At 35.3% G+C, this 89,847-nt stretch carries 84 protein-coding genes and 2 tRNA genes; 11 read left to right on the top strand and 75 right to left on the bottom strand.

Going from position 1 to position 89,847, the window contains the following annotated elements; all coding sequences use genetic code 11:
• Positions 1 to 614 precede the first annotated feature (614 nt).
• Positions 615 to 779 carry a hypothetical protein gene (locus ACR1PN_RS11420; protein WP_433980135.1) on the top strand — a complete coding sequence of 55 codons (165 nt, stop codon included), beginning with the start codon at positions 615 to 617 and terminating at the stop codon, positions 777 to 779.
• A 650-nt stretch (positions 780 to 1,429) separates the two neighbouring features.
• Here the strand turns inward: ACR1PN_RS11420 and ACR1PN_RS11415 are convergent.
• From ACR1PN_RS11415 to ACR1PN_RS11380, 8 genes are all read right to left on the bottom strand, one after another.
• Positions 1,430 to 1,759: a VanZ family protein gene (locus ACR1PN_RS11415; RefSeq protein ID WP_433980134.1), complete on the bottom strand. Its 330-nt coding sequence runs from the start codon at positions 1,757 to 1,759 to the stop codon at positions 1,430 to 1,432.
• A gap of 25 nt (positions 1,760 to 1,784) precedes the next feature.
• A complete protein-coding gene (gcvH, locus tag ACR1PN_RS11410; RefSeq protein ID WP_378180605.1) occupies positions 1,785 to 2,162 on the bottom strand; it encodes a glycine cleavage system protein GcvH in 378 nt (125 codons plus the stop codon).
• Positions 2,163 to 2,255: 93 nt separating this feature from the next.
• On the bottom strand, positions 2,256 to 3,137 hold the full coding sequence (locus tag ACR1PN_RS11405; RefSeq protein WP_433980133.1) for a lysostaphin resistance A-like protein: 882 nt from the start codon (positions 3,135 to 3,137) through the stop codon (positions 2,256 to 2,258).
• A gap of 160 nt (positions 3,138 to 3,297) precedes the next feature.
• Positions 3,298 to 10,383: a cell surface protein SprA gene (gene sprA, locus ACR1PN_RS11400; protein WP_433980132.1), complete on the bottom strand. Its 7,086-nt coding sequence runs from the start codon at positions 10,381 to 10,383 to the stop codon at positions 3,298 to 3,300.
• Between the two features lie 6 nt (positions 10,384 to 10,389).
• The gene (gene ruvA / locus ACR1PN_RS11395; protein WP_378180614.1) at positions 10,390 to 10,974 is read right to left on the bottom strand and encodes a Holliday junction branch migration protein RuvA; all 585 of its coding nucleotides are present in this window, start codon (positions 10,972 to 10,974) and stop codon (positions 10,390 to 10,392) included.
• A gap of 316 nt (positions 10,975 to 11,290) precedes the next feature.
• Positions 11,291 to 13,588, bottom strand: a complete 2,298-nt coding sequence (locus ACR1PN_RS11390) for an NADP-dependent malic enzyme (protein ID WP_433980131.1) — start codon at positions 13,586 to 13,588, stop codon at positions 11,291 to 11,293.
• A gap of 12 nt (positions 13,589 to 13,600) precedes the next feature.
• On the bottom strand, positions 13,601 to 14,452 hold the full coding sequence (locus ACR1PN_RS11385) for an ATPase (protein ID WP_378180620.1): 852 nt from the start codon (positions 14,450 to 14,452) through the stop codon (positions 13,601 to 13,603).
• 87 nt (positions 14,453 to 14,539) lie between these two features.
• Positions 14,540 to 14,803, bottom strand: a complete 264-nt coding sequence (locus tag ACR1PN_RS11380; RefSeq protein ID WP_047482351.1) for a hypothetical protein — start codon at positions 14,801 to 14,803, stop codon at positions 14,540 to 14,542.
• 229 nt (positions 14,804 to 15,032) lie between these two features.
• On the opposite strand from ACR1PN_RS11380, the gene ACR1PN_RS11375 reads away from it, so the two are divergent.
• Genes ACR1PN_RS11375 through ACR1PN_RS11360 form a run of 4 tightly spaced genes read left to right on the top strand, consistent with a single transcriptional unit; the run spans position 15,033 to position 19,081 of the window.
• A complete protein-coding gene (locus tag ACR1PN_RS11375) occupies positions 15,033 to 15,491 on the top strand; it encodes a GtrA family protein (protein ID WP_433980130.1) in 459 nt (152 codons plus the stop codon).
• 3 nt (positions 15,492 to 15,494) lie between these two features.
• A complete protein-coding gene (locus ACR1PN_RS11370; RefSeq protein WP_433980129.1) occupies positions 15,495 to 16,220 on the top strand; it encodes a lysophospholipid acyltransferase family protein in 726 nt (241 codons plus the stop codon).
• A 39-nt stretch (positions 16,221 to 16,259) separates the two neighbouring features.
• The gene (locus ACR1PN_RS11365; RefSeq protein WP_433980128.1) at positions 16,260 to 18,023 is read left to right on the top strand and encodes an MFS transporter; all 1,764 of its coding nucleotides are present in this window, start codon (positions 16,260 to 16,262) and stop codon (positions 18,021 to 18,023) included.
• A 2-nt stretch (positions 18,024 to 18,025) separates the two neighbouring features.
• On the top strand, positions 18,026 to 19,081 hold the full coding sequence (locus ACR1PN_RS11360) for a DUF3810 domain-containing protein (RefSeq protein ID WP_433980127.1): 1,056 nt from the start codon (positions 18,026 to 18,028) through the stop codon (positions 19,079 to 19,081).
• A gap of 526 nt (positions 19,082 to 19,607) precedes the next feature.
• On the opposite strand, the gene ACR1PN_RS11355 is transcribed toward ACR1PN_RS11360, so the two are convergent.
• From ACR1PN_RS11355 to greA, 6 genes are all read right to left on the bottom strand, one after another.
• Positions 19,608 to 19,681: transfer RNA gene (locus ACR1PN_RS11355), tRNA-Met, on the bottom strand.
• 44 nt (positions 19,682 to 19,725) lie between these two features.
• On the bottom strand, positions 19,726 to 21,012 hold the full coding sequence (locus tag ACR1PN_RS11350) for a TlpA family protein disulfide reductase (RefSeq protein ID WP_433980126.1): 1,287 nt from the start codon (positions 21,010 to 21,012) through the stop codon (positions 19,726 to 19,728).
• Between the two features lie 366 nt (positions 21,013 to 21,378).
• Positions 21,379 to 23,382 carry a T9SS type A sorting domain-containing protein gene (locus ACR1PN_RS11345; RefSeq protein ID WP_433980125.1) on the bottom strand — a complete coding sequence of 668 codons (2,004 nt, stop codon included), beginning with the start codon at positions 23,380 to 23,382 and terminating at the stop codon, positions 21,379 to 21,381.
• Positions 23,383 to 23,454: 72 nt separating this feature from the next.
• Positions 23,455 to 24,642 (bottom strand): ATP-dependent Clp protease ATP-binding subunit ClpX, encoded by a 1,188-nt coding sequence (gene clpX, locus ACR1PN_RS11340; RefSeq protein WP_378180645.1) that lies wholly within the window; start codon positions 24,640 to 24,642, stop codon positions 23,455 to 23,457.
• Between the two features lie 64 nt (positions 24,643 to 24,706).
• Positions 24,707 to 25,096 (bottom strand): HIT family protein, encoded by a 390-nt coding sequence (locus ACR1PN_RS11335; RefSeq protein ID WP_378180648.1) that lies wholly within the window; start codon positions 25,094 to 25,096, stop codon positions 24,707 to 24,709.
• A 22-nt stretch (positions 25,097 to 25,118) separates the two neighbouring features.
• Positions 25,119 to 25,589, bottom strand: coding sequence for a transcription elongation factor GreA (greA, locus tag ACR1PN_RS11330; protein ID WP_378180651.1), 471 nt, complete (start codon positions 25,587 to 25,589; stop codon positions 25,119 to 25,121).
• 108 nt (positions 25,590 to 25,697) lie between these two features.
• On the opposite strand from greA, the gene ACR1PN_RS11325 reads away from it, so the two are divergent.
• From ACR1PN_RS11325 to ACR1PN_RS11315, 3 genes are all read left to right on the top strand, one after another.
• On the top strand, positions 25,698 to 26,156 hold the full coding sequence (locus tag ACR1PN_RS11325) for a hypothetical protein (RefSeq protein ID WP_433980124.1): 459 nt from the start codon (positions 25,698 to 25,700) through the stop codon (positions 26,154 to 26,156).
• Positions 26,156 to 26,605, top strand: a complete 450-nt coding sequence (gene dtd / locus ACR1PN_RS11320; protein ID WP_433980123.1) for a D-aminoacyl-tRNA deacylase — start codon at positions 26,156 to 26,158, stop codon at positions 26,603 to 26,605. Before ACR1PN_RS11325 ends, dtd begins: the two co-directional genes overlap by 1 nt.
• 275 nt (positions 26,606 to 26,880) lie before the next feature.
• Positions 26,881 to 27,789: a hypothetical protein gene (locus ACR1PN_RS11315; protein WP_433980122.1), complete on the top strand. Its 909-nt coding sequence runs from the start codon at positions 26,881 to 26,883 to the stop codon at positions 27,787 to 27,789.
• A gap of 77 nt (positions 27,790 to 27,866) precedes the next feature.
• Here the strand turns inward: ACR1PN_RS11315 and ACR1PN_RS11310 are convergent, their stop codons facing one another.
• The 10 genes from ACR1PN_RS11310 to ACR1PN_RS11265 all read right to left on the bottom strand — a co-directional run bounded on the left by ACR1PN_RS11310 (position 27,867) and on the right by ACR1PN_RS11265 (position 34,181).
• Positions 27,867 to 28,382, bottom strand: a complete 516-nt coding sequence (locus ACR1PN_RS11310) for a hypothetical protein (protein WP_378180663.1) — start codon at positions 28,380 to 28,382, stop codon at positions 27,867 to 27,869.
• Between the two features lie 43 nt (positions 28,383 to 28,425).
• Positions 28,426 to 28,974 (bottom strand): hypothetical protein, encoded by a 549-nt coding sequence (locus ACR1PN_RS11305; RefSeq protein WP_433980121.1) that lies wholly within the window; start codon positions 28,972 to 28,974, stop codon positions 28,426 to 28,428.
• Complete coding sequence (locus tag ACR1PN_RS11300; RefSeq protein ID WP_433980120.1) at positions 28,952 to 30,328, bottom strand: DUF4153 domain-containing protein; 1,377 nt, start codon at positions 30,326 to 30,328, stop codon at positions 28,952 to 28,954. Before ACR1PN_RS11300 ends, ACR1PN_RS11305 begins: the two co-directional genes overlap by 23 nt.
• A 22-nt stretch (positions 30,329 to 30,350) precedes the next feature.
• Positions 30,351 to 30,836 carry a Coq4 family protein gene (locus ACR1PN_RS11295; RefSeq protein WP_433980119.1) on the bottom strand — a complete coding sequence of 162 codons (486 nt, stop codon included), beginning with the start codon at positions 30,834 to 30,836 and terminating at the stop codon, positions 30,351 to 30,353.
• A 31-nt stretch (positions 30,837 to 30,867) separates the two neighbouring features.
• Positions 30,868 to 31,167 carry a hypothetical protein gene (locus ACR1PN_RS11290; RefSeq protein ID WP_433980118.1) on the bottom strand — a complete coding sequence of 100 codons (300 nt, stop codon included), beginning with the start codon at positions 31,165 to 31,167 and terminating at the stop codon, positions 30,868 to 30,870.
• A gap of 279 nt (positions 31,168 to 31,446) precedes the next feature.
• On the bottom strand, positions 31,447 to 32,295 hold the full coding sequence (locus ACR1PN_RS11285; RefSeq protein WP_433980117.1) for a metallophosphoesterase: 849 nt from the start codon (positions 32,293 to 32,295) through the stop codon (positions 31,447 to 31,449).
• A gap of 125 nt (positions 32,296 to 32,420) precedes the next feature.
• On the bottom strand, positions 32,421 to 32,711 hold the full coding sequence (locus ACR1PN_RS11280; protein WP_433980116.1) for a hypothetical protein: 291 nt from the start codon (positions 32,709 to 32,711) through the stop codon (positions 32,421 to 32,423).
• Positions 32,712 to 32,774: 63 nt separating this feature from the next.
• On the bottom strand, positions 32,775 to 33,065 hold the full coding sequence (locus ACR1PN_RS11275; protein ID WP_433980115.1) for a winged helix-turn-helix domain-containing protein: 291 nt from the start codon (positions 33,063 to 33,065) through the stop codon (positions 32,775 to 32,777).
• Positions 33,066 to 33,111: 46 nt separating this feature from the next.
• The gene (locus tag ACR1PN_RS11270) at positions 33,112 to 33,489 is read right to left on the bottom strand and encodes a four helix bundle protein (protein WP_433980114.1); all 378 of its coding nucleotides are present in this window, start codon (positions 33,487 to 33,489) and stop codon (positions 33,112 to 33,114) included.
• Positions 33,490 to 33,563: 74 nt separating this feature from the next.
• On the bottom strand, positions 33,564 to 34,181 hold the full coding sequence (locus tag ACR1PN_RS11265; protein WP_433980113.1) for a hypothetical protein: 618 nt from the start codon (positions 34,179 to 34,181) through the stop codon (positions 33,564 to 33,566).
• Between the two features lie 101 nt (positions 34,182 to 34,282).
• On the opposite strand from ACR1PN_RS11265, the gene ACR1PN_RS11260 reads away from it, so the two are divergent.
• Positions 34,283 to 35,884, top strand: a complete 1,602-nt coding sequence (locus tag ACR1PN_RS11260; protein WP_433980112.1) for a class I SAM-dependent methyltransferase — start codon at positions 34,283 to 34,285, stop codon at positions 35,882 to 35,884.
• A gap of 131 nt (positions 35,885 to 36,015) precedes the next feature.
• The gene (locus ACR1PN_RS11255; protein ID WP_433980111.1) at positions 36,016 to 36,561 is read left to right on the top strand and encodes a GNAT family N-acetyltransferase; all 546 of its coding nucleotides are present in this window, start codon (positions 36,016 to 36,018) and stop codon (positions 36,559 to 36,561) included.
• A 93-nt stretch (positions 36,562 to 36,654) separates the two neighbouring features.
• On the opposite strand, the gene ACR1PN_RS11250 is transcribed toward ACR1PN_RS11255, so the two are convergent.
• From ACR1PN_RS11250 to tuf, 51 genes are all read right to left on the bottom strand, one after another.
• Positions 36,655 to 37,392, bottom strand: coding sequence for a hypothetical protein (locus ACR1PN_RS11250; RefSeq protein ID WP_433980110.1), 738 nt, complete (start codon positions 37,390 to 37,392; stop codon positions 36,655 to 36,657).
• Positions 37,393 to 37,507: 115 nt separating this feature from the next.
• A complete protein-coding gene (locus tag ACR1PN_RS11245; protein WP_433980109.1) occupies positions 37,508 to 38,272 on the bottom strand; it encodes an enoyl-CoA hydratase/isomerase family protein in 765 nt (254 codons plus the stop codon).
• A 241-nt stretch (positions 38,273 to 38,513) separates the two neighbouring features.
• Positions 38,514 to 39,278, bottom strand: a complete 765-nt coding sequence (locus ACR1PN_RS11240) for a methyltransferase domain-containing protein (RefSeq protein ID WP_433980108.1) — start codon at positions 39,276 to 39,278, stop codon at positions 38,514 to 38,516.
• A 31-nt stretch (positions 39,279 to 39,309) separates the two neighbouring features.
• Positions 39,310 to 39,996: an SMUG2 DNA glycosylase family protein gene (locus ACR1PN_RS11235; RefSeq protein WP_378180709.1), complete on the bottom strand. Its 687-nt coding sequence runs from the start codon at positions 39,994 to 39,996 to the stop codon at positions 39,310 to 39,312.
• Positions 39,997 to 39,999: 3 nt separating this feature from the next.
• Entirely contained in the window at positions 40,000 to 40,734 is a 735-nt protein-coding gene (locus tag ACR1PN_RS11230) for a DUF4241 domain-containing protein (protein WP_378180712.1), read from the bottom strand.
• Positions 40,735 to 40,959: 225 nt separating this feature from the next.
• The gene (gene paaZ / locus ACR1PN_RS11225; RefSeq protein ID WP_433980107.1) at positions 40,960 to 43,455 is read right to left on the bottom strand and encodes a phenylacetic acid degradation bifunctional protein PaaZ; all 2,496 of its coding nucleotides are present in this window, start codon (positions 43,453 to 43,455) and stop codon (positions 40,960 to 40,962) included.
• 112 nt (positions 43,456 to 43,567) lie between these two features.
• A complete protein-coding gene (locus tag ACR1PN_RS11220; RefSeq protein WP_433980106.1) occupies positions 43,568 to 44,398 on the bottom strand; it encodes an alpha/beta hydrolase in 831 nt (276 codons plus the stop codon).
• A 22-nt stretch (positions 44,399 to 44,420) separates the two neighbouring features.
• Positions 44,421 to 45,014, bottom strand: a complete 594-nt coding sequence (locus ACR1PN_RS11215; RefSeq protein WP_433980105.1) for a transferase hexapeptide repeat family protein — start codon at positions 45,012 to 45,014, stop codon at positions 44,421 to 44,423.
• 212 nt (positions 45,015 to 45,226) lie between these two features.
• Positions 45,227 to 46,432 carry a 3-oxoadipyl-CoA thiolase gene (gene pcaF / locus ACR1PN_RS11210; RefSeq protein ID WP_433980104.1) on the bottom strand — a complete coding sequence of 402 codons (1,206 nt, stop codon included), beginning with the start codon at positions 46,430 to 46,432 and terminating at the stop codon, positions 45,227 to 45,229.
• Positions 46,433 to 46,527: 95 nt separating this feature from the next.
• Complete coding sequence (paaI, locus tag ACR1PN_RS11205; RefSeq protein ID WP_433980103.1) at positions 46,528 to 46,941, bottom strand: hydroxyphenylacetyl-CoA thioesterase PaaI; 414 nt, start codon at positions 46,939 to 46,941, stop codon at positions 46,528 to 46,530.
• Between the two features lie 134 nt (positions 46,942 to 47,075).
• Positions 47,076 to 47,249, bottom strand: coding sequence for a hypothetical protein (locus ACR1PN_RS11200; protein ID WP_433980102.1), 174 nt, complete (start codon positions 47,247 to 47,249; stop codon positions 47,076 to 47,078).
• A gap of 89 nt (positions 47,250 to 47,338) precedes the next feature.
• The gene (locus ACR1PN_RS11195; RefSeq protein WP_433980101.1) at positions 47,339 to 48,472 is read right to left on the bottom strand and encodes a 3-hydroxyacyl-CoA dehydrogenase NAD-binding domain-containing protein; all 1,134 of its coding nucleotides are present in this window, start codon (positions 48,470 to 48,472) and stop codon (positions 47,339 to 47,341) included.
• A 40-nt stretch (positions 48,473 to 48,512) separates the two neighbouring features.
• On the bottom strand, positions 48,513 to 48,866 hold the full coding sequence (locus tag ACR1PN_RS11190; protein WP_433980100.1) for a four helix bundle protein: 354 nt from the start codon (positions 48,864 to 48,866) through the stop codon (positions 48,513 to 48,515).
• Positions 48,867 to 48,901: 35 nt separating this feature from the next.
• A complete protein-coding gene (locus ACR1PN_RS11185; RefSeq protein WP_433980099.1) occupies positions 48,902 to 49,702 on the bottom strand; it encodes an enoyl-CoA hydratase/isomerase family protein in 801 nt (266 codons plus the stop codon).
• Between the two features lie 79 nt (positions 49,703 to 49,781).
• Positions 49,782 to 50,246, bottom strand: a complete 465-nt coding sequence (paaD, locus tag ACR1PN_RS11180) for a 1,2-phenylacetyl-CoA epoxidase subunit PaaD (protein WP_433980098.1) — start codon at positions 50,244 to 50,246, stop codon at positions 49,782 to 49,784.
• Entirely contained in the window at positions 50,239 to 50,922 is a 684-nt protein-coding gene (locus ACR1PN_RS11175; protein ID WP_433980097.1) for a hypothetical protein, read from the bottom strand. Before ACR1PN_RS11175 ends, paaD begins: the two co-directional genes overlap by 8 nt.
• 12 nt (positions 50,923 to 50,934) lie before the next feature.
• The gene (gene paaC, locus ACR1PN_RS11170) at positions 50,935 to 51,684 is read right to left on the bottom strand and encodes a 1,2-phenylacetyl-CoA epoxidase subunit PaaC (RefSeq protein ID WP_433980096.1); all 750 of its coding nucleotides are present in this window, start codon (positions 51,682 to 51,684) and stop codon (positions 50,935 to 50,937) included.
• A 69-nt stretch (positions 51,685 to 51,753) separates the two neighbouring features.
• Entirely contained in the window at positions 51,754 to 52,035 is a 282-nt protein-coding gene (gene paaB, locus ACR1PN_RS11165) for a 1,2-phenylacetyl-CoA epoxidase subunit PaaB (protein WP_039364405.1), read from the bottom strand.
• Positions 52,036 to 52,143: 108 nt separating this feature from the next.
• On the bottom strand, positions 52,144 to 53,082 hold the full coding sequence (gene paaA / locus ACR1PN_RS11160) for a 1,2-phenylacetyl-CoA epoxidase subunit PaaA (RefSeq protein ID WP_433980095.1): 939 nt from the start codon (positions 53,080 to 53,082) through the stop codon (positions 52,144 to 52,146).
• 114 nt (positions 53,083 to 53,196) lie between these two features.
• Positions 53,197 to 54,282 (bottom strand): 2Fe-2S iron-sulfur cluster-binding protein, encoded by a 1,086-nt coding sequence (locus ACR1PN_RS11155; protein ID WP_378180758.1) that lies wholly within the window; start codon positions 54,280 to 54,282, stop codon positions 53,197 to 53,199.
• A complete protein-coding gene (locus tag ACR1PN_RS11150) occupies positions 54,283 to 55,599 on the bottom strand; it encodes a phenylacetate--CoA ligase family protein (RefSeq protein WP_433980094.1) in 1,317 nt (438 codons plus the stop codon).
• A gap of 313 nt (positions 55,600 to 55,912) precedes the next feature.
• Positions 55,913 to 57,241: a carboxylesterase family protein gene (locus ACR1PN_RS11145; protein ID WP_433980093.1), complete on the bottom strand. Its 1,329-nt coding sequence runs from the start codon at positions 57,239 to 57,241 to the stop codon at positions 55,913 to 55,915.
• Positions 57,242 to 57,311: 70 nt separating this feature from the next.
• The gene (locus ACR1PN_RS11140; protein WP_433980092.1) at positions 57,312 to 58,595 is read right to left on the bottom strand and encodes an ectonucleotide pyrophosphatase/phosphodiesterase; all 1,284 of its coding nucleotides are present in this window, start codon (positions 58,593 to 58,595) and stop codon (positions 57,312 to 57,314) included.
• Between the two features lie 123 nt (positions 58,596 to 58,718).
• A complete protein-coding gene (locus ACR1PN_RS11135; protein ID WP_433980091.1) occupies positions 58,719 to 59,201 on the bottom strand; it encodes a hypothetical protein in 483 nt (160 codons plus the stop codon).
• 100 nt (positions 59,202 to 59,301) lie between these two features.
• The gene (locus ACR1PN_RS11130) at positions 59,302 to 60,156 is read right to left on the bottom strand and encodes a helix-turn-helix domain-containing protein (RefSeq protein ID WP_433980090.1); all 855 of its coding nucleotides are present in this window, start codon (positions 60,154 to 60,156) and stop codon (positions 59,302 to 59,304) included.
• Positions 60,157 to 60,311: 155 nt separating this feature from the next.
• Positions 60,312 to 61,076 carry a T9SS type A sorting domain-containing protein gene (locus ACR1PN_RS11125; protein ID WP_433980089.1) on the bottom strand — a complete coding sequence of 255 codons (765 nt, stop codon included), beginning with the start codon at positions 61,074 to 61,076 and terminating at the stop codon, positions 60,312 to 60,314.
• A 2-nt stretch (positions 61,077 to 61,078) separates the two neighbouring features.
• Positions 61,079 to 61,609: an ankyrin repeat domain-containing protein gene (locus tag ACR1PN_RS11120; RefSeq protein ID WP_433980088.1), complete on the bottom strand. Its 531-nt coding sequence runs from the start codon at positions 61,607 to 61,609 to the stop codon at positions 61,079 to 61,081.
• Positions 61,609 to 62,151: a YceI family protein gene (locus ACR1PN_RS11115; protein WP_433980087.1), complete on the bottom strand. Its 543-nt coding sequence runs from the start codon at positions 62,149 to 62,151 to the stop codon at positions 61,609 to 61,611. The genes ACR1PN_RS11120 and ACR1PN_RS11115 overlap by 1 nt, the downstream gene beginning before the upstream one ends.
• Before the next feature lie 11 nt (positions 62,152 to 62,162).
• Positions 62,163 to 62,501: a c-type cytochrome gene (locus ACR1PN_RS11110; protein WP_433980086.1), complete on the bottom strand. Its 339-nt coding sequence runs from the start codon at positions 62,499 to 62,501 to the stop codon at positions 62,163 to 62,165.
• A 2-nt stretch (positions 62,502 to 62,503) separates the two neighbouring features.
• Positions 62,504 to 63,349 carry a DUF5777 family beta-barrel protein gene (locus ACR1PN_RS11105; protein WP_433980085.1) on the bottom strand — a complete coding sequence of 282 codons (846 nt, stop codon included), beginning with the start codon at positions 63,347 to 63,349 and terminating at the stop codon, positions 62,504 to 62,506.
• Between the two features lie 124 nt (positions 63,350 to 63,473).
• A complete protein-coding gene (locus ACR1PN_RS11100) occupies positions 63,474 to 64,124 on the bottom strand; it encodes a Crp/Fnr family transcriptional regulator (RefSeq protein WP_433980084.1) in 651 nt (216 codons plus the stop codon).
• A 147-nt stretch (positions 64,125 to 64,271) separates the two neighbouring features.
• Positions 64,272 to 64,580 (bottom strand): DUF3467 domain-containing protein, encoded by a 309-nt coding sequence (locus ACR1PN_RS11095; RefSeq protein ID WP_034679169.1) that lies wholly within the window; start codon positions 64,578 to 64,580, stop codon positions 64,272 to 64,274.
• A gap of 140 nt (positions 64,581 to 64,720) precedes the next feature.
• The gene (rpoC, locus tag ACR1PN_RS11090) at positions 64,721 to 68,986 is read right to left on the bottom strand and encodes a DNA-directed RNA polymerase subunit beta' (protein ID WP_433980083.1); all 4,266 of its coding nucleotides are present in this window, start codon (positions 68,984 to 68,986) and stop codon (positions 64,721 to 64,723) included.
• Between the two features lie 157 nt (positions 68,987 to 69,143).
• Positions 69,144 to 72,965 carry a DNA-directed RNA polymerase subunit beta gene (rpoB, locus tag ACR1PN_RS11085; protein WP_433980082.1) on the bottom strand — a complete coding sequence of 1,274 codons (3,822 nt, stop codon included), beginning with the start codon at positions 72,963 to 72,965 and terminating at the stop codon, positions 69,144 to 69,146.
• Between the two features lie 455 nt (positions 72,966 to 73,420).
• A complete protein-coding gene (locus ACR1PN_RS11080; protein ID WP_433980081.1) occupies positions 73,421 to 73,990 on the bottom strand; it encodes a hypothetical protein in 570 nt (189 codons plus the stop codon).
• A 17-nt stretch (positions 73,991 to 74,007) separates the two neighbouring features.
• On the bottom strand, positions 74,008 to 75,960 hold the full coding sequence (locus ACR1PN_RS11075; RefSeq protein ID WP_433980080.1) for a hypothetical protein: 1,953 nt from the start codon (positions 75,958 to 75,960) through the stop codon (positions 74,008 to 74,010).
• A 5-nt stretch (positions 75,961 to 75,965) separates the two neighbouring features.
• Entirely contained in the window at positions 75,966 to 76,643 is a 678-nt protein-coding gene (locus tag ACR1PN_RS11070; protein ID WP_433980079.1) for a hypothetical protein, read from the bottom strand.
• A 124-nt stretch (positions 76,644 to 76,767) separates the two neighbouring features.
• Entirely contained in the window at positions 76,768 to 77,436 is a 669-nt protein-coding gene (locus tag ACR1PN_RS11065; protein ID WP_433980078.1) for a hypothetical protein, read from the bottom strand.
• Between the two features lie 730 nt (positions 77,437 to 78,166).
• Positions 78,167 to 78,571, bottom strand: a complete 405-nt coding sequence (locus ACR1PN_RS11060) for a hypothetical protein (RefSeq protein WP_433980077.1) — start codon at positions 78,569 to 78,571, stop codon at positions 78,167 to 78,169.
• A gap of 186 nt (positions 78,572 to 78,757) precedes the next feature.
• The gene (locus ACR1PN_RS11055) at positions 78,758 to 79,291 is read right to left on the bottom strand and encodes a hypothetical protein (RefSeq protein ID WP_433980076.1); all 534 of its coding nucleotides are present in this window, start codon (positions 79,289 to 79,291) and stop codon (positions 78,758 to 78,760) included.
• A 6-nt stretch (positions 79,292 to 79,297) separates the two neighbouring features.
• Entirely contained in the window at positions 79,298 to 81,307 is a 2,010-nt protein-coding gene (locus tag ACR1PN_RS11050) for a thrombospondin type 3 repeat-containing protein (RefSeq protein WP_433980075.1), read from the bottom strand.
• A 64-nt stretch (positions 81,308 to 81,371) separates the two neighbouring features.
• Positions 81,372 to 82,016: a hypothetical protein gene (locus tag ACR1PN_RS11045; protein WP_433980074.1), complete on the bottom strand. Its 645-nt coding sequence runs from the start codon at positions 82,014 to 82,016 to the stop codon at positions 81,372 to 81,374.
• Between the two features lie 328 nt (positions 82,017 to 82,344).
• Positions 82,345 to 82,713 (bottom strand): 50S ribosomal protein L7/L12, encoded by a 369-nt coding sequence (gene rplL / locus ACR1PN_RS11040; RefSeq protein ID WP_076390710.1) that lies wholly within the window; start codon positions 82,711 to 82,713, stop codon positions 82,345 to 82,347.
• A gap of 47 nt (positions 82,714 to 82,760) precedes the next feature.
• Complete coding sequence (rplJ, locus tag ACR1PN_RS11035) at positions 82,761 to 83,357, bottom strand: 50S ribosomal protein L10 (RefSeq protein WP_433980073.1); 597 nt, start codon at positions 83,355 to 83,357, stop codon at positions 82,761 to 82,763.
• A gap of 18 nt (positions 83,358 to 83,375) precedes the next feature.
• A complete protein-coding gene (gene rplA, locus ACR1PN_RS11030) occupies positions 83,376 to 84,068 on the bottom strand; it encodes a 50S ribosomal protein L1 (protein ID WP_378180827.1) in 693 nt (230 codons plus the stop codon).
• Between the two features lie 11 nt (positions 84,069 to 84,079).
• Positions 84,080 to 84,526, bottom strand: a complete 447-nt coding sequence (gene rplK / locus ACR1PN_RS11025; RefSeq protein ID WP_072955489.1) for a 50S ribosomal protein L11 — start codon at positions 84,524 to 84,526, stop codon at positions 84,080 to 84,082.
• Positions 84,527 to 84,736: 210 nt separating this feature from the next.
• Positions 84,737 to 85,789 carry a hypothetical protein gene (locus ACR1PN_RS11020; RefSeq protein WP_433980072.1) on the bottom strand — a complete coding sequence of 351 codons (1,053 nt, stop codon included), beginning with the start codon at positions 85,787 to 85,789 and terminating at the stop codon, positions 84,737 to 84,739.
• Positions 85,790 to 85,936: 147 nt separating this feature from the next.
• Positions 85,937 to 86,479, bottom strand: a complete 543-nt coding sequence (nusG, locus tag ACR1PN_RS11015; RefSeq protein WP_034679142.1) for a transcription termination/antitermination protein NusG — start codon at positions 86,477 to 86,479, stop codon at positions 85,937 to 85,939.
• A gap of 19 nt (positions 86,480 to 86,498) precedes the next feature.
• The gene (gene secE / locus ACR1PN_RS11010; RefSeq protein WP_267267102.1) at positions 86,499 to 86,705 is read right to left on the bottom strand and encodes a preprotein translocase subunit SecE; all 207 of its coding nucleotides are present in this window, start codon (positions 86,703 to 86,705) and stop codon (positions 86,499 to 86,501) included.
• 12 nt (positions 86,706 to 86,717) lie between these two features.
• Positions 86,718 to 86,788, bottom strand: a tRNA-Trp gene (locus ACR1PN_RS11005).
• A gap of 54 nt (positions 86,789 to 86,842) precedes the next feature.
• Positions 86,843 to 88,054 carry an elongation factor Tu gene (tuf, locus tag ACR1PN_RS11000; protein ID WP_378180843.1) on the bottom strand — a complete coding sequence of 404 codons (1,212 nt, stop codon included), beginning with the start codon at positions 88,052 to 88,054 and terminating at the stop codon, positions 86,843 to 86,845.
• 247 nt (positions 88,055 to 88,301) lie between these two features.
• Here tuf and ACR1PN_RS10995 point away from each other — a divergent pair, with 247 nt between their 5' ends.
• Positions 88,302 to 89,804: a DUF4394 domain-containing protein gene (locus ACR1PN_RS10995; RefSeq protein ID WP_433980071.1), complete on the top strand. Its 1,503-nt coding sequence runs from the start codon at positions 88,302 to 88,304 to the stop codon at positions 89,802 to 89,804.
• Positions 89,805 to 89,847: the final 43 nt, after the last annotated feature.

Here is an 89,847-nt window from a genome sequence, read left to right as displayed (position 1 = left end):
TTGTTATATTGTATGTCAATGATCTTCAAATCTTCCGCTTTTTTTACGTCGCTACTTTTCTGTCAGTTTCGCTCCGTATTTGCGAGTGCAAAAGTAATAACTTATTTTTTATTGACCAAATGTTTTTAAAGATTTTTTAAAGTTTTTTGATGACCTTAACTCCTTTGTTTTTCATTTTGCCAATCTCACTCCTACTCTCCGTTTTACCGGACTGCAAAGATACAAATCTTTTTTAACTTCGCAACTTTTATTTCTGAAAATTAAAAGTTTTTTTCGATTGGTTTCTTTATTATCTGATGCGTTATATTTTATAATCCCATCCCTAATAAAAGTGATTCCTTAATGTTATACGCTTATCTAAAAGCTCTTCTGCGCTTACTGAATATCTCTCGTTTTTCAGTGGGGCAAAAGTAGAAACTTTTACCTATACAATCCTAATTTATTTAACATAAAGTTTAATTTTAATTCATATTCAACCTTAACTTGCTGGTTGAGTGGTGGGAAAATTTTAAACTAATGTTTAATCGCAAGGATTCAGGATTCAAAGTTCAGGGTTGGGGGTGAAAGTTTAATGTTGAGGGGTTGAAATTGGAACAAAGGACATTAGTTTAAAAATGAAGGGTGAAATCCGAGATGGTGAAAGAAACATATTAAATACAGGATGCAGGTTTTTCAGTAAGGAAGCAAAAAAATATATGTGTGGATTTAAGGGCGTGAGGATTGGAGATGGACATGAGAAGATGGTTATTTTGATACAGGATGTGGGATACGAGTTTTAGAATAAGAGACGGGGTACGGGAGGCGGGGTATCGCAGGCTGATAGTGAAAGAAGATTTGGACGAGATGCAGTGGAAAGCATTTTGTTTAAACAAAATATAGTGAAGAAAGGTAATTTATGTGTCGCTCCGATGGAGCTATAATTTTTTGGCGTATTGTTTTTCTACAAAGGTTCAGCTCCTCCGGAGCTGAATATGGGGAGGATTGGGGTGAATCGAACTGGAAAGGATATTGTTTAAGCAAGAGTAGCGAAGAGAGGTAAGATTATGTGCCGCTCATAAGGAGCTATAATTTTTTTGGGGATATTGTTTTTTTTTACAAAGGTTCAGCTCCGCAGGAGCTGAATTTCGTAACTTCAAATTTCCATTATTTAGGAAGCAAACTAAAGAGGTTGAATATTCGAAATTCAAAATTTGAAAATTGAGATTTAAACTAATGACAAAGAATTTTACTACAAACTTATTTCTTAGCCCTGATCGAAGCATTTGTTTGAGCTCATTTTTTTATATTTTGGTTTCGGCGGCAAAGCCGCCGAAACCAAAATATAAAAAATAGCGAGTGTGTAGAGCAGGAAATAGCTTCTAATAATAATTTTTAACGTGGAGAATAAGAGTTCTGAAAAAGTATAGGTAATGAAAGTTTACTCAAAAAATTAATTAAAAAATCTTTTGATAAATATCCTATATATATAATACCCGATAAGACAGCCGATAGTATCTGCTACAATGTCTAAGGTTTCCATGGATCTACCGAATCCCATTTCTTCCTGTAAGATTTCTGTAAGGAAGGCATAGATCAGAATAATCTGAAAGTAATAAGAAAATTTGATTTTAGGAAAAGCAGCAATGAAACAGAAGCCTAATGCTGCAAAAATGCTTAAGTGTAAAGCCTTGTCAATTCCATCAAACATAAAGAAATATTCATGGTTTTCGACGCCGGGACGCAGAAGCATATAAGTAAGAAATGCCCAATAAATGGGCAATATCTTTATAAATATGTTTGAAATTTTATCCAATGATAGCCTGGTATTCTTCTGCAGAAAGCAATTCTGAATGATCTGCACCCTCAGCAACTTCTAATTTGATGATCCATCCATTTCCATAAGGATCTGAGTTTAATAATTCCGGTTGATCTTCTAATTCTGAGTTAAATTCAATAACTTTTCCAGAAATAGGCAAGAATAAGTCTGAAACCGTTTTTACAGCTTCTACACTTCCGAAAACATCTCCACCGCTGATTTCCTCATCTACCGTATCTACATCTACATAAACGATATCGCCCAGCTCTCCCTGCGCAAAGTCTGTAATACCAATTGTAGCAATATTGCCTTCGATCTTGATCCATTCGTGATCTTTAGTGTACTTTAATTCTGACGGTGTATTCATTTTTCTTTCTTTTTTAATGTTGACAAATTTATTCAAAAATACGGTAATGCTCCAATAAAATTCGGAAATATTTAAGTGTTTCAAATATTAGCTTTATTCATTGTTTTGTTTGAGTTCAGCCATATCCAAAAGCTGATGCAAAGAAGTGCAGTCGAGTTTCTTGTTACTGTCTTGCTTTCTTTGAATAGAGATATTGAATTTGCCAATATAGATATCATCAAGCTGCTCGTTGAAGCAAATGGAACCATGAATGACTGACATACTCATATTTTCTGCCTTTAAAAATGTACCAGCATCCGTTTGCATATTTCCGTTTTGTACAAAAAATGAAACAGGTTGATATTCCATTGTGAAATCCTTAGTTTCAATTTTTTTCAGACTCATATCTGAATTTTCATGAGCAGCTATGATAACAGCAACTGCAAAAAAATTATTAAGTGCATGTAATAGCATAGAAAAGAGTAACCCTAAATTAAGAGTCACCCATATTAAAACAAGTCCTATTGAGGCAGTCATCACAATACCGATCCAAGTATCAGCAATTTTCAGATCATTTATTTCATAATGCATGAAGCCAAAAAGCAAAGCATTGATATAATAAATATAACTACTAATCTGTTTTTTCTTTCCTAATTCAAATAAAACAATGAATATTAGAAGCAAAAGAATCAAATAATAATTTTGCAGCAAAAGCAAATATCCAATCGATCCTAAATAGGTAATATATTTAAAAATCTTCTTTCCTGTAAAAATCCCCCGGAAAATAAGCTCTTCCACAACCGGTGCAATAGTAAACGCAGCAATAAAATGAATTAAAGTAAAATTATTGAAACGGATAACGCGGGAAGAAAATCCGGATGTATTATAATAAGACCAAATAATATTAACGATTAGTGAAGCAACAAAAATAACTAACCCATATTTCAATAAATAATTTTCGTGATAAATTTTTCCTTCTCTGCCTAAAGTTTTCATATTGGTTATTAAAAACAAAAGACACACAAAACTGCGCATCTTTTATTCTGATTTAAATTAATTATTTTTACTTATCAAAGATAGTAATTGGAATATTATCTTCCAATAGTTGTGAAATAAAAAATCCCTTTCTTTTTCGAAAGGGATTTGAAGTTTAGAATTAGAAACCTCCGGAATCACCGAAAGTAAATGTTGCAGAAATTCCCGCCCTGATGGTCGACAGCGGAAAGGCTGTTGAAATTTTGTATTTAGAGGTCATCTGTTCGTAGAATAAACGCAGATTAAGGTTTTCAGAGACGTTGTAGTCGGCAGAAAGCTTAATGTTCATTAATTTTTGTCCACCCGTAATCTGAGAATCATTCAGTAATATATTCATAATACTTGTCTGGCTGTCACGAAGTGAAATATCACCACGGATGTTCAGATCAGAACCTTTAGCTTTTGCACCTCTCTGGTTATTGGTACCCAATCTGAAGTTTCTTACGATATATCCTAATCTCACTACATATTCAGTATTTGAATCTTCGGTAAGCGTATGGTTTACCAAACCAAGAATCATTGTTCTCATTTTATTATACTGAATACCGAACTGCATATTATTTCTCATCGTCACATCCACACCGATCAATGGTGAGAAAGATTCTGTATATCCTACCTGAGAGAATGTATAAGGATTAATAAAATTATTATTGACATCACGCTGCGAGCTTTCAGGGTCATTAGCAATATTAAAATAATCAATATTGGATTGAATGCCGGTTGCCGTATAGGTCGCAGTATAACTGTGAAGAATATCAAATTTTGTAAACTGCCCATTGATGATCGGTATATTTCTTAATCCCGAATAAATAATTCTCCAGTTAGGAATCGGAAGTCCAGACTTTTTAGGATTACCTAATTTTTCCGGATTTTTCCCTTCCATTGCTGCCCTGAATGCAGGAATTAAAACATAAGCATTTGAGATACTATGACCATCTGTATAACCGTCCGGATTTAGTGCCCCTCCCATCTGCTGAGAAATGGCTCTTGCATTTGTCCTGATAGCATCATAGATGTATGAGCTTTCTTTAAAGGATGAGTTAAGAAGCACTACCGTATTTGAATACGACACCATATCGCTAGCAAATGTAAGATTCGGATTTGCAAAACCTGTCTGCGCATCCACATAATTAAAACCTGTATGCGAAAAGTTTCTGTTGTATGTATTCAACACATTAAAATCTATCCTGAAATCATTGATCGGCGCCACCTGCAAGTCGGCTCGCAATTCCCGGGTTGACATTTTGACATAAGGGTCAATCATAAATTCAGAATTACTCACCCAGCCTCTTTCCATAACGGTACGTCTGATGTCTGCCTGAGAACCGAATAAGAAACCAATGGTAGGACCACCTAAAGTCTGACCATAGCCATAGCCATTTGGTGCAGATAACAATCCAGGAAGAACACTTCCGTTATTTTCAGAATAAGTAACATTTAACTGCTTGAAAGAAGTCAGTAAAAATGCTGCACTCTGCAATACAGACAACTTATTTTTAAACTTATATTTTTTGTAAGCATATCTGTTTTTTTCCCAAGCCTGGGTATAAGCGTTGTTCAGAGAATCCTGCTCCTGCTTACGCTTTTGAAGAGTAGCAGACATTCTTTTGAAGTAGCTGAACTGCCCAAAGAACTTCGGAAGATCCGCAGAAGCATTTGCCGAAATAATATTGGTATTCTGCCCGATTGAGCCCAAACTTCCTTCAGGACTCGCAAGAAGAGCCGTAGATCTTGCATTCCAGTTGTAGGTGAAGCCGTAACCGATTTCAGCATCAATGAAATCAAGATAAGGAAGATACTGGAATGGTAATTTATAATTCAACTGAGCTCTGTGGTTATACAAAACTGGTCTTCCTGATCTGAACATATTTCCGAAAATCGAGGAAGTATCCATCGTATTTACATCGATATTGTCGTTCAAGGTTCTTGTTGCGGAGTTGATTTCAAGTTTTAAAGATTTTGTAAAATTAAATCCTAAACCATATTGCCACCCGAAATAGAAATTCCTGTTTTTCAAAGCAGCAAAATCATCATTAAGATTTCCACTTAAAATAGCATCGATATTTCTAAATTCAAGCTCGTTATAGTTTCTGTCGAGCTCAGTTCTGAAAGACAATCTTGTCGGGATCGGATTAAAATTAAATTCTTTTACCCATCTCAGATACTTTGTAGACTTTGCCGTATCGCTGATCATTTTGTTGAATGGTCTGATCACCCACGGTTTGAAAGTATAATTGTAATCTAAATATCCTCTCAAATATTGTCTGTAATTTTTCTTGGTATAAATATCACGGTAATGGTCGTCATTGTACACCGCAGTAAGAGAAAGGTTTTCTACATCATAAAACTTTGGTTTGCTGTTTGGCTTTACTCTTTCTTTATGCATGTTCACAACTCCCAAACTTCTTTGCTGAGTATATGTTCTCGCAACCTTCTTAAGTTCTTCTCTGTTTGCAGCCTTGCTGAATTCAACATCAGTATCCAACGGATTATATTTCGGATCTTCGATGGTCTGTGAATAAGAATAGTTCACCGGAATCTTCATCCCGGATTTTTCCGGCAAGAATTTATCGACATTCACAGCAGTATTGATACTGAACGCTGATTGGGTAGACTGACTTCTTTCTGCCGGTTTAGAATCAATATTTCCAAAACCTACCGAAGAATAAGAACCACTTGTATTAACGGTAGCAAAATCTCCTAAATTGAAATTCAAGCTTGCATTTCCTGCATAACCACCATCGTTTTCAATTTCAGAAAGACGGATTTCGTTTACCCACAGAATTCTTGTTATTGACGCGCTTCCCACATCACTAGCATTTCTTACACCGATCATAATCGTAGTAATATTACCGAGACTCGGACGACCCTTTATGTAGATCTTTTTCTCTGTGTCTCCACCACCAAATTCAGAATCCAATATTCTTTCTGTAAGTTTGTTTGCACTATTTTTATCTCTTCTGATTTTAGCATCAACAAACTCCTGAATATTAAGATCTACCTCATTTTCGAACGGCCAAATTTCCATTGGAGCCGTTGCATTTCTCGGTGTAATTTTAAGTGAAGATTCATATTCGTAATAGTTATCTGTTGCATCACTACCAAAACGAATGAAGAATTTAGTTTTCTCGTCTATTCCTGTTGCACGATTTGTAGGATCCTGAGCATGTACAAAAACTTTCAATTTCTTATATCTTCTCATGTCAAGAGTCGTATTTTTGAAAACACCTCTTGCTTCGTTAGCAAGAAGATCATTAGCCTTCATATACAAAGAAGATTCATTTTGTCTTTGTGCACCTGCATTTCCACTGAGAACCTGTCTGTCGATTCCCGGAGGAAGTACATAAGGCGGCTGGTTTAGGGCATTCTCTTCAATATTTACACTACCAACCTCAAAGTCTTCATTATCAACATTAGTTAAACCTTCATCTGTTGCAGGATCAGGTATAATTGGTTGTAATGGACCTGTAATTTGATACTTTGCAATATTTTTTGAATATTTTCTCCAGTCTGATCTGATCAGATCCATTGTTCCGAATCTTAGAGTTGATGTTTGATCAAAACCTGTTAAAAGCATTCTTGCGAATCTTACATTATTAAGGATCGATAGTTTTTTTTCTCCGCCTGCATCTGCTTTAGCAAAATCTGAAACAGGAATTCTGAAAAGATACCATTTCACATCATCAGTCTTCCCATTTTGAAACGTAGCCTGTACCGTTTTCTGATCAACAATATAATTACCTGTTCCTGCAGATAAACTAGCCTGATCAAGTTTAACAACATATTCGTTATAACTTTCTGTTTGGTCTAAGTTATAGTCTTTATTAATATCTTCTGCATCCGGAGTCTGTGAAGAAACTTCTAATGAATTGCTCTGTGAGTTCCCTTCGGGGCCTCTGAAATATTTGTATCGCTGAACAATTGAAGAAGCCTGGTTTCCCGTAAACTTATCAGACATATAAAATACGAAATCATCTACAGCCGGATCTGAAAGATTAGTAACCGGATTGACGAAAGTATTTCCGAATCTCATGGCTTCCTGGTCAGAGCTCAAACCATCATAACCTAAATCCTGTGCGGTTCTGTCTCCTCCTTCACTTGAGAAAGCGTACAAAATTGGTGGTTGCTTCGGCTGGATTCCCCAATTGGATGTAGTAGTTGTTGAAGGAATTCCTCCTGTTGGCAGACCATTTTCATACTGCATCAAACCATCCTTAAGAATATCTTCAGAAACGTTTCCTAATTGCAGCAAAAGTTTGGGATTAGCTCCTAAGTTATTCCCATCCGCATAAGGATCCATCATCCAGAATTCAACATACTCAATGTTTGAATTCACAAAATTGGAAACACTTATCGGACGCATGATTCCCGCCCATCTTTGTGCCGTAGTTTCGGTTGCCGGATTGGCATTGTAAGGTCCCTTTTCCTGAGGGAAATAAGAAATATCAAAAGTATTGGTAAAGGTCTGTTCTCCTGCTACAAAATCTCTGTTGTTGAAGATTTCAGAAAGCTGTACACGTCTTGATGCATGATTGGAAACAGATTCGGCAGTAATTCCCTGCGGAGCTCTTCCTCCTACTCCCCAGAATCTTGGATCGATGTTGTACCACGTCAGCAAACCTCTTCCATATCCGTTAGTAATGTCATCATTGGTTCCTGCACCTGCAAAAAGTGGATTGCTTTGGTTTTTTTCAGGCTTTGATGCCAAGCTCCATGCTGTTGGTTCTTTTAAAGATATTTTTGATGTAGTTTGTTCGAAATCGTCGATGTAGGACTGATCATTTGTTCCTTTATTGATTCCCGGAAGCAAATAGGCTGCTTCCATTTTGAAATTTAAGTTAGAAGGAGCTTCGGTATTAATTCCCGGAATTTTATCAGTAAATCTTGTCAGGAAAGGAAGCTGATTGTTGTACATCATATTCACTCCCGCCATGGTATTATTTACGGCTTCCTGACCATAGTTTACTTTTTGGGTAAGCGGAGATTCGGAATAATTGACCACTGTTCCCCCAAAGATAAAGTTTTCGCTTACTCTTCTTTCTAAATTTAAACCTAAAAATCTTTTTCTTTGGGTATTGAAAGTTAACTGGTTTTCCAATGAAATATTAATCGCTTGCCCTGATTGTTTTACTGTCTCATTGATGATGGTAACAGTTCCCAGCATATAATCAACAGTATAGTCAATCCCTTCGGTAAGCTGTACTCCGTTTGCAGAAACTTTTACCGAACCTTGTGGTACATTTACAGCTCCCAAAGAAATTCCCTGTCCTTGTGCACCTTTGTAACGCCCTTCTATAGTATAACGTTGAGAAAGATTTCCATCAGTAGCCTGACCTTTAAGTCGTGAATATAAATCTGAATAAACATATTGAGGATTATTGCTTCCTAATACCTGTGCCATATAACTTCCGAATGGCTGTACTTTGGTAAACATAATTCTGCCCTGATCTTTTTTTATGGTAATTCCTTCCACAAAATCAAAAACTCCATCACCTAAGACACCTCCATTGTTTTGTAAATCTCCGTTCACATTCAAACGGTCCCAGTTTAACAATTTCAATAAATTCGTATCGGCAACATTTGTATTCGGAAGATAGTTTACTTTACCTCCGGTTTGAGCATCACGGTAATATACATTCAAAATAAATCCGTCCTGATCCACTTGTGCGGCATCTAAAGAATAAAAGTTCTTCATCATCAGATTCCACATCGGAGATTGAACGTCTACTTTTGTATTTGATCTTAAAAGTTTGGTCACTATTACAGGACTTTCTTCTGAAAATTCCCCAACCTTGTAAACCTGGTTCGTTCCATTGACCGTATACGAAAATGAAACTGCTAAAAGTTGTTGGTCGTTTAGTTTCTGATTTAAGGAGATGTATCCTAATTGCGGATGATAGGTATATTCATTTGTATTTAGTCTTCTTGCCTTTCTACTTAATGCAAAATGCTCACCGGTATCATAAGGTACCGTACTTCCCGGAAAAGTCTGTCCTTGAAGATTCTGAAGATAATCCTTACTCGGATCTCTTGGCGTTCCTATTGCTGAATTAATTTGCTGATAAAGCCCGTTCTGCGAATTATCCGGTAAACCTGAAGCGCCATCACCCAAGTCTCTGATCCCGATAATACTTTTCTGGTATGATAAATTTGAATTTCCCTGATCCATAACCCATACTTCCATTCTGGAAATACTGATTCTTGAATTAATCTGAGGATAATTTAGTAAGGCATTGTCATAATTATTCAGGAAGTACTGACCAATAAAATAATGCTGATTCTCTTCATAATCGATTGCATTTATTTTAAATGTATTCATCGTTCCACCACCCTGTACAACAATATTTCTGGCTTCCCCCTGTTGTTGGGAAAGCACCACTGTACCAAATGTTTTTCCTAATTGGAATTCAGTTTTTACTCCAAATAGAGACTCCGAACCACGAATTAAACTTGTGGATAACGGCATATTCACATTACCAAACTCTACCCTTTTGATAATCTTATCTTCCCCTCCTGCATTGGGTTTATTTACGTCATTCAGGCCTTTTGTCTGAAGATCTCTCCAAGTACCTTTTGACTGCCAAACCAAATTCATTCGGTTTTCAAATGCAAATCCGCTCTGTGTATCGTAATTAGCTTTTAACTGCAGGTTCTCTCCTACTTTCCCTACCAAACCAAGCTGAATTCTCTGATCAATATCAAAAGTAAAGCTGGTTCTGTTTTGTGGTAAAATTAGAGGGTTATCAATTTTCTGATACAATCCTGCAAAATCGAATGAGGCATACCCCGAAGGAATAATTTCAATTTTATTGCTTCCAAAGATCGACTCAAAAAGCCTGTTGTTAATTGTCAATGAAGGAATAAGTCCTTTTTTAGCCGCCTCCGATTTATCTTTTCTGAACATTAAGTTATAACGGTCAGCTTTATCCCTGTAAAAAGCTTTAGACTGCTCCGCCAACATAAATTCTTTATAATCATCCGGTGACATCGCAACGCCTGGCCCCGTTATTGTATTACCTATTTTAGGATATACGTAGTACATCCCGGTTTTGATATCGTAATACGCTTCATAATAGGTCGGGTCGGTAATCTCAAAATTCTTCCTTATAGAAGAATTCTGCTGATTTTGTTCTTGCCCAAAAATATTTATTGAACCCAATAAAAATGACAAGAATATATAGATACTGAGAAACTTATTATTTTTCACCAAATGTTAAATATTTTTTAAGATTTGTTTTACTAATTCTTCTACCGATGTTTCCGGTATTTGCTTTAAAATGCGGTCTGCAATTTTCTCGCTGGATCTTTTAGGAATCCCTAAAACTTCTAATGCAGATAACGCTTCATCCTTGATTTTATTATTCGCAAAAGAAGAAATATTCTCTTCCGGATTACTGAATTTTTGTACTTTATCCTTCAAATCTACAATGATTCTTTCAGCTGTTTTTGCTCCGATTCCTTTAGCTTTTTGAATCAATGCGCTGTTACCGGAAAGTATGGCAGAAGCAATTTCGTCAAGACTTAAAGTCGAAAGTAAAATAAGTGCGGAAACAGCACCTACCCCATTAACGCTTATTAAGAGATTAAACATTTCTTTTTCCAAACGACTGTTAAACCCGAAAAGCAGATGGGCATCTTCACGAATAATTTGTTGGATAAAAAGAAATGTTTCTTTATTTAAAGTAAGTTTTTGAGAAGTCATGAGGCTGATTCCGGTATAATAGCCCACTCCATTTACGTTGATCACAGCGTAAGTCGGTGTAAGCTCCTGAACGATGCCCTGTAGGGAAAATATCATTATTAATTTTTATAACTTCCAAATATAGTAATTTAAACTAAGTAATGTTTTCATTTCAGAGAAGAATAGTTTTTAACGTATTTTTCAACAGCACCAACAAGAAAATGTGTGTTAAAGTGTAAACTCTAAAAAGCTTTTCTTCAACTTTCACTTAATTATTTATATAAATTATTATGTGTTTTTTACTGCTTTAATAGTTTCTAAAAATGTAAAAACCCGGTTTGAATTCTCTAAATTCAAACCGGGTTTCATAATTTATATCTGATAGAATATTATGCTATTCTTTAGAAAATCGGCCCTTGTGGACTCTTTTCCCTTAGTCTTTCTTACTTTTACCTTCTCTTCTCTGAGCATCCAAAACAGCGATCGTTGCCAAGTTCACAATCTCATCTACGCTTGAACGCATTTGTAAAACGTGAACAGGTTGTTTTAATCCCATCAGAATTGGCCCGATTACCTGCGCTACCTTCATTCCTCTGATGATTTTATATGAAAGGTTTGCCGATTCAAGATTCGGAAATATAAATGTATTTGCAGGGGTAGTTCCTAATTTAGAGAAAGGATAATCGCTCAAATGATCCGCATCCATCGCAAAATCAGGCTGAATTTCTCCGTCAACAATCATTTTCGGGAATTTCTCGTGAAGAATGTTTACTGCTTTTGCTACTTTCTTGGAAGTGTCGGAAATTGCAGCAAAATTTTCAAAACCTAACATGGCAATTCTTGGTTCGATCGCAAAAGATTTCACGGTATGTTCTGCCATTTTAGCAATATTAACCAAATCTTCAGCTGAAGGGTTTTGATTGATTGAGGTATCAGCAAAGAAAATAGGTTTCTTTTCAGATAAAATCATCATCATTGCTGCCACTTTATCAACACCTTTATCTTTTTCGATAACTTCTAAAACAGGTCTCAAAGTAGAAACATAATTTTTAGAGAAGCCGACAATTAATCCGTCGGTATCGCCATGTTTCAGCATCAACGGACCAAAATAATCTCTCTGGCGAACAAATCTTTTCGCTTTGTATTCGTTCATCCCTTTTCTCTGACGAAGCTTCCAAAGCGTTTCTCTGTATTTTTTTCTGTTTTCTTTCTGGTCATCATCACTCGGATCGATAATCGGAACATCAAGATTAATTCCGAAACGCTCCATCTGCTCTTTTACATATTTTTTGTCCCCCAAAAGAATAGGATGTGCAATTCCTTCTTCATATAAAATCTGGGCAGCTTTCAGAACGTTATATTCTTCAGCATTTCCTAAAGTAATTCTCTTTGGATTTGCTTTTGCACGGTTTTGCATCATTCTTACCAATTTCTCATCTCTTCCCATTCTGTCGAGAAGCTGAGTTTCGTATTCGTCGAAATCTGCGATGGTTTTTCTGGCAACGCCGCTTGCAATTGCCGCTTTTGCAACAGCACTTGAAACTTTGGTAATTAATCTGTTGTCGAAAGGTTTCGGAATGAAATATTCTCTTCCAAACTGTAAATTCTGAACATTGTATGCTAAAATTACGGCTTCAGGAACCGGTTCTTTTGCCAAATCAGCAATAGCATGAACTGCAGCCAGTTTCATTTCTTCATTAATTCCTTTTGCCTGAACATCTAATGCTCCACGGAAAATATACGGGAAACCAAGAACGTTATTCACCTGATTAGGATAATCACTTCTTCCCGTTGCCATGATCACATCTTTACGGGTTTCAACAGCAAGATCGTATGCAATTTCAGGATCAGGATTTGCCAAAGCGAAAACGATCGGATTTTCGTTCATGCTTAAAAGCATTTCAGGACTCATCACATTTCCTTTAGATAAACCAATGAAAACGTCTGAACCTTTTACCGCATCTTCCAACGTTTCAATATCTGTCTGCGCGATAAAATCTAATTTTTCAGGAGTAAGATTTTCTCTTTTGTGATTGATGACCCCTTTGGAATCGCACATCAAGACATTTTCTCTCTTTAAACCTAATGCAATATATAAATTGGTACATGCGATAGCAGCAGCTCCCGCTCCGTTAACTACCATTTTTACTTCTTCAATTTTCTTATTTGCAATCTGGAGTGAATTGATTAATGCTGCCGCAGAAATAATCGCTGTCCCGTGCTGATCGTCATGCATCAAAGGAATATCCAATTCTTCCTTTAATCTTTGTTCTATATAAAAAGCTTCAGGAGCTTTAATATCTTCAAGGTTGATTCCGCCAAAAGTAGGAGCGATACCTTTTACAATTTCGATGAATTTATCGGGATCTTTTTCATCAATTTCAATGTCAAACACATTGATATCGGCAAAAATTTTAAACAAAAGACCTTTACCTTCCATTACCGGCTTCGAAGCTTCCGCACCAATATCTCCCAAACCAAGAACCGCCGTTCCGTTTGAAATTACCGCCACCAAATTTCCTTTTCCTGTGTAATCGTAAACTGTTTCCGGTTTATCGTGAATTTCCATACACGGAACCGCAACACCCGGAGAATACGCCAGTGAAAGGTCTCTCTGAGAAGAATGCGGCTTTGAAGGGATCACTTCGATCTTCCCCTTCGGTTCTGTTTTATGATAATCTAACGCTGCCTGACTGAAAGTTTTTTCGTCGCGGTGAGTTTTGCTTGACATAGAATTTTTGTTTTAAAGTATATATTTAATGTGGTAATTCACCAAACTTTCGATTGGTTTCTGAACAATGTGCCCCACATTCAAATGGAGTTCTGACGCTGCAGAACGTAAAATATTTTCGTAATAATAAGCGATTGATCCGATAAAGTTGATCTCGGCATCTTTAGACTCTTCATAAGGAAGAACCTGATAATCGAAAAAGTTTTTCATCTCTTCCAAAACCATATTCTGGAAATAGGGATGATCTTTTCTTTCGACTACAAATTTATTGAAATTGGCTAAATAAGCATTCGGTCTGGTGGTGTGATACATGTTTTTCAATGCTACATCAATCGTCAAACCGTATGTTTCTCTGAACTCAAGATGTAAATCCTGAGGAAGTTTCTGCATAAAAAATCTGCGTACCAATTGTTTTCCGATGGCACTTCCGCTTCCTTCATCTCCCATGAGATAACCTAAAGAAGGAAGTTTTATGGTCAAATTTTCTCCGTCAAAATAACATGAATTTGAACCCGTCCCTAAAATGCAGACAATGGTAGGCTTACCATTATAAGCAGCATAAGCAGCAGCATAAAGGTCTTCTCTTACAACAATTTTTGCGCTGGTAAAAACCTTTCCTACTTCTTCTTCAATGGTATCACAATTCTGCTTCACGCCACAACCTGAACCATAGAAAAAAATCTTGGTGATCGAATTTTTTACTGATATTAAGCTTGCATTCTTTTCAATTTCGGGTACAATAAGTTCCTTGCTGATAAAATTAGGATTGAAACCGATAGTCTCGGTCTTCAGGAAAACATTTTTAAAGTCATCCAGAATTACCCAGTCAGATTTCGTAGAACCACTATCAACAATAGCAACCATATTTCTTAATTTAAGAGTGCTAAATTATAAATTTATCTTTACATAGCCTTTAAAAACAAATATGGAAACCTTTTTTTATGATTAAAATTAGCTTTTGATTTCGTTTTTGTTCTGATTGAATTGTACAAGCCAGTCTTCTATCTCTTCTTCCAGATAAGAGGTCTGCAACTGAATAGCTGTGATAAAATCGTCGGGAACAGGATCTCCATCCGAATTCTCAAGATCCCAAAGATCATTTGACATGTTTTCGTACTCTGAATACACTCTCTTAAAACGAGAGTTTTCTTTTTCCAAAACTTCAATATTTTTTTGCTGAAGCTGAAATTTTCTGTATTTGTTTTGAGATTTCATACAAATATTTAGATTAATGTGGTTTAAAAAACTTGCGCAGATATTTCTCATCATGCACTACAAGATAGAAAGACCATCAACAGAAAAAGTTGAAAATGAATTTTTTATCAGGTACAATTTCTTTCGTTCTGAAAATTAAATTTAGAAATTATTTTTAATGTGAAAAAAAATTTAACAACTTTTTTTACTGTTTAACATATAGTTATAAATTTGCGTATTATTAAAATAAATGAGAGCATTATTACTACGCCAAAAACAGGTATTATTATTTATTATTGCAGGCGGACTCAGTGCGGTGGTGGAAATTGGGAGTTTCAAAATCTTCAGTACCTACCTTCCACAAATGATTGCTCAGGAGCAGAATTTTTACGGAATACACTATCCTTTAAGTAATATTTTATCGACCAGCTGCGGAATTTTATTCAATTATTTCCTGAGCATCTGGTTTGTTTTTGAAAGAGGAAAACATTCAAAGAAAAAAGAGTTTTTCTACTTCATGGTAGTGTCTTTCATTTCGACAATTTTAAGTTTAACTTTTTTCCAGGTTTTTTACAGCTTTATTTTTAAAGACAATATCAATTTAATTTTTTATACCTTGAGTCCCGAAATCATTAGTAAAATTGCGGCAATCTTACTAGTTTCTATTCTTAATTATTCGGTAAAGAAAAAAGTAATATTTAACGGTTGATTTGTGACTACAATTTTAAATTACCTCTGGAGATTCTGGCTGATTATTTTGGCATTTGTTCTGACAATTATTTTAGGAGTACCCGTCTACATTTTATCTTTTAATAAAAAAAATTACAAATACGCCTACAAACTCATCAGACTTTGGTGTTTCGGAATGTTTTTCGGAATGGGATTACGATACGAACTCATTAATCTTACCGATAAAAAAATTGATAAAAGTAAACAGTACGTTGTCATTTCAAACCACACTTCGATTATGGATATTATGCTTCCGTGCATTTTATTCCCAAATCATCCGCTTTGTTATGTAGGAAAAAAAGAACTGGTAAAAATCCCGATTTTCGGAACGATTTATAAAAGAATCTGTGTAATGGTTGACCGAAGCAGTGCAAGAAGTCGTGCCGATGTTTACAGAAGGTGCGCCGAGAAAATGGAAGAAGGCAACAGCATTGTTATTTTTCCGGAAGGTGGAGTTCCCGACGACACCTCTATTGTTTTAGATGAATTTAAAGATGGCGCTTTTACCCTTTCCTCAAAACACCACTCTCCTATTGCAGTTTTCACTTTTATTGGTTTAAAAGAAATGTTTCCGTTTGATCATTCTAAAGGTTACCCCGGAAAAGTAAGAGTATATTTTAATGATATCCTAGAACCAACAAGTTCACCAAAAGATCTAAAATTGTCCGCTTTTGAGACAATTAAAAAAACACTGTCTGAACACAGTTAATCAAAGAAAAAAATTATATTTGTTGTTTAATTCAAATATATGAACTCACAAACTCAACAGACCAAGTGGTCGCAGTTTCTCTCATTAATTGTTGTATTTTTTTTCTGGGGTTTTGTTGCGGCAAATAATGATATCCTCATCCCTGTTTTCAAAAAATGGTTTGTTCTATCGCAGGTTCAGAGCCAGCTTGTAGCATGGGCTTTTTATGTTGCCTATTTTGTAGGATCCGTGATATTCTTTATCATTTCCTTAAAAAGCGATATTCTCCAGAAGTTTGGTTACAAAAAAACTTTGGCGGTAGGTCTATGCCTTTCTGCGGTAGGTGCATTTCTTTTTGTACCGGCTGCACTGGCTGCCAATTTCTGGTTTTTCCTGTCAGCATTATTTATTGTAGGATTAGGATTTTCCGTACAGCAGATTGTTGCTAATCCGCTTGCCATTAAGATGGGAAGTCCGGAAACAGGAGCTCACCGTCTTACGCTTGCAGGAGGTATCAATTCTTTGGGAACTACCATTGGGCCAATCCTTTTAGGAATTATTCTATTTGGGATGGGAAGCAAAGAAGATTCTCAGCCGAAGACAGATCACCTATCAAAAATTGAAATTGTAAAATCTGAGTACATCACTCATAAAAACGAACTGTCACAAAATATTATCGAACTTCAAAAAGATAAACAGGATGACCCTGCAAAAGTACAGGAAGTAATAACTACTGTAGAAAAAAATATTTCTTCATTAGATTCAGAAATACAGTCTATAGATCAAAATCTTTCTGCTAATGATTCTCAAGTTGATGCGTACGCAAAAAAACTGGGTGAAATAAAAGAAAAATCTACCAGCATCCAATATCCTGTTGGCTTTGTAAAAGAACATCTTAAACAGGTAAAAATGCCTTTTATCGGATTAGGAATTGCTTTTATTCTGGTTGCTGTATTTATGCTATTTTCAAAAATTGAAGATCCTGCTAAAGAAGAGGAGGAATCAATAGAAACCGGATCGGCAAAATTCAGCATTTTAAAATACCCCCAGCTTTATTTAGGAATGCTTGCTATTTTTATTTATGTGGGTGTAGAGGTTTCTATCATCAGTAACCTTCCTGCATTACTTCACACTAAAGAATTCGGAGGTGTATTGGAGCACAATATTGCACCTTTTGTATCATTGTACTGGGGAAGCTTGATGATCGGAAGATGGAGCGGAAGTATAAACGTTTTTAACATGTCTAAAACAATGAATACGGTCATGAAATTTGTAGTTCCTTTCATCGCCTTTGCAATTATCATTTTCGCAAATGAACTCAGTGGTAAAGATGTTTCAAGTTTTTACGTTTACGCATTCTGGATCCTTGCATTTATTATTATGAGTTTTATCGGTGGGAAAATGGCTGGAAAAACGCTTATGATTTTCGGAATTGCAGGCGTTATCATGATGATTTTGGGACTGGTATATCCGGATAAAGAAATTGCTAAATATTTCTTTATTTCAGGAGGCCTTTTTTGTTCCATTATGTGGCCGTCAATTTTCGACCTTGCAATTGCAGGACTTGGAAAAAATACAGGTAAAGCTTCTTCATTCCTTGTCATGATGATTTTAGGAGGAGGAATTATCCCGCTTATTCAGGGTTGGATCTGCGATTTTGATAAAACAAGCCCCGAAGGTGTAATGGGTATTACATGGACGCATTTCTCTTATATAATTCCTATTATCTGTTTTGCATATTTGGCTTTCTATGGCTTCTTAACGCCTAGAATTCTGAAAAAACAAGGAATTGTAATGGGTGAAACAACATCTGGAGGACACTAATTATGTTAAAATCATATCATAAAAAAAGATTTTGGGCGGGTATTTTACTTGCCCAATTTCTTTTGTTCTTTATATTTTCAAAATTGAGATTTGCTGTTTCTTTTTTTGAAAATCTATTTGAAATCCAAAAGAAAACCCATCAGCTTTTATTCGCATGGATTCCGTTTTCAATTGGAGATGTAATCTACATTTTGTACGGGGTTTTTCTAATGTATTTAATAATTAAATTATTCCGGAAGAAAACCAGAAATAAAGCTTTACTTAAAATTTTAATTGTTTTAAACATTACTTACTTCATTTACCAAATTTTTTGGGGAATCTTGTATTTTCAGACGCCTGTTATTTTAAAACTGCCAAAAACAGACATCACTCTTGAAAAAAGAAAGATTCTCGCTATTGAATATTTAAAAAAAGCAAAAGCAACCAGAAGATTAGTACAGGAAGATCAAAATGGTGTTTTCCTTATTAAAGACTTAAATTCGATCGAGAAAGAAATATTAAAACAGCAGAAAAATCTCCCAAGATTCATTACCAGTAAGCAAACTTGTCAGATTAATTCGTTTAAACCTAGTTTATTTGATGATATGATGAGTTTTACAGGCATTCTGGGGTACTACAACCCTTTTACTGCAGAAGCGCAATATAATACCAATTTACCACCTTCTTATTTACCTTTCACTTTAGCTCATGAAAGCTCGCATCAATTGGGCTATGCAAGGGAGCAGGAAGCCAACTTTATAGGATATCTGATTGGAGTTGGATCTAAGAACTCCGAACTTAAATACAGCACCGAATATTTTACGTTAAAAAGCCTGCTAAATTCGATTGTTTATGAAGATGAAAAATTTGTGAAAAATGTCTTAGAAAACTATTCTGAAGAAATGAAAAAAGACAGATTAAACGAAAAGAGATTCATTTCTGAGCATCAGGGATGGCTTAATGACTTTTTCGGATTTACTAATAATCTTTTTCTAAAAAGTAATCAACAGGAAGGTTCCGTTACTTATTCTTATTTTATTGATTTATTGGTTCGCTATAAAAGCCTTGATCAAAAATAAAAAAGAATCGTATCAGGCGATACGATTCTAAAAACACAAATGATGAAAAAAAATTTATTACCTTGACTTGTTCCCTCATTCAAGGCGTTGTAAAAGTACAACATTATTTTGAATTTCAAAACGTCATCACGCTTTTTCTTTTAATTTTATGAAAACTTTATGATTTGAAAGTTTTTGAATTTTTATTTATCTCCAAATATGGATTTACAGTTATCGCCAAAATATTAATTACACGAGAAAAATTAATAAAATAGAGCTTAAACAATAAATATAATTTAAAAACAACACCAATATTAAATGAGTAGAAAAATTAACCAATTTTAATACAAAAAACATATTTAAATAGGTAAATAATGATTTCGATTTGCATCATTGGAATAAAAGAATTACAAATTGCTTCAGAGTGAAGCATAAACTATTAAATCTATAAAATTTTGTCAAATTAATTAGCAGATATTTCGAATAGTTTTTTTTATCATTAAGTCAAAGAAAAAACCATAGACTAAGTCTATGGTTTTCGAATCTGTAGCGAAGACGGGAATTGAACCCGTGACCTCAGGGTTATGAATCCTGCGCTCTAACCAACTGAGCTACCTCGCCGTTTTGGTGGTGCAAATATAGAAAATATTTACTAACCTCCAAAATTATTTTAGCTTAAAATACTCCAAAACATCACCAACATGATTGGGTTTGCTGATTATCTTATTGTTAGCATCTAAAATAAAATAGGTCGGTGTCGCATGAATATTATAAATTTCTGCAAAAGAACTGTTCCATCCTCTTAATTCCGAATCATTAATCCAAGGAAAAGCAGCTATTTTTGTGGTATAAGAATTTTTATCCGTATCCAAAGACAGTCCTATAATCTGGATATTATTAGCCTGAAGATCTTTATATTTTGCCAAAAGCTTTGGCAATTCATTCTCGCAATGTGAGCATGTGGAAGACCAGAATACAATCACCTTTTTATCTGCTTTTACATCCGCAATTGTCTTGGCGGTAGTATTTACCGGTGAATGGAATTTATACTCAGGAAAAACAGCTCCTAAGTCTGTAGCAGCATTTGACTTTAAGGTTGACGCAAGACGGTCGTTTATTGTGCATTTTAAATTTCTAGCCAGTGTAAGATATTTTGTTTTGAAATCATTCATATCATACACATCAAAAATATCAATTAACTCCGAAAGAACGGTTTGACCTCGTGGAGTTTCTACATTCAATTTATTAATTAAAGCATCTACAGACTGAGCAACATTCGTATTTCCACCAACATTTAGGTAAGAAACAAGAATTGGCCTTAGTAAAGACGAGCTCTCAAGCATATCATTTGATTTGTCGATGAAATTAACGATTTCTTCCTGCGTTACTTTCTTATTAGCGTCATTAGACAAAAATTTATTGTAATTGGTGTTGTAAAAATACACAAACGGATGCTTTGCCTGGTCTACTCCACCTGCAGTTCCCGATAACTTTCCTATTTCACTAATTAACGCCTTACCAAAGTCCGTATCGTCTTTATAATATTCTTTAATTTGACCTAATGCGGGAAGAATTAATTCCTTTTTTTGAGAAGTTTCCTGTATACTGCTCATCAATTCATTGGCTTCGTCCAGGTAAATAACATTTTGAACTTTATTTGCCTTTGTTTCAAGCTTAATGCTGACATTTTTATTTTCGGAAATAAAACTTACAGAATTATTGGTATTGGGAAAATATACCTTCATCATCCCGGAATAGCTTTTCGGATATTTAAAAGTCCAGACATTATTTTTACTTTTTTCTTTTGTAACAACAATATCTTTAGAACCATTTAAGGTATATAAAATAGCTTCCTGCTCATTGAATCCCGGCTCCGTCTGAATATTTATTGAAAATTGTGCCTGCAGAGAAAATGCACATAACATAGATGATAATACAAATATCTTTTTCATAGGTAGATATTAATCTTTTAAGTAATACTAATCGCATTTCATATATTAGTCACACTTGGGACAGCGATTCATTATGTAAAAATAAAAAAAACTCTCTGACTAATCAGAGAGCTTTAAATATTTTAATATAATTTTTATATTTTCTGAGTTTTATATCTTGTAGCGAATAAACCAATTCCAAGAATTGCTACTGCTGCCAAAATATACACGTACATATCAATAGGCGATTTGGGTGCACATGGTGGGGTGATAGCAGTTCCACAAGGGGGTTGTCCACCAGGGCCGTTACCCTGTGCATATATTAAACTAAAGGATGCAACAAATAGTATTAAAAGTAATTTATTAAAAAATCTCATCATTTCGTTTTTATTTAATTAATATTTTGGAGTTTACAATAGTTCCATCATTACCCACAACCCTCACAACATATGCTGCTTTAAGCTGAGCGTCTAATTTAATTACATAATCTGAATTTGTTTTAACAGATTTCTCTGAAATAACGAGCTTTCCACTTGCGTCAAAAACTTCAATAGAAGCAGACTTCCATTCCGGATCAAAACGAACAATATAATTTTCTATAGCAGGATGATAGGTAATTAGAGTTCTGGATTTAGGTTTAGCTTCATTAGTATTTAATACATTTTGAGGCGCACCATAATACAGCCCATAATTAGAATTTGCTACCGGAATAACATCTCCTTGTTTAACCTGTACAACCTGACCATTACCTACACTATAATAAAAACCTGTTCCGCCTGAAAGAGCGTGGCTATTATCTGCAATCAAACTTCCATTCTCTCTGATCTGAAATTTTAACGAGGCAATATTATTTCCGAAAACACTCATATCAATTCTTTTACCAAGATAATTCGTTTCGTTCGCCTCATTAATATACAATCTATATGTTGAAGAATAATTTTGATCTATTCCTCCTGCTGCAGTTTCTTCAAAGGTCTGAATAATAGCAGAAGGAGTAGTAAGAGCTTGTACAGAGCTTACGCTTGGATCTTGTATGTACCCAGTAGCATAATTAGGGGAAACCACATAATAAGTTTCACCAATCTGATTGCCATTAGCATCTAAAGCTAAAACTCCTAATTGCTTGATAGTACCCGTATTTGTATTTTTAGCAGCAGTAACCCCATATGATGTAGTTGCCGCTCTTGGAGTTGCACTAAACCTTCTTAGATTATCAAAGTCTAAAGATTGACTTGTCGAATTTCTTAACTTAATCTTGAAAGTACCCAATGGTTTTACAACTAATGCATCATAGTTTCCTGTTGGTACTCTACTGTCAGCATCAAAAGTTATCTGTTGTTGTCCAGCATAAGAGGATGTTGTACCAGTAGTTGAATTATAAGCTACATTTTGAGGATCAACAGCAATTCCCCAAATGTTTGATAAATTATTATTGTCAGTAATCGCAACTGCTTCGTTGTAGCCGATAAGAGACAAATCTATATTGGTTAAATACGGATTGGAGAATTGATAGGTAAACTTACCCCAATTTCCTGTCCAGGCTGCAGTAGTATTATCAAACGAATCCCAGATATAGGTATTATATTTTTCATAGTAATAATTCTGTCCATTACCTCCGGCACCAAAATTAACAGCCAATTGTGGAGCAGAATTTAAAGCCATATTAGCTGCTCCGTTAATGCCGTCAGCATAGGGAGTTCCTTTTACCGTTCGAGAATCCACGGTTGTCCAGCCTGTTGTACCGACGGTAAAATAGGCGGTTCTATCCGCAGCTGTTGTAACTGAAGTAGGAGATAAAGCATCAATCGTAATACCATTAACACTAGTAACAGGTGCTGTAGGAACAGATGAACCGTCAAATCTTAAAGCGGCATTATTCCATTTAAGAATTTCTTTTCCTCCCCATCTGGTATTATTAAAAGCATTTGTACCATTACCAAGCTCAGTACCTAAACTTAAAAAAGATTTTCCAATGAAAGGGATACCAAGTTGCTGATATGCACCGTGTTTTGTAGCAGCATACTCTTTATCAACAATACCCGTGATATTTCCCTGAGAAATTCCGGTGATGTAAAGCTGACCATACGTTGCACTTACGGGAGTTCCCGGATTGAGACGAAGTACGATATTCGCACCACTTGTTTTCAAATCAGTCCCATTGTTTTCAAGTGTTCTGACAACATCAGATCCCCCACTACCACTACCTACGACCATCATGTTCCCATAAAGGTCAATGTTTCCGGAACCTTTTGTTTGAAGACCTCCTCCGTTATACACGAGAGTTCCATTGCTTACATACATCTTAGCAGTATCGTCTACATGAAGTAGTACCTGCGCCTGAACAGATAACCCAATAGCTAAAAGCCCTATAGTTAATAAATTTTTTTTCATTGTATCTCAGTTTTTGTGTTAGTACAATATTCTTTGCAAAGATATAATTTTTTTCTAAAAAAAAAGTTAAAATTACTTATTAATCAAAATATTATCTTTTGTTAAAATAATTTCATCATGCTCACCCACTGTAAACATATAGTCCTCAAGCACTTTTTCAGTAGTTCCGCGCAATCCTCTCGCTCCTAAACCTTTCTCCATGGTTTCGTCCACAATACTTTCTATTGCTTCATCAGTAAACACCAATTTTGTTCCATCCATTTTGAAAAGTTCCACAAACTGATTGATGATTGAGTTTTTAGGCTCTTTCATAATTCTTATCATTGTCTCTTTGGTGAGTTTTTCGAGATAAGTAATGATTGGAAATCTCCCCAAAAGTTCGGGAATTAATCCGAAAGAGCGAAGATCTATTGCATTAATATTTGTTAATATATATTCGTCTTCTTCTACTTTATTGATTTTTTCTGAACTAAAGCCAATAGCCTGCTTATTCATTCTTCTTTCAATAATTTCTTTGATCCCGTCAAAGGCTCCACCCGCAATGAATAAAATATTTTGTGTATTTACCTGAATATACTTCTGATCAGGATGCTTTCTTCCTCCTTGTGGCGGAACATTCACAATACTTCCTTCCAACAGCTTTAATAACCCCTGCTGAACACCCTCACCCGAAACATCTCTTGTAATACTCGGATTGTCTGATTTTCTTGCAATTTTATCAATCTCATCAATAAATACAATTCCCTTTTCTGCTTTTTCAACATCATAATCAGCAACCATTAAAAGTCTTGAAAGAATACTCTCAACATCTTCACCCACATATCCGGCTTCTGTAAGAATTGTTGCATCAACTATACAGAAAGGAACATTAAGTTCTTTGGCAATTGTTTTCGCCAAAAGCGTTTTTCCCGTTCCGGTTTCACCAATCATAATGATATTGGATTTCTCCAATTCTACCTCCCTGTTTTCATCTTTTGCATGAAGAAGTCTTTTATAATGATTGTACACGGCAATTGCAAGCTGTTTTTTAGCCTGATCCTGACCGATAACATATTGATTAAGAAACTCTTTAATCTCTTTAGGTTTTTTGAGCTCATCGATACTTTCTGCAGGAGAAAAACCTGTAGAAGAAACTGTATCTTTTACAATCGAATGCGCCTGCTCGATACAGTTTTCACAAATAAAGCCATTCTGTCCCGAAATCAGCATCTGCACTTCATTTCTTTTTTTACCACAGAAAGAACATTGGTTTGGATTCATTTTTAAATTTAGATATTTTAAAGAAAATCGTAAAAAATTACTTTTTTACGATTTTCTGTTTTTGTTAAGAATTAATAATTAAATTTTGAATTTCTGAATATTCTTCCGGGCTAAGTTTAAGCCTTTCATTTCTGAAATTCATGTCTTCCATTTTATTTAAAGGAATTAAATGAATATGAGCATGAGGAACTTCCAGTCCCACCACTGCAACTCCAACACGAATGCATGGCACTGCATTTTTCACTTTTTTTGCGACTTTCTGAGCAAAAGCCCAAAGATTTTTATATTCCTCCGTATCCAGATCAAAAATCAGATCTACTTCTTTTTTAGGAATAACCAATGTATGACCTTTTACCAAAGGCATTGCGTCAAGAAATGCTACGAAGTTCTCATCCTCTGCAATTTTATATGCAGGAATTTCTCCGTTGATAATCTTAGTGAAAATTGAGCTCATATGATTTTCATTTAAAATTTGCCTACAAAGTTATATCTAAAACTTCAAACGACAATTTATTTCCGTTTGGAAGAACAATTTCTGCTGTTTCTCCAACCACTTTACCCAATAATCCTTTAGCAATAGGCGTATTTACAGAAATTTTCCCGCTTTTCAGATCGCTTTCGTTATCCGGAACCAAAGTAAACACCTGCTCTTTTTTTGTATCTTTATTAAGGAGCTTCACAGTTGTAAGAATAGAAACTTTTGAAGTATCTAACTGACTTTCGTCTATAATTTTTGAAACCGAAATCACATCTTTAAGTTTAGAAATCCTCATTTCAAGCATTCCCTGTGCTTCTTTAGCGGCATCATACTCTGCATTTTCAGACAAGTCTCCTTTATCTCTTGCTTCTGCAATCTGTTGAGTAATTTTTGGTCTTTCAATCGTTTCCAGCTGTTCCAGCTCGGCTTTCATTTTGTCCAAACCTTCCTTGGTTACATAGCTTGCCATAATTTTAAAATTTAGTTTTAGTATAAAAAAATTATCCGACATTTGCCGGACAATGTTTTTGCGTGTTAATCGTTATTGTTTTACAAATATATAAAAATTTATATTCAAATGAAAAAAACTTTTCCAATCATGTCAATTTTCATCTTATTGACAATCAGTATTTTAAATATAAATTCCTGCAGCAGTCGGGAAGACACCGTAAGCTGCTTCCCTTTAACACCCATCAGCGTTAATTTAAATCTAAATCTTGCAGCCTACAACAACCTCAACTTCGTTGGAGGCTGGATTTATGTGGATGAACAGCAAGCCGGAACAAGAGGCCTCATCGTAGTAAGAACAGCCGATAATCCTGCACAGTTTAAAGTATATGACAGAAATGCACCCCACATTTGTCCGGACAATGATACAACTCTGGAAGTAAAAGACGGCATCAGTATCCTTTGCCCAAAAGATAATGCAACCTGGATATTATTAAGCGGACAGCCAACAACAGGCTCTTCCCTCCCTCCGAAAACATATTTCTGGAATTATGACGCAACTACAAAAAATTTAAGCTTATATAATTAATGAAGGTTGTAGTACAAAGAGTTTCTGAAGCTCACGTAAAAGTAGATGATGAAATAGTGGGGAAAATAGAAAAAGGCTTTATGCTTTTGGTAGGAATAGATGAAAATGATGAAAAAGCAGATGCTGACTGGATCACTCAAAAGATTCTAAACCTTCGTATTTTCGGTGATGAAAACGATAAACTTAATTTATCTGTAAAGGATGTTGAAGGAGAAATTTTATGCATCAGCCAGTTTACCCTGATAGCAGATTACAAAAAGGGTAACAGACCATCATTTATAAAAGCCGCAAAACCCGACAAAGCTATTCCCCTTTTTGAATATTTTAAAACAGAACTTTCAAAATCTGGCCTTAAGATAGAAAGCGGAATTTTTGGAGCAGATATGAAAGTCTCATTAATAAACGACGGTCCCGTAACGATCGTAATCGACTCATTTACAAAAATGTAGACATCTCTATCTATACAATAATTATCATTATCTAATGAATTAATGCTGCGCGATAGAAATACTCTATGCAACATTCATAATAAATACCATAAAAACATACCACAACATCCGTACAAATACGGAAATACAGTATAATTCGTAAAAAAATCATATTTACGTTAAAAATATAGCATTATTTTTCTTAACTTTAGGAACCGAAACTAAAAATCCTTAATATGAAAAACTGCTATTTTATCATGCTTTTTTTTATGCTAAATTATTGCATAAACGCTCAAGTGGGAATTAACACCGACAATCCCAAATCGACACTGCATGTTCAGAAAAGAACAGAGCTCACCTTTCCGGACGGAATCATACCTCCGAGAATTTCAGGAGATTCATTGCGAGAAAAAGAAGGTGCATATGGCCCAAGTCAAAATGGTGCTATAGTCTATGTCACTTCTGCAGCAGGAACTACAGGACCGAAAACGGCTGCGGTGAACAGCACAGGACTCTTTATTTATGATGCAACTGCATCAAACGGTACAGGAACTGGGCTTTGGAATAAACTTCCAACAACAACAACTCCGTCTACAGGAACGGGTGATGGAGCATATGCAGCAAGAATAAATAGTGGATTATCACTGTTACAAGTAGGTTTAAATCTCTTGAATAATACCGTGCAAATAATACCGCTCCCTACTGCTAGTGTAAATACTCCAACTACTACTCCTGTCGTAGACATCAATCTGGATGTCGCTGGAATTGCAAATATATCCACGACAATTGGTACAGGACCAACTTCGCCTGGTGATTCTTATTATACTGTTCCATCAACGGGACTATATCAAATTAATTACAGTTATCGAACCGGACAAGGTTTAAGGTTAGAAGTTTTAGGGGCCAATAGGCCAGGACTTATTATTACGAAATCTCCAGCAGGAGGTCTACCAGCCACTGCCACACCAATTGATTATCGTTATTTCGGCGGCATTAGTTTAGGAAATCTCACTGTCCCATTACAGCCATTATTGCCAAATGTTACACTATCATTAGGAAATCTCGCACTGACACAAGGACAAATAAACCATATTTATCAGTTTAATGCTGGTGAAAGAATCAGGTTTGGAGTTCTTACAGGAGGTTTAGCTCTGGGAGTATTAACAGATGCTTCGGCAGAACTGTCAATTTACAAAATCAGATAACACAAATTCACCATACCCATATACAAGAAAAGCTTTCCAATGTCGGAAAGCTTTATTTTTTGTTGTAAAAATATCAATTATCTTACAGGTACACTGCTGAAGTTAAGCGATACTTTCAGGTTCATATCTGAACTCGTCTGATTTTTCAATTCATAAACCGTTCTTACTGTTAAACCCGTACTTTTTACAATACTGTCTAAGAAGCCGCCATCATTATTCAGATCTAAATTTAAGCTTGAAGAATTAGTTGAAATATCCGATCTTGAGGCAACCAGCTTTTCACCTGTTCCATTCGATGAGATATAGACTTTTACAGACTTCAAAGCATTTAATGTACCACCACTCGGTGAAACAACGGAAATTTTAGCATCCGAAATCCTTACATCTTTTATTTGTGCATTATTATTTCCACCTACCCAGGTTTGTACATTTGAAGCTGTTGATGTAGATGAAACCTCCTTACCTGCAGGAACTCCTGTAGAAACCAAAACATTGGCTGTATAAGGAAAAGTATTCTGTACGATTGACTGTACTGCTCCACAACTTACCAAAGCTATGGAAGATACCATTGCTAATGAAAATATATTTTTCATAGGATTAAAATTTAAATGTACCCTTGCAGAAAGTGTACCAAATCTATTCTACCCTCACAGAGAAATCACCAGCAATTTCTCCTTCCGCCATCAGGTTTTTACCTATAATTAACCACACTTCACCACTCTTTGGGATTTCATAGGAAATATCCCGACTAAAAGGTCCATCAAATTTTCCGTCGGGTGTTCTGATCTGATTAAACCTGATATTCATATTATTGTTTTGGGGCAGAATTGAAGCTTTCAGACTTGTTTTTTCATAATTCCTGATTTTCAGTATCAGTTTTTGGTTTTTATCGGTAAACTTTTCATCAATCAGCAGGGGAAGCTTTTCGCCATCAACCACTTTAATGATTTGCCCGTTTTTCACCTCATTTACTTCACTGCCATTATTCTGAATCATTTCGACAGTGTCTTTATTGATTTTTAATTCCTGCGAATCAGAAGGTAAAGTATTTGCAGATTGTTCAGAAACAATAATGGAATCGGCTTCTTTATCTTTCATCGGAACAGCTTTTTTACAGGAGACAATTAACAATGGAACTATTAAAAGTACCGAATTACTCACGTTATTTATGTTGAATGGTTTCATAATAAAGAATTTTAGATAAAAATGTTGGTGACTTTTCAGTTTTTATTTGTTTTAAAATTTCATTTTTGAGTTCTGAATCTTTCTTTTCTTCAGCATATTGTAAAAGATATTTTTCGCTGAACCAAATTGATTTCAAATGATAATCAACTGCAAAATCAGAACGCTTCATGTTCTGGGAAGTAATGACTCCGCCCCAGTTTACAAAACTGCATACTAAAACCATTCCATAAAAACACCAGCTCATCGAGTTGAAGAGAAAAGCATTTCTTTTTTTGTATTGAATTTTAATAAATGTAAGCATCAAACCGATCAAAGACAACAACAGAAAAGCATAAACTCCGAGTCTTTTGTAAGTAAAACCATAATTGGTAATGTACTCTGTATTTTTTATCATTGCTGAGAAAATCAAAACTGCATTCAAAAACAACCAAACTTTGGCAACAGCTTTCAGCAAACCTGCTTTAGCATCAAAATTAAAAGTAGATTTAAAGTAAAACATCATCATTAAAATAACCAGAATAATAGAAAGTATAATTGAATTTACTCTTTCATGGGTTTCTTCAGAAAGCTGCACCGGACTTTTTACTACCTCATAAAACTGCTCATAATTATAAGCAATGATAAAGAAAACAAGCAGAATATTTAATAATATTAAAGAAATTACACCACTGATTCTTTCTGTATTAAGGTCTATAAAAGAAAAAGTGGATTTAAAAGTATGATCATTGTTGTCAAAGCTATTATCTAAAATGTGATTTTGTTTGTATAGGAACTTTTCAATTTTGAAATTCCAAAAATTAAAAGCTATAAAAAAACCAAAAACAACAAGCCTAACGATCTGCCAAAAATCAAATTCAAATTCATAATCATTGAAAAGATTTGCAAAATGATCGCTAACCCCCGCATAAATACCAAAGAAAACCAATACAAGAACTAAAGGGACAATTATGAAAGCAAATATTTTCTGAAACAGATTCGGTATATTTTTCTTAGGAAGCCAGTCTTCAAAGCTAAAAACTCTGCAAAAGAATGTGAAAAAATTAGTTACAAAAACTGGAAGAAGAAAAAGACTCTTCAATCTTCTGTTTTTAGACCGGAAAGTAAGCAGCAAAAGGGAAATCGTTAATGCCAAAAACGAACTGATGTCGCCAAACCAAGCAAATGCAATGCCCGACAAAATGCTTGTTGCAAAAAGCATAAGAAAAGTTTTGCTGCGATTTCTTTCCGGGGTTTTAATAAGCGTTAAAATTGAGTACAAAACGCCTAAAATGCCAAGATTTAAGCCTACATTTTCATTATAAAATAAAATGATAAATGCGATGGTGCTAAGAAATATATAGTGATGTGTTTTCATGAGGTTAAGATTGAGGTTGAGGTTAATAAAAAACAGGAGTTTCTTTTTGTTTGAAAAAATTCTGAAGATTTTCAAAGTTTTGCCACAATAGAGATTCAAAATCGACGTGATGGAAAGCTCTCATATTTCTTCCTTTTTTGTAGGCTTTGATATACATTTTGTAATATTCTGGAAGAATTACCGTTCCTAAACCGATTGCCGCTAAAAGGTGAGCATTAACTTTTCCGTTTCCTAAAAGAAGAAACTGCATGGCGATTTCGTCTTCGAAATTGGTTCCACATCCTGTAAGCAAATGATGCACATCGTGATTTTCCATTTTGGGAATCATCGTAAAACCGTGTTTCTTATAAAATTCCCCTAATTTTCTGCCTAAAGAATCTTTATGAAATTCTAACAGTTGATTTTCATTAAACTGCCATTGTCTTTTTTTCTTTTTGAAATATTTTCTGTACAATTTTTGTGTTTTGTCGTAAACGAACAGGAGAAATTTGATGCGTATTTTTTTCATAGTTGATGTATTTTATTATTAATAATTAGAGTTAAAATCCCATTAAATAAATTCCCAAATAGAAATACAGAATAGCAATGGGAATATTGATACAAATGATTAATGATGCTTTCATACATTCTTTTAATTGAATCTTCCGGAATAAACCATATACCAATAAAATCAGAATTACAGACAGGTTAATCGGAATTCCTAGCTGCAATACAGTAAATCCTGAAGCTGCAAAAGTTTCATTTTTTGTAATTATATATCCGAAAAGACAGATATTTCCGAGAATAAGGAAAATAAGAAAAGTAAATTTCCCTATGTTTTTAATCGTTGAGTTTTTCATATTTATGCTATTATTAAGATTATATAAAGAGCAGATAGAACCGGAAAATTGAAAAGAAGGAGAATTGCCGAATTTTTGAATTCAGTTTTATTTTCTGGAAAAACGTAATACAAAACAAAGAGAAGTATAATTGAAAAAAGATTTATAATTAAACTGAATGCAGATAAAAACAATAATCCTAATACAAGTTCATCCTGAATTTCAAGCAAAGAAAATAGTATAACTAAAATTCCTATTACCCAACTCACACAGAAATAAATCAATGCTACATTATTTAATTCAACCTTCCTCATCACGCTCAAGTTTAAAAACCGTAATTTCCGGACGCACCATAAAACGCACCTGATAAGAGTGTCCTAAAGCACGGTTGATATACAACATTCTTCCGTCTTCCAAATCGATTTCTCCGGAAACATATTTTTTGTTTGCAACTGGAAGAATCGGAGTAATCACTCCCGGAATTCTGCATTGTCCGCCATGAGTATGACCGCTTAAAATCCAGCCTTGATAACCGTTCCAGACATCTTTATCACACACATCGGGATTATGACAAAGCACAAGATTGGCTTTTTCAGGATTATAATCTTTCATCACTTTCATCGGATCAAAATTGGGCGACCATAAATCATCAAACCCAATAATATTCAAACCATAAGATTCTGTCTGTTGATTTTTCAACATCGTCACACCATTGATTTCCAGAATCTTACCAATCTCTTCTGAAGAACCGAGGTCTTTCCAGTTCTCGCCATAGTCATGATTCCCCATAATTCCGAAAGTTCCCAGTGTTCCGAAAACAGCTTTCTGCATTACTTTTTCCAAATTCTCATGGTCTTCGGCTGTTCCATGATTAACGTAGTCGCCTGTGTAGACCACAAAATCCGGATTAAATTCCTGAGCTTTTTCGAAAGATTCTATTAGAAAATTCCAGTCGAATCTGTTTCCGACATGTAAATCTGAAATCTGCATTAAAATTTTCCCTTCTAAATGTTTAGGCAAATTTTTAATAGGAAGTTTTCTCTGTACAAATTCCACCCAAAACGGTTCAATCTGCCATGAATAAAGAAAGGGGAAAGCTCCGACTGCAGAAACCTGCAAAAGTCTTTTTAGAAATTTTTTCCTGGTCATTTTTGAATTTATTTATCTGAAATAATTTTTTAGTTCTCGCAGATTTAACAGATTACGCAGATTTTTGAGGTTTGAATGCACTAAATCTGCTCAATCAACGAGATATTTCTTATCCGGTTTAAATTTTAGCTTCCCGCGAATGGAGTTCCGAAAATTCCTACAGCCAGTTCCATCCAAACTAAAACGAGGATAGCAACAATCACAAGACTGATTATAATTCTGTAATTCCTGTTTTTAACTAAAGTTCTTACCAGGCTTATTAAACCTGCAGTTCCGAAAAGTAAAATTCCGGCTGCGAGAAAGTCAAATCCAGACCAGTTCCAGCCTTCTACAAAAAGATTTCCTAAAAATGCTGCTGCCAGTAAAAGTTCAGGAACAGCAAAAATTGCTAATGTTGTTTGTTTATGTGTTATCATTTATTTAATTTTTATTTATAAAGTACTTTGTGTTTCAAAGTTATTATTCAAAAAAATATATGTTTATTTTCCGAGCAGTTTTTCCAAAGCATTTAAATGTTCCGTAAAAGCAGTTCTTCCATTTTGAGTTACACGATAAGAAGTCTTTGGTTTTTTACCCACAAATTCTTTTTTCACTTCAATATAATTCGACTTTTCAAGTGCATTACTGTGACTTGCCAGATTTCCGTCAGTAATTTCCAGCAAACTTTTCATTTCAGAAAAATCAACCCAATCATTAACCATAAGAACGGACATAATGCCCAATCTTACACGGCTTTCGAATTCTTTATTGAGTTGACTGATGTTAATCATTATTGGTATTTAGTTATTTAGCTAAAAAGTTTTTTAGTTGTATTAATTACTTCTTCTGATAGTAATTCTTTATTGTTTTAATATATCCGTTTAATAACTTTCCAATTTCATCACATGAACTGATAGTATTTTCAAATGTTGCATTATTAATATAATTAAGATCTTTTGCAAGAATAAAATAATACTTCACCTCTTGCAATGAGCCTTCGGAATGAGAAATATAATTAAGTTTATTTGGTAAAGTTTTTTTATTAAATCCTTCTGCAATGTTAGCTGGGATGGAAACTGCCGCTCGTCTCAATTGATTTGTCAAAGCATAAGTTTCTTCTTTGGAAAATGCTGAACTTATTGCATAAATTTCCAGAACAAGTGCATGTGATTTTTGCCAAACAATCAAATCCCTAAACGAAATAATATTTCCCATAATTTAGAAACTAACTAACTAACTAACTAACTAACTAACTAACTAACTAACTAACTAACTAACTAACTAACTAACTATTTATACTTCTTATGCATAATCAAACCATACACAATATGCAAAACACCAAAACCCATTGTCCATGCAATCAATCCCCATCCTAAAAAGAATAAGGAAATCAATCCCAAACCAATTTGGCAAAATCCTAAATATTTTACGTCTGTTAAAGTATATCGTTCTGCATTTACTAATGCTAAGCCATAGAAAATCAATGTAGCCGGCGCAACCAATGAAAACAGATGATGATATAATAAACCTAAACAAACAAATCCGCCTGTCACCAAAGGGATTGCAAAGGTAAACAAAAGTCTTTTGGTTGTCGCATCCCAAATTTTTAAACCTTTCTTTCTACTTTTATTGGCTGTGAAAAAATATCCGCTTAAAACAGCAATAATTAAAATAATAGTTCCCGTAATCACTAATTCATTGACAATACTTGTATTAGAAATTCTTCTTTCACCATCAAAATAATCCAGCCCTTCTCTTTTAAAAACATAAAAAACATATGCAGCACCTAAGATTGCCGCCAAACCGGCAACCACTCCGGATAATCCGCTTAATGAAATAAACCTTGAAGAGCGCTCCATCATGGAACGAATGTGTAATAAGTCTTCGCGATAGTTTTTTGATTCCATATAAAAGAACTTTGAATTACAAAGTTATAATTAATTTTGAAATCCCAAAATATTTCTTCAAGTAATTTCTTTAAATTCTTAACTTTAGAAAAAACATAGTTATGGACAAGGAAATTTTGCGTTCAGAAATTTTCAGACATTTGGATGGTGTTGTCACCGCCCCAATTGTTGCTTCTTTATTGAAAAAAGAAATCATTGCATTCATTATACAAAAAGAAAAAATATTTTTAAAGGAACTTTCAGAAGAGTTTAAAGCCAATGAAGGTTATCTGAATGTGGCAATTCGTGCATTAGCATCACAAGATTTTCTTAATTATGAAGTCGATAATGAAAATGATACGATTACGATTTCAGTGAATGAAAAAACGCAGTTTCTACAGAAATACAGTTTGCTTTATCTTAAGGTAATATCTTTTTTAAAAAACTCTACAGATATTAAAAATCAAATCAACGAAGCTTCTTTTATTGAAGAATTTAATGGGCTGAGCAATTCGGTGAAAGATAATTTTGGAATTCAGTTTTCTGATTCTAATGAAGAAAAGGAAGTTCAGTTACAGATTTTAAAACATATTGAAGGCTGCATCATCGGTCCTGTGATTGTACATCTCGGAATGACGGGAATGTTTCATAAATACTTTATGGAGACTTCTTTTCAGGCTGCCGAATTTCATAAAAATTCAGAGAATTTTGAGGTTATTCTGGACTTTATGGCTCATTTGGGCTGGTTTAAAAAATTGAATGATAACTATAAGTTTACCGAAACCGGAATTTATTTTGCAAAACGAGCCGCTTCCTATGGAGTTACCATTTCTTATCTTCCATTATTAAATAAAATGGATGAACTTTTATTCGGAAATGCTTCCAAAATCAGAGAGATCGCAGAAGGTGAAGATGAAATTCATGTCGACCGTGCGATGAATGTTTGGGGTAGCGGCGGTTCACATGCTAATTATTTTAAAGTTGCTAATGATTTTATTATTCAGATTTTCAATCAGCCGATTCATTTACAGCCCAAAGGAGTTCTCGATATGGGTTGCGGAAACGGCGCTTTCATCCAGCACATTTTTGAAACCATTGAAAGACATACGCTCCGTGGAAAAATGCTTGAAGAACATCCGCTTTTTCTGGTAGGCGCAGATTACAATCAGGCAGCTTTGAAAGTGACACGAGCTAACCTCATCAACAACGATATTTGGGCAAAGGTAATTTGGGGCGACATCGGAAATCCTCAGCAATTGGCTGAAGATTTAAAAGAAAATTATGAAATTGATCTTTCAGATTTATTGAACATCAGAACTTTCCTCGACCACAATAGGGTCTGGAAAACGCCGGAAAATAATCGTCCCGATAGAATCAGTACTTCTACGGGAGCGTTTGCGTATCGTGGAAAAAGATTACCCAATAATTTAGTTGAAGAAAGCCTGAAAGAACATCTCGAACTTTGGCTCCCCTACATTCGAAAAAACGGACTGTTAATTATAGAACTGCATGCTTTAGATTCAAAACTAACTGCCAAAAATTTAGGAAAAACTCCGGCCACCGCTTATGAAGCAACCCATGGCTTTTCTGACCAATATATCTTGGAAGTGGATGTTTTCAAAAAGATTTGCCTTGAAGCAGGCCTTACAACCGATAAAGATCTATTCAAAAAATTCCCGAATTCTGAACTGGCAACAGTTTCAATTAATTTATTGAAAAGTTAAAATCCTGATGAATTTCGCAGATTTTTTGATTAAGCAGATTTCATTTTACTGTTTTATATCTGCAAAATCTACATCATCAGTGAGAATTAAATCTTAAACATCAATTATACATTAAATTTAAACGAAAAACAATGAAATTTGAAACCATAGAAACGGAACGCTTGCTTATTCAAAAGCTGGATTCTAAAACGATGAATACCATTTTCAAAACAAATGATGAAAATGAAATTAAACGAATTTTAGGAATTACCAACGAAGAAGAATTTGCCCGACAAAAAAGAATTTATGAAAAAGGATATGAATCTTATAATCAAAAGATGCTGAATTTTCAAATCGTAGAAAAGCAAAGCAATACCATTATCGGAAATTGTGGTTTTCACACCTGGAATCCGCAACACCATCGTGCCGAAATCGGTTATGCTTTAAATTCTGATGAGTTTAAGAACAAAGGCTTTATGAAAGAAACGGTTAAAAAAGTAATTGAATTTGGCTTCGAAGAAATGCAGCTTAACAGAATTGAAGCTTTGATTGATGAGAACAACATACCCTCAAAAAAATTATTAGAACATTTTGGGTTTACACGAGAAGGAAATCTTCGCGGTCATTATTTGGTTGACGGAATATTTGAAGATTCCGTTTTATATTCTTTGCTAAAATCAGAGTATAAAACAGCTTAACAGTTGATTAAATTTACTTTTTAAAATAATCTACTAAAAAAACAAAACCATTCTGCTCTTCAGAATGGTTTTGTTGTGATTTGGAGTATTTATTTACTGAGGAAGTTTGTTTCCGCTTATTTCAATTGGTAAACTTACAGTCTGTCCACCATCATTAAGATTTGTCCATGTCGAATTAGAAACTAAAAACTGTTTTGCGTTGTTTACTTTAGTTCCGTCATGAGGAAGCTGAGGATAATAATGGATACCGCTCGATGCTTTAGAACCCCACTTGATCCAATATGTACCGGCTGAAAGATTCAAATCGGGTGTCTGAGTTTTCACTTTATAAATTTTGCGGGTTGTATTATCAGTTTGTCCTTGCAAAATTCTGTACATATTGGTCTCTTCAGAAGAAACATAGCGGTTTGATGTAAGATCACCATAAATTTTCACTGCTCCGGCAACCGAAGGATCGGAAGAATAAATCTCAAAATACAATTCATTCAATGGGAAAGTAGTTCCTGAAAAATTGGTTTGATAAGCGTAAAAATAAATATTCTGGATACTCCATTTCTGACCAGATGGAACTACAAAATCATCTGCAAGCATACGATCAGGAATCGTTCCACTAAATCCCCAAGTCGATTGCGGAGATTTTATTTCACTCCAGGTAAATCCTGCAGGAGCACTGGTTCCCCCAGTGGAAGTTGTTCCGGTACTCATTCCCTTTGCTCCTTCCATTGTAAATGCTTCAGGTTGTGGAGTTGTTATTTGTTCGTCGTCATCGTTACTGCAGCTTAAAACTAAAGTTGCTACAGAAAATAGGTATAAAAAAAATCTTGTTCTCATAATGTTAGGTTTTATAAATTATCCGATTACAAAACTACATTTACAAAAGGTCAGATTTTAAAGGAAAAACACCCTTTTAAAAAGGGTGTTTACATATTTTTTAAATGAATTTAGCTTATTTAGCTCTCAATCTCTCTTTGATTGCTTCAATATTTTTCTTTGCAGAATCTTCCAGAATAAGGCTTGCACTCATGTGAATTCTTGCAGGCATCAACTCGTTGAAATGCTCCGTTCCTTCCCAAGACACTTTTTTAATTAAAGCCAAAGCATCCTCACTTCTCGAAGAAAGTGTATTTAAAAATTTCTCCACTTTTGAATCCATCTCTGCAACTGTATCAGACACCGAGTGATAAATATTGTGCTGTTCTGCCCATTCTGCAGATCTAAAGTCTGCATCAATTGCCATTGCCGAAAACTGAGACTTCCCAATTTTTCTTTCCACATAAGGACCAATTACGAAAGGACCTATTCCTAAATTGATTTCAGTTAAAGCCAATGCAGAATCTTTAGTTGCAAAACAATAATCTGCACCACAAGCCAGACCTACTCCACCACCGGTTGTTTTTCCCTGAACTCTTACAACAACAATTTTACCACAATTTCTCATGGCATTAAGAACTTTAGCAAAACCACCGAAGAATTTTGTAGACGCTTCCAATTCTTCAATAGCCAAAAGCTCATCAAAACTGGCTCCTGCGCAGAATGCTTTTTCACCTTCACTTTTTACAAGAATTGCTTTTACTTCATCTTTTGCTCCTTCGTCAAGAATAGTCTGTGCCAATTTTTCAAGAATTGCTCCGGGAAGAGCATTGCTTTTTGCTGTTCCGAATGTAATTTCGGCAATATTATTTTTAATTTCTGATGTTACAAAATCACTCATTTTTATTTGATATTGGATTCAAACAAAAATACTAACAATTGTTCGGTTAAAAAATTTAATGCAAAAAAATTTATTAATAGTTCTCCTAAAAATCAGTATTTCTACTCTATTCAAATTATTAAAAAAGATTTTACTTTGCCATTATCAACGAAGCGGAAACCTTAGAACATTTCCCTCTAACACGGTTTTCTAACGATTCTAAACATAAATGAAAATTCCCTGCTAAATAACAGGGAATTTTTTATTTCTTTCCATACAAAAGCATTCGTTTAAATGCATAAATGGTGGGAAACTTATCAAATTTTTCAGCAATTCTCTTTTTATACTCGCTGATAAATTTGTCATGATCATCCTTATCTAAAATCTCCAGATAAGGAATCAAAGCCGACCCGGAAATGAATTGAAATAATTTTTCAACATTATCCGCAATAATCGGATACACTTTCATGAAGATGTTCAAATCTTTTAAACCTGCATCAAACATTATTTTAGCATATTGATCCAAGCTTAATACCGGTGAAATTCTATTCCAGCCATTAAGTTGTGTTTTGTATGGCTCTTCAGAAGCCAGCTGAAACAAAATCTGATTGAGCATATTTTCTGACTGAACCGGCATCTGCACTGCAAACTGACCATTATTATTTAGTAAAGAAAGAAGTTTTGGAAATAGTTTTTCGTGATCATCTGACCATTGAAGTGCAGCATTGCTGAAAATTAAATCCCATTTATCATTTGAATCATACAATTCTTCAATAGTTTTTTGTTTAAAACTTAATCTTTCGTTTTCGAAATCAAAAGATTTTTCAAGCATTTCTGCCGATGAATCTATTCCTAAGAAATGGGCTTCCTTAAATTTTTCTGACAGTATATAAGTTTGCTCGCCTGTTCCACAACCAATGTCGATTGCTTTTTTTAAACCTTCAGAAGAAATATTTTCTGCTAAATCAAAAAATGGCTGATAACGAATATTTTTAAACTCGTTGTATATTTCGGGATTCCAGGGCATATTATTTTATTTTAATTTGATTGAAAATTGTTTATTTTTTCAAAGCTAAAATATATTTATCGATATACAATTCCTTCTCTTTCGATTTGTATTGCTGAATGTATCTGGGATGCTCCAATACAGTCATTTTATTAAAAAGATTAGCTTCCTGATTCAGCTTCGAAATAAAATCCGCATTTTTCTTTCCTAAAATAAACACTTCCGAAGTGTCCAAATTCAAACTGATATGTTTTTTCAAACAATCAATCATAAAATCTTTTACATCATTAAAAAGTTTTTTATCATCATAATAATTGGCATTGATCCAGCTTCCTTTTGATTTTCTGACAATTGCCAACGGAAATGGAGAATTGATGTAAATATCTTTATAAAATTCGTCAGCTCCTCCGTATTGCTCAATCATATCGTACATAAAAACAGATGAAATCTCATGGGTATACGCTGATTGCATTTTGATTCCGCAAACACTTTCCAGACGTTTCGTGTCGGTGAAAGGAACACCTGTAACTCCCGCTCCATGACGACTCGGATTGATTCCTATTAAAAATTTCCTTTGGTTAGAATCATTGTAATATTTCTGATAAAACTTTTCCATGACAACGATTGTTTCAGGATTATCAAGATAAGGATTTAGAACCTGAAAATCGTCGGGAAGATTTCCATCATATTTTAAATTTCGATTGAATGCGACAACTTGGCCTGCGAAAGTTTTCTTCATATATTATTCCACATCTTCTTCGTCACCTTCTTCACTTAAAGCCAATTCAATATCAATAAACTGAATGTATAAACCGCAAATATTTTCATTAGCGTCATATGCAAAATAGACAGGATATTCTCCATCACCGAAACCACTCGCAAACATGGGAATATGATATTCCGTATTCGGAACTTTCCAATTGATCCAATCTCCTGCATCTCTTTGATTTTTTGGATTGTCCTGATAACTCTTCGCAAAAATATCCGCAAAATAATCATCATAAAGATTATCAACATCTGCTTCATCTGCAAATTTATCTACAGAAGGAAGCACTTCCGCATCGGTAATGCAGCCCAAACCTGCATCTACTCCAAAACCAAAAAAATCGTCTTCAGTTACACCTTCCAGTTCTTCAATCCCAACTAAAGCTTCTCTGTAAATAACAGGTTTCTCTTTGGTGAATTCTACTTTTACAACCGCATATCGATCGCCCCAATCTTCGGATTTCACAACTGCAATCGTCACAGGAAAATCACCTTTCGGAGCCTGAACAAAGTAAGGCGACTGATTGGCATTCAGATAGACCAAAGGATCTCTCACTACCACTTTTCCCGAAGGAAGAGAAACATTTCCGATTTCCATGGTTTCCAATTGCTGCCCCATAATTTCATCTGAAGTAAAATAGGTTTCCAAATCGGTCGGACAAACCAATACGTTTTTTACCTCCTCATACTTCTGCATCCAGTTTTCGTTCATGATTAAACTTTTTTGAATTGATTTTAAGTCTTGAAAATAATGAATAAAAATTTCAGAACCTATTTCAAGAGTATGTTTAACAAAAGTTTATAAAATAAATAAAATTTAGTCGAAGTATTGAGATCCATGTCAAGGTTTAAAACCTTGACATGGATAATAGTAAAGATAAAAAATCCCCTTCAGCAAAAAACTAAAAGGGATAACAAATTTATATTTCATTTTGAATTAAATCAATCCAAACTGCTCAAAATGGTGGGTAAAATGCTTTCTGTGCATCAGTTCCCACATTTCTTTGTTCAGTTTTCCAAACACGAAATTCGTATGCTCTGCGTGTGGATTTTCTTTGTAATAAATAGAGAATCGTTTCAGATTATCCATGAAAGAAATTTTTGCTGCTTCAAGATTTTTATGTCTTAATTCTAATAATTTTTCATCTTCAGCTAGATATGGTGCAGGAAAGTCTTTTGGCATTTTTCTGTGATTGTACAAAGAATCCTGCCATTTTTCCAAATGCTCTTCAGGAGTAAAGCATTTTTCGGCTTCAGGCTCACCCAAACTTACCAAAACGCCGTGCTCCAAATGCTCAATCATTTGCTGAGGAGACATTTTACCCCAGCTTGGCTGAGTGGATTCCGTTAAACCATTCAATGCTTTCTGAATGTTTTTTAAGTTTAAATCAATGAAAGGAGACTGCTTTGCCACTAATGTCAAAATTGTAGCTACACAAACGATCTCATCTCTTTGATTCACCACTTCAACCAACCATTTCACAACACCGGAAGGAATATTTCTTCCCTTAACTCCACGGTTGATCTTTTCTTTTGCCGTTAAATAAACCGTAATCGTATCTCCCGCATAAACAGGCTTAAAGAACGAACAATTTTCCAATCCGTAATTTGCAATAACAGGGCCTTTTTTCCCCGAAACAAATAATCCGGCCGCCGCAGAAAGGATGAAATATCCGTGAGCAACGGTTTTGTCGAAGATCGTACCCGTTAAGCTCGTTGCATCGGTGTGCGCATAGAAATGATCCCATGAAACATTGGAGAAATTCACGATGTCTGCATCTGTTACTGTTCTTCCTGCTGTTTCTAAAGAATCTCCTACCTCAACTTCTTCAAAATATTTCTGGAAAGGATGTTTATCCGAGAATTTTTTCTCAGCGCCCTGCTGATAAACTTTAGTAATTGCCGTTAAAATATCCGGCGAACCTTGGATGGCTGTTTTTTGAAGGAAAAAATGAAGACCATTCAATCCCCCCATTTCCTCTCCTCCTCCTGCTCTACCCGGACCACCGTGCATCAATGTCGGAAGCGGGGAACCGTGACCTGTACTTTCTTTCGCACTGTCTCTGTTTAACACAAAAATTCTTCCATGCTGAGAAGCCATTTTCCACGAAGTTTCTGCAACGAATTGATCATCGTGAGAAATGATAGAACCTACCAAACTTCCTTTACCTTTCTTTGCCAATGCCGCTGCTTCTTCCGCATCCTTGTAAGGCATCAATGTAGAAACCGGACCAAAAGCTTCGACATCGTGAGAGATATTTTTAGTAAACGGAGCGTCGTTTAAGAACAGTTTCGGACTCATAAATGCTCCATTTTCATAGTTTGCATCTACCAATTCGTGTTTTCCGTCGTAGATCAATTCATTTTCAGTTTTTAGAATATCAACTTTTCTTAAAACCTCATCGTACTGTTGTTTTCCAACCAAAGAACCCATTCTTGTTTCTCTGCTTAATGGGTTTCCGATTTTTGTCTGATCCAAAGCTTTAGACAACGCATTCTGAACATCTCCAATTAGATTTTCAGGAACGATGATTCTTCTGATCGCCGTACATTTTTGGCCGGCTTTCGTAGTCATTTCATTACGAACTTCTTTGATGAACAAATCAAATTCCGGAGTTCCCGGTTTTGCATCCAATCCAAGAATTGAACAGTTCAAAGAATCTGCCTCCATATTGAAACGAACCGCGTTTCCTGCAATTGATGGTAAAGATTTCAATTTTCTACCTGTCGTTGCAGAACCTGTGAATAACACCGAATCTCCATCCTTAACGTAATCCAGAATATTTCCAGGTTCACCACAAACCAACTGAACAGCACCTTCCGGAAGGATTCCGCTTTCAATCATATCCTGGAACACTGCGTTTGTTAAATAAGAACCAAACGGAGAAGGTTTTACAATTGAAGGAACACCTGCTAATAAAGAGGTAGACAGTTTTTCCAACATTCCCCAAACAGGAAAATTATATGCGTTGATTTGTACAGAAACTCCTTCACTTGGCGTTAAAATATGAGTTCCCAAGAAAGTTCCGTTTGCAGAAATTTTCTGAGTATCTCCATCCACCCAAAACGGTGTGTTCGGAAGCATTCTCTTTGCCAAACCCGAGTACGTGAAGAAAGTACCGAAACCGCCTTCAATATCTACCCAAGAATCTACGTGAGTTGCTCCTGTTTTATAAGATAATTCGTAATACTTTTTCTTTCTTTCTAAAAGGTAAAGCGCGACTTTTTTCAACATTTCTCCACGGTCGTAGAATGTCATGGATGAAAGGTTTTTGTAACCTACCGTTCTTCCGTAATCTAAAGCCTGCTCAAAATTAAGACCTTCTGTATCGGAAATGGCAACCTGCTCACCGTTTACGGCATTATACAAAGGAATTCCGTTTCCGGTACCTTCTACCCATTGTCCGTAGATATAGTTTTTTAACTTTTCCATATAGTTTTTAATTTATAATGTATTCAATTTAACAATTCATGAAAGGATGCTTCGACAGGCTCAGCATGACTGCACTAATTATTTAAATGATACATTTTATATTGTTATAATTTTAATTTTTTGGTTCCTGATATGGAAACAACTTTACAAGGCCTTCATACAAACTTCTATGAAGAATGGTGGCATGATTGTCTGTTTCCATCATTTTATATTCTAAAGTCCAGTTTTTCTTATTGGCTTTTTTAAGAACATCGTATAAATCTTCCGCGTCTTTTACCATTACCGGATGCTCGCCTTTTCCGACAGAAACGTAAATAAATTTCTTGGTATCCGGAATCTTAGTTAATAATTGAGGAGCCTGCTTTAAAAGACTTTCATCATCCCACCACAAACTCGGACTGATGATAAAATAATTATTGAACATTTCAGGTTTCTTCAACAGAATTTCAGTTGCCAACAAACCACCCAATGACTGCCCGAATAAATAATTATTCGTTGTTTTAAACTGTTTTTCGATATAAGGTTTCAATTCTTTTTCTAAAAACCAAATGAATTTATCCGAATGCCCGGTTGTCGGATAATCTTTCTGTAAGTCTTTTAAATCGGTATGAAAAGTAAAGTCTCTTTTTCTGTCGACATTCGCAATTCCCACCACAATAGTTTCCGGCATGGAGTACATTTGATTAAAGAACTGGACCAAACCTGTAACGTGGATAAAATCTTCATTCATACTTCCATCCAGAAGATAAATAACCGGATACGATTTCTTTTTATCAAAATTTTGCGGAAGATAGATGTTTAAAGTTCTGTCTTCTTTTAAAATCTTAGATTTTATGGTTCTGATTTCTCCAATCGTCAATGGTTTTACATTTCCTGTCTGTGCAAGAACCACAGATTGAAATGAGCACAGAATACTGCAGAAAATAAAAAGTTTTTTAATCATATTAATTTTTTGTGTTGTAAAATTATTTCACATCATCCCAAATGCTGTAATCAACAACTTTCGTAGGAATCTGCTCAACATATTCTGTAAATGGCTCACAAGGTAAAATCACGTCTTTTCCTTCTCTTGCCAATTCCTGATAGAGTTTTGTCCCTTCAGTTTTCCATTTGATCATTTCGTCAGAAACATCACGGATAATTTTTGCAGGACTTCCAACGATCAACTTTCTCGGTTCACATTTAAAATTGGCTGGAACAAAAGCTAATGCACCGACAATACTTTCATCACCGATTACGGCTTTGTCCATTACGACAGCGTTCATTCCAACCAGACAGTTTTTTCCGATATGCCCGGAATGAATAATCGCTCCATGACCGATGTGCGCAGATTCTTCCAAGATAGTTTCAATCCCCGGAAAAACGTGAAGCGTACAGTTTTCCTGAACATTTGCACCGTCTTTCACAATAATTTTACCCCAGTCGCCACGAATAACCGCATTAGGACCAACATAAACTTCTTCGCCGATTTCCACATTTCCGATAATTACCGCTTGCGGATGGACGTAAGCGGAAGGTTTTATTATTGGACGAATTCCGTGGTATGAGTAAATATTCATAATTTTAATTTGAAAATTTGAGAATGAGTTAATTTGAAAATTATTTTTAACGCAAAGTCCGCAAGGTTTTAAAAAAAATTTTCATGCAGATATTTCGTTTGCAAAGGCGTTTCACTCAGCAAAGGGCAAACGTTAACTTAACGAGCTAATTTGAGAAATGAGAATGTGTTCTGAATGGCATTTTCAAATTCTCAAATTAGCACATTTTCAAATTAAACCCTTTCAATTACCATTGCATACCCTTGTCCGACACCGATACAAAGCGTACACAATGCATATTTTTTATCTTGTTTTTGGAGTTCTATTGCGGCAGAACCAACGATTCTGGCTCCGGAGACTCCAAGTGGATGACCGATGGCAATAGCTCCTCCGTTTGGATTTACTCTTGAATCATCATCTTTTAATCCTAATGTTCTGGTTACTGCCAAAGCCTGAGCTGCAAATGCTTCATTCAACTCGATGATATCCATATCGTCTAATGAAAGATTCAGTCTTTTTAACAATTTCTGAGTTGCTTCAACAGGGCCAATTCCCATAATTCTTGGCTCAACACCGGCAACAGATGATCCTAAGATTTTTGCTTTTGGTTTTAAACCATATTTTTTCACAGCTTCTTCGCTTGCTAAAATTAAAGCAGCTGCTCCGTCATTCATTCCGGAAGCATTTCCGGCAGTTACAGTTCCTTCTTTTCTGAAAGCCGGACGAAGCTTTCCTAATCCCTCCATAGATGAAGTCGGTTTGATAAATTCATCTGTATCGAAGATTTTCGGTTCGCCTTTTCTTTGTGGAATTTCAACTTTTACAATTTCTTCCGCCAATCTTCCGCTTTCTTGTGCTTTTGTTGCTTTTTGCTGTGACCAAAGCGCAAATTTATCCTGATCTTCACGACTGATGTTGTGCATTTCTGCTAAATTTTCAGCGGTGTCACCCATCGCATCTACACCGTACATTTCTTTCATTTTGGGATTCACAAATCTCCAACCGAAAGTGGTATCAAACATTTGGCTGTCTCTACCGAAAGCTGCGCTTGGTTTTGACATCACGTAAGGTGAACGCGTCATATGTTCTACTCCACCTGCGATGTAAATTTCACCTTCACCAGCAGCAATCGAACGGAAAGCATTCGCAACTGCAGACATTCCTGAAGCACAAAGTCTATTTACTGTTTCGCCCCCTATTTTATATGGAAGTCCAGCTAATAAAAGTCCCATTCTTGCTACGTTTCTGTTGTCTTCACCTGCCTGATTGGCGCATCCGAAAATAACATCTTCAATCTCCTCTACAGGAACTTCAGGGTTTCTTGCTACGATTTCTTTAATCACTACCGCTGCCAAATCGTCGGCACGAACTTCTGAAAGACCACCAGATAATTTTGAAATAGGTGTTCTTACATAGTCTATGATATATACGTTGTTCATTTTATTTAATTTGAAAATGTGTTAATTTGAGAATTTGAAAATGAAATAAAGCATTAAAAATAATTTTTAAATTGCATCATTTTCAAATTTTCAAATTATAATTCTATTACTTTTTTTCCGATTTTATAAACTGTACCTACAAATTTTGCTACCTGCTCATTATTCTGATTGGTAATTTTAATGTCGTAGATTGCTGTTTTACGAGTATCATTCACCAAAACACTTTCTGCCCTGAATAGATCTCCTTCTCTTCCGGCTTTGGTAAAATTGATGCTTACATTTAATGCAACCGCTGCATTTCCGTCGTTGTTTGATGAAAAAGCAAAGGCAGAATCTGCAAAAGCAAATGTTACTCCTCCATGAACCGTTCCCAATCCGTTGAGCATTTGTCTGGTGATTTCCATTTCAATCAAAGAATAGTTTTCTTTAATATCAATGATTTTTATTCCTAAAAATTGGGAGAAATAATCCTTCTCCATCATATAATCAACAACCTGTCTTGGATTCATATTAATTTGTTCTTGTTATTTCTAGATATAATTCATCAGCAAATTTATCATAAATACTCATGGTTTTGCCAAGAATCATCTGCTCGTTTGTGAGTTGGGTTGACGAATTTTCATTAAGATAAAAAGCATTTAAATCAATTTCCCTCTTCAATAGAAATTCTCTTAATCAGTTCTTTAAATTTTTCATTAAATTTTCCCAATAAATCCAACTTTTCCTCATCGTTAATTGAAGAAAGCTCCTGAATAATATATTCTTTCGCAATGGTGAGCCTTGTTTCCAATTCAGTTCTGAAGCCATCTATATCCATACTATTAATTTGAAAATTTGATCAATTTGAAAATTTGAAAATGAAAAACGGCTGTAATTAATTTTCAAATTAGCACATTTTCAAATTGCTTAATTCAGTTTACGCAACAACGGGCTCTGTCTGTATCTTTCCTCCTGATATTCTTCGTAAAGATTTTGCAAGGTTTTAGAGATTTTTGCATATCCTATTTCTTTTCCCCAAGCCAATAATCCTTTTGGATAATTTACCCCTTTCTGCATTGCCAATTCCAGATCTTCATCGTTGGCAACGCCTAATCTTTTTGCTTCAACTGCTTCATTAATCAACATGGAGATAATTCTCAAGAATATTTGCTGGTAAAGAGTATCGTCTTTTTGTGCAACAGGTTTTTGAGCATTTTCTGAATAATCATAAAAACCTTTCCCTGTTTTTCTGCCGTGAAGTTTGGCTTCCGACATTCTTTGCTGAAGAAGAGAAGGTTTGTATTTCGGATCGTAGAAGTATTCGTTGTAAACTGTCTTGGTTACGGAAAAATTCACATCAACACCAATTAAATCCATTAATTCAAAAGGTCCCATTTTAAAGTTTCCGATTGTCTTCATGGCTTCATCTACCTGCTCTACCGTTGCGATATTTTCTTCAACGATTCTCAGACCTTCACCATAATAAGGACGAGCAATTCTGTTCACGATAAATCCGGGAATATCCTTTGCAATCACTGGAGTTTTGCCCCAATCTTTCATCAGATTGTAGATTTTTTCCGCTAAAGATCTTTCTGTTAATAAGGATGGAATAACCTCCACTAAAGGCATCAAAGGAGCCGGATTGAAGAAGTGAATTCCTATGAAACGCTCCGGTTTTTGTAATTCCGCACCGAGAGAGGTGATGGAAATGGATGATGTATTGGAACCAATCACACAGCTTTCTGAAACATGTTTTTCTAATTCTGTGAAAACTTTGGTTTTAATTTCTTTGTTTTCGATGATGGCTTCAATGATCAACTCACAATCTTTGAAGTCCTTCAATTCTGTAGCAATGGAAATGTTGGCTAAAATTTCAGTCATTTTTTCTGCCGAAATTTTTTGTTTATCAACCAATTTGGTTAATGTTTTTTCCAAACCTACGGTTGCCGTTTCTACTTGTTTTGCGTTGGCATCGTATACCCAAACTTTGCATCCGTTCGTAGCGGCTACTTGTGCAATGCCGATTCCCATTGTTCCGGCACCGATAATTCCTACATTCATATTTTAAATTTGAAAATTTGAAAATGAGTTAATTTAAAAATTATTTGAGCTTCGAACTTGAAATAATTTTAGACAGAATTAATAGAATTTCTTTTAAATCTGAAATTAATTTTTCGTTTGGAGATTTCAAATACGAAGATTTTAAACACAACAAAAGCCAATATTCTGTTTCATCAGCTTCTTTAGCAGCAATCTTTAATTTATGAATAAAATCTGCTTTGCTTTCTGCATTTTGAGCCTCTCTTACATTTGCTCCAATCGAAGTCCCTGATTTAAAAATTTGATTTGCCAAAGGAAACTTTTTAGCTTCATACAAATCTTCTGAAAATTCAATAATGTTCAATGCAAAATCAAAAGCCTTATTTACAATAATATTTTCTTTATCATCCCTCATTTTCAAATTCTCAAATTAACTCATTCTCAAATTAATTATCTTCCTTTATAATTAGGTTTTCTTTTTTCTAAAAAGGCACTTACTCCTTCTTTGAAATCTTCTGTTTCTGCAGCTTCCTGTTGCAAATCTCCTTCTAATTCCAGTTGTTCTTTCAACGTGTTGTTGTAAGAAGCCGCGAATGCTTTTTTAGTTAATTTAAGTCCAACAGTCGGCATATTTGCTGTCTTTTCTAAAATTTCTAATGATTTAGAAGTGAATTCTTCTTCAGAGAAAACTTCCGCTACCAAACCATAAGATTTTGACTCTTCCGCAGATAACTTTTTGCCCGTAAATGCCAAATAATTCGCCAATTGTCTTCCCAATAACTTCGGTAAGAAATAGGTTCCTCCAGTATCAGGAATTAATCCGATATTGGAGAATGCCTGAGCAAAATATGCTTTATCAGAAGCTAAAACAAAATCACAAATCAGTGCCAACATCGCTCCGGCTCCTACCGCAGGACCATTCACCAAAGCAACAACAGGCTTTTTGCAACGTGTAATTTCCATTACCAGGGGATTATAATAATCAGTTACAATTCTCCTGATAATATCATCGTCGTGATGTTCATTTCCCTGAACAAACGCATCATCCAAGTTCTGACCGGAACAAAAAGCCTTTCCTCTTCCAGAAATCGCCACACATCTTACAGTAGGGTCATTACTACATTCTTTTACAAAATCTTTCAAATCTGCCAATGAAGGTTTTGTCAACGCATTCATTGTTTCAGGCTGATTGAGATAAGCAATTTTTAGCTTTCCATCGAAATGTGATTCAATATCAAGTTGTGTGTACATAGGTTATAATTTTTTAATTTGAAAATTAGATAGTTTGAAAATTTTTAACACAGTACCAATTTACTCATTTTCAAATTGATTAATGACATTTAAAATAATCAAAAGGCTCTAAACAGTCTAAGCACTGATACGAAGCCTTACATAGCGTAGACCCGAATCTGCTGATCTGTTTGGTATGTTCGGAACCGCAACGAGGACATTTTTTAGGTTTCCCGATGTGATGTTCGTCCGCTCCTTTTTCGGGAGGTGTGATTCCGTAAGCACGAAGTTTTTCTCTCGCTTCATCTGTCAGCCAGTCTGTTGTCCAAATCGGAAACATTTTGGTAACTACTTTTGCCTCCCAACCGTTTTCTCTCATCATTTTGATGATGTCTTCTTCAATCGTGAACATCGCCGGACAAGCAGAATACGTAGGTGTAATTGTAACTTCACAAGTTTTTTCACCCGTGATATTTGCTTCTCTCACGATGCCCAATTCCACGATATTAATTACTGGAATTTCGGGGTCAGGAATTTGACTTAATATGTTTAATAAATTATTCAAAATTTTCTATAAAATATATTGAATTGTTGCCCAAAATTGTGCTATCCTTACTCTTGGGATCTTGTGCACTCACGATTTCACTAAAATAACCTGCTAAATGATCTCCTTTTTTGAAATCATATCTAATATCAGTAAAATATTTTCCTCCTTTTGCATTTTTATAAACTACAGAATCTATTTTAATTTCTTTTTTATTTCTGTAAATTGTATAAATAATTTTAGCTTCTTTAGAAATTTCGTTTTTCATTTCAGGAGAAAAAAACTTGTATGATAGTCCTCGCAAATTTTTATTTTCTACCAAATAAAATTTACTATTAGCAGAATCTATCTTTCCATGTTCTTTAAAAATAATTTGATTTTTAAAAACATCATTTTTTCCTAAAACGATATAATCAATTTGTATTTCTTTAGAATCAGTTTTGTTCGTTAAACTCCAAATTCCTGTTTTAACATTATCCCGTGTATCAAAGTTACCCTTGAGTATAAAATAATCTTTGTTAGCAGTAATATGAGTTATTGAATCATTGATTTTATTCTTACTTTGATTCTCATAATTTTTCAACTCAAACATTTCATTTACATCATCGAAACTGTGCAAAACTTTAGTTTTAACTTCCTTTTTTTGACAAGATGAAATGATTAAACCAGCAAATAAAAAATTTAGAAATATCTTCATATGAATATTAAATTACCAAGTACAACCCGGATACGCTCTCTGCATATATTGCAATTCACAAAGAATATATCCAAAATATTCTGTATGATACCCTGTTCTTGATTTTGGCTGCATGAAAGGATTTGTTGGATATTCTAAACCGAAACCTTCAAAATCTTTCTGTGTAATCGTCAAAAATTCTTCGTAAAGAGCATCTGTGTTCGGAGCAATATTTAAAGCTACCAAATCATCTTCTCCTTCCGTTTTTGCAAAAAGACCTTTCGTGTATTCCCAAATATTTTCGATGGCTTTTTCTAAACGAGTTCTACTTTCTTCTGTTCCCTGAGCAAAAATTTTCATCCACGAAGCAGCGTGAGTATAGTGATACCTTACTTCTTTTAAAGATTTCTGAGCAATGGCAGAAAGTTCTTCGTTGGTAGAGTTTGATAATGCTTCGTACATCAATTTCTGATACACTGCAAAAACGTACACTTTTAAAATCGTCTGAGCATAATCTTCATTGGGAAGTTCTGTCCAATGAGCGTTTACATATTCGTGTTCGTATCTTAAAAATGCCAAGTCATCTTCACTTTTTCCGTCGTCGATCACTCTTGAAGCATAAACGTAGAAATTATTGGCCTGGCCAAGCTCATCCAACGCAATGTTTGTTAATGCAATATCTTCCTCTAAATAAGGACCTTCACCGCACCACGCAGACAAACGCTGTCCCATAATGAAACTGTCGTCTGCTAGTTTTAATAAATAATTATATAATGGGTTCATTATTTTAGCTTTTGGCTTTTGGCGTATAGCTTTTGGCAAATTGCAAGCAGCTAACAGCCAATCGCTGTTTTACATATTTTTTACATCGTTTGGAATGTCGTAAAACGTCGGGTGACGATACAATTTATCATCAGCCGGATCGAAGAAAGCTTCTTTATCCACTCCTTCCGAAGTCACGATATATTTACTTGGAACTACCCAAACTGAAGTTCCTTCTTTTCTTCTTGTATAAACATCTCTTGCATTCTGCAAAGCCATTTCTGCTGTAGGCGCCTGTACAATTCCAACGTGTTTGTGAGATAATCCCGGTTTAGTCTGAATAAACACTTCCCACATATCTAAATTTGCCATAATTAATTTGAAAATTAGGTAATTTGAAAATTTGAGAATTAGGCAATTTGAAAATTTATACACAATGATGGCATTTTCAAATTAGCACATTTTCAAATTAGCACATTATTATATTACTTCTTTTTGTTGTTTCTCTGCAAAAGCCGCCGCCGCTTCTTTTACCCAAGCATTTTCTCTTTGAGCTTTTCTTTTGGTTTCGATACGCTTTTTGTTTGCAGGGCCGTTTCCTTTCAAGATTTCCATAAATTCATCCCAAGGAAGTTCCCCGAAATCGTAATGCTGTCTTTCCTCATTCCATTTCAAGTCTTTGTCCGGAATTGTTAATCCTAAAAATTCAGCCTGAGCAACCGTAACATCGATGAATCTCTGACGAAGACTGTCATTACTTTCTCTTTTCACTCTGTAGTTCATAGAAATTTTAGAGTTTGGAGAGCTGTCGTCATTCGGTCCAAACATCATTAAAGCTGGCCACCAGAAACGATTTAACGAAGCCTGAGCCATTTCTTTCTGCTGTTTTGTACCACGGCAAAGTGCCATTAAAATCTCGTAACCTTGTCTTTGGTGGAAAGATTCTTCTTTACAGATTTTCACCATTGCTCTTGAATAAGGCCCATAAGAATTCCCCATCAACATTACTTGATTCATGATTGCTGCACCATCAACCAACCAGCCGATTGCACCAATATCTGCCCAACTCAACGTCGGATAATTGAAAATACTTGAATATTTTGCTTTTCCTTCCAACATATCTTCATACGTTGCATCTCTATCAGCTCTGATACTTCCGTCTCCTAAAGTTTCAGTTGCAGAATAAAGATATAAGCCATGACCTGCCTCATCCTGAACTTTCGCCAAAAGAGCCATTTTTCTTCTCAATGAAGGTGCTCTGGAAATCCAGTTCGCTTCCGGTAACATTCCGACAATCTCAGAATGCGCGTGCTGTGAAATCTGACGAACCAATAGTTTTCTGTAATCATCAGGCATTACATCTTTTGGCTCTACTTTATTTTCGTCGTGTACGTATTGTACAAATTTTTCTAAGTCCATAATTTTTTAATTTGAAAATTAATTAATTTGAAAATTTGAGAATTAGGCAATTTGAAAATTAAAACACAATCATGGCATTTTCAAATTAGCATATTGACTCATTTTCAAATTGATTTAAACATCATAATTAAGCATCACCACATTCGTTGTCGGGTGACATTGGCAGGTAAGAACGTAACCTCTGGCTACTTCTTCTTCGGTAAGCGCGTAGTTTTTTTCCATGAAGACTTCACCTTCTAAAACTTCGGCTTTACACGTACAACAAACTCCTCCTTTACAAGCAAAAGGCACAGGAAGATTGTCTTTCAATGCTTTATCTAAGATACTCTCTTTTTTTGAATTCAAGTGGAATGAATATTCATCATCATCGATGATTACCGTTACCATACTTTCAATATTGGCAATAGCTTTGAATTCATCACTCATTTCCTCCGTATTCTCTTCGTCAGGAGCGGTAAAATATTCAAATAAAACCTGAATGGCAGGTACTTTTTTATCTTTCTTTAAATAATCTGCAATTCCTTTAATCATTTCTGAAGGTCCACAAATAAAATAAGTCGCTTCTTTTATATCAATATCGGTATATCTTTCAAATAAAAGTTCCAGTTTTTCAGGAGAAATTCTACCTTCGAAAATCGGGTCTTCATGCTGTTCACGACTTACTAAATAAACCACTTTCAACCTTCCGTTGAACTGCTCAACCAACTTATCGATTTCAGCCTTTTTCATCACATGATTCATGCTTCTGTTGCTGTAAAACAAATAAGCGTTTGAATTCGGCTCCTGATAAAGACTTTCTTTGATATTCGACAAAACTGGAGAAATTCCGCTCCCTGCAGCCAAACCAACGTACGTTTTCACATTTGTCGGGTGATAAGATGTGTTAAAACCACCCATCGGAGGCATTACTTCAAGAATTTCATCCATATGAAGATGCTCGTTGAAATATCCGGAAACTTTTCCGCCTTCCAATAATTTCACCAATACTTCCAGCGTGTTACTTTTTTCGCTTGGCGCATTGCAGATAGAATAAGAACGTCTTTCTTCATTTCCGTCGATCATCATTCGGAAATTAAGATACTGCCCCTGCTTGAACCTGAATTTATCTTTCAGCTCTTCAGGAATTTCAACGGCTACATTCACTGCGTCGCTGGTATCTTTCTGAACTTTTACCGTTTTAAGTTTATAAAATGAATTCATTTATTTTTTAAGTATTCTGTTAATTTTTCCACCTTCACATTTTGGAAGACTATCCTGAGCGTGGATTTTCACTTTTGTAGTAATCCCTACCCTCTTTTTAATCTCGTTTTCGATGCTTTTCCCAAAGTTTCCGACAAAAATAGCATAATCATCGGTATTTTGATTTAAATTTTTAGAAGCTACCAATTCATCATCAATTTCAACATCAATATCCAAAGCAACACACATTTGTTCTTTTTCAATCGGCGTTAAATAATAGTTAGGAACAACACCTTGCACATGAGAAAATGCTTCTTCAATCTGACTTGGATAGACATTTACCCCTCTTACAATCAGCATATCATCGGCTCTTCCGAGAATTGGCTTCATTTTCACCATTGTTCTTTTTCCGCTTTCGTCATAATAAAGACTTGTGATATCGTTCGTCCAGTAACGTAAAAGCGGCATTGCTTTCTTCGTTAAAGTCGTGATCACCAAAACACCTTCTTCACCGAAAGGAACAGGTTCTTTGGTAATGGGATCTAAAATTTCAGGATAAAAATGATCTTCCCAAATATAAGAACCTCCTTTTTCCTCAAAATCTTCCATCGAAACTCCGGGACCGATGATTTCACTCAAGCCATAAATATTGGTTGCATGAACACCCAATTTTTCTTCAATGTGATGTCTGATAATCTCCGTCCAAGGTTCTGAACCTAAAACAGCATATTTCAAACTGATTTCGTCCGCAGAAATTCCTCTTTTTGCAAATTCATCAGCTAATGTTAAAGCGTAAGATGGCGAACAGCAAAGAACTTCCGGTTGAAAATCCATAATTAAATCGACTTGTCTCGCCGTCATTCCTCCCGAAATCGGAAGAACACTCATTCCTAATTTTTCAGCTCCGTAATGAAGTCCAAGTCCACCTGTGAAAATTCCATAACCATAAGCATTATGCAGCTGCATTCCCGGTTTTGCTCCCGCCGCGTTCAAAGATCTCGCCACTACTTCGCTGAATAAATCAACATCTTCTTTTGTATATCCTACAACCGTCGGTTTTCCTGTCGTTCCGCTTGAACAATGAATTCTCTGTAGTTCATTTTTTGGAACCGTGAATAATCCGAACGGGTAATTGTCTCTCAAATCCTGTTTGTAAGTAATCGGAAGTTTCGTAATATCTTCGATCGACCTTATATCTTGTGGAGATATTCCTGATTTATTAAATTTTTCTTTATAAAATTCCGACTTCTCCCCAAGATAGTCTACCAATTTCGCCAATCGCTCAGATTGAAGCTTTCTCAGTTGATCGAGCTTTAGATATTCAACATCAAAATCCATAACTAACTAACATTTGTTAGGTGTAAATTTAAAAAGATTTTGGAACATGGCAAATTTTTTATGACTTTCATCATATTTTGAATTATTCTAAATAACTGAGTCTGAGGTCAAGATTGAGATTAAGGATGATTTTATGTTGAATTTGTCATTCAGAACGAAGCAAAGCGGAATAAAGAATTTAGTTTTAATATTTTAAATACATTTCTCCTCCGTCCCAACAACTGGTTTTATTCAATAAAATTTTTAAAAAAATGTAATGATTTTCTCATGCAGGTTTAGAAGATTGACCAGATTTTTTTTACATCATATAACATTAGACTTTGTAAACATCAAGAATTTCCGGTCTTTCTGAATTATCTGAGATTTTTCCGGTTTTGGCAAATTCAGTCCAGAGTTTTCTTAGTTTTTTCCCGTTTTCATCAATGTAGCTCCAGGGAATATTTTTTAAAATTTCCGCATCTTTCCATGCGGCTTGGTTTCCGAAAATAAAAGGTAAATCTATTGCATGCGCCCCTAAAAAATGATTGGCTGCTTTCAATCGGGGATGAATTCTAAATAGATACACATTACCTCCGGCTTCAGCATAGTTTTCTGCAAATTCTTTCGCTGGTCTTCCATAAATTATTTCTGTGGTCACACGAATGGCTTTATTTAGAATTTTTCCCGGAATATATTTATTTAAAGTTTCGGATGCTTTCAGATAAAAAGAAGTTTCTTCATCATTTAGACCGATCAGAACATCAATATTTTCTGCATTCTTTTTCCATTTCTCTTCTGCTTCATTTTCATTGCATAGAGGTGGAAAATCATATTGAGTCCCGAAAGGCATTGCGGCTTTTAGACCATATTTAAAGAATGAAGGAACAAAATTTTTATAGTTTTCTATAATTTCTAAAACATCAGATTTATCATCAAACATCTTAGTATTTTTCAAAAATTCTGCAACCATTTTTTGCCGATTTTTTCTTAAACCTAAAGGCGCACTGTGAATAATCACTCTTTTAAATAAATCCTTAGTTCCCTCCGAAATCATCAGATGAGCAATTGCATCCCCACCAGAAGATTGCCCGAAAAGCGTAATGTTTTCTGTATCTCCGCCAAAAGCGGCAATATTCTTTTTAATCCATTTTAAGGCTTCGATAATATCAAATAAACCTAAATTGGCAGGTCTTTGATTACTTCCGCCAAGAAATCCGAAAATCCCTAAACGGTACGAAACAGAAACAATAATAACATTCTGCTCTTTTACCCAATCAGTAGGATCTGCCGTGGATAAATCACCACAACCAATTTCATATGAACCACCATGAATCCAAACTATAACAGGCAGTTTTTCATTATCACTGATATTATCCGGCCTGAAAACAGAGACGTATTGTGGAGACTCATCAACTTCAAAATCGTCAAGATTGGTCCTTCCAATCATCTTCTCAAGAAGCGGACTGATACTCTGCGGGCAAACCGGAGTTTTTTCAGGAAAAATAATTTCTTCAGACGGCTTAACAGGAACCGGCTTTTTAAATCTTTCCGAGTAGGCATAACGAATGTTTTTAGCTTTTAAAATTCCGTTGCCTTTCAAGGCTAAGATCTTTCCGAAGGGTACTTTAAAAATATGAGTATTGATATTGTGATGGGAGGTCATTAATCTTTTATTTTAATGAACTTATTTTATACAAATGTCGAAAAGTTTTTTAACATTTAACACTTTTATATCACTTTCTTTCTTTAAGAATCGGTTTTAGAATCTTTAATTTTCCATCGATAGACTGATCTGGTTTTAAGCGTAAAATTTCAGCAACCAAAGGATAAACATTAATATTTTCAAACTCATCAATGACGAGATTTTCTTTAAATTCCGGTCCCCAAGCAAGGAATGTAGCTTTCATTTCGGGAACAATTCTCGGGTTGTAACCGTGTTTTCCGACGGAGGTTTTCTTCCCTTTTTCCAAAAATATTTTTGGAGCATTCGGAATTAATAAAATCTGCCCGATCCGATTGTACTTATCATCTTTCGTTGCAAAATGAAGATATTTTGGTAATTTCTTGTCCAAATACACTTCATAATCATCTGTTTTACCGGCTTTCAAATCTTTATAAACCTTTTTTACCTCATCGGGATTTTTCACATAAACTCTAAGCAAAGTCTGTGAATTATAAAAATCGAATCTATTGGCATCAAAAAGTATTTGAGGAATCTCAAGAGGATTTCCGCCATCAACTTTGATCATTCCGTGATCTGAAACAAAGACAAAATTTACATTTTTTAAGCCTAAATCATTTACCTTCCGAACCAGTTCTCCGATAGCATTGTCTACCAATTGAACGGCAACTTCAGTTTCTTTGGCTTCAGGACCAAAATGATGTCCTGCCCCATCGACTTCCGGAAAATATAATGAAATAAAATGCGGTCTTTTATCTTCTGGAAGCTTTAACCAGTTAATGACTTTATTAACTTTTTCTGATGGTGTAAATTTTTCATGATACGGATAATAATATGTCGGCCTGATTCCTCCCGCATCACTTGCAGAACCTACCCATTGTAAAGATGCATTGATTACATTTTGCTTTTCAGCAAGACTCCATAAAGGAATTCCGCCATACCAACTTCCGTCTTCTGCATTTTGCCGGTTGCTCATTGCGTAGGCTTTTTTCAACTTATAATCGTAGAAATAATTATCAATTAAGCCGTGATGAGAAGGATATAATCCTGTAATTAAAGTCCAATGATTCGGAAATGTGATACTTGGATAGCTTGGAAGCATTGCTTTTGCCTGAATACCTTCTTTAGAGAACTTCAGGAGATTTTCAGCATTATATTTTTTAGTATAATCATACCGGAAGCCATCGGCAGAAATCATAATAACATACGGTTTCTGCATCGCTTCAGCATCATTATAACGGTCTGGAATTACAATTTGAGCAGTATCAACTGTTCCTTTTTGAGCGAATATTGTCAGAGAAACAATCAGCATTAACAATGCCAATACTTTTTTCATTATAAAAATTTTGTACAAAGGTAACCTCCAAAAATTTCTCACAAAAGTTTAAAATATTAAAATAAGTTTAAATATGATAAAAGATACTGTTTTAAGCTCATTAATATATTATGAAATAATTTCTTATTTATTGATTTTTATTTGTTTAATAACCTGATAAACAGAACCTATCACGAAAAGCATAAAAATAATCAGTAATGTTTTTCCAATTAAAGGATCGTTGATATCTTTAGCTAAAGGATGTCCCACCGGAACTCTTGTAAGCGTTTCATTGACGGTTGGAAGCATCGATAGAAGAAAGCTGAAAGACATCAGAAAATTTTCGAAGTAACGGGCTTTATTGTTCCCTGGTTTTTTGTTATGAAGATAAAATGCTACAGCTACGAGAATCAAAATGATTAACGATAAAATATGACCCGCATTAAAACCACCATGTTTTGAAAGTCCCAAAGCAGTAAGTGAAGTGATGATGGTAAAATAAAAATATATTTTGCCTGTAATGTTCCCCAAATTAATTTTTCCGAATCTTACAAATGATACTAAAGCTGCTACAATGGCAATAACACCGATTATTGTATGGAAAATTCCTAAAACTGATAATCCCATTTTAATTTTTTTTGAATGTTTGTTTTTTTTAACTGAATGTCTTTATTGACACTACAAAATTGCAACAGATTCAATAAAAAATTTTTGCAGATTGGTTCAATTATTTATCATTTTGGTTCAATCGATATTTTGTGGGCGAAATATTATATTTTTCGGTAAAACTTCTTGTGAAATTGGCAAGATCATTAAACCCACATTCAAAGGCAATATCAGAAATGCGTACATCAGAAACAGAAAGCATTCTAGCAGCTTTTTCGAGCTTTTTCGTTCTTATAAAATTCGCAGGCGTATCGTTGTAGAGTTTTGCAAATTCTCTTTTGAAGGAAGAAACACTCAGATTGTTATATTTCGCAAGCTCTTCAATCGTTATTTGGGAAAACAAATGAGCTTCGATGATTTGTCTGAAAGTGTAAGAAGTAGGTGAAAAAAGTTGTGATAATATAATTTGTATTGCTTCCACATTCTGTGTCTGAGAAAGTAAAAGTATAATTTCTTTCAGTTTCAGCACCAGAATATCTTCATTCACCAAAGCTGGGTTTTCAAAATAAAACAATAGTCCTTCAATGTATTTTTGAATCAGAAAATCATTATTAATATGCTCAATAGATTGATTAGAAACCACACTTTTTTGAGATTTTAATAAAAGCGGCAGTTCTTTGTTGTATATTTTTTTGAGAATATCCGGATGGAAATTAATAATGACGATCTCATTGTTGTGATTCATGCTTTCATTACTGATCTGTTTGTCAGATTTGATACAGTTTTGAAATAATGAATGTTTTCCCGGAAGTTTTATTTTTTCATCATCTAATTTGTACTGCATTTCTCCTTCCAACATATACAAAAAGCAAGCATTATCCGTTATCGGAAAATCAAATGTAAAAGGTGACTTCAAAACCAGTTTATGAAGCAGAGGTTTTCCGAAAAGGTCATATTTTTTGTGATCGATTATCATAATGAATACATGATTGCGAAGGTAAATTTATTCAAATAGTTTTGAAGATGAAAGCTTTGATATTTTAATGTATTAAAAAACATCTTTGTTTTTTGAATTAAAAAATCCCGAGAGCTCAAGGTTCTCAGGATTTGAAATTCTACTCTTATTAAGAATTATTCTTTAATCAGTTTTTCATAATATAAACTACCGTCTTTCAAAGTGATTTCGAAATAATAATTTCCTGATTTCAAATCAGAAACGTCAATATTTGCCCCGTCAACCTTCATTGTTTTTACTTTTCTTCCGGTAGATTCGTAAATGTCTACGGATTTAATTTTGTCTACATTTTCAAAATTGACTGTTCCTTTCGCAGGGTTCGGATAGATTTTAAATCTTTGCTTTACATCCGGATGTGCCTCACTTGTCGCTAAACTTGCATCAAATGCCATCACTAAAGTGGCATAACCTCTGTTCGCACCTCCATGATTAGAAAGTGTAAGAGTATTATTACCTCTCGCAACAAAAATTTCAAGATTTCCCGCTGCATTAGGTATCGGGATATCTCCGGGACCTCCATTAAGAGACCTTGTTGCAATCACTGTTCTTGTGGTTCCTGAAACGGTATTTGAAACTACTGTCCAATCTTGTACTGCATCAGGTGTTGGTGGAATTCCCACACCTGTAAAGCCATAGTCACGTGTCGAAGCATCACTGTATATAAATCCGTCTGCACCATTTGCCATTCCGGATGTACCTGCTCCGATTGCAAGGTAAGAATTGCTGGGTCCAACAAGAGTTACCCTTACTATGGATGGTGTAGTTTCAAGTTTAACCGACACTCCGGTAGTTCCCACCGGAAAAAGTGCCGAACTATATTGTGCAAAAGCAAGCGCATTTGCAGCAAAAAACATTGCAATAGATAAAAGTTTTGATTTCATAATTAATTATTTTTTAAGAGATTGATGATATTGTTTTTCTGAGTCTGAATGGCATATTCAAAAGGTTTTACCCCCTGACTGTCTGCCTGGTTTTTGTCGGCCCTGTGAGAAAGGAGTAATTTAACGAGTTCTTCATTACCGGTTTTTACAGCCCAAATCAGAGGAGTTGTTCCTGTGACATCTGCAATATTCGGGTTTGCATTTTTGGCAAGAAGTGCTTCTACCAAATCTTTTTGATATCTAAATGACAATGCTGCCAACGCGGTTCCCTCACTGCTTTTGTAGTTGACATCTTTTACATGGTCGATAAGAAATTTTGCTACTTCAGTATTTCCTCTGTAACAAGCTAAAATTAATGGTGAAAAGCCATTTTCATTGGTTTCGTTAATGATGTTTGGGTTCTGTTTCATCAGTTCTTTTACTTCAGCCACAGTTCCACTTCTTGCCACATCAAAAATAGATTTTGCTTTTTCCTGAGCCGACATTATTGTGAAACCCAGGATAATATTTAAAATAAAAAATATCTTTTTCATTATTTTGAAAGTATATAATTGTATTCGACATTTACATTTTCAGCTACTTTTTTCATAACCATTTTAGGAATAGTTACTTTAAAATCTGCCGGTCTTGCCACAAATGTTCCCTGCATATAAACTTTACCATCTTTGGTGTAAATTGAAGCTGTAGAATTCATCGATTTATCTACCCCATGGAAATTCAAGGTTCCCTGAACCGTATATTTTTGAGGTGATGCGGTCAGTTTTGTTTTATCAAAGTTTGCAATTTTACCTCTAAAAGTTGCCTTAGGATATTTCGCAGTTTCTGCATAGCTTTCGTTAAAATGCTCTTCCATTAGCTTCACCTTAAAATGAAAATTTTTCACTGTAGAAACTGATGCGAAGTCTCCGTTGTCGGCATTAATTATGGCAACATTGTTATCATCCTGCGCAAAAACGTCTTCAAATAATGGCACAGATGCTTCAAACGTTACTTTTCCCGTTTTGGTAGAATATTTCTGAGCAGAAACCATATTTGCAAGACCTAATGCGGTGATTAATAGTATCAGATTTTTCATATTAATAATTTTTAATTTTCGGACAGTCCATCGGCTTTCCATTTTGTAATGATCGTGATTTGTGATGGAGATAAACTTCCGCCTTGGGGCATTTTCAATGGATCTCCTGTTGGTCTGCTGATTCTGTCAATAATATTATCGATATTATTTTTCACCTGAGAATAGTTCGTTAAAGCCTGTACTCCCGGAGAATGGCAACTGACGCAATTCGTTTCAATGATAGGTTTCACATCTTTGTTGTAAGTTACTACTTCTGCAACAGGAGTTTTGTCTGAAATCTCTTCATAGGTTCTGCTATCACAGGCAACTAAAACTACTGCCGATGAAATGATGTACATCAACTTTTTCATAATTAAAAAACTCTATAAAGATTAAACCCAAAGAAAATCTGCCCTTTCTCCCATTTTCCGGAAGCGTTGGTGAGATAACCAATATCTGAATTCAGCTGGGAGTTGGTAAATAAAAGCTGGAACACATGTCCCCCGGTTTCTATATCCATGCCGATTGATAACGGATTTTTATAAAAACTGTGATTATCGAAATTCACAAAATATTCGGCGTTGATAGAGATTCTTTTTGAAATCTTGTAACGACCGCCCAAACCTGTAAGGAACTGATTTTTGTCTTCAACCATTGGTTCGTAAAGGTTTTTGTGAACATAAGATGGCGTTAACTGCAAGGAAAAATTTTCATTAAATCTTCTTGAAATTAAAGCCTGGGTAAGATAGGAAAGACGATCCCCAAATTTTAGATGAGGATAATTGTCTGTGCTGAGATCCGTATTTACAGCCATTACATTGTAACCTACTACATCAAGCGGGAAATTTTCACTTTGTTTTAGCAATTTGTATTTTGCACCACCTTCAAAAGTTTTCAGATTGGTTTCTCTGGAAAGACTTAAAGAAAGCCCGTCTGTAACACCATAAATTACACCCAATTTGGTAGAAGCATCATCTAATCCGAAGAAATCTTTGAAACCTTTGCTTACGTCTCCGAAACGGTGCGCTATTACAACGTACCATTCGTTTTTTGCAGAAAGTTTTGTAGACTGCCCCGTGACAATCTGGAGTGCTTTAAAAGCAGGCGGTGAAGTTTCGGTGTTTTTTGTTTGAATGGTGTCAATATCTTTCAAAAGGTCTTCCTGTGCAAAGGCAAAACCTGAAGTAAATACTGACAAAAAAAGGAGAGTTTTTGTCATACACATAATTGTTTATTATTCGTATGACAAACTTATAGACTTATGCTTCTAAAACTTGGTGATAAAAGTCACCGAGTGAATTGTTTTTATCAATCAGAATGTTAAAAGTTTTAAATAATATTTATTAGCTTAATCTAACATTTTCATTTACAGGCAATTTTATTCCTTCTTTTGTCTGAAAAATTTCTCCTTCATTCTCAACTTTTTTCAAAACTCGGCTCACTACTTCTCTTGAAGTTCCCAAATGATTGGCAATTTCTCTGTGGGTAAGCTTAATAGGATTGTTTCCTGTAGCAGAAATCTGTTGTTTAATATAATTCAGAACTCTTTTATCAAGCTTATGAAAAACAGCATCATTTACCATATCCATGACATCAGCAAAACGCTTTTCGTATTCGCCATAAAAAAGTCTGTTGATCTGAGGAAATTTTATCAGCCATTCATGCACCACAGCAACAGGAATCAGAATAACTTCAGAATCTTCTTCTGCCACAGCATAAATCCTGCTTGTATAATCTGTAAAAATAGACGAGAATGTCATCAGACAGCTGTCATTCGGTCTGATATAATAATAAATAAGTTCCCTGCCATCATTTAAAGAAAACACCCTGATTAATCCTTTGATTAAAAAGGGAACAAATTTATTTTTCTGACCTTCTCTGATGACTTCCGTTTTAGCTTTAATATTCGTTAGAATCGCATGCTTTTTAAGCTCTGTTGAAAAATCATTACCAAGAAAACCAAATTTATCTGAAATAAATTGATTATTTATCATATTTTGAATCATATCCAAAAACAAAGATAATCAATTGAGAAATCTGTATTACAATTTTTATTTGGATTTTTTAGAATTATATTAGTTCAGGTAAAATAAAAATGCCCCAGTTTTTTACTGGGGCATCCTTTTTATGTATAAGAAATCCTATGCGTTAACGTTGTTTCCTCCTAATACGAAAGGCTCAACTTCTTTGATTTCTCCGAATTGCTGCTCATAGTTAGCAACATTTTGCTTAAGAGCTTCTAAAACTCTCTTAGCATGAAGCGGAGCCAAGATTACTCTTGATCTTACGTTTGCCTGTTGTACACCCGGCATCAACTGGATGAAATCTACAACAAACTCAGATGGAGAGTGGTTTACCAAAGCTAGGTTACAGTAAACTCCAGAAGCTACCATTTCGTTAAGCTGGATGTTGATGTTGTTAGGATCGTTGTTTTGATTTTGATTGTCCATTTTTCTTATTTAATGTTTTAAAAAGTTCAAGTTTCAAAAATAAAAAAAACTTTGAAGCCTGAACATTATTTTTTATTTATTTTACTTCGAGATGCGTGATTCGGGATACAAAATGTGCATCCCGAAACACGAAACTCATATTAGTTTAAGTCTTCGAATTCTTTCTTAGAACCTACGATTACATTCTGGTACTCTTTAAGACCTGTCCCTGCAGGAATTCTGTGTCCTACAATTACATTTTCTTTAAGACCATTCAATGCATCGATCTTACCGGCAACAGCTGCTTCGTTAAGAACTTTCGTAGTTTCCTGGAACGATGCTGCAGACATGAACGACTTGGTCTGAAGAGCAGCTCTTGTAATACCTTGCAATACAGGCGTTGCTGTAGCGGGTAAAGCTTCTCTTACCTCAACTAATGCCTGATCTTCACGCTTCAGTTTAGAGTTTTCGTCTCTCAATTCTCTTGCAGTGATCATCTGTCCTGGCTTGAATACTTTAGAATCTCCGGCTTCAGTAACTACCTTAAGACCAAATACTCTGTTGTTTTCTTCCAAGAAATCGTATTTGTGCTCCAGAGCTCCTTCAAGGAACTGAGTATCACCTCCGTCAACGATAGAAACTTTTGTCATCATCTGTCTTACGATGATTTCGAAGTGCTTGTCGTCGATTTTTACCCCCTGAAGACGGTAAACTTCCTGAATTTCATTTACTAAATATTCCTGAACTGCAGTTGGGCCTTTAATTCTCAAGATATCTTCCGGAGTGATTGAACCGTCAGAAAGTGGCGAACCAGCTCTCACGAAGTCATTCTCCTGTACCAAGATCTGGTTTGATAATTTAACTAAATAAATTTTTCTTTCACCAGTTTTAGCCTCAACGATCAATTCACGGTTACCTCTCTTAATTTTTCCGTAAGAAACTACCCCATCGATTTCTGTAACAACCGCCGGGTTTGAAGGGTTTCTTGCTTCGAATAATTCGGTAACTCTCGGAAGACCTCCGGTGATATCCCCTGCTTTTGCAGATTTTCTCGGGATTTTTATTAAGACTTTACCAGCCTTAATTTTCTCACCATCGTTTACCATTAAGTGAGCTCCTACAGGTAAGTTGTATCCTTTTTGTTCAACACCTTTAGAATCTACTACTTTTAAAGTAGGTACTGCCTTCTTATTTCTAGATTCAGAGATTACTTTTTCTTCGAAACCTGTAGCTTCGTCGATCTCCAACTGGAATGAAACCCCTTGGATAATATCTTCGTATTCTACTTTACCTGAAGTTTCAGCAATGATTACTGCGTTGTAAGCATCCCATCTACAGATTGTATCTCCTTTTTTCACTTTATCACCTGGTTTTACAGATAATATAGATCCGTAAGGAACGTTAGCAACCATTAATGGAGTTCTTGCTTCGTTATCAGCAACCAATCTGAATTCTGTTGAACGAGAAACTACAACTTCAGTTGTATTACCGTTTTCATCTTCAGAAGTAATCGTTCTTACCTCATCCATTTCAACGATACCGTCTCTTCTTGCAACAATTGAAGGATTTTCTGATACGTTACCTGCTGTACCCCCTTGGTGGAAGGTTCTCAATGTAAGCTGAGTTCCCGGTTCCCCAATTGACTGTGCTGCAATTACACCTACTGCCTCACCCATGTGGATCATCTTACCTGTAGCTAGGTTTCTACCATAACATTTAGCACAGATACCTTTTTTAGTTTCACAAGTAAGTGGAGAACGTACTTCAACAGCTTCTAATCCTGCTTCTTCAATTCTCTTCGCTAACTGCTCAGTAATTACCTGATCTGCTTCAGCGATTAATTCATCACTTTCAGGATCGTAGATATTGTGTAAAGATACTCTACCTAAGATTCTTTCAGAGATTTTTTCAACAATCTCGTCATTTTTCTTAAGTGCAGTAACTTCTGTACCTCTTAACGTTCCACAGTCGTCTTCTGTAACGATAACGTCCTGGGCAACGTCTACCAATCTTCTTGTTAAGTAACCAGCATCGGCGGTTTTAAGAGCGGTATCCGCAAGACCTTTACGAGCACCGTGGGTAGAGATAAAATATTCTAGGATGGAAAGACCTTCTTTAAAGTTTGCAAGGATCGGGTTTTCGATGATCTCCGCACCGGTAGAACCAGCTTTCTGCGGTTTCGCCATCAAACCTCTCATCCCTGATAACTGACGGATCTGTTCCTTAGAACCCCTCGCTCCAGAGTCAAGCATCATGTATACAGAGTTAAATCCACCTTGGTCAACCTTCATTCTGCTCATGATCATTTCAGTTAATCCTGCGTTGGTATTAGTCCAAACGTCGATTACCTGGTTATAACGTTCTGTATCAGTAATTAGACCCATGTTATAGTTAGCTCTAATTTCGTCTACAGTTTCGATTGATTGTGCAATCATCTGCTTTTTCTCAACAGGAACTACAATATCCCCTAATGAGAACGAAAGACCTCCTTTAAATGCGTTTGAATATCCTAAGTCTTTCATTGCATCCAGGAACTTCACTGTTGTAGGGAAATCTGTATCAGCAAGGATCTTACCGATAACGTTTCTTAATGATTTCTTAGTTAAAAGCTCATTAATATATCCCACTTGTTTAGGTACAATCTGGTTGAATAAGATTCTACCTACTGAAGTTTCGATTAATCTTGTAACGATTTGTCCGTCTTCTTTAACTGGTAGTCTACATCTTACTTTAGCATTTAAAGATACTCTGCCTTCTGCATAAGCGATTTCCGCTTCTTCAGGAGAATAGAAAGCAAGACCTTCACCTTTTACTTTCATATCTTCAGTAGAACTTAATTCTTTAGTCATGAAATAAAGACCAAGAACCATGTCCTGAGAAGGTACCGTAATCGGGGAACCGTTTGCCGGGTTCAAGATGTTTTGAGAACCTAACATCAATAACTGAGCTTCAAGGATCGCTTCAGGGCCTAACGGTAAGTGTACCGCCATCTGGTCACCGTCGAAATCGGCGTTGAATGCTGTTGTTACCAATGGGTGTAGCTGGATTGCCTTACCTTCGATCATCTTAGGTTGGAAAGCCTGAATACCCAGTCTGTGAAGCGTAGGTGCTCTGTTCAGTAGAACAGGGTGACCTTTCATCACGTTTTCCAGGATATCGTAAACTACCGGTTCTTTTCTATCAATAATTCTCTTTGCAGATTTTACTGTTTTTACAATACCTCTCTCAATTAGTTTTCTAATGATAAACGGTTTGTATAATTCCGCAGCCATATCTTTAGGAATACCACACTCGTGAAGCTGTAAGTTTGGACCTACAACAATTACCGAACGCGCAGAGTAATCCACCCTTTTCCCTAGTAAGTTCTGACGGAAACGACCCTGCTTACCTTTCAATGAATCTGAAAGTGATTTCAATGGTCTGTTTGATTCAGATTTTACTGCAGAAGATTTTCTTGTATTATCGAATAATGAATCTACTGATTCCTGAAGCATACGCTTCTCGTTTCTCAAGATTACTTCCGGAGCTTTGATCTCCAATAATCTCTTCAAACGGTTGTTTCTAATGATAACTCTTCTGTAAAGGTCATTCAAATCGGAAGTAGCGAAACGTCCACCATCCAACGGAACCAATGGTCTTAGTTCTGGCGGGATAACCGGAAGCACACGCATAATCATCCACTCCGGTCTGTTGATCATTCTTGTATTAGCACCTCTCAATGCTTCTACAACATTTAATCTTTTAAGAGCTTCAGTTCTTCTTTGTTTTGAACCTTCATTGTGAGCTTTGTGTCTCAAGTCGAAAGACAATGCATCAAGATCGATTCTTTTTAATAATTCCTCAACAGCTTCAGCACCCATTTTAGCGATGAATTTGTTTGGATCAGAATCGTCAAGATACTGGTTTTCGATCGGAAGAGTTTCCATAATATCCAGATACTCTTCTTCTGTTAAGAACTCCATGCTTTCGAAATCAGAACCGTCTAATTTCTTAGCAATACCTTGCTGGATCACTACATATCTTTCGTAGTAGATGATCATATCTAATTTCTTAGAAGGAATTCCTAAAAGGTAACCGATTTTGTTCGGTAAAGAACGGAAATACCAGATGTGAGCGATAGGAACAACAAGGTTGATGTGACCGATTCTCTCTCTACGTACTTTTTTCTCTGTAACCTCTACACCACAACGGTCACAAACGATCCCTTTGTAACGAATTCTCTTGTATTTACCACAAGCACATTCGTAATCCTTGATAGGACCGAAGATCTTTTCGCAGAACAAACCATCTCTTTCAGGTTTATGCGTTCTGTAGTTAATAGTTTCCGGTTTAAGAACTTCACCTCTTGAGTCTTGTAAAATAGACTCAGGAGAAGCTAAACCGATGGTTATTTTATTAAATCTACTTGATTTATTTTTATTTGACATAATTTTTTAAATTAATTTGAAATTTGACATTTGATATTTGAGATTGTTTACTCAAACATCATTAATCAATTTTATAAAATTTATTCAGAAGTTGGGATTTGAAACATTCCTGAAATCCTGCGAAGAGAATTTCAAATTTCAAACCTCAAATTTCAAATTATTCTTCCAGTCTTACGTCTAATCCAAGACCTTGTAACTCGTGAAGTAATACGTTGAATGATTCCGGAATACCTGGTTCAGGCATTGCTTCACCTTTCGCAATCGCTTCATAAGTTTTTGCTCTACCAATCACGTCATCCGACTTCACTGTCAGGATTTCTCTCAAGATATTTGATGCTCCGAATGCTTCAAGAGCCCAAACCTCCATCTCCCCGAATCTCTGACCACCAAACTGAGCTTTACCTCCTAACGGCTGCTGAGTAATCAATGAGTAAGGACCGATAGAACGTGCGTGCATTTTGTCATCAACCATGTGACCTAATTTCAACATGTAAATGATACCCACTGTCGCAGCCTGTGTAAATCTCTCTCCGGTACCACCATCATAAAGGTGCGTGTGACCGAATTTAGGAAGACCTGCTTTCTCAGTGTACTCAGTAATCTGATCAAGACTTGCTCCGTCGAAGATTGGCGTAGCGAACTTCAATCCTAATTTTCTACCTGCCCATCCAAGAACAGTTTCGTAGATCTGACCGATGTTCATACGAGAAGGTACCCCAAGTGGATTCAATACGATATCTACCGGTGTTCCGTCTTCAAGGAATGGCATATCTTCTTCACGAACGATTCTCGAAACGATACCTTTGTTACCGTGACGACCCGCCATTTTATCTCCTACGTTCAGTTTACGTTTTTTAGCGATATACACTTTAGCCAACTTCATGATACCTGCAGGAAGCTCATCTCCGATAGAAATTGCGAATTTCTCACGGTTTTTAACTCCCTGAATATCGTTGAATTTGATTTTATAGTTGTGAATTAACTGTTTAATTAATTCATTCTTATCGTTATCAACTGTCCAATCTGCACCGCTTACGTTTACATAGTCTTCAACTGAAGTCAATAATTTGTGAGTAAATTTCACACCTTTACCGATGATTTCTTCATCTAAGTCGTTGGTAACTCCCTGAGAAGTCTTACCGCTTACCAGTGTATTTAATTTTTCAATTAAATTATTTCTCAACTCATCAAACTTAGCTTTATAAGTGTTTTCAATCTCTTCAAGCTTCAGTTTTTCTTCAGTTCTTTTCTTTTTATCTTTAATGTTTCTTGAGAACAATTTTTTATCGATAACAACACCTCTTAATGATGAATCTGCTTTCAATGAAGCATCTTTCACATCACCAGCTTTGTCACCGAAGATTGCTCTAAGAAGTTTTTCTTCAGGAGTCGGGTCAGATTCACCTTTTGGAGTGATCTTACCAATCATGATATCACCAGGCTTCACTTCAGCACCGATTCTGATCATACCATTCTCGTCAAGATCTTTCGTAGCTTCTTCAGAAACGTTTGGAATATCTGCAGTAAGCTCTTCCATACCTAATTTGGTATCACGAACTTCAAGAGAATATTCATCCACGTGAATTGAAGTAAACCAGTCTTCACGAACCACTTTTTCGTTGATTACGATCGCATCCTCGAAGTTATAACCCTTCCAAGGCATGAACGCAACCACTAAGTTTCTACCAAGAGCCAATTCTCCGTTTTCAGTAGCATAACCGTCGCAAAGAACCTGTCCTTTTTCTACTGTTTCACCTACTCTTACGTTTGGTCTTAAAGTAATGGTTGTACTCTGGTTGGTTTTTCTGAACTTAGTAAGATTATATGTTTTCGTAGCAGATTCGAATGATACTAGATCTTCGTCTTCGCTTCTTTCGTATTTGATAACGATTTTGTCAGCATCTACATATTCTACAGTACCTGTACCTTCAGCATTGATCAAAATTCTTGAATCTTTAGCAACCTGCTGCTCCAGACCAGTACCTACGATCGGAGCCTGTGGCTTCAACAATGGCACAGCCTGACGCATCATGTTTGATCCCATCAAAGCACGGTTCGCATCATCATGCTCCAAGAAAGGAATTAATGAAGCTGAAATACCAGAAATCTGGTTTGGTGCAACGTCGATCAAATTAACTTCAGAAGGCTCAACAACAGGATAATCACCGTCTAGACGCGCAATAATTCTGTCTGTTTCGAAGTCTCCGCTATCGCTCAACTCAACGTTTGCCTGAGCAATTACTTTATCTTCTTCGTCTTCTGCATTTAAGTAAATCGGATCTGCATTTAAATCAACTTTACCGTTTTCTACTTTTCTATAAGGAGTTTCGATGAAACCTAAAGTATTGATTTTAGCATAGATACCTAAAGATGAAATCAAACCGATGTTTGGTCCTTCCGGAGTTTCAATCGGACAAATTCTTCCATAGTGCGTATGGTGAACGTCTCGAACCTCGAAACCTGCTCTTTCTCTTGATAAACCACCAGGTCCTAATGCAGAAAGTCTACGCTTGTGCGTGATTTCTGAAAGCGGGTTGGTCTGGTCCATGAACTGAGAAAGCTGGTTGGTACCAAAGAACGAGTTAATTACTGATGTTAAAGTTTTAGCATTAACAAGATCAAGCGGAGTAAAGATTTCGTTATCTCTAACGTTCATTCTTTCCTTGATTGTTCTTGCAATTCTTGAAAGACCTACACCGAACTGACCTGCCAATTGCTCACCCACAGTTTTAATTCTTCTGTTTGATAAGTGGTCGATATCATCAACCTCAGCTTTAGAGTTTACCAACTCGATCAAGTGTCTTACAATCGCAATGATATCTTCTTTTGTAAGAACTTCAGTTGTATCAGGAATATTCAGACCTAATTTTTTGTTTAGTCTGTAACGCCCAACTTCACCTAATGAATATCTTTGCTCAGAGAAGAATAATTTTTCAATAATTCCTCTTGCAGTTTCCTCATCTGGCGGATCTGCATTTCTTAACTGACGATAAATATACTCTACCGCTTCCTTCTCAGAGTTGGTAGGGTCTTTCTGTAATGTATTCTGGATGATAGAGAATTCGTTGCTGTTTTCTTTGTGAATCAGAATCGATTTCACACCAGCGTCAAGAATAAGATCTAAATGTTCTTTTTCAAGAACAGTCTCTCTATCCAGGATGATTTCGTTTCTTTCGATAGAAACTACCTCACCGGTATCTTCGTCTACGAAATCTTCGAACCAAGTGTTCAATACTCTCGCAGCCAATACTCTTCCTTCTACTTTTTTAAGGGCAGCTTTAGAAACTTTCACTTCTTCAGCAAGGTCGAAGATCTGAAGGATATCCTTATCAGATTCAAAACCGATCGCTCTTAATAAAGTCGTTAATGGTAATTTTTTCTTACGGTCGATATACGCGTACATTACGCTGTTGATATCGGTCGTAAATTCCATCCAAGATCCTTTGAAAGGAATAATTCTTGAATAATAAAGTTTAGTTCCGTTTGCGTGGTAAGTCTGCCCGAAGAATACCCCAGGAGATCTGTGTAGCTGAGTTACGATAACACGCTCTGCTCCATTGATAATGAATGAACCAGACGGAGTCATATAAGGAACCGGACCTAAATAAACATCCTGAACTACAGTTTGGAAATCCTCATGCTCAGGGTCTGTACAGTACAATTTAAGTCTCGCCTTCAGAGGAACTGAATACGTTAAACCTCTTTCCACACACTCATCGATTGAGTAACGTGGTGAATCTACCAAATAATCTAAAAACTCAAGTACAAACTGGTTTCTGGAATCGGTAATTGGAAAGTTTTCCTGGAAGGTCTTGTGCAAACCTTCTTTCTTTCTGTCCTCAGGAAGTGTATCTAACTGGAAAAACTCTTTAAAAGACTCCAACTGGATATCCAAGAAATCCGGAGTAATGATTTTTCCTTTAGCCGAAGAGAAATTAATTCTCTCCACTCCCCTAGTTGTTGATGTTGTTTTACTCATAAAACTTTTAAGAAAGGGTTAAAAAATATTTTGTTTTTATTCAAAAATATCAGATTGAGAAAGAAACAAGACAAAAGTAAAAAAGCAAAAGTGTTTTGGCGCTCACGTAAGGACCTTATTTACATTGTTTTAAATCTTTATCAAATCTAACTGCAACACCGGTATATCTTTTCACGGCGTAGTGCAAAATATTTTTATTTTATCTGATGGGATTAAAATAACAGAAACACCATAAATACAAAACCCTCTTTCAAATCCATGAAAGAGCTGATTTTCAATATTTTACTGTATTATGTTTAATTTTAGCGCCAAAAGAGACTGCAAATTTACAATATTTTTATTTCATACACAACAAAAAACCACTTCAAAATGAAGTGGTTATGAATTAACAAATTAATCTTATTAATCTGTTTTAATGCTTATTTAGCCTGAATAATTATAGAATTGCATTAGATTTATTTCCAATAATTCCATTTTGATCCGTCATATACTGCCAAAGAATTACTTTGAGTATCATAGCACATCATCCCCGGATAAGGACTCTTCACAGTAGTATGCGGATTTCTTATATGTGGCAAAATCATTGCTTTATTTGCAGACTCCAGAACCAATACCCCAGAAGCAGCGGATGTATTTGCACCAAGGATAACACCTCCATTTTGCCCTGTGCTTGTGTTATTCAGATCAACAGGAATATCATTTCCGGCATCTGATAAATTTACCCAAGCTCCATTTGTAAACATTCTGACCATTCTTAATGCACGATCGAAAATAAATGTACCATTATTCGGGTTGTTTGTAGTCGGTGTAGTTGCCCCGTACGTAGGTGACGCGGCTACCGCAGGAAGGATGATCCCGTTTTCATTGGTTGTTGCAGGATCTGTAGAAGCTTCCGTAGCAGTTGCTCCGGCAAAATCTAAAATCGTATTTGCACCTTTAACAGACTGTTTACCAATAGCAATTTGTGCATTCACAAGACAACCACCAAAAATTAAAAACCCTCCAAGTATATTATTTAGTTTCATTTTTTCTCAATTTTAGATTAATAATCGTTACAGCTTTTTTTCAGACATCTCCAGAATGATCCGTTGTATAATTTTACACACTGATCTGCTATATCATAGATTAGCATTCCTTTTTTAGGCTCTGTAATCACTCCAGAATTTGCAACACGGGTAATAACAAACCCTTTATCTTTTGATTCTAAAGCTATAAAACCATTCGGTACACCTTCCGGCCATCTCGACAATTTATTTAGCGTCGTAATTCCAAATTTTGTTGGCGCACCTCCGGTTGTTGATGAGCCGTCTTTTGTACATGTACAGTTGTTGGCATAAGCTCCTGCAGCATCATAATAAGCAACAGTAATCACCGACCCTACAATTCTACATTTCCCTGAAGCTACTGTGAAAAAGCCATAATAAGTGCCGGGTCCCACCGATGTAACATTAGCAATAACAGGACTATTAACATCATTAGTTGCATGCCATTCTACTTCACTAGGGTTTGCCTCCTGAACAGCGTTATTCAAGTTTGCCGTTGTACCCTGACAAATATTTAAGTTCTGAATTCTTGGTCCCGCATCAGCACCACAAACCACTAAAATTGCGGTTGAGTAACTGTAGGTATTAGGATTACCTCCAAGCTCCGATCCATCCCCCATACTTCCATTAGTTTTATGACCTACATAACCAAAGAACTGCGAACATTTTTTAACGTTAACAGTCGTATGACCACCAGTTTCAATAGCCACCACTTCATCTGTCACACTTAAGCCGTTAGCATTTGTTGATTGTCCCGGCATATAGATTGGGTCATAATTTCCGCTATTTGTGCCTCCCAGCATATTACCTGAATTATTCCCCCATGCCCATTGCTTAAAATTCGTTGTTAATACGTTTATTGCCGCTGTATTTGAATATGTCGAATGCTCATTTGGCGAAATATAGGCTATATTTTCCAACACCCCGGTTCCCTGTCCATTCTGGTTTGTAACTTTCTGAGGCTGTACCCATCCTGTTCGTTCCGTTGTAGTACCATCTCCCAGTTGCTTGTTTGTGTTATTACCCATCCCATAAAGTTTTCCATCGGTAGCCAAAAGATAATAGCTGTGAGTAGGTATTGCAGCTTGAGTAGATTTATATTGGGTCATACCAATCATTTTAGGAACTGCACCGGCAGGCGCTGTAACTTCAGTTGCATAAGTTCGGTTGGCTGCTGCGGCGCCATTATTTATATAGGTGTTTGTTCCCCATGTATAAAGCTTTCCTGTAGATGTTAAAGCAAACATAGCATACTGCGATCCTCTCATTGCTACGACATTTGCAAGATTGGGATTACCTGCATCAGCAGTTTTCACACGGTGCCAGACACCACTATTGGCTGTATTATCTACTGTTCCATCACCATTTTTAGAACCCATACCAGATAAAACCCAAGCTTCACCTGTACATGTAACAATTGCAAGAGTAAGGGGAGCACCAAACATCATTTTTACATCAGTCGGATTTACTCCCGGCGGTAAACCATCACTTTTTCCGTTTACCGTTATCTTATTAAATGTTGCATTGTTGGTAATACTGTTACTAATTAAAGTGTTCACTGTACCCCAGACATACAATCCATCAGTGGTTAATATAGCAAACTGCTGCGAACTAGCCTCTACACTGGCTGCTGCAACCCTCAAAGGACTACCTGTATAGTTATAATTTACAGTAGTAACCGAAGCATTTGGTGCAATAACTGTTGGCGTATAAATAGCCTTTACTCCATCACTCCCGGCTCCTTGTCCCCAAATTTTAAATGTTCCGTCTTTTTCTTTTGCCATAGATGAATGGAAGACAGAAATCATATTATCATATTCCAAAGTATTCGGATCTGTGCTATACACAAAAGCATTTGAATTACATCCGGAAATACAATATTGCGCTTTTATTCCAGACAAAATTCCGGTTAGGAAAAGCGAAAACACTGTTAATACATATATATTTTTCATCATCATTATTGAATTTTTTGAGTTAAGGAATATGATTGTACTTGTCCGTTCATATCTTTAAAGTCTAACATCATGTAATTTCCTTTTTCAGCAACACCATCAAGCAAAAAAGCAAGCGTATTCACTCCAGGCTTTAATATCGTTTTATTTTTCAGCGTCCCGAAAACTGAAGTATTTACACCGGCAGTCTTCAGACCATATTCATAAACTGCATTTTCATTTTTTACAGAAGAGTAATGTACATTTACAGTTACCACAATACCTTTTGCAGATTGCCCACCTTTAATATTTTTTGAAAATTTTAATGTAGACCAGTCAAACTGCATTTTCGTGTCACTTACTGTTATGTTTAATTTTGAAGGATATTGAGCATGTTCACATGAGCCTTGAGTATGTACATGATTTTCGTGAACCGACAGAATATAGCTCCCCGGAACATCGAAGATCTTATCAGCAAAGTCTCCTTTTCCGCTGCTTATCAGCTCTCCGTTTGAATTTGCAAGCTCCCAGCTTACCTCTGGATTAAACAAGTACGAAAATGGTGTATTATAAGATATCGTAACATCTTCCACCGTTTCTTTTTCCTGTTTAAGATTCTCTTGTGCTAAAAGTAAATTTGCAGTGAAAAGCAAAGCAAATAATTGCAATTTGCCCACTGTCAAATTTGAGTACCATTTTTTCATTTAATTAATTTATTTTTTATATTTTTTTTAAGAAAAGGCAATGAAAGTCCCACAACTAAAAAACGACTGTTATAGTTGGAGATAAAATATTGCCAAAGAATTTATTTACACTTATTAATAAGCATTAAATAAAAGAAAGTATGGGAAGTGAGGGAGGTGGTCTTACAGAGAAAACCCGGGCATAACAGAAATCTAAAGATTTGCTGTTGTAATTTGTATATTTATGTATATCCCGCTTATCTAAAACACCCCAGTTTAGATGTTGTTTTTCTAAAACAATAAACTTATTCAGATCATACGTTCGCTGTCCCGGCGAGAGATATTCGTGATTTAAATTTGTAAGAGAAATAATTTCCTGCTGAGAAGGAAAAGCATGTAAATTCTTGGCGTCGAAAGTTTTCTTAAGGGACTCAAACTCCGCAATTTTTTCCCTATTCTTTTTTAGCTCTTTTCTTTTCTCCGCTAATGCCTTTTCTTTGAAATCATCTGAAGGGGATTTTTTAGAGACCGCTACCAGAACATTTTTTTGACCTTTATAGGAGACATCTCCATTTTCTAAAGAAACTTTACCAGAGCTTATTTGCTCATTGAAGTCTGGATCCGTAGAATAAATCATTGTCCCCTGACTAAGAACAATTTTTGTTTTAAAATCAGTCCCATTGTCTACCTGAGCATGTAAAGTCTGACAAAAACAAACAATTATTACAATACTATAAAGCAAAAGAATTTTCAGGCTTTTTCGAAAGCCTGAGTTTTGAAATTCAGAATTAAGAGTTAATAAATCTCTTTTCAATTGCGTTCAGTTAGGGAATTGCAAAAGTACTAATAATATTCAATTATAATACAAAAGGATGTACTAAATTTAACATTATTGTATATTAATATTTTTTAATAATACTTTATGAAATATATTTCAAATCCATAATTCCTCACAGCAAATATTACCCGATGATGAAAGGTTTTATTGTATCCGAATTAACAAATCAATATATCCCGCAATACTCAGAATGTGCGTGTGAGCAAAACGAAACCCAGCGTATTAGATTTAGGTGTAATAACGGAAGAATATCCCACGAAAACCTTATGTGAAAGTCTACATAAGCGTTTCAGAAAAGATATTACAGCAGTGAATACAGTCATAACAGTCGATATGAACGATGCAACCAATGGAACTGCTGACAATACTGTTGTTTCTTATTTTCCATAATTCTCGAACTTTATAATTTGTATTTCAAATTATGTATATCTCATATCTGATTATCAAAAATCCCCAGTTTACAATAAAACTATGGGGATTTTTAATTAATATAGTGATGATTTGGTTTAAGTATCTATTATTTTTACAACAATTTTTATGCCTAATAAAAACCATTAAAAAATTCTACCATAGTTTTGTTTAAACCTATAACCAAAATTCCCCAACGTAAAGTTGAGGAATTTAATAATCTGAAAGATATATAATAAATGATTTAATGGTGCCCAGAACCTTTCAAAGTCCATGCCACAAACATTTTTTAACCAAACTAGCCGTACTTATTATTAAAATTATTGTTTAGAAAAAAATAAGATACTTTCTTTTTATCTTTTTTTGCAGGTTTTCCTTTTTCCTTTTCTTTCAATGAGTCTTTTGTAATGTGGCCACTACCCTTTCTTGGTTCAGTCATTTCCAAATTCTTACCACCTTGCTTATTTTTCGTATAAGCAACAGCAGCCTTATCCCGTATGATTTTTTTATTCGATATCTGGCGATTGAAAGATTTATCAGCTGAAAAAAGAGTTGCTCCATCCTTTAAACTAATGCTTGCTTTGGGAATAAGCTTTAAAGAATCTTTAACCTGAGCTTTCAGTAATGAACAAGATAAACAAAACACGATTAGTAAAATGGCAGTATGAACTGCACATATTTTAGAATTAAATGCTATTTTCAATTTAATTTTTTAGAGTTAGCGATCGAGTAACGCAGCAAATATATACATATTGCGTGTTCAATCGTAAATAATTTTCACTAATATTTAAATTATTTTAAATAAAATCATAAATTACAACAAAAATGACTGAAAATATTCTTATAATTCTTTGTTATTATCATCTGGCTACTTAATAAAGCTTTTAGATTATGATCTCCAATACGACCAAAATGTTCCGTTAAATACGGCCAAAAGCTTTTTTGTAGTATCATAGACCATCATTCCAGGTGAGGGATTCATAATATTAAGATGCGGATCAGCAACTTTTGGCAATATCATCGCCTTATCGGTATCTTCCAGAACCAAAATTCCCGGAGTTGATGAAGGCTCACCGATTGAAACTTTTGCATTAGGATTCTCGTTAGCAGCATCCTGAATTGCAACCCCATCTACATTAGTAACAGGATCTATGGTCTTACCTTCACTATTTACTGAAAGATCTTTCCATCCGCTCACATATTTTACTTTTACTTTTTTATCATTAAGTGCATAGACCATAGTTCCGTCAACCGCTCCTGCAACATCATCTGTATTGGTTACCCACGGTAAAAGTAAGCCTCGGTTTTGGTTTCCAAACTCAAGAGATACCGAGTTACTTGAAACCGATGATTTGCCTATTGCAACCTGAGAAAACCCTGTCATGGAAATTATCGAGAAAATAATTATAGCTAAATTTTTCATTTTATATTAATTAATTGTGGGACATGTTTGAGTGGTGAAGCATTTCCATCCGGTTGCCGTACCGGTTGTATTGATCTGAAGACAGTCATCTGTAATATTATAAACCATCATTCCTTCTCTCAGCTCAGTTTCAGGAATTGATTTTATTTGGGAAGTAGTTAATCTGTTGGGTACAAACCCTTTTGTTTTCGATTCTAGAGCAGTCCATGCTCCAGTTCTTACTATTGGCCATTTATCTGTTGAGTTTTCAGCTCTGTTTAAGGATGTAATACCGTGTTGAGTAGTTAGTCGTGGAGTTCCTGTGATATTTGCAGGGTTGTAACAAATACATCCGTTGATTGTAAAGTCCTGGCTTGAACCAATTCCCTGTCCGACTTCTGACGTAGGTATCTGATCAGTATTATCTGCAATTCCATTATTACCTGAAGTATTTTCAGAAGCAGGATTGACTAATTCCGGAACCCCGTTTGATTGAGCAGTTTTACTGACCACCTGAACCGGACTACCTGTTGTAATACCGTCCGCTAAAACTTTTATCTGACCTCGATAATTATAATTGGGATCACTCATTGGCAAATTTAATGCATGAACCTGCTCATATTTTACAAATTCAGAGCCTTCTATTGCATCAGGACAGCCATCACCGTCACTATCAGTATCAAATTGATTAGAGATCCCATCACCATCAGGATCACAGAAACCATTCTTCACACCTCTACCATTACCCGTTATATAGGTAACTCCTACAACACTTTGACTTAGAACAACGGTATTGCTACCCGTTCTATTCCAATTAATTGTATTAAAATAATTCCCATTATAAAGTTTTAGAGGATATAAATGCCCGTTAGAAGACTTACTTCCAAACATTTCGACACTACCATTTTTGTGTATAATAACTCTTACTAAGGGATTGGAGGCATTACCTGTCATAGAATAAATGTGGGGAACTCCTCCTAAACCATATCGTGAACCATCTTCAAATCTTATATTATCAGTCTGATCATATTGGAATTCTATTTCGTTCACAGCCAGATTAACCCCATTAATGTTTAGATTAAAAGAATTATCCAAACTATATACGTCAAAAATAAATCCTAAATCAGCAGCCGGAGCCATAAAAGTAACTGTATTACCATTAGTTGAATTAAAATCAGTATTAACGACAAGATCAGGACATTCATAAATATCAAGTATTCCGTCATTATCTGAATCTAAATCTACGTCATTTCCAATTCCGTCAGAATCAGAATCAATACTGATGCTGTTGGCAGGGCAAGTAAATGTAAAATCTATTATAGATGGTTGTGATGTCAGCTTTTTTACAACAATATCATCAATGTAATAATCATTGCCATTACCACCAGTAAAAATGTTTTGCAGTGAAAGCGTAGCTACTGTATTGTTACAACTTCCTGTAGGAGTTTTGAAAGTAAGCTTGTATTCCTGCCAATCAGATGACGGAGCGGTGATTGCTCCTGTAGAAACACCACCAAGTTCGGAACCTGAAACAGGGTCTTTAATTGATAATCTTGTTTGTGTAGTCTGATTAACCACATAAATCCAAAACGAAACTTCATAATATGAATCTGCTGCAAAGCTAAAGTTTCTTTCATAGAAAGCTGTGTTGGGAGCTTGTGCATTAATCGCTAATACGGCACCATGGGTATCGCCCGCCGTATGATCTTCCGTATATCTGTTAGCACCTTCAAATGGTGGTGTGGAAGGATCCGGCAAAGTCCAGAAGTAATATCCCGGAACTACTCCGGAATATATAAATTCAGGGGCAACAACAGCATAATATGAATTATCAATATTAGTATCTGTATAACTATTAGAGTGGGCTTTTGAAGTTCCGTAATTAAAAGATGCTGTCGGAACATAAGGAGAGGTTTTTCTACCGTAATCATTGGTTGTGTTTGGTGACAGGCTTGTTCCGAAATCTTCCAGAAAGACTGTTTGAGCATAATGTAAATTAAATAGTAAAACAATTATTATCTGTATAAGTTTTTTCATTATTTAAGATTAAATATTTTATGTAATTTCTCTTAAAATAAAGTAAGTTCACAATGGTTATTTTTTAGTAAATAGAAAAAAATATTGGTGGGGGCCTCACAGAATAGGCCTTTGTGAAGCTACTTCTATGATCTCTTTTTTTGTAACAGCAGAATTTTTTATCCTTAAGATATCCCCCTGAATGTTTTAAGATTAGTATATTTTCAGCAAATACTTTTTGTATTTGTGAATTGACAACAACTAAACAATCCCTACCTGAACATATAAAAATATTAAAATCTGTAGTTTTGTTATTGTTTGCACAGTAATCCTGATTAAAATTGTTAAGAGTTATCTTGACAGTTTTAGATTTACTTGTACTTTTCAGATCTACCCATTTTTTATACTTTTTTACATTCTTTTTTGGAAGAGTAAGGGCAATCGATTGCGCAGTAAGCTTTAAAGTTTCAGAATTTTCTAAGAGAATAAAACTTGAATTTTCTAAAGTAATTTTATTTTCAAGAATCTGCTGATTAAAAAAAGCATCAGATGAATAAATTTCAACACCTTGTTGAAGAGAAATTTGAGAATTTGAAACCGTGTACTCAATCCCATCCTGAGCAACAAATACACTTCTGAAAAGTATCAAGCAGATAAAAGAAAGATAAAATATCTTACGTTTTAGCGTAAACAATAATTGCAAAATTAAAAGTTTTAAAAGTCTTATCATTATCTCTTTTCTGCGGTGCAAAAATACGAATTATTATCATAAAAACAACGACCACAATAGTATAACTCATTGATTTTAATTGCATTAAAAAAATAAATTAAAAATTTAATTCACAATAAGTTATTTTTTAATTAAAATTGTTTAGCAAAAAAAAATAAATTCAGATTATATTACTTTATAAAATACCATTCAATGAAAAATATTGCTTCCAAAAGAAACAATATAAATTATATGTCTCAAATAATAAATGAAGTTTGAATATTAGATTTAACAAAAAAAAGAAGCGATAAACTAAGTTTATCGCTTCCTTATATTTAAAAAATTGAAATTATTTCAATTCTACTTCAGCACCAGCTTCTTCTAATTGCTTCTTAAGAGCTTCAGCTTCGTCTTTAGAAACACCTTGCTTCAATGGAGCAGGAGCACCGTCTACGATATCTTTAGCTTCTTTAAGACCAGCACCAGTTAAATCTTTTACCAATTTAACGATAGCTAATTTAGAAGCACCTGCAGACTTAAGAATTACGTCGAATTCAGTCTTTTCTTCAGCAGCTTCACCAGCACCACCTGCAGCAACTACTACAGCAGCAGCAGCTGGCTCAATTCCGTACTCATCCTTAAGGATAGCAGCTAATTCGTTTACGTCTTTTACTGTTAAGTTTACTAGCGTTTCAGCTAAATTTTTTAAATCTGACATTGTTGTAATGTTTTTTGTTGATTATTTATTTAATTTTTTGAGTGTAATTATTCAGCAGCTGGCGTTTCGTCAGTGCTTTCTGCAGCAGGAGCTTCCGGAGCTGCCTCAGCAGGAGTTTCTTCTACTGCAGGAGTAGCAACTTCTTCAGTTGTAGCTTCTCCAGCTTCAGATTTGTTTTGAAGAGCAGAAACAACTCTCTGGATTGGAGACTGAAGTAATCCGATGATTTCACCGATCATTTCTTCTCTAGACTTGATGCTTACTAAAGTATCAAGGTTATTGTCACCAATATAGAAAGTTTCCTGAACGAAAGCAGATTTTAAAGCCGGCTTTTCGTCTTTCTTTCTGAAATCTTTGATTAATTTCGCAGGAGCATTAGCCGTCTCAGAAATCATGATTGCTGAGTTCCCTTTGAAAGACTGGAACATCTCAGAGTAATCTACTCCTTCGATTTGCTCCATTGCTTTTTGCAAAAGTGTATTTTTTACAACTTTTACTTTAATATTTTGCTTGAAAGCCTGTCTTCTGAAATCAGAAGCTTTACCAGCGTTCAATCCTTCTAGATCTGCAACATATACTACTTTAGCATCCTGAAGCAAGTCTTTGATCTCTTGTATCGCTACAACTTTTTGGTCTTTTGTCATTGTCTTAAGGATTATAAATTAGTTAACAGATTTAGTATCGATTGCAATACCAGGACTCATTGTAGAAGACAAATAGATAGACTTCACATAAGTTCCTTTAGCAGCAGTTGGCTTCATTTTGATCAAAGTCTGGATCAATTCCTGAGCATTCTCCTTGATTTTAGCAGCATCGAAAGATACTTTACCAATACCAGCGTGGATAATACCGTATTTGTCTACTTTAAAGTCAATTTTACCCGCTTTTACTTCAGTTACTGCTTTACCAATTTCCATTGTTACAGTACCTGATTTAGGGTTAGGCATCAAACCTCTTGGTCCTAATACTCTACCCAATGGTCCTAATTTACCCATAACAGCAGGCATGGTAACGATAACGTCAACATCTGTCCAACCGTCTTTGATTTTTTGTAAATATTCGTCAAGACCTACATAATCAGCACCAGCTTCTTTAGCTTCTGCTTCTTTATCCGGAGTTACTAAAGCCAAAACTTTAACATCTTTACCAGTTCCGTGAGGAAGAGATACAACACCTCTTACCATTTGGTTTGCTTTTCTTGGATCTACACCCAATCTTACAGCGATATCTACAGAAGCATCAAACTTCGCAGTATTTACCTCTTTTACAAGCGCAGAACCTTCTTCAAGATTATAAAATCTTCCTTTCTCTACTTTGCTTGCAACTTCTTTTTGCTTTTTTGTCAATTTTGCCATTTCTCTAAGTATTAAGCGTTAAAAGTTGGTTTAGTTCCTGTTACTCTTAATCCCATAGATCTAGCAGTACCTGCTACCATAGAAACTGCAGAATCCAAAGTAAAACAGTTAAGGTCAGTCATCTTGTCTTCAGCGATCTTTTGAACCTGAGCCCAAGATACAGCACCTACTTTGTTTCTGTTTGGTTCTCCGGAACCTCCTTTGATCTTAGCCGCATCCATCAACTGGATTGCTGCAGGTGGAGTTTTAATAACGAATTCAAAAGATTTGTCTTCGTACACTGTAATTACTACAGGTAAAACTTGCCCTGGCTTGTCCTGAGTTCTTCCGTTAAATTGCTTACAAAACTCCATGATGTTCACACCTGCAGAACCCAAAGCCGGACCTACTGGTGGAGAAGGGTTAGCAGCGCCACCTTTCACCTGAAGTTTTACCATTTTAAAGACTTTTTTAGCCATTTTTTGTTTTTTAAATTTGAATAATTAATGAGTTTGGAAGCATTTATTATTCAGCAGGTTACCCATTCTCACATTAGATGAACCTACTTTTCGGATTGCAAAAGTATAAAATATTTTTGAAATAGCAAATTAATTGTTTGAGTTTTAGTCAGATAATCAAAATCTTTTTTAGTATTAAAAATTGTAGCAAGCAGCAGAAAGCGCAAGGACTCAGAAAAATCTTGAAAAATAATATTCTTTCACGCCTTGTAATGAAAGTCCTCTCGCATCATATTGTATATGAATGAACAAAAAGACAAAAAAAACAATATTAAAAACAAGAAATCTTTTAAAAAAAGGATTTTGATTAAAAGAAAGCCTGTTATCTTCATTATCCGGCAACAGAGATACCACAATAACAAACAAAAGCATAGAATATACATGATTCCAACGGTACCAATCTATTCCAAGTATATATAAAGGCATTATCCAAATCAAACTTATAACAATGAATTTAAACAGTGTATAAAATTTATTCCTATAAAAATTAAAAACATAATACAAAAACATTGAAATTTCGATGGCAAGTTCTACAATAAATAATAGATAAGAAATTATTTCTTTCTTCATCAGTTTAGCAGCATCATTAAATTTAAACAAGAAAATATTGTTTTCACCAAAAACAACACCTCTTTCTTTAATAATTTCTAAACTTCGGCCACCGTTAATTTCTTTTCCGGAAAAATATAAAATCCCAATAATTAGAGTTGACAAAACAAAAAGCATTATCCAAAATGAATATTTCTTTTTTCCTGTTTTAAGAATATGTATGAAAATAAAAAAGGGCAGGAAGAAATAAAACATTTCATGAACAAATAGGCCTATGCAGAATAAAACTAAAAAGATTCTTTCTTTCACAACAGTCATTTTACCTAATGCGAAATATGCTGCAAGAACAAAAAGAATAACCTCTCTTTTCCCTGAATACGACAAATTAATCGGAAAGTACATAAAACAGAGCGAAGAACATAGCAATACCAAAATGTTCCAGTCTAATTTTTTGGTCATTAACAGCTTAAGATAGGTGTAAAAAACAAGAATATAAAAAGTTGTTTGAACAAAAAAAATCTGAATAGGCAATGAGATTTCAAAAAAGTCTTGTACAGCAAAAAAAATAGTTCCTGTTATTCCTCTGCGTTTAAAGCCTCCGTCTTCGTAATTTACTAGCCAGTCAGACATCGTCCATTCATGAACAGGCAACATAGCCTTTCCGTATAATTTCACGACTACATACAGAAAGATTGCAATTAAAAAAAAGCAATACAATAAAAAAATGTTATTCCTTTTTGTAAATGAAACCATACTATCTATTATATGAACAAAAAAAGGTTACCTTTTAAAAGTAACCTTTATATATTTTAGAATAATATCTTACACTTTTTCTACCTGCATATAGCTTAATTCCATTGGAGTTTTTCTTCCGAAGATCAAAACTGAAACTTCAATTTTCTTTTTATCTTCAAGAATTTTCTCAACTGTTCCGTTGAATCCGTTGAAAGGACCATCAATCACTTTTACATTTTCACCAACGATGAACGGAATTTCAGCATCGGTAGCAAATTCTGAAAGCTCATCCATTCTACCAAGCATTCTGTTAACCTCAGATTTTCTCATGGGTACAGGATCTCCGCCTTTAGTTAAACTTAAGAAAGAAATTACTCCTGGAATGTTTTTAATCACATGAGGAATCTCTCCCATCAAATCGGCTTCAACCATCAGGTAACCAGGATAATAAGGTCTTTCTTTCGGAACTTTTTTTCCGTTCCTAAGCTGAATTACCTTTTCCATAGGAATAACCACCTGAGTAACGTACTGTTCAAACCCTAAACGTTTGATCTCCGTCTCAATGTAGTTTTTCACTTTATTTTCCTGTCCGCTGATTGCTTTCAGCACATACCATTTTAATTCGCTCATTACGGGAAATTACTTTTCGTTAGTTGAAGCTGTTAATCAATATTCCTAAGATGTTGCTGATTGATTTTGAAAACAACTCATCAACACCGAATGTAAATAACGCTAAAATAACAGTTGCAACAGTTACTACGATTGTAGAAGACTGTAAGTCTGACCATTTTGGCCATTCAACTTTATGTCTGAATTCGTTATAAGAACCTTTTAAAAAATCGACAAATGCACTCATAATTTATATTTGCACGGGCACAAGGATTCGAACCCTGATCAACGGTTTTGGAGACCGGTATCCTACCATTGGACGATGCCCGTAGATTAAAAAAGTTCCGTAAGCTTCCTTACGGAACTTTAGTTATATTTAGATGATTAGTCTAAGATTTCAGTAACCTGACCTGAACCAACTGTTCTACCTCCTTCTCTGATCGCAAATCTAAGACCTACGTTAAGAGCGATTGGCTGTAACAATTCTACAGAGATTTCTAAGTTATCACCTGGCATTACCATTTCTACACCTTCTGGCAAGAAAATCTCACCTGTAACGTCAGTAGTTCTTACGTAGAACTGAGGACGATATTTGTTGTGGAATGGAGTGTGACGTCCACCTTCTTCTTTAGAAAGGATATAAACAGATGCTTTGAATTTTTTGTGTGGCTTCACAGAATCTTTCTTAGCGATTACCATACCTCTCTTGATGTCAGTTTTTTCAATACCTCTCAACAATAGACCTACGTTATCACCAGCTTCACCTCTGTCTAGGATTTTTCTGAACATCTCAACCCCTGTAATTGTAGAAGTTAATTTCTCATCACCCATACCAACGATATCTACAGGATCACCTGTATTGATAATACCCGCTTCGATTCTACCAGTTGCTACAGTACCTCTACCTGTAATAGAGAATACGTCTTCGATTGGCATCAAGAATGGCTTATCAGTATCTCTTACTGGCTCTTCGATCCAAGTATCAACAGCATCCATCAATGCTTCAACACTCTTAAACCACTGATCGTCAGTGTTTACTGGGCTAGAAGTAGCAGCTGTAAGTGCACCAAGTGCAGAACCTTGAATTACTGGAGAGTTATCACCGTCGAAATCGTAAGTAGACAATAAGTCTCTCAATTCCATTTCAACAAGCTCTAATAACTCAGCATCATCTACCATGTCAACTTTGTTCATGAAAACAACGATTCTAGGTACGTTTACCTGACGACAAAGTAGGATGTGCTCTCTAGTTTGAGGCATAGGTCCGTCAGTTGCAGCACATACAACGATAGCTCCGTCCATCTGAGCAGCACCAGTTACCATGTTCTTTACGTAATCCGCGTGACCTGGACAGTCAACGTGAGCATAGTGTCTTTTTTCAGTTTCGTATTCGATGTGAGCAGTATTGATAGTAATACCTCTTTCTTTTTCTTCTGGAGCAGAGTCAATTGCAGAGAAGTCTTTTTTCTCAGCAAGACCTTTGCTAGCTAATACAGCAGAAATAGCAGCTGTAAGAGTAGTTTTACCATGGTCAACGTGACCAATAGTACCAATGTTCAAGTGTGGTTTGTTACGATTAAACGTTTCCTTTGCCATGATTTAAATTATTTATTTATTGTTTTATTCAAATTTTCGGTGTGCAAATATAATGAATTTTTATATACCAAAATCTTTTTATGAAAAAAAGTTTCATCTTCAAACCCAGAAAGTCACAAACCTTATTGTTTTCTGTAAACAGAGATGCAAATTTAAACAAAAAAATGAATTAAAAAAAAGTGTTTGCAAAAATCCGAAGTTTATTTTCTCTCGTATATAATATGAGAAATACCTAAAATAAACTATTATGAAAAAACTATCTTACATCTGTCTTGCTGTATTTACTCTGCTCACTGCATTCTCGTGCAATGATGATATGGAAAGTATGCCTGAAGAACAAATCATGAAACCTGATGTAATGGTGTATGGACTTACTGAAAACAATCAGCTTGTAGAATTTAATGCCAATAACTCTTCGAGCTTTTCATCGACCAAAACAATCATGGGAATTCCTTCCGGAGAAAAACTTTTAAGCATAGATTTCCGCCCTGCAACCGGAGAACTTTATGCGGTTTCCAATGCAAGCAAATTTTATATTATCAATCTGTCGACAGCCAATGCAAGAGCAGTAAGCACAACTTCTTTCACGCCTGCGATTTCAGGCTCTGTAGCTTCTATAGATTTTAATCCTACGGTAGATCGCATAAGACTTGTTACCAATACAGGCCAAAATCTCCGTATAAATCCTGAAACAGGAGTAATTGCAGCTACAGACATTAGTATAACAACCACATCATCCATTATGGGTATTGCGTATACCAATAGTATTTCTGGGGCTACAAGTACAACTTTATATGATCTTGACGCTATGAGTGGTAAACTTTTTAAACAAGATCCTCCGAACAATGGAACTTTGGTAGAGGTCGGAAGTTTAGGCATAACTTTTACCGGACAAGCTGCCTTTGATATAAACCCTGACAATAAAATTGCTTTGATGGCCGCTACAACAGGAAATCAAAATAGCCTGTATACAGTTGATCTTAATAATGGTAAAGCAACAAACATCGGTATGTTATCTTCAAAAATTATTGATCTTGCCATAAAGACAAATCCGGTGGCTTATGCTGTAAATGAAACAAATGCCTTACAGATTTTTGATCCAAATAATCCTCAGCCTGTAACTAAAGCTATTACAGGGCTTCAAACAGGAGAAAATATTTTGGGTATTGATTTCAGACCATTAAACGGACAATTGTATGCTTTAGGAAGCTCAAGCAGAATTTATACAATTAACTTAGGAACCGGAGCAGCAACTCAAGTTGGAACCGGAGCACTTACTACTGCACTTGTGGGAACGGAATTCGGTTTTGATTTTAATCCAACAGTTGATAAAATCAGAGTAGTGAGTAATTTAGGACAAAATTTAAGATTAGATCCAGTTACAGGAGGCGTTACTGCAGTTGACGGAGCAATTAATCCTGGAACTCCAACATTAGGTTCTGCAGCTTATACCAATAATTTTGCAGGAGCAACTACTACTTCCCTATTTGTAATTGATCATTCTACTGACAAATTGTATCTGCAAAATCCACCAAACAACGGAACATTGGTCGAAGTAGGTTCTTTAGGAATTAACATTACCGGTGCAAATGGTTTTGATATTGGAAGTACAAGTCAAAAAGCATATTTATTGGCAACAGTTGGCGGAGCTACAAAATTGTACACCGTGAATACAACCAACGGAGCAACAACATCTTTAGCTAATTATCCTAATTCAGTAAGAGGCTTTACGGTTGGTTTAGGTTTCTAAAAAACACATAGTTTTATTATAAGAGAAAGGCTGGAAAAAAATT

This window comes from Chryseobacterium sp. RLHN22, assembly GCF_051011795.1.
Lineage (GTDB): Bacteria > Bacteroidota > Bacteroidia > Flavobacteriales > Weeksellaceae > Chryseobacterium > Chryseobacterium zhengzhouense.
This window is presented reverse-complemented; position numbering and strand designations above follow the sequence as displayed.

Excerpts from the sequence above, each read along its gene's own strand:
- ACR1PN_RS11270 (WP_433980114.1), bottom strand. The coding sequence starts at position 33,489 with ATGGGAAATATTATTTCGTTTAGGGATTTGATTGTTTGGCAAAAATCA.
- rplK (WP_072955489.1), bottom strand. The coding sequence starts at position 84,526 with ATGGCTAAAAAAGTCTTTAAAATGGTAAAACTTCAGGTGAAAGGTGGC.
- ACR1PN_RS11155 (WP_378180758.1), bottom strand. The coding sequence starts at position 54,282 with ATGAATTCATTTTATAAACTTAAAACGGTAAAAGTTCAGAAAGATACC.
- ACR1PN_RS11190 (WP_433980100.1), bottom strand. The coding sequence starts at position 48,866 with ATGAGGGATGATAAAGAAAATATTATTGTAAATAAGGCTTTTGATTTT.
- ACR1PN_RS11275 (WP_433980115.1), bottom strand. The coding sequence starts at position 33,065 with ATGATTAACATCAGTCAACTCAATAAAGAATTCGAAAGCCGTGTAAGA.
- ACR1PN_RS11240 (WP_433980108.1), bottom strand. The coding sequence starts at position 39,278 with ATGCCCTGGAATCCCGAAATATACAACGAGTTTAAAAATATTCGTTAT.
- ACR1PN_RS11175 (WP_433980097.1), bottom strand. The coding sequence starts at position 50,922 with ATGAAGATATTTCTAAATTTTTTATTTGCTGGTTTAATCATTTCATCT.
- paaI (WP_433980103.1), bottom strand. The coding sequence starts at position 46,941 with ATGAATCCAAGACAGGTTGTTGATTATATGATGGAGAAGGATTATTTC.
- ACR1PN_RS11295 (WP_433980119.1), bottom strand. The coding sequence starts at position 30,836 with ATGAAAAAAATACGCATCAAATTTCTCCTGTTCGTTTACGACAAAACA.
- rpoC (WP_433980083.1), bottom strand. The coding sequence starts at position 68,986 with ATGTCAAATAAAAATAAATCAAGTAGATTTAATAAAATAACCATCGGT.
- ACR1PN_RS11390 (WP_433980131.1), bottom strand. The coding sequence starts at position 13,588 with ATGTCAAGCAAAACTCACCGCGACGAAAAAACTTTCAGTCAGGCAGCG.
- paaZ (WP_433980107.1), bottom strand. The coding sequence starts at position 43,455 with ATGGAAAAGTTAAAAAACTATATCTACGGACAATGGGTAGAAGGTACC.
- ACR1PN_RS11045 (WP_433980074.1), bottom strand. The coding sequence starts at position 82,016 with ATGATAAGACTTTTAAAACTTTTAATTTTGCAATTATTGTTTACGCTA.
- ACR1PN_RS11375 (WP_433980130.1), top strand. The coding sequence starts at position 15,033 with ATGAGAGCATTATTACTACGCCAAAAACAGGTATTATTATTTATTATT.
- ACR1PN_RS11360 (WP_433980127.1), top strand. The coding sequence starts at position 18,026 with ATGTTAAAATCATATCATAAAAAAAGATTTTGGGCGGGTATTTTACTT.
- ACR1PN_RS11260 (WP_433980112.1), top strand. The coding sequence starts at position 34,283 with ATGGACAAGGAAATTTTGCGTTCAGAAATTTTCAGACATTTGGATGGT.
- ACR1PN_RS11145 (WP_433980093.1), bottom strand. The coding sequence starts at position 57,241 with ATGACCTCCCATCACAATATCAATACTCATATTTTTAAAGTACCCTTC.
- pcaF (WP_433980104.1), bottom strand. The coding sequence starts at position 46,432 with ATGAACAACGTATATATCATAGACTATGTAAGAACACCTATTTCAAAA.
- dtd (WP_433980123.1), top strand. The coding sequence starts at position 26,156 with ATGAAGGTTGTAGTACAAAGAGTTTCTGAAGCTCACGTAAAAGTAGAT.
- ACR1PN_RS11050 (WP_433980075.1), bottom strand. The coding sequence starts at position 81,307 with ATGAAAAAACTTATACAGATAATAATTGTTTTACTATTTAATTTACAT.
- ACR1PN_RS11345 (WP_433980125.1), bottom strand. The coding sequence starts at position 23,382 with ATGAAAAAAAATTTATTAACTATAGGGCTTTTAGCTATTGGGTTATCT.
- ACR1PN_RS11140 (WP_433980092.1), bottom strand. The coding sequence starts at position 58,595 with ATGAAAAAAGTATTGGCATTGTTAATGCTGATTGTTTCTCTGACAATA.
- ACR1PN_RS11245 (WP_433980109.1), bottom strand. The coding sequence starts at position 38,272 with ATGAGTGATTTTGTAACATCAGAAATTAAAAATAATATTGCCGAAATT.
- ACR1PN_RS11280 (WP_433980116.1), bottom strand. The coding sequence starts at position 32,711 with ATGATAACACATAAACAAACAACATTAGCAATTTTTGCTGTTCCTGAA.
- ACR1PN_RS11405 (WP_433980133.1), bottom strand. The coding sequence starts at position 3,137 with ATGAAAACTTTAGGCAGAGAAGGAAAAATTTATCACGAAAATTATTTA.
- ACR1PN_RS11125 (WP_433980089.1), bottom strand. The coding sequence starts at position 61,076 with ATGAAATCAAAACTTTTATCTATTGCAATGTTTTTTGCTGCAAATGCG.
- ACR1PN_RS11220 (WP_433980106.1), bottom strand. The coding sequence starts at position 44,398 with ATGATTAAAAAACTTTTTATTTTCTGCAGTATTCTGTGCTCATTTCAA.
- ACR1PN_RS11100 (WP_433980084.1), bottom strand. The coding sequence starts at position 64,124 with ATGATAAATAATCAATTTATTTCAGATAAATTTGGTTTTCTTGGTAAT.
- ACR1PN_RS11335 (WP_378180648.1), bottom strand. The coding sequence starts at position 25,096 with ATGAGCTCAATTTTCACTAAGATTATCAACGGAGAAATTCCTGCATAT.
- ACR1PN_RS11380 (WP_047482351.1), bottom strand. The coding sequence starts at position 14,803 with ATGAAATCTCAAAACAAATACAGAAAATTTCAGCTTCAGCAAAAAAAT.
- ACR1PN_RS11105 (WP_433980085.1), bottom strand. The coding sequence starts at position 63,349 with ATGACAAAAACTCTCCTTTTTTTGTCAGTATTTACTTCAGGTTTTGCC.
- ACR1PN_RS11230 (WP_378180712.1), bottom strand. The coding sequence starts at position 40,734 with ATGAACGAAAACTGGATGCAGAAGTATGAGGAGGTAAAAAACGTATTG.
- ACR1PN_RS11135 (WP_433980091.1), bottom strand. The coding sequence starts at position 59,201 with ATGGGATTATCAGTTTTAGGAATTTTCCATACAATAATCGGTGTTATT.
- ACR1PN_RS11195 (WP_433980101.1), bottom strand. The coding sequence starts at position 48,472 with ATGAATGTAGGAATTATCGGTGCCGGAACAATGGGAATCGGCATTGCA.
- ACR1PN_RS11385 (WP_378180620.1), bottom strand. The coding sequence starts at position 14,452 with ATGGTTGCTATTGTTGATAGTGGTTCTACGAAATCTGACTGGGTAATT.
- ACR1PN_RS11185 (WP_433980099.1), bottom strand. The coding sequence starts at position 49,702 with ATGTACACACAACTTGATATTGAATCACATTTCGATGGAAAGCTAAAA.
- ACR1PN_RS11055 (WP_433980076.1), bottom strand. The coding sequence starts at position 79,291 with ATGAAAAATTTAGCTATAATTATTTTCTCGATAATTTCCATGACAGGG.
- ACR1PN_RS11365 (WP_433980128.1), top strand. The coding sequence starts at position 16,260 with ATGAACTCACAAACTCAACAGACCAAGTGGTCGCAGTTTCTCTCATTA.
- ACR1PN_RS11075 (WP_433980080.1), bottom strand. The coding sequence starts at position 75,960 with ATGAAAAATATATATGTATTAACAGTGTTTTCGCTTTTCCTAACCGGA.
- ACR1PN_RS11255 (WP_433980111.1), top strand. The coding sequence starts at position 36,016 with ATGAAATTTGAAACCATAGAAACGGAACGCTTGCTTATTCAAAAGCTG.
- ACR1PN_RS11110 (WP_433980086.1), bottom strand. The coding sequence starts at position 62,501 with ATGAAAAAGTTGATGTACATCATTTCATCGGCAGTAGTTTTAGTTGCC.
- ACR1PN_RS11150 (WP_433980094.1), bottom strand. The coding sequence starts at position 55,599 with ATGGATTTTGATGTTGAATATCTAAAGCTCGATCAACTGAGAAAGCTT.
- ACR1PN_RS11290 (WP_433980118.1), bottom strand. The coding sequence starts at position 31,167 with ATGAAAAACTCAACGATTAAAAACATAGGGAAATTTACTTTTCTTATT.
- ACR1PN_RS11300 (WP_433980120.1), bottom strand. The coding sequence starts at position 30,328 with ATGAAAACACATCACTATATATTTCTTAGCACCATCGCATTTATCATT.
- ACR1PN_RS11070 (WP_433980079.1), bottom strand. The coding sequence starts at position 76,643 with ATGAAAAAATGGTACTCAAATTTGACAGTGGGCAAATTGCAATTATTT.
- rplL (WP_076390710.1), bottom strand. The coding sequence starts at position 82,713 with ATGTCAGATTTAAAAAATTTAGCTGAAACGCTAGTAAACTTAACAGTA.
- ACR1PN_RS11350 (WP_433980126.1), bottom strand. The coding sequence starts at position 21,012 with ATGAAAAAGATATTTGTATTATCATCTATGTTATGTGCATTTTCTCTG.
- ACR1PN_RS10995 (WP_433980071.1), top strand. The coding sequence starts at position 88,302 with ATGAAAAAACTATCTTACATCTGTCTTGCTGTATTTACTCTGCTCACT.
- ACR1PN_RS11130 (WP_433980090.1), bottom strand. The coding sequence starts at position 60,156 with ATGATAATCGATCACAAAAAATATGACCTTTTCGGAAAACCTCTGCTT.
- ACR1PN_RS11310 (WP_378180663.1), bottom strand. The coding sequence starts at position 28,382 with ATGAAAAATATATTTTCATTAGCAATGGTATCTTCCATAGCTTTGGTA.
- ACR1PN_RS11250 (WP_433980110.1), bottom strand. The coding sequence starts at position 37,392 with ATGAGAACAAGATTTTTTTTATACCTATTTTCTGTAGCAACTTTAGTT.
- ACR1PN_RS11215 (WP_433980105.1), bottom strand. The coding sequence starts at position 45,014 with ATGAATATTTACTCATACCACGGAATTCGTCCAATAATAAAACCTTCC.
- ACR1PN_RS11200 (WP_433980102.1), bottom strand. The coding sequence starts at position 47,249 with ATGGATATAGATGGCTTCAGAACTGAATTGGAAACAAGGCTCACCATT.
- rplJ (WP_433980073.1), bottom strand. The coding sequence starts at position 83,357 with ATGACAAAAGACCAAAAAGTTGTAGCGATACAAGAGATCAAAGACTTG.
- gcvH (WP_378180605.1), bottom strand. The coding sequence starts at position 2,162 with ATGAATACACCGTCAGAATTAAAGTACACTAAAGATCACGAATGGATC.
- ACR1PN_RS11095 (WP_034679169.1), bottom strand. The coding sequence starts at position 64,580 with ATGGACAATCAAAATCAAAACAACGATCCTAACAACATCAACATCCAG.
- rpoB (WP_433980082.1), bottom strand. The coding sequence starts at position 72,965 with ATGAGTAAAACAACATCAACAACTAGGGGAGTGGAGAGAATTAATTTC.
- ACR1PN_RS11235 (WP_378180709.1), bottom strand. The coding sequence starts at position 39,996 with ATGAAGAAAACTTTCGCAGGCCAAGTTGTCGCATTCAATCGAAATTTA.
- clpX (WP_378180645.1), bottom strand. The coding sequence starts at position 24,642 with ATGAATCCAAACCAATGTTCTTTCTGTGGTAAAAAAAGAAATGAAGTG.
- greA (WP_378180651.1), bottom strand. The coding sequence starts at position 25,589 with ATGGCAAGCTATGTAACCAAGGAAGGTTTGGACAAAATGAAAGCCGAG.
- paaA (WP_433980095.1), bottom strand. The coding sequence starts at position 53,082 with ATGGACTTAGAAAAATTTGTACAATACGTACACGACGAAAATAAAGTA.
- nusG (WP_034679142.1), bottom strand. The coding sequence starts at position 86,479 with ATGAGCGAATTAAAATGGTATGTGCTGAAAGCAATCAGCGGACAGGAA.
- tuf (WP_378180843.1), bottom strand. The coding sequence starts at position 88,054 with ATGGCAAAGGAAACGTTTAATCGTAACAAACCACACTTGAACATTGGT.
- ACR1PN_RS11420 (WP_433980135.1), top strand. The coding sequence starts at position 615 with ATGAAGGGTGAAATCCGAGATGGTGAAAGAAACATATTAAATACAGGA.
- ACR1PN_RS11325 (WP_433980124.1), top strand. The coding sequence starts at position 25,698 with ATGAAAAAAACTTTTCCAATCATGTCAATTTTCATCTTATTGACAATC.
- paaB (WP_039364405.1), bottom strand. The coding sequence starts at position 52,035 with ATGGCAAATTTAGATATGTGGGAAGTGTTTATTCAGACTAAACCGGGA.
- paaC (WP_433980096.1), bottom strand. The coding sequence starts at position 51,684 with ATGAACCCATTATATAATTATTTATTAAAACTAGCAGACGACAGTTTC.
- ACR1PN_RS11120 (WP_433980088.1), bottom strand. The coding sequence starts at position 61,609 with ATGAAAAAGATATTTTTTATTTTAAATATTATCCTGGGTTTCACAATA.
- ruvA (WP_378180614.1), bottom strand. The coding sequence starts at position 10,974 with ATGATATTTTCCCTACAGGGCATCGTTCAGGAGCTTACACCGACTTAC.
- ACR1PN_RS11305 (WP_433980121.1), bottom strand. The coding sequence starts at position 28,974 with ATGAAACCATTCAACATAAATAACGTGAGTAATTCGGTACTTTTAATA.
- ACR1PN_RS11115 (WP_433980087.1), bottom strand. The coding sequence starts at position 62,151 with ATGAAAAATCTGATACTATTAATCACCGCATTAGGTCTTGCAAATATG.
- ACR1PN_RS11265 (WP_433980113.1), bottom strand. The coding sequence starts at position 34,181 with ATGGAATCAAAAAACTATCGCGAAGACTTATTACACATTCGTTCCATG.
- ACR1PN_RS11080 (WP_433980081.1), bottom strand. The coding sequence starts at position 73,990 with ATGAAACTAAATAATATACTTGGAGGGTTTTTAATTTTTGGTGGTTGT.
- rplA (WP_378180827.1), bottom strand. The coding sequence starts at position 84,068 with ATGGCAAAATTGACAAAAAAGCAAAAAGAAGTTGCAAGCAAAGTAGAG.
- ACR1PN_RS11285 (WP_433980117.1), bottom strand. The coding sequence starts at position 32,295 with ATGACCAGGAAAAAATTTCTAAAAAGACTTTTGCAGGTTTCTGCAGTC.
- secE (WP_267267102.1), bottom strand. The coding sequence starts at position 86,705 with ATGAGTGCATTTGTCGATTTTTTAAAAGGTTCTTATAACGAATTCAGA.